This is a genomic window from Mucilaginibacter sp. BGA-UO-ETr-C110, from assembly GCF_059567985.1.
Genome location: NZ_JCAQPB010000002.1, coordinates 115,344 through 230,686 on the forward strand (window position 1 = coordinate 115,344; position 115,343 = coordinate 230,686).

Annotated in this window: 100 protein-coding genes (2 of these 100 cut by a window edge); 61 read left to right on the forward strand and 39 right to left on the reverse strand. The window is 43.6% G+C overall.

Annotation, left to right across the window (positions count from 1 at the left end; genetic code table 11):
* The 9 genes from mgrA to AC57BQ_RS01910 all read right to left on the reverse strand — a co-directional run.
* Positions 1–554 carry the 5' portion of an L-glyceraldehyde 3-phosphate reductase gene (gene mgrA / locus AC57BQ_RS01870; protein WP_496404659.1) on the reverse strand. 439 nt of this gene lie to the left of the window's left edge, so 554 of the gene's 993 nt are visible here — the first part of the coding sequence; the start codon lies at positions 552–554; the stop codon falls past the left edge of the window.
* Between the two features lie 404 nt (positions 555–958).
* Positions 959–2,287 (reverse strand): bifunctional folylpolyglutamate synthase/dihydrofolate synthase, encoded by a 1,329-nt coding sequence (locus AC57BQ_RS01875; protein WP_496404660.1) that lies wholly within the window; start codon positions 2,285–2,287, stop codon positions 959–961.
* Between the two features lie 136 nt (positions 2,288–2,423).
* On the reverse strand, positions 2,424–2,873 hold the full coding sequence (locus AC57BQ_RS01880) for a helix-hairpin-helix domain-containing protein (RefSeq protein WP_496404661.1): 450 nt from the start codon (positions 2,871–2,873) through the stop codon (positions 2,424–2,426).
* Positions 2,874–2,901: 28 nt separating this feature from the next.
* The gene (locus tag AC57BQ_RS01885) at positions 2,902–3,714 is read right to left on the reverse strand and encodes an energy transducer TonB (RefSeq protein WP_496404662.1); all 813 of its coding nucleotides are present in this window, start codon (positions 3,712–3,714) and stop codon (positions 2,902–2,904) included.
* Between the two features lie 104 nt (positions 3,715–3,818).
* Entirely contained in the window at positions 3,819–4,217 is a 399-nt protein-coding gene (locus AC57BQ_RS01890) for an ExbD/TolR family protein (protein WP_090464020.1), read from the reverse strand.
* Positions 4,214–4,927: a MotA/TolQ/ExbB proton channel family protein gene (locus AC57BQ_RS01895; RefSeq protein WP_090464023.1), complete on the reverse strand. Its 714-nt coding sequence runs from the start codon at positions 4,925–4,927 to the stop codon at positions 4,214–4,216. The genes AC57BQ_RS01890 and AC57BQ_RS01895 overlap by 4 nt, the downstream gene beginning before the upstream one ends.
* Entirely contained in the window at positions 4,924–6,015 is a 1,092-nt protein-coding gene (locus AC57BQ_RS01900; RefSeq protein WP_496404663.1) for an HU domain-containing protein, read from the reverse strand. Before AC57BQ_RS01900 ends, AC57BQ_RS01895 begins: the two co-directional genes overlap by 4 nt.
* An 83-nt stretch (positions 6,016–6,098) precedes the next feature.
* Positions 6,099–7,964: a hypothetical protein gene (locus tag AC57BQ_RS01905; protein ID WP_496404664.1), complete on the reverse strand. Its 1,866-nt coding sequence runs from the start codon at positions 7,962–7,964 to the stop codon at positions 6,099–6,101.
* Positions 7,965–7,998: 34 nt separating this feature from the next.
* Positions 7,999–11,109, reverse strand: a complete 3,111-nt coding sequence (locus AC57BQ_RS01910) for a tetratricopeptide repeat protein (protein WP_496404665.1) — start codon at positions 11,107–11,109, stop codon at positions 7,999–8,001.
* A 232-nt stretch (positions 11,110–11,341) separates the two neighbouring features.
* Here AC57BQ_RS01910 and AC57BQ_RS01915 point away from each other — a divergent pair, with 232 nt between their 5' ends.
* From AC57BQ_RS01915 to AC57BQ_RS01925, 3 genes are all read left to right on the forward strand, one after another.
* Positions 11,342–12,487 (forward strand): hypothetical protein, encoded by a 1,146-nt coding sequence (locus AC57BQ_RS01915; RefSeq protein WP_496404666.1) that lies wholly within the window; start codon positions 11,342–11,344, stop codon positions 12,485–12,487.
* Between the two features lie 367 nt (positions 12,488–12,854).
* Positions 12,855–13,361, forward strand: a complete 507-nt coding sequence (locus tag AC57BQ_RS01920; protein ID WP_090464037.1) for a GbsR/MarR family transcriptional regulator — start codon at positions 12,855–12,857, stop codon at positions 13,359–13,361.
* A gap of 72 nt (positions 13,362–13,433) precedes the next feature.
* Positions 13,434–13,805 (forward strand): hypothetical protein, encoded by a 372-nt coding sequence (locus AC57BQ_RS01925; protein ID WP_496404667.1) that lies wholly within the window; start codon positions 13,434–13,436, stop codon positions 13,803–13,805.
* Between the two features lie 65 nt (positions 13,806–13,870).
* Here the strand turns inward: AC57BQ_RS01925 and AC57BQ_RS01930 are convergent, their stop codons facing one another.
* Both AC57BQ_RS01930 and AC57BQ_RS01935 read right to left on the reverse strand, forming a co-directional pair.
* Positions 13,871–14,239, reverse strand: a complete 369-nt coding sequence (locus tag AC57BQ_RS01930; protein WP_496404668.1) for a response regulator — start codon at positions 14,237–14,239, stop codon at positions 13,871–13,873.
* Positions 14,240–15,254: 1,015 nt separating this feature from the next.
* Positions 15,255–15,620, reverse strand: coding sequence for a response regulator (locus AC57BQ_RS01935; protein ID WP_496404669.1), 366 nt, complete (start codon positions 15,618–15,620; stop codon positions 15,255–15,257).
* 190 nt (positions 15,621–15,810) lie between these two features.
* On the opposite strand from AC57BQ_RS01935, the gene AC57BQ_RS01940 reads away from it, so the two are divergent.
* The 6 genes from AC57BQ_RS01940 to AC57BQ_RS01965 all read left to right on the forward strand — a co-directional run bounded on the left by AC57BQ_RS01940 (position 15,811) and on the right by AC57BQ_RS01965 (position 22,952).
* Positions 15,811–17,283: an ATP-binding protein gene (locus AC57BQ_RS01940; RefSeq protein WP_496404670.1), complete on the forward strand. Its 1,473-nt coding sequence runs from the start codon at positions 15,811–15,813 to the stop codon at positions 17,281–17,283.
* Positions 17,284–17,416: 133 nt separating this feature from the next.
* On the forward strand, positions 17,417–18,733 hold the full coding sequence (locus tag AC57BQ_RS01945; protein ID WP_496404671.1) for a gluconate:H+ symporter: 1,317 nt from the start codon (positions 17,417–17,419) through the stop codon (positions 18,731–18,733).
* A 14-nt stretch (positions 18,734–18,747) separates the two neighbouring features.
* Positions 18,748–19,557 carry an alpha/beta fold hydrolase gene (locus AC57BQ_RS01950; RefSeq protein ID WP_496404672.1) on the forward strand — a complete coding sequence of 270 codons (810 nt, stop codon included), beginning with the start codon at positions 18,748–18,750 and terminating at the stop codon, positions 19,555–19,557.
* A gap of 104 nt (positions 19,558–19,661) precedes the next feature.
* Positions 19,662–19,982 carry a YMGG-like glycine zipper-containing protein gene (locus tag AC57BQ_RS01955; RefSeq protein WP_496404673.1) on the forward strand — a complete coding sequence of 107 codons (321 nt, stop codon included), beginning with the start codon at positions 19,662–19,664 and terminating at the stop codon, positions 19,980–19,982.
* A 227-nt stretch (positions 19,983–20,209) separates the two neighbouring features.
* Complete coding sequence (locus AC57BQ_RS01960) at positions 20,210–21,433, forward strand: BamA/TamA family outer membrane protein (RefSeq protein ID WP_496404674.1); 1,224 nt, start codon at positions 20,210–20,212, stop codon at positions 21,431–21,433.
* 292 nt (positions 21,434–21,725) lie between these two features.
* Positions 21,726–22,952 (forward strand): multidrug effflux MFS transporter, encoded by a 1,227-nt coding sequence (locus tag AC57BQ_RS01965; protein WP_496404675.1) that lies wholly within the window; start codon positions 21,726–21,728, stop codon positions 22,950–22,952.
* Positions 22,953–23,193: 241 nt separating this feature from the next.
* Here AC57BQ_RS01965 and AC57BQ_RS01970 read toward each other — a convergent pair whose 3' ends face one another.
* From AC57BQ_RS01970 to AC57BQ_RS01990, 5 genes are all read right to left on the reverse strand, one after another.
* Positions 23,194–23,877, reverse strand: coding sequence for an ATP-dependent Clp protease proteolytic subunit (locus tag AC57BQ_RS01970; protein ID WP_496404676.1), 684 nt, complete (start codon positions 23,875–23,877; stop codon positions 23,194–23,196).
* Between the two features lie 124 nt (positions 23,878–24,001).
* Positions 24,002–24,268: a hypothetical protein gene (locus tag AC57BQ_RS01975; protein WP_496404677.1), complete on the reverse strand. Its 267-nt coding sequence runs from the start codon at positions 24,266–24,268 to the stop codon at positions 24,002–24,004.
* Complete coding sequence (locus AC57BQ_RS01980; protein ID WP_496404678.1) at positions 24,249–24,794, reverse strand: RNA polymerase sigma factor; 546 nt, start codon at positions 24,792–24,794, stop codon at positions 24,249–24,251. The genes AC57BQ_RS01975 and AC57BQ_RS01980 overlap by 20 nt, the downstream gene beginning before the upstream one ends.
* Before the next feature lie 200 nt (positions 24,795–24,994).
* Entirely contained in the window at positions 24,995–25,399 is a 405-nt protein-coding gene (locus AC57BQ_RS01985) for a hypothetical protein (protein ID WP_496404679.1), read from the reverse strand.
* A 49-nt stretch (positions 25,400–25,448) separates the two neighbouring features.
* Positions 25,449–25,898 carry a hypothetical protein gene (locus AC57BQ_RS01990; protein ID WP_496404680.1) on the reverse strand — a complete coding sequence of 150 codons (450 nt, stop codon included), beginning with the start codon at positions 25,896–25,898 and terminating at the stop codon, positions 25,449–25,451.
* Between the two features lie 131 nt (positions 25,899–26,029).
* On the opposite strand from AC57BQ_RS01990, the gene AC57BQ_RS01995 reads away from it, so the two are divergent.
* From AC57BQ_RS01995 to AC57BQ_RS02005, 3 genes are all read left to right on the forward strand, one after another.
* Positions 26,030–27,910 (forward strand): SPFH domain-containing protein, encoded by a 1,881-nt coding sequence (locus AC57BQ_RS01995; protein WP_496404681.1) that lies wholly within the window; start codon positions 26,030–26,032, stop codon positions 27,908–27,910.
* Positions 27,911–28,063: 153 nt separating this feature from the next.
* Positions 28,064–28,798, forward strand: a complete 735-nt coding sequence (locus AC57BQ_RS02000) for a hypothetical protein (RefSeq protein ID WP_496404682.1) — start codon at positions 28,064–28,066, stop codon at positions 28,796–28,798.
* Positions 28,799–28,878: 80 nt separating this feature from the next.
* The gene (locus AC57BQ_RS02005; RefSeq protein ID WP_496404683.1) at positions 28,879–30,045 is read left to right on the forward strand and encodes an acyltransferase family protein; all 1,167 of its coding nucleotides are present in this window, start codon (positions 28,879–28,881) and stop codon (positions 30,043–30,045) included.
* A 138-nt stretch (positions 30,046–30,183) separates the two neighbouring features.
* Here AC57BQ_RS02005 and AC57BQ_RS02010 read toward each other — a convergent pair whose 3' ends face one another.
* On the reverse strand, positions 30,184–31,071 hold the full coding sequence (locus AC57BQ_RS02010) for an NAD(P)H-binding protein (RefSeq protein WP_496404684.1): 888 nt from the start codon (positions 31,069–31,071) through the stop codon (positions 30,184–30,186).
* Between the two features lie 83 nt (positions 31,072–31,154).
* Here AC57BQ_RS02010 and AC57BQ_RS02015 point away from each other — a divergent pair, with 83 nt between their 5' ends.
* Positions 31,155–31,577, forward strand: coding sequence for a winged helix-turn-helix transcriptional regulator (locus tag AC57BQ_RS02015; RefSeq protein ID WP_496404685.1), 423 nt, complete (start codon positions 31,155–31,157; stop codon positions 31,575–31,577).
* 938 nt (positions 31,578–32,515) lie between these two features.
* Here AC57BQ_RS02015 and AC57BQ_RS02020 read toward each other — a convergent pair.
* Genes AC57BQ_RS02020 through AC57BQ_RS02035 form a run of 4 tightly spaced genes read right to left on the reverse strand, consistent with a single transcriptional unit; the run spans position 32,516 to position 35,435 of the window.
* The gene (locus tag AC57BQ_RS02020; protein WP_496404686.1) at positions 32,516–32,833 is read right to left on the reverse strand and encodes a DUF3784 domain-containing protein; all 318 of its coding nucleotides are present in this window, start codon (positions 32,831–32,833) and stop codon (positions 32,516–32,518) included.
* 13 nt (positions 32,834–32,846) lie between these two features.
* Entirely contained in the window at positions 32,847–33,833 is a 987-nt protein-coding gene (locus AC57BQ_RS02025; RefSeq protein ID WP_496404687.1) for an MlaD family protein, read from the reverse strand.
* A gap of 23 nt (positions 33,834–33,856) precedes the next feature.
* Positions 33,857–34,630, reverse strand: coding sequence for an ABC transporter ATP-binding protein (locus AC57BQ_RS02030; protein ID WP_496404688.1), 774 nt, complete (start codon positions 34,628–34,630; stop codon positions 33,857–33,859).
* A gap of 1 nt (position 34,631) precedes the next feature.
* Positions 34,632–35,435 (reverse strand): MlaE family ABC transporter permease, encoded by an 804-nt coding sequence (locus AC57BQ_RS02035; RefSeq protein WP_090464100.1) that lies wholly within the window; start codon positions 35,433–35,435, stop codon positions 34,632–34,634.
* 879 nt (positions 35,436–36,314) lie between these two features.
* On the opposite strand from AC57BQ_RS02035, the gene AC57BQ_RS02040 reads away from it, so the two are divergent.
* The 5 genes from AC57BQ_RS02040 (at position 36,315) to AC57BQ_RS02060 (ending at position 42,770) form a co-directional block, all read left to right on the forward strand.
* Positions 36,315–37,190 carry an AraC family transcriptional regulator gene (locus tag AC57BQ_RS02040; protein ID WP_496404689.1) on the forward strand — a complete coding sequence of 292 codons (876 nt, stop codon included), beginning with the start codon at positions 36,315–36,317 and terminating at the stop codon, positions 37,188–37,190.
* Positions 37,191–37,310: 120 nt separating this feature from the next.
* On the forward strand, positions 37,311–39,143 hold the full coding sequence (locus AC57BQ_RS02045) for a sodium:solute symporter family protein (protein WP_496404690.1): 1,833 nt from the start codon (positions 37,311–37,313) through the stop codon (positions 39,141–39,143).
* Positions 39,144–39,165: 22 nt separating this feature from the next.
* Positions 39,166–40,356, forward strand: a complete 1,191-nt coding sequence (locus tag AC57BQ_RS02050; protein ID WP_496404691.1) for a glycoside hydrolase family 130 protein — start codon at positions 39,166–39,168, stop codon at positions 40,354–40,356.
* A 22-nt stretch (positions 40,357–40,378) separates the two neighbouring features.
* Positions 40,379–41,587 carry an AGE family epimerase/isomerase gene (locus AC57BQ_RS02055; protein WP_496404692.1) on the forward strand — a complete coding sequence of 403 codons (1,209 nt, stop codon included), beginning with the start codon at positions 40,379–40,381 and terminating at the stop codon, positions 41,585–41,587.
* A 52-nt stretch (positions 41,588–41,639) separates the two neighbouring features.
* Positions 41,640–42,770: a glycoside hydrolase family 26 protein gene (locus AC57BQ_RS02060; protein ID WP_496404693.1), complete on the forward strand. Its 1,131-nt coding sequence runs from the start codon at positions 41,640–41,642 to the stop codon at positions 42,768–42,770.
* A 102-nt stretch (positions 42,771–42,872) separates the two neighbouring features.
* Here AC57BQ_RS02060 and nhaA read toward each other — a convergent pair whose 3' ends face one another.
* From nhaA to AC57BQ_RS02075, 3 genes are all read right to left on the reverse strand, one after another.
* The gene (gene nhaA, locus AC57BQ_RS02065) at positions 42,873–44,171 is read right to left on the reverse strand and encodes a Na+/H+ antiporter NhaA (RefSeq protein WP_496404694.1); all 1,299 of its coding nucleotides are present in this window, start codon (positions 44,169–44,171) and stop codon (positions 42,873–42,875) included.
* Positions 44,172–44,242: 71 nt separating this feature from the next.
* Positions 44,243–45,394, reverse strand: a complete 1,152-nt coding sequence (locus AC57BQ_RS02070; protein WP_496404695.1) for an MFS transporter — start codon at positions 45,392–45,394, stop codon at positions 44,243–44,245.
* A 132-nt stretch (positions 45,395–45,526) separates the two neighbouring features.
* Positions 45,527–46,234: a DsbA family oxidoreductase gene (locus AC57BQ_RS02075; RefSeq protein ID WP_496404696.1), complete on the reverse strand. Its 708-nt coding sequence runs from the start codon at positions 46,232–46,234 to the stop codon at positions 45,527–45,529.
* A 164-nt stretch (positions 46,235–46,398) separates the two neighbouring features.
* Here AC57BQ_RS02075 and budA point away from each other — a divergent pair, with 164 nt between their 5' ends.
* Both budA and AC57BQ_RS02085 read left to right on the forward strand, forming a co-directional pair.
* The gene (gene budA, locus AC57BQ_RS02080; RefSeq protein ID WP_496404697.1) at positions 46,399–47,199 is read left to right on the forward strand and encodes an acetolactate decarboxylase; all 801 of its coding nucleotides are present in this window, start codon (positions 46,399–46,401) and stop codon (positions 47,197–47,199) included.
* A 206-nt stretch (positions 47,200–47,405) separates the two neighbouring features.
* The gene (locus AC57BQ_RS02085; protein ID WP_496404698.1) at positions 47,406–48,638 is read left to right on the forward strand and encodes a DUF3179 domain-containing (seleno)protein; all 1,233 of its coding nucleotides are present in this window, start codon (positions 47,406–47,408) and stop codon (positions 48,636–48,638) included.
* 3 nt (positions 48,639–48,641) lie between these two features.
* On the opposite strand, the gene AC57BQ_RS02090 is transcribed toward AC57BQ_RS02085, so the two are convergent.
* Positions 48,642–48,941 carry a hypothetical protein gene (locus AC57BQ_RS02090; RefSeq protein WP_090464134.1) on the reverse strand — a complete coding sequence of 100 codons (300 nt, stop codon included), beginning with the start codon at positions 48,939–48,941 and terminating at the stop codon, positions 48,642–48,644.
* Positions 48,942–49,133: 192 nt separating this feature from the next.
* Between AC57BQ_RS02090 and AC57BQ_RS02095 the strand changes: the two genes are divergently transcribed.
* The 7 genes from AC57BQ_RS02095 (at position 49,134) to AC57BQ_RS02125 (ending at position 56,122) form a co-directional block, all read left to right on the forward strand.
* Positions 49,134–50,231, forward strand: coding sequence for an acyltransferase family protein (locus AC57BQ_RS02095; RefSeq protein ID WP_496404699.1), 1,098 nt, complete (start codon positions 49,134–49,136; stop codon positions 50,229–50,231).
* Between the two features lie 266 nt (positions 50,232–50,497).
* The gene (locus AC57BQ_RS02100; protein WP_496404700.1) at positions 50,498–50,863 is read left to right on the forward strand and encodes a hypothetical protein; all 366 of its coding nucleotides are present in this window, start codon (positions 50,498–50,500) and stop codon (positions 50,861–50,863) included.
* A gap of 166 nt (positions 50,864–51,029) precedes the next feature.
* Entirely contained in the window at positions 51,030–51,386 is a 357-nt protein-coding gene (locus AC57BQ_RS02105; protein ID WP_496404701.1) for a hypothetical protein, read from the forward strand.
* Between the two features lie 58 nt (positions 51,387–51,444).
* A complete protein-coding gene (locus AC57BQ_RS02110) occupies positions 51,445–51,816 on the forward strand; it encodes a hypothetical protein (protein ID WP_090464143.1) in 372 nt (123 codons plus the stop codon).
* 291 nt (positions 51,817–52,107) lie between these two features.
* Complete coding sequence (locus AC57BQ_RS02115) at positions 52,108–54,459, forward strand: TonB-dependent receptor (protein WP_496404702.1); 2,352 nt, start codon at positions 52,108–52,110, stop codon at positions 54,457–54,459.
* Between the two features lie 2 nt (positions 54,460–54,461).
* Positions 54,462–55,913, forward strand: coding sequence for a PepSY domain-containing protein (locus AC57BQ_RS02120; protein ID WP_496404703.1), 1,452 nt, complete (start codon positions 54,462–54,464; stop codon positions 55,911–55,913).
* 2 nt (positions 55,914–55,915) lie between these two features.
* Positions 55,916–56,122 (forward strand): heavy metal-binding domain-containing protein, encoded by a 207-nt coding sequence (locus AC57BQ_RS02125; RefSeq protein WP_496404704.1) that lies wholly within the window; start codon positions 55,916–55,918, stop codon positions 56,120–56,122.
* A gap of 98 nt (positions 56,123–56,220) precedes the next feature.
* Here AC57BQ_RS02125 and AC57BQ_RS02130 read toward each other — a convergent pair whose 3' ends face one another.
* Positions 56,221–56,577: a hypothetical protein gene (locus tag AC57BQ_RS02130; RefSeq protein ID WP_496404705.1), complete on the reverse strand. Its 357-nt coding sequence runs from the start codon at positions 56,575–56,577 to the stop codon at positions 56,221–56,223.
* A 199-nt stretch (positions 56,578–56,776) separates the two neighbouring features.
* On the opposite strand from AC57BQ_RS02130, the gene AC57BQ_RS02135 reads away from it, so the two are divergent.
* Positions 56,777–58,996, forward strand: a complete 2,220-nt coding sequence (locus AC57BQ_RS02135) for a putative Ig domain-containing protein (RefSeq protein ID WP_496404706.1) — start codon at positions 56,777–56,779, stop codon at positions 58,994–58,996.
* Between the two features lie 177 nt (positions 58,997–59,173).
* Here AC57BQ_RS02135 and AC57BQ_RS02140 read toward each other — a convergent pair whose 3' ends face one another.
* From AC57BQ_RS02140 to AC57BQ_RS02160, 5 genes are all read right to left on the reverse strand, one after another.
* A complete protein-coding gene (locus tag AC57BQ_RS02140) occupies positions 59,174–59,578 on the reverse strand; it encodes a hypothetical protein (protein ID WP_496404707.1) in 405 nt (134 codons plus the stop codon).
* A 22-nt stretch (positions 59,579–59,600) separates the two neighbouring features.
* A complete protein-coding gene (locus AC57BQ_RS02145) occupies positions 59,601–60,503 on the reverse strand; it encodes a hypothetical protein (RefSeq protein WP_496404708.1) in 903 nt (300 codons plus the stop codon).
* A gap of 136 nt (positions 60,504–60,639) precedes the next feature.
* Complete coding sequence (locus AC57BQ_RS02150; RefSeq protein ID WP_496404709.1) at positions 60,640–61,470, reverse strand: sterol desaturase family protein; 831 nt, start codon at positions 61,468–61,470, stop codon at positions 60,640–60,642.
* 385 nt (positions 61,471–61,855) lie between these two features.
* A complete protein-coding gene (locus AC57BQ_RS02155) occupies positions 61,856–62,893 on the reverse strand; it encodes a fatty acid desaturase (RefSeq protein ID WP_496404710.1) in 1,038 nt (345 codons plus the stop codon).
* A 92-nt stretch (positions 62,894–62,985) separates the two neighbouring features.
* Entirely contained in the window at positions 62,986–63,216 is a 231-nt protein-coding gene (locus AC57BQ_RS02160) for a hypothetical protein (RefSeq protein ID WP_496404711.1), read from the reverse strand.
* A gap of 247 nt (positions 63,217–63,463) precedes the next feature.
* Between AC57BQ_RS02160 and AC57BQ_RS02165 the strand changes: the two genes are divergently transcribed.
* From AC57BQ_RS02165 to AC57BQ_RS02175, 3 genes are all read left to right on the forward strand, one after another.
* Positions 63,464–64,876: an MORN repeat-containing protein gene (locus AC57BQ_RS02165; RefSeq protein ID WP_496404712.1), complete on the forward strand. Its 1,413-nt coding sequence runs from the start codon at positions 63,464–63,466 to the stop codon at positions 64,874–64,876.
* Between the two features lie 434 nt (positions 64,877–65,310).
* On the forward strand, positions 65,311–65,724 hold the full coding sequence (locus tag AC57BQ_RS02170; protein WP_496404713.1) for an EamA family transporter: 414 nt from the start codon (positions 65,311–65,313) through the stop codon (positions 65,722–65,724).
* A 128-nt stretch (positions 65,725–65,852) separates the two neighbouring features.
* A complete protein-coding gene (locus tag AC57BQ_RS02175; protein ID WP_496404714.1) occupies positions 65,853–68,366 on the forward strand; it encodes a TonB-dependent receptor in 2,514 nt (837 codons plus the stop codon).
* Positions 68,367–68,439: 73 nt separating this feature from the next.
* On the opposite strand, the gene AC57BQ_RS02180 is transcribed toward AC57BQ_RS02175, so the two are convergent.
* Positions 68,440–69,069, reverse strand: a complete 630-nt coding sequence (locus tag AC57BQ_RS02180) for a DUF47 domain-containing protein (protein ID WP_496404715.1) — start codon at positions 69,067–69,069, stop codon at positions 68,440–68,442.
* A gap of 182 nt (positions 69,070–69,251) precedes the next feature.
* On the opposite strand from AC57BQ_RS02180, the gene AC57BQ_RS02185 reads away from it, so the two are divergent.
* The 8 genes from AC57BQ_RS02185 to AC57BQ_RS02220 all read left to right on the forward strand — a co-directional run bounded on the left by AC57BQ_RS02185 (position 69,252) and on the right by AC57BQ_RS02220 (position 76,535).
* The gene (locus tag AC57BQ_RS02185) at positions 69,252–69,491 is read left to right on the forward strand and encodes a hypothetical protein (protein ID WP_076373643.1); all 240 of its coding nucleotides are present in this window, start codon (positions 69,252–69,254) and stop codon (positions 69,489–69,491) included.
* Positions 69,492–69,583: 92 nt separating this feature from the next.
* Positions 69,584–69,784, forward strand: coding sequence for a hypothetical protein (locus AC57BQ_RS02190; protein ID WP_143013818.1), 201 nt, complete (start codon positions 69,584–69,586; stop codon positions 69,782–69,784).
* A gap of 278 nt (positions 69,785–70,062) precedes the next feature.
* Positions 70,063–70,578 carry a DUF2911 domain-containing protein gene (locus AC57BQ_RS02195; protein WP_496404716.1) on the forward strand — a complete coding sequence of 172 codons (516 nt, stop codon included), beginning with the start codon at positions 70,063–70,065 and terminating at the stop codon, positions 70,576–70,578.
* Between the two features lie 125 nt (positions 70,579–70,703).
* A complete protein-coding gene (locus AC57BQ_RS02200) occupies positions 70,704–71,798 on the forward strand; it encodes a DUF3810 domain-containing protein (protein ID WP_496404717.1) in 1,095 nt (364 codons plus the stop codon).
* Positions 71,799–72,145: 347 nt separating this feature from the next.
* Positions 72,146–74,335: a penicillin acylase family protein gene (locus AC57BQ_RS02205; protein WP_496404718.1), complete on the forward strand. Its 2,190-nt coding sequence runs from the start codon at positions 72,146–72,148 to the stop codon at positions 74,333–74,335.
* A gap of 36 nt (positions 74,336–74,371) precedes the next feature.
* A complete protein-coding gene (locus tag AC57BQ_RS02210) occupies positions 74,372–74,860 on the forward strand; it encodes a hypothetical protein (RefSeq protein WP_496404719.1) in 489 nt (162 codons plus the stop codon).
* A gap of 60 nt (positions 74,861–74,920) precedes the next feature.
* Positions 74,921–75,919 carry a sugar phosphate isomerase/epimerase family protein gene (locus AC57BQ_RS02215; protein ID WP_496404720.1) on the forward strand — a complete coding sequence of 333 codons (999 nt, stop codon included), beginning with the start codon at positions 74,921–74,923 and terminating at the stop codon, positions 75,917–75,919.
* 178 nt (positions 75,920–76,097) lie between these two features.
* The gene (locus AC57BQ_RS02220; protein WP_090464192.1) at positions 76,098–76,535 is read left to right on the forward strand and encodes a DoxX family protein; all 438 of its coding nucleotides are present in this window, start codon (positions 76,098–76,100) and stop codon (positions 76,533–76,535) included.
* Positions 76,536–76,730: 195 nt separating this feature from the next.
* Here the strand turns inward: AC57BQ_RS02220 and AC57BQ_RS02225 are convergent, their stop codons facing one another.
* From AC57BQ_RS02225 to AC57BQ_RS02235, 3 genes are read right to left on the reverse strand one after another with little or no spacing between them, the layout of a single operon-like run.
* A complete protein-coding gene (locus tag AC57BQ_RS02225) occupies positions 76,731–77,003 on the reverse strand; it encodes a UBP-type zinc finger domain-containing protein (RefSeq protein WP_496404721.1) in 273 nt (90 codons plus the stop codon).
* Positions 77,004–77,013: 10 nt separating this feature from the next.
* On the reverse strand, positions 77,014–78,675 hold the full coding sequence (locus AC57BQ_RS02230; RefSeq protein WP_496404722.1) for an FAD-dependent oxidoreductase: 1,662 nt from the start codon (positions 78,673–78,675) through the stop codon (positions 77,014–77,016).
* Between the two features lie 53 nt (positions 78,676–78,728).
* The gene (locus AC57BQ_RS02235; RefSeq protein ID WP_496404723.1) at positions 78,729–80,129 is read right to left on the reverse strand and encodes an ATP-binding protein; all 1,401 of its coding nucleotides are present in this window, start codon (positions 80,127–80,129) and stop codon (positions 78,729–78,731) included.
* A 654-nt stretch (positions 80,130–80,783) separates the two neighbouring features.
* Between AC57BQ_RS02235 and AC57BQ_RS02240 the strand changes: the two genes are divergently transcribed.
* From AC57BQ_RS02240 to AC57BQ_RS02285, 10 genes are all read left to right on the forward strand, one after another.
* Positions 80,784–81,656: an AraC family transcriptional regulator gene (locus AC57BQ_RS02240; protein WP_496404724.1), complete on the forward strand. Its 873-nt coding sequence runs from the start codon at positions 80,784–80,786 to the stop codon at positions 81,654–81,656.
* 220 nt (positions 81,657–81,876) lie between these two features.
* Positions 81,877–84,297, forward strand: a complete 2,421-nt coding sequence (locus tag AC57BQ_RS02245) for an ABC transporter permease (RefSeq protein ID WP_496404725.1) — start codon at positions 81,877–81,879, stop codon at positions 84,295–84,297.
* 35 nt (positions 84,298–84,332) lie between these two features.
* Positions 84,333–84,584, forward strand: coding sequence for a hypothetical protein (locus AC57BQ_RS02250; protein WP_496404726.1), 252 nt, complete (start codon positions 84,333–84,335; stop codon positions 84,582–84,584).
* An 83-nt stretch (positions 84,585–84,667) separates the two neighbouring features.
* Positions 84,668–85,000: an L-rhamnose mutarotase gene (locus AC57BQ_RS02255; protein ID WP_496404727.1), complete on the forward strand. Its 333-nt coding sequence runs from the start codon at positions 84,668–84,670 to the stop codon at positions 84,998–85,000.
* Between the two features lie 21 nt (positions 85,001–85,021).
* Positions 85,022–86,374, forward strand: coding sequence for an alpha-L-fucosidase (locus AC57BQ_RS02260; RefSeq protein WP_496404728.1), 1,353 nt, complete (start codon positions 85,022–85,024; stop codon positions 86,372–86,374).
* A 75-nt stretch (positions 86,375–86,449) separates the two neighbouring features.
* A complete protein-coding gene (locus AC57BQ_RS02265) occupies positions 86,450–88,111 on the forward strand; it encodes a UxaA family hydrolase (protein ID WP_496404729.1) in 1,662 nt (553 codons plus the stop codon).
* A 280-nt stretch (positions 88,112–88,391) separates the two neighbouring features.
* The gene (locus tag AC57BQ_RS02270) at positions 88,392–89,156 is read left to right on the forward strand and encodes an SDR family NAD(P)-dependent oxidoreductase (protein ID WP_496404730.1); all 765 of its coding nucleotides are present in this window, start codon (positions 88,392–88,394) and stop codon (positions 89,154–89,156) included.
* 124 nt (positions 89,157–89,280) lie between these two features.
* The gene (locus AC57BQ_RS02275; RefSeq protein ID WP_496404731.1) at positions 89,281–90,126 is read left to right on the forward strand and encodes a fumarylacetoacetate hydrolase family protein; all 846 of its coding nucleotides are present in this window, start codon (positions 89,281–89,283) and stop codon (positions 90,124–90,126) included.
* On the forward strand, positions 90,119–90,949 hold the full coding sequence (locus AC57BQ_RS02280) for an amidohydrolase family protein (protein ID WP_496404732.1): 831 nt from the start codon (positions 90,119–90,121) through the stop codon (positions 90,947–90,949). The genes AC57BQ_RS02275 and AC57BQ_RS02280 overlap by 8 nt, the downstream gene beginning before the upstream one ends.
* 376 nt (positions 90,950–91,325) lie before the next feature.
* Positions 91,326–91,526 carry a hypothetical protein gene (locus AC57BQ_RS02285; protein WP_076373622.1) on the forward strand — a complete coding sequence of 67 codons (201 nt, stop codon included), beginning with the start codon at positions 91,326–91,328 and terminating at the stop codon, positions 91,524–91,526.
* A gap of 80 nt (positions 91,527–91,606) precedes the next feature.
* On the opposite strand, the gene AC57BQ_RS02290 is transcribed toward AC57BQ_RS02285, so the two are convergent.
* On the reverse strand, positions 91,607–92,104 hold the full coding sequence (locus AC57BQ_RS02290) for a DinB family protein (RefSeq protein ID WP_496404733.1): 498 nt from the start codon (positions 92,102–92,104) through the stop codon (positions 91,607–91,609).
* Between the two features lie 220 nt (positions 92,105–92,324).
* Here AC57BQ_RS02290 and AC57BQ_RS02295 point away from each other — a divergent pair, with 220 nt between their 5' ends.
* On the forward strand, positions 92,325–95,072 hold the full coding sequence (locus AC57BQ_RS02295) for an alpha-L-rhamnosidase (protein ID WP_496404734.1): 2,748 nt from the start codon (positions 92,325–92,327) through the stop codon (positions 95,070–95,072).
* Between the two features lie 578 nt (positions 95,073–95,650).
* Here the strand turns inward: AC57BQ_RS02295 and AC57BQ_RS02300 are convergent.
* The 3 genes from AC57BQ_RS02300 to AC57BQ_RS02310 all read right to left on the reverse strand — a co-directional run bounded on the left by AC57BQ_RS02300 (position 95,651) and on the right by AC57BQ_RS02310 (position 97,788).
* Positions 95,651–96,271 (reverse strand): class I SAM-dependent methyltransferase, encoded by a 621-nt coding sequence (locus AC57BQ_RS02300; protein WP_496404735.1) that lies wholly within the window; start codon positions 96,269–96,271, stop codon positions 95,651–95,653.
* A 358-nt stretch (positions 96,272–96,629) separates the two neighbouring features.
* Positions 96,630–97,013 carry a DUF3037 domain-containing protein gene (locus tag AC57BQ_RS02305; RefSeq protein WP_496404736.1) on the reverse strand — a complete coding sequence of 128 codons (384 nt, stop codon included), beginning with the start codon at positions 97,011–97,013 and terminating at the stop codon, positions 96,630–96,632.
* Positions 96,991–97,788: a HipA family kinase gene (locus AC57BQ_RS02310; RefSeq protein ID WP_496404737.1), complete on the reverse strand. Its 798-nt coding sequence runs from the start codon at positions 97,786–97,788 to the stop codon at positions 96,991–96,993. The genes AC57BQ_RS02305 and AC57BQ_RS02310 overlap by 23 nt, the downstream gene beginning before the upstream one ends.
* Before the next feature lie 146 nt (positions 97,789–97,934).
* Here AC57BQ_RS02310 and AC57BQ_RS02315 point away from each other — a divergent pair, with 146 nt between their 5' ends.
* The 11 genes from AC57BQ_RS02315 to AC57BQ_RS02365 form a co-directional block, all read left to right on the forward strand.
* Positions 97,935–99,002 carry an AI-2E family transporter gene (locus tag AC57BQ_RS02315; RefSeq protein ID WP_496404738.1) on the forward strand — a complete coding sequence of 356 codons (1,068 nt, stop codon included), beginning with the start codon at positions 97,935–97,937 and terminating at the stop codon, positions 99,000–99,002.
* 563 nt (positions 99,003–99,565) lie between these two features.
* On the forward strand, positions 99,566–100,351 hold the full coding sequence (cysQ, locus tag AC57BQ_RS02320; RefSeq protein ID WP_496404739.1) for a 3'(2'),5'-bisphosphate nucleotidase CysQ: 786 nt from the start codon (positions 99,566–99,568) through the stop codon (positions 100,349–100,351).
* Between the two features lie 160 nt (positions 100,352–100,511).
* Positions 100,512–101,744: a chromate efflux transporter gene (chrA, locus tag AC57BQ_RS02325; RefSeq protein WP_496404740.1), complete on the forward strand. Its 1,233-nt coding sequence runs from the start codon at positions 100,512–100,514 to the stop codon at positions 101,742–101,744.
* Positions 101,741–102,757, forward strand: a complete 1,017-nt coding sequence (locus tag AC57BQ_RS02330) for a sulfotransferase family protein (protein ID WP_496404741.1) — start codon at positions 101,741–101,743, stop codon at positions 102,755–102,757. Before chrA ends, AC57BQ_RS02330 begins: the two co-directional genes overlap by 4 nt.
* A 109-nt stretch (positions 102,758–102,866) precedes the next feature.
* On the forward strand, positions 102,867–104,816 hold the full coding sequence (locus tag AC57BQ_RS02335; protein ID WP_496404742.1) for a M1 family metallopeptidase: 1,950 nt from the start codon (positions 102,867–102,869) through the stop codon (positions 104,814–104,816).
* A gap of 34 nt (positions 104,817–104,850) precedes the next feature.
* A complete protein-coding gene (gene cysC, locus AC57BQ_RS02340) occupies positions 104,851–105,393 on the forward strand; it encodes an adenylyl-sulfate kinase (RefSeq protein ID WP_496404743.1) in 543 nt (180 codons plus the stop codon).
* Positions 105,394–105,903: 510 nt separating this feature from the next.
* A complete protein-coding gene (locus tag AC57BQ_RS02345) occupies positions 105,904–108,984 on the forward strand; it encodes a SusC/RagA family TonB-linked outer membrane protein (RefSeq protein ID WP_496404744.1) in 3,081 nt (1,026 codons plus the stop codon).
* Positions 108,985–109,029: 45 nt separating this feature from the next.
* Entirely contained in the window at positions 109,030–110,547 is a 1,518-nt protein-coding gene (locus AC57BQ_RS02350) for a RagB/SusD family nutrient uptake outer membrane protein (protein ID WP_496404745.1), read from the forward strand.
* 68 nt (positions 110,548–110,615) lie between these two features.
* Positions 110,616–112,055 (forward strand): aryl-sulfate sulfotransferase, encoded by a 1,440-nt coding sequence (locus AC57BQ_RS02355; protein WP_496404746.1) that lies wholly within the window; start codon positions 110,616–110,618, stop codon positions 112,053–112,055.
* A complete protein-coding gene (locus tag AC57BQ_RS02360) occupies positions 112,052–113,071 on the forward strand; it encodes a c-type cytochrome (RefSeq protein ID WP_496404747.1) in 1,020 nt (339 codons plus the stop codon). Before AC57BQ_RS02355 ends, AC57BQ_RS02360 begins: the two co-directional genes overlap by 4 nt.
* 32 nt (positions 113,072–113,103) lie before the next feature.
* Positions 113,104–115,343 carry the 5' portion of a glycoside hydrolase domain-containing protein gene (locus AC57BQ_RS02365; RefSeq protein WP_496404748.1) on the forward strand. It continues 739 nt past the right edge of the window, so only the first 2,240 of its 2,979 coding nucleotides appear in the window; the start codon lies at positions 113,104–113,106; the stop codon falls past the right edge of the window.

Below are 115,343 nucleotides of genomic sequence, written 5' to 3' on the forward strand. Positions count from 1 at the left end.
AGATCTTTTAATATCGCGATAGCTTTTGCAGCTTCTTCGGCGGGGTAGTTAGAAATACCCGCATATAAAGCTTTACCCTGACGAACGATCAGATCAAGCGCGGCCATGGTTTCTTCCAGTGGTGTTTCCGGATCGGGACGGTGATGATAAAATATATCCACATAATCCAAACCCATGCGTTTCAGGCTTTGATCCAAACTGGCCACCAGGTATTTTTTGGAACCCCAGTCTCCGTAAGGGCCATCCCACATGGTATAACCGGCTTTGCTGGAGATGATCATCTCATCGCGGTAGCCGCGGAAATCCTCTTTTAAAATGCGACCAAAATTTTCTTCGGCAGAACCCGGAGGCGGGCCGTAGTTATTGGCCAGATCAAAATGTGTAATGCCACTATCAAAAGCCAGGTGTAAAATTTTACGGTAAGTTTCGGTTACATCCACATGCCCGAAATTGTGCCACAAACCCAGCGAAATAGCTGGTAGTTTGATGCCGCTATGGCCGCAACGGCGGTATTGCATTTTTTTGTATCTGTCTGCTGATGGTAGGTATGTCATATAAAAAGTGTGAGGATTATATTGAGGAGTAAAAATAGAATTTTATGTAGATAACGAAAGTAAATTATTTGTTAAGTCGGGAGTGTTTTTTGAATTATAAATTGAGGTACGTCATTGCGAGGTACGAAGCAATCCCCGTTAAGCAGAGCGGCTCTGTATAGCTTAGAGATTATTAATGTTGTGTTTGTTCTTATTGGCATTAATGAGCTCCCGCTGGTCGGTTGTCTTCGTGCCTCGCAATGACGCGCGGGGTGAAAAGGTTTCCCCACCCTCTTTCCGCCAAAGGCGAAGGGAGGGGATACCAGCGAAGCGCAGTCGGGGTGAGTCGTTTCGCAGCCAGACTTATCTGTCGCAAAAGATCTCTCCTCGTACCTCGTTCGAGATGACAATTAAACCTTTAATGTTCACACCACCTCGGCTACAACAAATGTGCTGCCACCTACAAATACCAGGTCGTTATCTGTTGCGTTAGCCTGGGCTGCTGATAATGCTGCTTTTACTGATGGGTAGGTATCGCCGTGTAAACCAAAGTTTAAGGCTTGTTGCTGCATACTTTCGGCTTCAAGGCCCCTGGGGATATCGGGTTTGCAGAAGTAATAGATAGCTTTTGTTGGGAGCAGAGCGAGTACTTTGGTAATATCCTTATCATTTACCATACCTATTACAAAATGTAGTTGCTTGTAATCAACCGCGGCAATATTTTTGACCACCTCTTGTATGCCATCCGGGTTATGACCGGTATCACAAATGGTCAGCGGCTGCATATTTAAAACTTCCCAGCGACCGTGCAGGCCGGTGAGTGTTTTTACCTGTTTCAGAGCGATAGCTATGTGCTCGTCGGTTATGGTAAATCCCTGGCTGCGTAATTCCTCTACAGCCGACAAAGCCGTTTTTACGTTTTTTAGTTGGTAAGTGCCGGTGAGATCGAGCGCGATGTTCAGTGCTGAGTGCTGAGTTTTGAGTTTTGAACTTTTAACTTCAATTTCCAAAAGATTCGACTCTTGACTTTTGACTTTTGATTTTTCATCAATAGTCCATACATCTGATGCAAATTGAATAGGGCTGTCTTCCTGTTTAGCTTTATCGATAAAGACCTGCGCGGTTTCGGGCTGGTTTTCGCCGATGACAACCGGGATACCGGCTTTAATGATACCTGCCTTTTCGCCGGCTATCAGTTGCAGCGTATCGCCCAGCATGTTCATGTGGTCCCAACCTATGTTGGTAATCACGGACAGGAGCGGGGTAATGATATTGGTAGAATCCAACCGCCCACCCAGTCCTACTTCAACAATAGCTATATCTACCTTTTCTTTGGCGAAAACATCAAAGGCCAGGGCTACGGTCATTTCAAAAAAGGAGGGGGCTATATCTTCAAAATCGGCACGATGGCAGGCAACGAAATCAATCACAGTTTGCTCGCTGATCATTTGCCCGTTAAGCCGGATACGTTCCCTGAAATCTTTCAGGTGAGGTGAGGTATACAAGCCGGTTTTATAACCCGCTGTTTGCAGAATAGCCGCCAGCATGTGCGATGTGGAGCCTTTGCCATTGGTGCCTGCTATGTGCACGCTTTTAAACTCGTGCTGCGGATTACCCAGTCGCTGGCAAAGTTCAATGGTATTGGTGAGGTCCTTTTTAAAAGCCGAAGCCCCGTCACGCGTAAACATGGGGAGTTGGGTATACAGGTATTGGATGGTTTCCTGGTAGTTCATTTTGAATAGTCCATGGTCCATGGTCGATAGACCATAGCTATAGCGAATATGCAACAAACTTATAAATTAAATTACTACTATGATAGGTTGAATGTTTCGGATAATCAAAATATGGTAAGACTGTGATATATGGTCACAGCGACATTAATGCCAATTATTATAGCGGCCTGTCGGCAGGGTAACCATGTTTATTCCGGAAAGCTTTTCGCTCTGCAGTAAAGTCCCACCATTTTTTAGTGCTATCGGGGTAATTGGCATAATGTACAACCAATCTGAATTGATCTTCCACACAAGGATCAATACGGTATCCTATGGTTTTTTCGTAGGTATTTAATAATTCAGGCGCCGATTTATGTTGGAGTGACGACAGGTTATAATAACCCAGTAGTATCAGATCTTTGGCGAATTTGATGCCCACAGATGGGATGCTTTGAAATTCATATAAAGCGGTGAGGGTTTTTGTCCTATTAGGCGTGGCATTGATAACCGAAGCTATTTCGTCGATAGCATAGGCTGTAATGTTTTTTTGTAAAATGCCTTTTGCCTTTAATAATTGCTTTTCGGAAATGCTTAAACCGAGATCGATATTTTTTTTAATAGCAATCATTTTTTGCAAGGTTAAATGGTCATTCTAATTAATTTACCTTAAACACAAATACTACTGCGCCTTTCTGGGTATCGGGGGCGTTATCTGCTGAACTGATACGGGAGTTTTTTACGGCATCCTCGCATTTTTGGATCAGGTTATAATCTGATATGGTGGTTCCGCGGCCTGCCTTGGCGTAAGTTACATTACCTGCTTTATCTACCTGTATATCTATCACTACCTTGCCGGTAAAGCGATTGCCATCATCAACATTGGGTTTACTCACAAAGTTACGTGATTGCAAATTGAGGCTACCGCCGTTGCCAGATCCCGTTCCGTTATAATTGTTGGTGAGGGTTGTACCTGTTGGCTTGCCCTGGTTACCTGGGGTATTGCCGGTTCCGTCGCCTTCGCCCGTGCCGGTTGTGGCCTTACCTTTATATAAAGCATTTTGGTTTACGGTAGGCTTGGCCGGTGTTTTGGTAGGCTGCGGGGTAGATACGGTATTGGTCGGTTTTTTTGTGGGCGCGGCCACTTCCGGGGCATCCTCGGTATTTTGGGTTACTACGGTTTTGTCGCTGGTTTGCGGGGTGGGCTTATCCTCGGTTGGTTTTTCGTGGGTAACTTTATCCGGTTTGGTATTATTGGCCTTTTCGGCAACCGAAGGTTCTTCGGTGCTCATATAATCATTACCCTTACCTTCATCAACCGTACCGTAGTTTACCAATATACCACCGGTACCTTCTTCCTGCCTTGGCGGGTTTTGAAACACGATAAAATAACAGGCAGCAATAAGCACAGCCAAAATAATGCCTGTTGCCGCAAATGCCTTTGGATAGTTATTTTCTTCCCTGTATTCCATTTCAGTATCTAAAATTCGGTATCAAGTAGTTAGTATCAAGTATCAAGATTTTTTGGGAAATTAACCTTTTTGAGGTCGTGATACTTGATACTAGTTACTTGATACTATTTAGGTTCCGTTGCCAGAACCAGTTTGATGTTTAATTTTTGTGCTATATCCATTACCTGTACCACATCCTGTATGGCTACGGTTTTATCGACATATAAAACTATGGTGAGTTCTGTAGCCAGGGTTTTATATCCGGATAAGGTAGTTTGCAGGGCATCTACCGGAACTTCCTTTTTGTCGACGTAGTACTTCAGATCTTTAGTTACCGATACTGTAATGGTTTTTTTTGATACCGATTGCCCGCTTGACGATTTGGGCAGTACCAGTTTGATCACGTTTGGGTTGGTAACTGTAGAGGCGATGAGGAAGAACAAAAGCAGGAAGAACATGATGTCGTTCATGGCCGATGTATGAACCTCTGCCGATGCACCTCTATGTCTTTTTCTTAAATTCATTTGCTCGGCTCCTCTAACAGGTCAATAAATTCAATAGCATCAGTTTCCAGGCTCAAAATTACCTTATCAACCATCATATTCAAAATATGGTAACATACGTAAGCCACAATACCTACCATCAAACCGGCGGCGGATGTCACCATTTTTACATATAAACCACCAGAAATAACGCCCATACTGATGTTATCTGTTTTTGATATATCATAAAAGATCTTGATTACCCCGGCAATAGTACCCAGGAAGCCAAACATGGGCGCAATACCCGCTACAATGCCCAGGATACCGATGTTCTTCTCCAGTTTAGATACTTCCAGCTTACCTACGTTTTCGATAGCGCCTTCGATATCTTTAATAGGGCGACCGATACGCAGCAAACCTTTTTGCAGCATGCGGCCCAGCGGCGAATTATTATTGCGGCAAAGCGCTATGGCCGATTCCAGGTTGCCCGAATGGATACTGGCGCGTACCTGCAGCATCAGGTTGGCTTCGTTCTTTGATGCTTTTCGGATAGTAAAATAACGTTCGAAAAATATCACTAAACCTAAAACAGCCAAAATACCTATGGGAACCATTACCCAGCCACCTTTGATCAATAGATCGCCAAAACGCAGCTCTTCGGGTTGTGTGGTGATGGGTTGTGTAATGTGACCTGCGGTGTCTGCCAGGTGTTTCGCGGTATCTGCTATCTGCTGTATCAATAATAATGTCATTTCTTTTCGTTAATTTCTTGGCTGTATGAGAGTTTGCTTATTTTTTTTTCTTTTATTAATTTAAGTCTTTCGGCTTCTGCCTCAGCAGATGTGGCAAAACTGCCAATGATTATTTTAATATACTTACCAGAACCTGGGCCATGCCATGCGCGGGCATCAACACCAACGCTTTTGTAAATTTTAACAGCCAGATTACTTTTGGTCTGGGTTTTAAATGAACCGGCAAATATCACAAATTCAGGTTTGGCGGTGGTATCGGCAGCAGCCACTGTTTTCTTTAACGCCGTATCGGGTTTAGAAATTGCCTTTGATGCTGTATCTAAAAGCGGGGGAGCTGTTTTATTGCTATCATTATCAACGCTATCTGTTTTGGCAGCGGGTTGTGTTTGGGCTTGTTCGGCACCAGATTTTGCCGGTTGTTTGGTAAAATTGAATAATGCCGGGTTATATTTATAAAGCGCGAATGCTGCCACCCCAATAACCACCAGAATAATAAGGGCGATAATCCATGGATTGGCTGAACGGGTTCTTTCTTCAGTTTCTTCCTCTTCATATACCTCGGGCTGATCGGCCGTTGGCGCAGGTGGAGTAACAACGGGCTCTTGTGGAGCTACCGTGAAAGGCAGCGGCTGAGCGGCAGGACTTTCGGACGTCCCGACTTCCGGACTTCCGGTCTCCTGGTTAAGCTTTTTGATAGCTATTGGCGCGAGGCCATAAAACTCAGGACCTTCGTTATGATTTTCGGCGGGTTTAAAAGCTATCTCCCCGTTGTTCATATAAAACCAACCCAGGTTAGCAAAAGGGACTTGCTTTAAAACCACATCTTGTTTTAGGCCCGTAATATATTTTTCGGTAAAGTATTTGGATGATGCCAGCGAGATATTTTTCTTTTGAGCGATATGCTCCACCAACGTATCATCGTCAAACGGTTCGGAGCTGAATTGTACCTGGTAACCGGGTGGATATAGCTTGCCTTCGGCGCTGTTATAATAACCATTTACACGTTCCTGTGTAAAAAAACCGAGACCCGGCACACCTACTTTGCCATGCCGGCCTAACAGTTCGCTTAAATAATTGGCTATATCCATTCGCTAAAAATACGGTTAATTATAAAACATCAAAAGAGCCCCACCCAACCCTCCCCAAAGGGGAGGGCCTTTAGGCATATAGTTTAAAACGAATACCCAACGCCGCCAAAGATATTAAATCCGTAGTTAGGATAGTATAACCAGTTTTGATAACTGGTGCTTAAAATGTTATTAGCCTGTACAAATACGGTTATTTGACGGGTAGCCTTGTATTGAACGCCGCCGCTTAAATCGGCAAATGAGGCTATCGGTTTCTGAACCAAAGTTGATGTACCACCAGCAGTTGTAAATACCCTGTCGTTTGTTGATCCGCGGAACAATAACGAACCCGTAATGCTTACCTGGCTATTGATATTGATAGCTGTACCGGCGGTTAACAAAAATTTAGGCAGGTTCCAGGGCTGTGCTTCTGATGCCATCTGGTAATCTTTGATCTCTACACGGCCAAAGATGTTAAAATCATCACTGGCTTTAAAATCAAGCTCGCCGTTAAAGCCATTCACGCGCGCTTTGCCATCGTCATATATCACCTTGAACTTGTTTACTTCGGCGTCGAAATTGCTAACCAGTAACGGCATGTTTTTAATGCTGTTGCGGAACACGGAGGCCTTAAAGCTTAAGCCGGGAGCAAGGGTGCCTTTTAAGCCCGCGCTGATATCCAGCTGATCAACCGAGTTTTTGATGTCGATATTTTGACCGAGGAAGGGGTTGATGTAAGCCAGGTCATGTAAAGATGTCCGGTTGATATCGCCTTTGGCTTCTACAAACAAACGCACATATTTCGGGATCACCTGTACCTCTAATTTAGCGGCAGGGAAAATGTAGAACTTGCCAAAGTCGCCAAACTCCTTCTCGATGTTTACACCCGCGTCAATTTTATAATTGGTACCCTGGAATTTGATGTAAGGGTTTAAGCGTAAAATATTATTGCTGAGTTTGTAAAGACTATCCTTCTGCGAATTCAGATCGACCGAGCCGCTTAAGCCGGCATAAAACTGCTTTACAGTTTGATTGATAAAGCCCGAGATCACGATGTTGTTTTCTCTGGCCTGGTAGGCGTTGCTAAAGGCATAACCTTTTATTTTCAGGGCATAGGTAAAATCGTTCTCTACGTCTTTATAGTTCTTGGCCAGTTCGGCTTCGGCGCCAATGGTGTTAAAATGTTGCTTGCCGGGTACAAATGTGCTGGCCGGGGGAACAGATTGATCATATCCATAAAAATTGGTACCCAGGCGGTTATAAGTAATGCGACCGCTGATGTTATTATCGCCCAGGATGCTTTTGCCAAATACGCCTACATCGTCCTTGCTCTGACTTTGTTTTTCTAATGACCCTGATTGCGAAAAATGTTTCAGGTATCCGCCAACCTGCAATGCTTCATCGCGACCGTTGGAAAAATATGCTTCGCCAAAAAGCGATTTCATGTTTCCGGCGCCTACTTTAACATAATTGTTTAGTAAAACAGAGTCCTGTTCAGGCGGTCTTTTCATAGCTTCCAACTGCCTGATCTCGGAGTTTTGTTCCTGTCTTTTATCAAGTGGGGCGTATACCAAAGGGGCTTTAAAAGGAGCTTTATCTTCCAGGTCGGGATTACGGCGTATTTTTACCGCGTCGGCCAGTACTGGTTTGTAAGCAGTGGTTACCACGATCTCTTCAGAAAGACTGCCGCCATTATCAGCGTTGTTGCCATTACCACCTTTTTTGGTAGTATCAGCAGCAGATTTTGCCGCCGCATCACCTAAGTTTTTTGAGGTTGCTTTTTTAGGTGCGGTGGTTTTTGCAACAGGTTTTTTGGCTGCCGGTTTTGCAGCAGCTTTTTTTGCCGGAGCCTTTTTCGCAGCGGTTTTTGTGGTAGCCTTTTTTGTCGGTTTCTTTGTTTGCGCTTGTGCAGGGACAAAGTATAATGCTATTATTAAGGTAAGCAGCGTATAGACGTATTTTAATTTCATTGCTTGTCTTTTTATATTATTCTTTGCCATCCTGTTAGTTTTGACCGGTTTTGGTAGTATCCGCCGGGGCCGGTTTATTATCACTTGTATCTGGTGCAGGGGCCTCTATTTTTACAGGTTTGCCCGTTAATACGCCCAGCTTTTGTTTAGCTGTCGATAGTATATCGTCATTACCTTTATAATTTTCAATGATACTTTGCAGCGTGGCTTTGGCCTGGAAGTTATCTTTTAACTTCACGTAGTTATCGGCCAGCAAAATATAGGTTTTGGCTACCCAATAATCGTAGTTTGGCATTTCTTTAGCCAGGTCGAAACACATTTTTTGTGATGTTTTGTACCTGCCTTTTAAGTACTCCACATTGGCAATGTTGTATTTGGCTTCGGCAGCGGCTACGGTTTTGGTGTTGGTTACGGTGTAATCAAACTCTTTAACCGCGGCGGTGGTATCGCCTTTTTGCAGATAGGCTTCACCGGCATATAAACCAGTACGGAATTTATCTTCCTGGGCTGCCTTGTCATTACCTCTGATCTGTTTCACGTAGTTCAGCACGTCATCAGGCATGTTCATTTGCGCGTAGCAAAGCATCAGGTTATTGATAGCGAAGGAGTAATCCTCTTTAAACTCGGCGTTGGTTTCCAGTTTTTTCAGGAATACGATGGCCTCGTTATACTTTTTCTGCGAAATGTACAGCTTAGCCATGCTGATCAATGATTTCTCGGTATAAGCGCTTGTCCAGTCGTTCAGGATAATGTTATAATCAACCACCGCTTCCTGTGATCTGTTCAGGTTAACCAAGCTTTGAGCCCTGATAAACCTGGCTTGTTTTTCGTAGATCTGTTTGCTCGGGAACTTATCCAAATAGGCGTTAACCGCGCCTACTGCACCCTGCCAGTCGCCTTTTAAATAAAGGTTATTGGCAGCAGTGATCATCAGATCTTCCTGTTGCGAGGTGGTATAGTTACCAATAGATGTTGTACCCGCGTAATTGATAAACGTTTGGGCATCGCCTTTATCGGTATATATTTTTTCAATTTGTTTGAGCGATTGTTTGGCTTCGTCGGTAGACGAGTAATCGGCAACTACTTTTTTGAATGATTCTATCGCCAGGTCGTCATGGTTGGCATTGTAGTCGATCAAACCAATGGTAACCAGTGCCCGCGGTACATAACTGCTGTGCGGGTACTTCTGAATCATGGCATTCAGATCGGTTTTGGCTTTATCTCCATCATTTTTCAAGAAGTAGGTATACGCTATCTCGAAAGAGGCATCATCTGCATAATCCGAGTTCGGGAATGTGTTCAGCACATCATTCATCGTAGCGATCTTGATATCCAACGAGCCCTGTAAACCTTGTATCATACCGCGTTGAAACAAAGCGTAATCTTCGCCCTGGTTGTGCATGGCTATGATGCGGTTGTAATAATCAAGCGCGGTACTATAGCTTTTCAATACAAAATAGCTATCACCCAGCCTGGTTATGGCATCGTTCTCGGTGTTTTTATCTTTTACATCGCCCCGAAGGAATTTTTCAAAGTAATTGGCCGCTTTTTTATATTGCTCGCCATAAAAGGCAGCGTAGGCCAGCGCATAATTGGCGTAGTTGCCCAGATCGGTTTGTTTAGCCTCAGGCATGCTTAAAAACAGCTCAAAATTCTCAACAGATTCACCGTATTTACGCACCTCATACATAGCCTCGGCCATCCAGTAAGTGGTCAAAGCCTGTGTTTTAGGATCAACCGGATTTTTTAACGAACGCAGGAAAATACCGATGGCATTTTCAAAAGCACGCTCATTGTAAAACTCCAAACCGCGGTAATAAGTTACTTTCTGGTAAGCTATCTGTGCGCTTTCTGATTTGTTGGGTATCGGCTCCAGTATCTCCACAGCTTCTTTATAATTGCGGGAGTTCAATAACTCTTCACCAAGCAATACCTTCACCTCGTCGTTACGGCGAGAACGTGGATAATTCTTTAAATACAAACGGGTAGCCGCCAGCGCTTCGGTATTAAAATCAAGCTCGTAAGATAGTTTGGCGTATTCATATAAAGCATCTTCCTGTAATTGCTTGTCGTAAGTTAGTTTTGAAGCAGCCAAAAACGCGTTACGTGCGCTTTGTTTGTTGTTCATTTTCAGGAAAACATCACCCAGTGTGTAGTTACCGCTTTGGCTGTACACGTCGCCCTGTTCTATTAAACGCTCCAGCTCAGCGGCGGATTTCGCGTAGTTGCCCACCTTGTAATAGGTGTAACCGATCTGGTAGCTATCCTGCGTGTTTTGGGTTTTGCCCTGATCGCCATTCTGGAAACGGTCGTAATATTTAACCGCGTTATCATAATCGGCTTTGGCAAAATATGATGCGGCAATAATGCGCAGCATTTCGGTTTCATGCTCTTGGCGGGTGCTGTTTACAATAGGAACCGCGTAGCTCAGCACATCGTCATAACGTTTATCTAAAAAGTAAACCGCCGATATATAATAAGGGTAACTGCGTTCGTATTTTTTGGAGTTCTTGAGCTTTTCAAAATTGGCCAGCGCCAGGTGATAATCTTTGTTGAGGTAAGCTATGTACGCAAAATAGTAGGTGGCATCCTCCGTATACTCCGACCGTTTGTTTTTTACTTCGGCAAAAAGCAATTGGGCATTCTTGTAATCTTTAAGGGAGAAATAAGCGTAGCCCTTACGGAATTTATATTCAGTATTATCATGCCCGTTAAGCTCACCGGCCTGTACTTTATCAAACCAGCGGATAGCATCCTCATATTTACCTTGTTTAAAATACGATTTACCGATCTGGAAATAAGCCAGCTTGGTTAACGGATTTTCGGGATGCTCCTTAATAAAGCGCAAAAACATGCTTTCGGCATCATCGTTGCCCAGGTTAAGGGCGCAAAAAGCCTCGTAGTACTGGCTGTTTTCTTTTACCATCGACAGTTCCGATTCAAACTGGGGTTGGGTTGCTGTTTTAAGGCGTGAGGCTTCAACGGAGCGGAATTGCTCGGCAGCGGAGGCAAATTTGCCCTTGTCCATCAGGTCCATAGCGGTATGATAAGTACGGTATACCTGGAAGGATGGACTTTGCTGCGCGCTGGCCGTTGAAACAATAAATACGGGGATTAACAGGGAAATGTATTTTATTTTGATCATAAAGCGCATACTAACGATGGTGCTAAATTAGCGAAACGAAAAAGAGCTATTAACATAAGTAATTAACAAATGTGGATAACACGTTTAATTAACGAAGGTAATACTTAAGACAATATGTGTGTGGAAAACTTTAAAATTGTTGAACAAAAACCATAGCACTGGCATCGATGGCCAAAGGTAACCAAATACTACACTTACGGGCAATTTATTTGAACATTATGCATTATATAGTATGATAAGTGGTGTTGTATTGGTTATGCTGTTTACGGCCTGTTTTTGGCGCCAGGTAGGCTTGCAGGTTAAGCTGTTGTTATTCATTATTTTAGCTTCATCACCGGTTTTAAAGGCCCAGAAAGTAACAGGTCCGCTTGTTTTAAATAACGAACGTTTGCCCATAACGGCCAAAGAATTTTATGTGGCCGGTATAACAGACAACCGCGCCGATCGCAACGCCGTAGCCTGGTTATTGCCACCCGGCCCAGGTAACCCGGGAAAATATACGGTTGACCTTAAAGGAGGGGCATTAGCCGCCATAAAACAGTTTGTAACTGTTGCTCTGCCGCCCGACAAAACCTTAAGACCGATCATTATCCATATGGAACAACTCAGGCTTGATGAAACAGCCCTGCCAGGTAATCGCGTAGAAGGCAAAGTAAAAGTGTCGCTATCCTTTTACCTGCAAAAGGACGATCAAAATATCCATCTTACCAATTACAATGGCAGCGCAGGTTACAATCGGTATGTTAACCAGGAAGTCGACATCGAAATGGTATTACGCCACGCGCTGGAGTATAGCCTCACTTTTTTTAACACCTGGATAAATAAAGAGGCTGGTACCAACATTAAACTGGCCCGGGATGTAAAGATCACTTTTACAGATTATACCGAACAACCGGAAGGGGACACCATCTATTACTCGCCTAAGCGGCCCTTGCAGTGGGATGATTTTAAGGCCACGCCACTCCGCAATAGCCGGTTTGGAGCCGAGGTTTTGCCCAGCATTGGTTATAATGAAGATGTAGAGGTAAGTAAAAGCATTATTCACGTGCACCTGAGCACTAAAGCCTTTGTACCCAAAAGCGCCTGCTGGGTAAAAGATGATAGCAAAAACGCTTACAGCCTGAATCATGAACAGCGGCATTTTGATATTGTAAAGATCATTATAGAACGGTTTAAACAAAAACTGAAAGCGGAAAAACTCCCGGTAGATAATTATGATGGCCCCATTAATGTAGATTACCTGGAATCGTACCATGAAATGAACGTAATGCAGGAGCAGTACGATGCAGAAACCGCCCACGGTATGAATATAGCCGCTCAGGAGGAATGGAATGAAAAAATAGACAAGGAGCTGAAGGCTGTGAGGAATGAGAGGTGAGTTGTGGGTTGGAGGAAAATATCCCCGCGCGTCATTGCGAGGCACGAAGACAACCGACCGGAGGGAGCTCATTAATACCTATAAAAACAAACACAATATTAATAATCTCTGAATAGGCAGGTCAATTATGCAGATATGCTCTGTATAGCATAGAGATTGCTTCGTGCCTCGCAATGACGCGTTTTGGTCGATTTGCGTTTTGCGACGAAACCAAGGATCTTCTTCGCGATGCATGCTGTACAATAGATACTTCGCTGCGCTCAGCATGACAAACCTTCTAAATCCGAAATCGAACATCCGATATACTAAATTTTCAAATAATCTTTCATTTATTTTTGAAAGTTTAAAAAGTTATTTATATTTGTATATGGAACTGGCAGAAGCAAAGCTGAAATTTATTGAAGCCTGGGGTAAACTGGGGTCGGAGTGGGGGATTAACCGCACCATGGCCCAGGTACACGCCTTGCTGCTGGTTTCGCCGGAGGCTTTAACTACCGAGGAAGTAATGGCCGAGCTAAGTATATCACGTGGTAATGCCAATATGACCCTGCGCGATCTGATAGACTGGGGCCTGGTTGAAAAACAACATAAAACCGGCGAGCGTAAGGAATACTTTTATGCCGAAAAAGATACCTGGATAATTGCCAGGCGGGTTGCCGAGGAGCGCAAAAAACGGGAGCTTGACCCGGTGATCAAAATATTAGGTCAGCTAACGGAGGTAAAGGGGGATAAAAAAGACCCAGCCTTTAAAGCTTTCCATTCATCGGTAACCGACATTAGCAGGCTGGCCAATAATGTGAACAAAACTTTAGACACGATGCTAAAGGCTGAAGAGAACTGGTTTTTTGGTTCGATATTTAAAATATTCAAGTAATATTTTTTTTATTAATAAATTTCAATTTTTACTGAAAATTCAATAAATAATAACACATAAATAATCACAATCATGAACTACTTTATTTTAACTTATGTTGTTTACCTGCTGGTAAGCATAGCATTAACCGTATGGGTGGCCAAAGTGCTGTTTAAAAACGGGCGTATATTTTTAGTGGATATTTTTCACGGCAACAATGAACTGGCCGATTCTGTAAATAAATTGCTGGTAGTAGGGTTTTACCTGGTGAACATAGGCTACATGAGCCTGGCCCTGAAAGAAACGGGTAACATTGCCAGCGCACAGGTAGTGGTAGAAGTTTTAAGCTATAAAGTAGGATGGATCATCCTGATACTGGGTGGTATGCACTTTATGAACCTGATTGTGTTTTTCAAACTGCGCAACCGGGCCAAAAGAGAGAAGGCATTTAATATTAATGCCTGAGCACTTTAGTGATGTTAAAAGCAAAAGCGGGCTGCTTAATTAAGCAGCCCGCTTTTTTATATAGTTTAAGCGGCGCTATCCAACTGCCGGTTAATGCTCCTGAGCAAAACGTCAATATCAAAAGGCTTGGCTATAAAATCGTCGGGGGCGCCAATTTGGTTTAGTGTTTTGGAAACCTCATGACTGGCTGATATCAATATAACAGGTATATCATGTGTTTCTATGCGGGCTTTAACGCTTTTACAAAGGTCGCGGCCGTCTAAATTGCCCAGCATAATGTCTAATAATATAAGATCGGGCTGGCTTTCTTTTATTTTATCAAAAAGATAATGCCCATCTGCCAGAGTTATTACCTCATAGCCAGAATCTTCTAATATGTATTGTAAAACCTCCAGTATGTCACTGTCGTCATCAACCGCTAATATCCGTCTCATATTTTATCTTTAAGTATCGTCCTCAAATTGCTTCCAGATAGTAAAAAAGCAAGCTGTGTTGAGTTTAGCAATTCTTGTACCAAAGTAATAGTTAAGTATCTAAAGTACAGTTTAATATTGCTGTTTATACTTAATAATAAAGCGATTTTTTTTCGTGAAAGGTATTAAATGAAATTTAAACAGGTTTTTAATGCCTGTTTAAATAAACACTTGCCATGATCATGATTAAGGGTGCGACTTATCTACAAAAACATAAGATGCTTTCTTACATTTAGCGCAGAAGTACTTTCGAACAGGCAAAAAATACAATACTCTTTTTACAAACCAGTTTCTTTTTAATTGGAAATGGAACGGCTCACCACATTTTGTGCAGTGATACTTTTTTTTTCTCTTGATACTTGAATTTAGGTCGGTCACTATAAATAAAATAGTGCGCAAATTACAATACCAATTATGAATGTAAGGTGTTAATTAATAAAAACCTACTAATAGGTATGTTTGTATTAATTTAAAGTAAGGAAAAATAATATGTTGGTTAATTATTGCAAGATATAACGTTTACGCTGGCATCTATAGCAGATATAACGTTTTAGCGGAATGAAGAAAAATAAGTTTTTTACAAAAAAACCTCTTGGAATACGGTCGTCTAGCTGAGTTTTACACTTAGGGCATAAGGGCAGCTTTTTACTTTGCGACCTTATAGATTCAATAGAATTTGCTGGAATAACCATATACGATTCGGGGTTTGTTGTATATCAATATTCGTTAACGCCTGTAAAACAAATCTAATAATAATTATCAATATTTTAACCCGATTGCTTGATTATTAGTTAAATGTGATTTTTAAGGTTAAATTTTAGCAGATGTGGCAATAAAATGACATTTTGGAGAATGTTTTTTATTTGTATGTTAATGATTACCGGAAGGCTTGAAAAGCTGATTTACGATTGTTTAGAAAAACACAAACACGGGAGGTGATAAAATCACAACCAGGAAGCAGATAGGAAGCTTGTATTTAAGCAGTTTTTATGAGATTATTAACTTTTTCAACCAGTTCAGAAAGATCAAAAGGTTTATTGATAACACCATCACAACCGTAATTGAGTAAGTGATCATCGTTATTCAGATATGCAGAAAATATGATAACCGGTATGTTATTGAATTTGCTATGTAGCTTGATACTTTTGCAGATTTCACCACCTGTGGTACCAGAAACCCGGTAATCCAGTATAACCAGATCTGGAAGAAACTGTTCCATCAAAGGCAATACCTCAAGGCTGTTGGAAGTACTTTTTACCTCAAACTGTTCATAAGTAAGGGTTTCATGTACAATATCTAATATGTCCTGATTATCATCCAATACTAAAATACGTTTTGACATAAAAAATATTAAAAAGTGAAAAGGCTGAAAAGGTACTCAAGTATGTAAAACTAATATATAGCAAGCAAAAATGCTATGGGTTGGGCTAAAAACTTTATTGGGTAAATAACATGCAAACTTAACTATTTTTTATATCATTGAGTCAGAAAAAAAGGCCGATCCTGATTTATTTTTTGTTTTAATTAATGTTTTGAAAAATAAAGATCAAAATATAGCTGTAAGGCAAAGCGTTGATGACCTGATCATACAGGCTCCCGTAGCTATCAGTTTTTTAAAAGGTAATAATCTTGTTATCGAATCGGCTAATCCCAATATACTGGAATTATGGGGAAAACAGGCCGATATTATTGGCCGGCCGCTTGCCCTCGCCCTTGATCCATCCAACCAGCTACCTTATGTAAAACCGGTACAGGATGTTTATAAAAGCGGTCATATCCATTTTGGTTATGAAACCCCCATAAGACTTAACCGTAACGGGCATCATAATTTATTTTACTTTGATTTTGTTTATAAACCGGTTAAGGATAGGAGCAATAATATGGTTGGAGTGATGGTTGTGGCCACCGAAGTAACCAAACAGGTAGTAGCAAGGCAGCTTTTGGAGGATGCGGAAGAACGCCTGCGCCTGGCCATTGAAGCAACAGGGATAGCCAACTGGGATATGGACCTGCTAAGCAATGAGGTTATCGCGTCGCCAAGGCTTTCAGAAATATTTGGTTTTGATCCTGATGAAACGTTAAGCTATCCGCAACTGTTCGGCTCGATACACCCGGACGATAGAAATTTAGTAGATAAGGCTTTTGAAGAAGCGATGAAAAGCAGTATTTATTTGTCTGAAACCCGTATAGTTTGGGCTAATGGATCAATCCATTGGATCAGAACAACGGGGAAGGTTTTATATGATGAACATCATAAACCTTTGCGGATGCTGGGCACTACCATTGATATTACCAAACGGAAACAGGAAGAGATCATGAAAAATGATTTTATAGCCATGGCCAGTCATGAATTAAAAACCCCGCTCACCTCGCTTAAAGCCTATACACAGTTACTTGCATCAAAAGCTAAAAAAGCAGGCGATGAGTTTTTTATAAACGCCCTTGAAAAATCAGAAAACCAGGTCAACAAAATGACCCGGCTTATTCATGGTTTCCTGGATATGTCAAAAATTGAATCGGGTAAACTACAGCTCAATACCCAAACTTTTGATATGAACGAATTGGTTACCGAAATGATAGCCGATAAAATGCTCATAGCCCCCGATCATGTTTTGTTTTTTAAAAACGAGCAAACTATCCCGGTTAATGCCGACAAAGAAAAGATAGCCCAGGTAATTGGTAATTTTATCAGTAATGCAGTAAAATATTCGCCCAAAGGAAGTGCTATAACCATTACAACCCAAAAGCTTGGTGAAAATGTGCGGGTAAGTGTAAAAGATGAGGGCATGGGTTTAAAAGCCCAGGATCAGCAAAATGTTTTTCAACGTTTTTACCGGGTGGAAGACGAGAATACCCGTGGACTGTCGGGCTTTGGTATCGGTCTTTATTTATCGGCCGAGATCATCAGGCTGCACCAGGGGAAAATTGCTGTAGAGAGCGAAGAGGGCAAAGGCGCCGAATTTTACTTCCTGCTGCCTTTACAGGTTGACCTGGATCTGCTTTGATAACATCTGACCGGTTAATTGTAACGGTTTTGTCTATAAAAATCCGAAACTCAAATATTGTTATTACTTTAGGCAGCTAACAATGCGGCCTGGCTTCACAGCGCTGCTTACCTGTACATAAAGGTTTTAAATCATGGCATTACTAACTATACTGATCTGTATTATCCTGCTTGTTTTATTGGTAAGCTGGGCAAAGGTTAATCCATTTATAGCTTTTCTTTTGGTATCCATTGCCGCCGGTTTGATGCTGGGTATCCCCATTAATAAAGTTACAGCCTCTGTACAAAAGGGCATGGGCGATATTATGGGACAGTTGCTTATTATCATTTGCCTGGGCGCTATGCTGGGTAAACTGGTAGCCGTAAGTGGTGCCGCTCAAAAAATTGCCGAAGTGCTGGTGAATGCCGTTGGCCAAAAATATATACAATGGGCCCTGGTAACTGCTGGCTTTATTATAGGTATTCCGCTGTTTTACGGTATTGGTTTTGTACTGATGGTACCACTTATATTTTCGGTAGTGTACAAATACAAATTGCCGGCGGTATATATAGGCTTACCCATGTTGGCGTCGCTATCGGTAACGCATGGGTTTTTGCCGCCGCATCCTTCTCCATCGGCATTGGTGGTATTGTTTCATGCTAACATGGCTACCACGTTTATTTATGGTTTGATGATAGCCATCCCCGCCATTATACTGGCCGGACCTGTATTTGCCCGTTTCCTGAAAAAGATCCCCTCAGAACCGCTGGCTACCTTCCGGGCTGAAGAACTACCCGAAGATAAACTACCGGGAGCCTTCAATAGTTTCTTTACCGCTCTGCTGCCCGTAATGCTGTTAATGCTCACCGCGTTTTTCCCATACTTGGGCGTAAAAGATCCCGGCTTGTTAAAACTGGTAGCTTTTCTGGGCGATCCATCCATCGTGATGCTGATTGCCCTTATTGTGGCCACCTTTACTTTGGGCATAAAGCAGGGCAAAACAATGAGCCAACTGGCTGTTAACTATACCGATGCCATTAAAGATATTGCTTTGATCTTGTTGATCATCGCAGGTTCGGGAGCATTTAAAGAGGTGTTGACCGCCAGTGGTGTAAGCGGCGAGATAGCTGCCCAGCTGCAGCAGTTTAACCTGCCGCCGCTTGTTTTAGGTTGGGTTATCGCCGCTATCATCCGCATCAGTTTGGGTTCGGCTACGGTGGCTGGTTTAACGGCCGCGGGTATTGTGGCTTCGTTGGTGGTACAAAACCATGTGAACCCCAATTTAATGGTACTATCTATTGGGGCAGGCAGCCTGGCTTTTTCGCACGTGAACGATTCTGGTTTCTGGCTTTATAAAGAATATTTTAACCTGAGCATCAAGGATACCATCAAATCATGGTCGGTGATGGAATCATTGGTTTCGGTCATTGGTTTAATAGGTGTTTTGATCATCAACCAGTTTGTAAAATAGTAGATCCCATCGTCATGAAAAAAAGTATCATCATCCTTAATGTCCTGGCACTGTTATTACTGACTGCTTATAACGGTCGCACCCAGCAATCAGCGGGTAATTATTACACTGCTGTTGATGGTGCAAAAATATATTACGAGGTAAAGGGCGATGGTTTTCCGGTGATATTGGTGCACGGCTTTTCGGGTACAGGTGAAGGCTGGAAAAAAGGCCAGCTTTATACCGATCTGTTAAATGCCGGTTACCGGGTGATCATTTTAGATCAACGGGGTAATGGCCGGTCAGACAAGCCCCATACAGATGCAGGCTACGCCAATGATGCCGAAGCAAAAGATATTATGGGATTGGCCAGTAGTCTTAAGCTTGCCAAATATAATGTGGTAGGTTATTCGCGCGGCTCTATCATTGCTTCGCGCTTGCTGGTGCTGGATAAGCGGGTGCAGAAACTGGTAATGGGTGGCATGGGCGATGCCTATACCAACCCGGAATGGCCCAGGCGTATCCACGCCTACAAGGCGCTCATGGGCGATACTACCTTTCATGACGTGGATGGTATGATCAACTATATCCACAGTAACCCTGCCTTTGATGTGACAGCCCTGGCCCTGCAGCAAAAATACCAACCCTCAACAAGCCCGCAGGAATTGGCCAAGGTAAAAATACCCGTCATGATCATTTGCGGTACCGACGACCATGATAACGGATCGGAAACTGCCCTTAATAAATTGATCCCTGGTTCAAAGCTTAATTATGTTCCCGGCGATCATAATAGTGCATCCAGAACTATACAGTTTTCGGCAGCTGTACTGGCTTTCCTAAAGTAAAATGTCATCCTTAGGTTATTTAAAGGGCCTTTTTATATATGCGGCTTGCTATTTGCATGAGTATGTTCAGAGATAATTTTTTAACACTTATCAACACATATTTTATGAAAAAGCTAGTGATATATGTTTGCCTGTTTGTGGCGTTTCTGCTAACGCTAACAGTTAACGCGCAGGCGCAAACTAAAAAGAAAGGTATAAGTCCACAGGGTAAAGGTGCCATTATAGGTGGTGCCGGGGGTGCCGTAGCGGGCGGACTTATTGGCCATAATGTAGGTGGCGCATTGATTGGTGGAGCCATAGGTGCCGGTGGTGGTTACATTATCGGTAACGAAAAACGCCGTGCTGATGAGAAAAAACGCCGTGCCGCATGGCGTAGGGCACACCCTAAGCATCACCATCACTATACCAAAACCACCACGCACTAAATGTTAATTATAGTTAAAAAGTCCGCGGTTTAAATAAACCGCGGGCTTTTTATGTTATTTTAAGGGCAATTGTTATTTCGGGCATGCCAGTTCCGTATTATAAAACAGCAAGCGCCGTACGGATAATGTGAGATTTTATAGCCGAAATGAAAATTTAAACCCCGTTTTGAGCGTTAATATAACAGGCATTTACAAACAGTAACATTCAATATTTGGTTTAATATATAATGGTTAAAGCGTTTTCGGCATTACTTTTTTGTTTGTTCCCTTTTGTTGTGATGGCCCAAAGCACGACTACCATTACCGATACCGCTAATGCTCCTGTTGATACAGTTGCTCAAAAAGATCTTATCGACGTAGCCAGGTCCATATTTAAAATAAAACCGCGGAAGATAACTGCATTAGAGAAAAAGAAGGTTTACTTCTCCATTTTACCTATATCTTCGTCGGATGGCCGCAGTGGTGGCAAGGCGCTTTTTACCTCAACTTCATTAGCGGTATACCTCGGTGATCCTTCAACAACCAACTTGTCTAGCTTTATATTTACCCCTTACTTTAATCTTAAGGGAAGGTATGGCTTGCCGATCCGGTCAAATATCTGGCTCGATAATAATCAATGGAATATAGTTGGTGATACCCGCTATTTAATTTATCCGCAATATACCTGGGGGCTGGGTGGCAATCGACCCGAAAGCGACCGTTTTTTGGTGAATTATCAATACCTGCGCTTTTATCAAACGGTACTCAAAAGAATTAAGCCCTATTTTTATGCAGGCATTGGCTACAATTTGGATTATTACACCGATATTGAAGCTGACGGTGCCAACAACCTGCGTGATTTTACAAAATATAACTACGGTACAGCAACCGGGCAGGACGTACTGGCATCGGGTGCCACGCTCAATTTGTTGTACGATACCCGTAAAAACTCCATCAACCCATTACCGGGAGCGTATGCTAATGTGGTTTATAGGATCAATGGAAGAATGTTGGGCAGTCATAATAACTGGCAGTCGTTATATATAGATCTGCGCAAGTACGTATCGCTCAGTAATTCGGGCCCTAAAAGTGTGCTGGCTTTTTGGTCGTACTATTGGACCTCTCTTACCCCCGGTACACCGTACCTGAATTTGCCCAGCCTGGGTTGGGAACCCTATCAACGATCGGGCAGGGGATTTGTGCAAAACAGGTACCGCGGACAGCGGCTGGCCTATTTCGAGACCGAATACCGGCGCGATATTACCCGCAATGGTTTGCTCGGTTTTGTTTTATTTGCCAATGTAAATTCCGTTACCGAAGCCACCAGTCATAACTTTGTGTACTGGCACCCGGCGGGCGGTACAGGCTTGCGTTTCAAGTTCAATAAAAAATCAGGAACCAATATTGCCCTGGATTACGGCGCAAGTAAAAACTACAACGCCATCTACCTGAATTTGGGCGAAACTTTTTAGTTAGTCCATGGACGATGGTCGATAGTCCATAGTTAATAGAACGGGAGTCCATAGACCATAGTCGATGGTCCATAGAGTAGGAATAGCATGTAATCCATGGTCTATGGACTATCGACCATGGACTAAAATGATTAAATGACAAAATAACCATACGGGTTTTGGAATTTAAATTTTATTTTCGTGGCATGTTTTTATCCGGCCATTCGTAGTAAAAGATCCTTCTGTACCTTGCCGGTAATATCCTGTTATTATTCTGTTTAACTGGTCAAACTGACCATCTGCCAAAAATCACATGACAAAAAAACGTTACGTATTACTGATACTTATCCTGGGTTCATTAACTGCACTGGGCCCGTTTTCTATTGATATGTACCTACCTGGTTTTACAGCCATCGCCAAATATTTACATACCACTACCGATAAGGTGGCGCTATCCCTGTCGAGCTATTTTATAGGTATATCTGTAGGGCAATTGTTGTATGGTCCCTTGCTGGATAGGTATGGTCGTAAACGGCCTTTATATTTTGGATTGGGCCTTTATATCGTTGCCTCCATCGGCTGTTTCTTTTCCAATTCATTGGAGATGCTGATCGCGATGCGATTTTTCCAGGCGATAGGCAGTTGTGCGGCCACCGTTGCGGCTATGGCTATGGTGCGTGATCTTTTCCCGGTTGAGGAAAATGCTAAAGTATTTTCGTTGCTGATATTGGTACTGGGTGCTTCGCCTATGCTGGCCCCTACTATTGGCAGTTATATTACAGCGGCGTTTGAATGGCAGGTGATATTTTTGATATTAACCATTATTGCCGTGCTGATATTGCTGGCCGTTATATTTTTACTGCCCGAAAGCTACCAGCCTGATCCCTCGTATTCTTTAAAACCCGGACCTATCATTGGCAACTTTTTGGAGGTACTAAAAAATAAACAGTTTTTAACTTATTCACTTTGCGGCGCGTTCGCGTTTGCGGGTTTGTTCGCTTATGTATCCTCGTCACCCATAGTATTTATTGATGTGTTTAAAGTGAATCAGAAAAGTTTTGGATGGATCTTCGCCGGTCTTTCTGTTGGGTTTATCGGCTCGAGCCAGGTAAACAGTATCCTGATGAAAAGGTACAAAAGCGAGCAACTGGTTAACGCCTCACTGATCTGGATGGTGTTTATTTCGACGGTGTTTTTAATAGGGTCGTTTAATAACTGGTTTGGTATTGGCGGCACCATTGCCATGATATTTGGTGTACTGTGCGGCGTGGGTATCAGTTATCCTAACACCGCGGCTTTATCGCTGGCTCCATTCACCAAAAACGCGGGTTCGGCATCGGCGCTTTTGGGCGCATTTCAAATGGGGATCGGTTCGCTGGCATCGGTTGGTATTACTCTGATTAAAAGTCACAGTCCCTTGCCTATGGCAGGAGTTATGGCGGCATCAGCTGTGGTGGCGCTGCTCACTTTGTTAATAGGCAAGCGGTTTATTAAACACAAAGTGGAGGCATCTGCAGATGCTGGGGTGATAGCGCATTGATTTTTGGACTATTGGACTTTAGGACAAAAGATAAAGGACTCAACTTGTACTGGTCGCAGGGAGCGAAGTCGGGTATGAAAAAATAACGTCATTGCGAGCGCAGCGTGGCAATCCCCTACTTACAGAGCGGATCTGCTTATTAGGGATTGCCACGCTATCGCTCGCAATGACGCAATAGGTATCGGCCATATTTTGAAGGCTATTTCAGAACCCTCTCCTTTGGAGAGGGCAGGGTGAGGTCCTATGCCAGCACCTCGTCTATAATGCCGAACTCTTTGGCTTCGCTGGCTATCATCCAGTAATCCCGATCGGATACATCGTAAACCTTTTGATAGGGCTGGCCGCTGTGCTGGGCAATGATCTCATACAATTCCTGTTTCATTTTCTTGATCTGGACGGAGGCTATTTCAATGTCTGATGCCATACCCTGCGCGCCGCCCGACGGCTGGTGCAGCATGATGCGGGAATGTTTGAGTGCGGCACGCTTACCGGCAGCGCCTGCACATAACAATACCGAACCCATCGAGAGGGCCATACCGGTACAAATAGTGGCTACATCCGGACCTATAAAATGCATGGTATCATAAATACCCAAACCGGCATAAACCGAACCGCCCGGCGAATTGATATACATCTGTATATCCTTTTTTGCATCGGTCGACTGCAGAAAGAGCAGCTGGGCCTGGATGATGTTGGCCACATGGTCGTCAACGGCTTCGCCCAAAAAGATGATTCTGTCCATCATCAGGCGCGAGAATACATCCATCTGGGCCACACGCATTTCACGTTCTTCGGTGATGTAGGGTGTCATGGCTGTGGGAAGGGCGCTTTTTTCGACCCCGGCAATAAAACTATCTACCCGGGTACCGGCAATAGCATGGTGCATGACCGCATATTTGCGGAATTCCTGTTTATCGATATTCATAATTTTTTGGTTTTTTAGTGACGTGAAGGAGCGAGATCCGGGAACCAGGAGCGAGGAATTAAAACATCATTTTAAAGTTTGTAATTGTTTTATGGTCTTGATTCTTGGCTCTTGATTTCTGACTCTATTTAAATAAGCGTGCTATTTTTTGCCTGAAACTCAGATGTTCGGGCTGGTTAAATAATTGCTGGTGAACGGCCTCTATCTCGGTTTTTACCTGTTTGCGGCCATATTGTTGTACCAGGCTATATACCTGCTGCTGTTGCGAAACACGGGTCTGCAGATCTTGATCAAGCAAGGTTTTGGCCTCGAACAACAGCGAGTTGGCCGGGTTTGCTCTTTTGAGCAGGTAGGCTTCGGTTTGTGCTATATTATTCAAGGAAGTCCTCATAGGTTAATGCTTTTTGTTTAACGGATTCCCTTACTTTTTCAATGCACTTGTACTTTTGCACGGTCGCCGAGCGCACTCCGGAAAAGCCGAATAATTGCGCCACTTTGGTCATCGGTAACTGGTCGTAATAAAAGGAGCGGAGCAGCTCCATACAACGTTTACCCGCCGTTTCTAAAAAATGCAATAATTTATCTTCGGAGAGGGGGACGGTAGTTTCCATGGTCAGATCCGCGGCGGCGCTGTCGTCCAGTTGCGTAGTTTGCTGGCCTTCCTTATACCGTTTGATCCACAGATACCGGGCGGTGCCATAAATGTAAGCTCCTTCGCTGCTCTTGATATCCGCATCGGCCGATCTGCTTTTTTCGTAATAACTCAGCAGGGCGTCCTGGAAAACATCTTTGGCTTCGTCAAATGATCCGCCGCATTTGCCTACATACCGGGCCACCGCCGGGAAAACTTTTTGATATAATGTGATGAAAAGCTGCTGCCGTTCTGCAACCTGCTCTTCTAAATTAACTGCATCCATTGTTCACTGTTTATTACGATGTGTAAATTATAACAGATATATCACCTTTTTTTGGATAAAAGATTTTTGGATAAGGGATTTTGGGAGCAAGGACTTTTGGATTAAGGATAAAAGGAGCAAAGAACAAGGATTTCTTATCGACTTATATTTATCTTTCGTTCGGTCTTTGCTCCAAAAATCCTTGCTCCTTGTTCTCAAATCTAAAACTTACTCGCCCTTAACGCCGTAACCTTTGATCCCTCCGGCCCGGTGGTTTCAAAAACGATCTTGTCATCTGTCAATTCCGAAACGTAGAAAACAAAATTGTGGGTTCTATTATCAGATACTTCTTTTACATTTATATTGCTGCCATTAAGCGTAAAGCTGCCGTGCGACAGGAATTTGCCACCCCATACAATAACATATTTCATTTCGGGCGTAAATTGTATGTAAGGGACAACCTCATCCAGGTCGGCCTTTTTCATGGTATCCGGCGGACTGGCATTGGGGTGTTCTATTTTAACATACTTCCATTTGCCGATAAGCGCCTTGGTGGTAACTGCGGGTTTGCATGATGCCATAACACCTAACACCAGTGCAAATAATATAAAGCCGTAAAATTTCATGATCACATTAGTTTTATCTAAGCTATGCAATTACGGTTAAAGTATAAAATCAAGGTTTATGTTTCTGATGCTTGTTTGTCCGTTCCTCGGCTTTTTTTACTTCGTCTTTTTCACTGAGTGGCAAGTCGGTTTGTAATTCTTTTGTTGATTTAGTCCCTGTAGCTTTTTTGCCAGTGCTTTTTTTTAATGCTGAAGTATTCATGATCGTGGAGATTAAATGAGATACTATTATTTTAACTCCCGGGAAGTTGAATTGTTTGCAGTGTGGTATTGCGTACAGTCGACTCACACCGCCGGCGCTACGCACGGCACCCCTCTGTGCTGCGCAAAGAGGGGATGTATAAATAAAAAAAACCTCTTTCCGGCAAAGCCGGAGAGAGGGCGATCCAGCGAAGCGTAGACCGGGTGAGTCTGATGGAAGGGTAAACAATTCAGCGAAATCAACGTAATCATCAAAAAAATCAACAGTCAAAAATATTTTTTGAAAAAGTTGTAACATCCTGTAATTGCAACTGTCCTAATGACACTATATAGCCAAGGTACTCCAATCCAGTTTAAGCTATAAGTAATTGTGAGGGCCCGCACCTTAAGGGTTCCGTTAAAAAATCAAAAAATTAAATCTTAAAAAAAATGAACAACAATCTAATTGTTATGCTTTGGTGGGCTGTGCCTGTCATCCTGATTTTTGTGATGTACAAATTTGTTTTACGCGTGTTTTTCGGTATGGTGATCGTGCCGGATAACCGTATTGGCCTGGTGGTTAAAAAGTTCACCTTGTCTGGCAAATCGCGCTTGCCCGATGGTCGTATCATCGCTATTCATGGCGAGGCCGGTATGCAGGCCAAAGCGCTTGCGCCGGGTTTGTACTGGGGTTTGTGGCCATGGCAATACGGTATCACCATGGAACCCTTTACCGTTATTGAGCAAAACAAGCTGGGACTGGTAAAGGCAAAAGATGGTGCAGCGCTGGATACTGGTCGTGTGCTGGGCAAACCGGTTGACTGCGACAAATTCCAGGATGCTATTGCCTTTTTGGACAATAATGGTCAGAAAGGTCCGCAGGCTGCTTTCCTTACGCCGGGTAGTTACCGTATCAATACCTTTTTGTTTGAGATCGAGATGGTGCCTATCACCCAGATCCACGAAAACAAGGTGGGTATCGTAACCACGTTGGATGGTGAGCCGCTGGACAAAGGGGAGATCGCCGGTGAATCTGTATCGGGGCATAAAAACTACCAGGACCCTATAGCGTTCATCAACGCAGGTGGTCGTAAAGGTTTACAGGAAGATGTGATACTGGCCGGTACCTATTACCTGAACCCCTGGTTTGTGATTGTTGAACAGGTGGATATGACCTATATACCTATCGGTTATGTAGGTGTGGTGAACTCCTTTGTGGGCCCCGAAGGTAAAGATACCAGTGGCGATGCTTTTAAACACGGTAATATTGTTCACGTTGGGCAGAAAGGTGTTTGGGAAGATCCGCTTGATCCGGGTAAACACCCTATCAACATCTATACTCATGCTGTGGAAATTGTTCCTACAACCAACATTGTGTTGAATTGGGCCGATAGCCGCACTGAAGCGCATGAACTGGATAAAAACCTGTGTACCATTACGGTAAGGTCATCCGATGGTTTTACATTCAACCTGGATGTGTCACAGATCATCCACGTGCCACGTAACGAAGCACCAAAGGTAATAGCCCGTTTTGGTAAGATGAAAAACCTGGTATCGCAGGTATTGGAACCTACCATCGCCAACTATTTCCGTAACTCGGCACAAAAGAGTGATGTGATCGGCTTTTTGGCTAACCGTATCCAAAGGCAAAGCGATGCCCGCGACCATATCGGTGCTGTGTTAACCACCTATAACGTAATTGGTGTGGATACCCTGATAGGTGACATCGTGCCACCAGCTGCCCTGATGAAAACCCTCACCGACCGTAAACTGGCCGAAGAGGAAAAGGTGACTTACGAGATACAACGCCACGCGCAAATTGAACGTAAGGAATTTGAAAGCGCCCGTGCCGGTGCCGATATGCAGCCGGAGGTGGTAAAATCAACCCGCCAGGTTGAGATCAACACCCAGATGGCTGCTTCAAAAGTTGCCGCGTCACATGGTGAGGCCGAAGCCAAAACCATTAACGCTAAAGCCGATGCCGAAGTAAGGATCACCATAGCTAAAGCTGATGCCGAAGCTAAAACAGTGAACGCCAAAGCCGACGCCAATGCTACCGAAGTAAATGGTATTGCCGAAAGTACCAAAATCAAAGCCATAGGTTTGGCCGAGGCCGAGGTAACCAAACAAAAAACCGAAGCCATGGGTACCGAACAATACGCCATTGTGCGTGTAGCCGAAGCTTTGGCCAGCAACGGTATTAAACTGGTACCTGAAATATTGGTGAGCGGTAAAGACGGCGGCGGTAACGGTATGATAGATGCCCTGATAGGCACCGAAATGCTCAAAAAATTACAGAAAGCGAATGAGGAGGGAAAAAGTGAGCAATAAGTTATACGTTTAACACCACGTATCCTGTAAATAAAAAAGGGCGCCATGCAGGCGTCCTTTTTTATTTCTTTTACCGGCTTGTTAATATGTTAAATTAAGTTAAAAAGTTTATCTGTAAATTTGTGTTTTGATTTTTTGGCTTAATTTTATTCCATGCCTCGTCAGCTTCTGCTTATTTTGATCGCCTGTTTTATTTCGGCACTGGCCTATGGGCAGGGTGTGCAGAAAGGTACTGTTTATGAAATCAAGTCGCATACCGTAGTCTCTGGTTTGCGGGTTGAAAATTCAACTAATGGTAAAGTTACTGCAACCGATAAAGCCGGTAAATTCAGCATCCCGGCAAAACCTGGCGATCTGCTCCTGTTTAAAAGTGCTTTTTATCTTCCAGACACCGTTCTGGTAACCGATCTGCGCGGAAGAGACGTGTTTGTAACCGCCAAGCAAAACGAACTGAAAGAGGTTAAGGTAACCAATGTGGAGATCAAAAAGCCCGCAAGCGGTTATGTCGACCCGGAATTTCATGGGCAAACTATGATCTATCAGCGTAATGCCCCCAGCCCTGGTAATCCCAAAGGCGACCCCAAAGGCGGCGTAATACTCCGCTTGCATTACTGGAACAAAGACGAAAAGGATAAAAAGAAACAGGCTGAATTTTTAGAGAACGAACAAACCCGTGATGAGATAGCCAGAGTATTTACAGCAGATAATATAGCCAAATATGTGCCCCTCACAGGTCCTGAGTTGGATAACTTTATCTTGCTTTACATCCCATCGGTTAAGGTTTATACAGCGCCGGAGTTTAACCTCACTAATTATTTAAGCGCCAGCTATAAAAGCTACCTCGCACTGCCCCCGGATAAACGCAATGCAGGGCAATTGATCAAATAATTGCAAAGCGGTGTAACTAATTTGAAAAAAAAGCATCCTTTAGGGGTATCAAATTATAAAACATCCCTTAACCTATACCAATGCAAGTTCAAACCGTTGTATCACCCGTTACCGCTGGCAGTAATACACAAACCGAAAAAATTGTATATATCGATAATCTAAAAGTACTGCTCACCGTTCTGGTGGTACTGCACCATACTTTTATTACCTATGGCGCTCCCGGAGGCTGGTATTATGCCGAAAAAACCACACACACCGCCGCGTTGATACCCATGACCTTGTTTGTAGCTACCAATCAGTCGTTTTTTATGGGCTTTTTCTTTTTTATCTCGGCCTATTTCACCGAATCGTCCTACCATAAAAAAGGCGCGGCACGTTTTATTGCCGATAGATTAAAGCGGCTGGGCATCCCCCTTATATTTTACTCCTTTATCCTGTCGCCGGTATTAAGCTATTTGGTTTACCGTTTTGCGCTGGGTCATGATATCACCTATATCCAATTCCTGGGTGGTTTTCATCCCTGGATAGATTTTGGGGTATTATGGTTTGTGGCGGCCTTGTTGCTGTTCAGTTTACTGTATGTGGGTATCATGTTGCTGTTTAAAAGCAAACTATCCTCGTCGGGGAAAATGCCTTCCGCACTCACCGTGGTTTTATTCGCGCTTACATTGGCTTTAGGCAGCTACCTCGTCAGGTCGGTATTTCCGGTTGGCTGGGTACTTAAACCGGTTGGTTTTCAGCTGGGGCACTTTGTCCAATACATCGCCTTGTTTACTTTAGGTATAGTAGCCTCGCGCGGGCAATGGCTTCAGATAGTGAGCTATAAAATGGGCAAGGGTTTTGCCTGGATGGTTGGCGTTATGATCGTGGTGGTATTCCCGATAATCTACTACGTGAAAGTAACAACCAACAGTCCCATAGAAACCTTTAATGGCGATGGGCACTGGCAATCATTAATGTATGCCTGCTGGGAGCAGTTTACCGGGATCTTTATTATTGTGGCTTTGCTGGGCATTGCCAGGCAAAAATGGAACCTGCAGTCAGCGTTCATGAAAAGTATGTCGAGGGCTACGTTTGCAGTATATATCTTTCATCCGCTGATACTAATATCCCTGTCCATGCTGTTCAGACCCTTGAATGCCGATCCCGCTATCAAATTGCTGTTTGTAGCGCCGCTGGCGGTTATCGGCTCATTTGCCTTAGGTAATTTACTGGTGAAGATACCTGGGGTGAAGGCGATTATTTAAAGCCTCACCTAAACCAGTTATAAACCACACGTCATTGCGAGGTACGAAGCAATCTCTATGCTATACAGAGCTAATAAGCATTGTCGACCTGCTTATGTAGAGATTGCTTCGTACCTCGCAATGACGCGTTTTTATATTTTACGCCTGCTGAAACCTATCCGCAAATTCCTCTGCAAAGGCTTCCAGATTAATGCTGCCCTTTACCTTGGGTTGATTTTGATCATAATCGCCCCATAATATGCCAGAGCGTATGGCGGTTCCCATTTCCACAAAGTTGCGGGCAATTTCTGGTGGCAAGCCGTTTTGCAGCATCCCGTTCAAAGCCTGTTCGTCGGTAAATTCAACCCATGGCAGTTCAGGTTTGCCGATGGCGGTACCCAAAACGGTGGCTATCGGGCCCAGGGTACGGTCGTCGCTTACCAGATAACGCACGCTTTTTCCGGTAAATTCCTGTTGTAGTTCTTCCGCGGCAACGGCAGCGATATCCTCCGGGTGAACCATAACCAGTCTGGCCGTAGCCGGGTAGTTGGAGCCCAGGATCCCCATATGCCTGATCATATCGATATTACTCAAAAAGTTTACATAAAAGAACGGCGCACGCAGGTGTTTTACAGCTACATCACTGAGTTTGTTGAGTTCCAATTCAACATCGTGATTTCCTGCGATAGGACCGGTGCCCGCGTTAAGATGCGCGCCGATACTGCTTAGATTCACTACGCGCGATACGCCTGCCTTTGCAATAGCCTCCGCGTAATTTCTGCCGATACTGCCCACATATTCCCTATAATTGCTTGCCCCAAAGTTAGGTGGAACCATGGTGTAAACCGCGTCGGCACCTGTAAAAGCTTTGGTCAAAAAGTCGACGTCGGTAACCAGACCGATGGCGGCTGTTGCCCCCAAAGCTTCAATAGCTGCTACTTTTTCGGCATTACTGCTGATGATGGTTAATTGGTGGCCTGCTTTTATTAATTGTTTTGCCAGTGGTTTGCTGATATTGCCCAATGAGCCTGTGATGGTGATTTTCATAAATTTTATATTTTGTTTTTATTACCAGCAAAGCTATCTTAGTACTTACTTTTATACAAGTACTTACCCTAAAGTATGTATCCATGACAGCGATCAAAGAAAGTTCAACCATTCAGGAAAATAAGCAGACGGCATTTAAAGAATGCCCGGTGACTTACGTAATGGAAAAGATAGGTGGATACTGGAAACCCATTATTTTGTTCCACCTGTTATCGGGCAGCAAACGGTACAGCGAGCTCAAAAAAGCCGTCCCGGCCATTACCGAAAAAGTGCTGATCCAGCACCTGAAACAACTGGAAGCCGATGGACTGATATCGAGAGAAGCCAAGCCTGTGGTGCCGCCCTATGTAACCTACAGTCTTACCATCGCCGGTTCACGATTAAAGCCTATTTTATATAGCATGGCGGTATGGGCCATAGAACAAAGCGGTACCGATCCCAGGATATACTATAAAAACCTGGATGAGTTCCCGGGAAAGATCTTGCACCCGGATACGGTGGCATAGGTGACTCACCCGGTCATCGCTGCGCTTGACCACATCTTTTTGATAAGCTAACAATTTTTAAAAGTTGCTCCGGAGGAGCAAGATGTTGGTAGAAATAATAAAATCCCGCCTTTTTTAGTGCCGTAGGTACTAAACTAACCGAGATTCTGATTGTTATTACACAATTATTTAACCTACAAAGTTAAAAAGGTGCCGTACCTACGGCACGTAAAATTTCTTTCAATCTTATTTCTACCAACATTCAACCCCTCCGGGGTTTATTAAAAAAAAGATGTGTCCATACAGTAACTCCACCGGAGGGGTTTATCGAACTGTTGCTTTACAATAGCAGAACCGACTCACCCGGTCATCGCTGCGCTTGACCATCCTCTCTTCGCCTTCGGCGGAAAGAGGGGTAACCCACACGCGTCATTGCGAGCGCAGCGTGGCAATCCCCGATTAGCAGAGCGGCTCTGTAAGTAGGGGATTGCCACGTCGTTCCTCCTCGCAATGATGCGCAGAGAGAAGAGACCTTCGACGAAAAGCGGAATTTTCTTTTTAGTTCCCTTCCCACGGGAGGGGTGCGGTTGGATTGTGTTGTGGCAGGGAGGGGTTTATTGAACTGTTGCTTTACTAATCGCAGAACCGACTCACCCGGTCATCGCTACGCTCGACCACCCTCTCTTCGCCTGCAGCGCAAAGAGGGACTTCTGAATAACAAATCAAAACCATGTCATTGCGAGCGAAGCGTGGATAACCGACCAGAGGGAGCTCATTAATACCCTTGAAAAACAATTATCAACATTAATAATCTCCTCGCGTTCTCATCGGCAAGAATAGCTACGAGATTGCTTCGTCGTACCTCCTCGCAATGACATGAAGGAGTGTAAGTATAGCTCTTTCTTTTTTCGCCGAAGGCGAAGAGAGGGGTGCACAGCGAAGCGCAGGCGGGAGAGTCGTTACCCCTTATATTTCCGCCCGCCTATATTGACTATAACCACCCACAAGAGTACAATAATGCCAAAGGCGATCATCATGTGATCGGTATGGTTGGGCATCAGGGTGGCTACAATGCCTAATAAAAGACATATGAGTCCGGTGATCAGGAGACTGCCGCCTATCCAGTTAGCCAGGCCGTCTTTATCCTTACAGGTTCGCTCGTCATAGCCGGCAATGATCTCAACCCTTTTTTTGTATTTGATAAGATACGCCAGAAAAATGAGCAGCCCCGCAGCGCACATCTCAATTATCCCCAATACCATACATCCGCTTTGCATACCTGTTAAATGCTTATTGAGCTTTTAAACTATCGGCCTTGGCTTTTGCTTTCTTTTTGAAAAAGCCGCGCAGCAGGAAATTGTGCTGTACCGCTTCCAGGTCGTCATTAAGTTTAACGGAGCTTTGTTGCAGGTAGTTTAGTGTGGTTTGTACCTGTGCTGCGCCTTTAGGGTCGTTCAGCAATACGCCGATAGCATTATCGGTAGTATTGAGTTTATTGCTGGCTTTGGTGAGGTTGTCTGTCAGGGTTGATGCATTAGCCGCTGCTTTTTGTAATTGACTAACCGACTGGCTTATTTTGTTAAAAGTAGCGGTGTCGGTGAGTAGTTTATCGGCAAAGCCACCCTTGGTATTCATTTTAGCGCTGAAACTGTTGAGTTGTACAGCCATGGTTGCCGCGCTTTGTGTGGCAGCCTGCAAATTACGCATGGCGGCACGCAGTTGCATAGCCATGGTACTATCGGCCATTAAGGCGCCTACAGTGCCTTTGCCTTCCAGTATTTTATGACTCAGGACTTTAAAATCGGTGGTAATGGCCAGCAGGTTCTGGTTATTGTCCTGCAGGGTTTTGAGCATATCATCGGTGGATAGCATTTTTTCGGCCTGCAGCACGTCTCCATCCTGAATTTCAGGGGCCTGCGGACTTCCGCCGTCAATCACAATGATCTTGTTGCCTATCAATCCATCTGAGCTTACTTTGGCGCCCGCGTTACGGTGTATATATTGTTGGGAGGCCTCGTCAATATTCATAAACACCTGTACCTGTGATGGGCCAATGAATTTAACATTGCTGATAGTCCCCACTTTAACCCCGGAAAACCATACGTTATTGCCTTTTTTTAAGCCAGCCACGTCACTAAAAACGGAGCTTATTTTTATATTTTTTACAAAGCTTTTTTGCTGGCCCCCAAGCGTGAATACCCCCAGTATAAATACGATAAGGCCAAGCGCTAAAAATATGCCTACTGTAATTGCTTTTCTATTTTCTGTTGCATCCATGATAATGGTTATAATATCTGTTCTTAGTGAATAAAGTTATAGTCAAAAAATGGTTTAACCCGACTGTCATCGGTGTCAAAAACCTCATCAAAAGTACCGGTACGCTGAAACTGCCCGTCGAGCAGCATAGCTATCCGATCGCCGGTTTGTTTGGCGCAGGTTAAATCGTGTGTAATGATGATGGATGAGGTATTGTAACGCTGCTGCACCTCGTTAATCAGGTCGTTGATCTCGATACAGGTTATCGGATCAAGCCCGGCTGTGGGCTCATCATACAACATCACTTCAGGGTTCAGGATCAACGTTCGGGCAATACCAATACGCTTGCGCTGACCGCCCGAAAGTTCGGAGGGCATCTGGTTAATGGTTTGCGACAGGCCAACGGCATCCAGTACCGTTTCAACCGCGGTATTGATCTCGGCGCGGGTAATACCCTTGCGGTTGCGCACCAGTGGAAATTCCAGGTTTTTGCGTACCGTCATACTATCATACAAGGCACTGTTCTGGAACGAAAAACCGATCCTCACCCGCAGGTCCTGCAGTTCTTTTTCGGTTATTTGCTCCATGTTATGGCCCAGTACGGTTATTTCGCCCGCGTCAGGTTTCAGCAGGCCCGAGATGATCTTGATCAATACAGATTTACCCGTACCCGAACGACCAAGCACCACCAGGTTTTCGCCCTGGTAAAGGTCAAGGTCGATACCGCGGAGCACGGCATAATCCTGAAAGGCCTTTTTAAGTCCCCTGATGCTGATAACCGGGTTGCTATGATCTGCCTGTGTTTGTGTCTTTTTCATATTAACGGAACCAGCTGGTTATCTGCACAATAATAATTTCTTCAATAAATACCAGGAACATGGCCGTAACCACCGCGCCGTTGGCCGCCTTGCCAACACCCTCCGTTCCTTTGGTTGAATTATAGCCCTGGTAACAACCTACAATACCTATAGTAAAACCAAACACGATTGATTTGATTAGCGAGGCCACAAAATCAACAAAAGTTAAAGGCTCAAACACCTGCTGTATAAAGGCGCTCCAGCTGGTGCCTTCGTTTTGGCTTACGTTTAAATAGCCGCCCAATATGGCTATCAAGCCGGTATAGGTTGATAAGATAGGGATAGTGAGGGTAGTGGCCAGTACGCGGGTACACACCAAAAACTTAAACGGTTTGGTGCCCGATACTTCCATCGCGTCAATTTGTTCGGTTACCCGCATAGAGCCCAGCTCGGCGCCAATACTTGAACCTACCTTGCCCGATGCGATAAGCGCGGTTACCAAAGGGGCCAATGCCCGCATGATAGCGATAGATACCAGCGATGGCAGCCATGATTGCGCCCCAAACTCCGATAGCGAAGGGCGTGATTGCTTGGTGAATATCACCCCAACAATAAAGCCGGTTACCGATATGAGCGTAAAGGAACGCACACCTACTTCAAAACACTGTCGTACAATCTCTTTAAGTTCAAAAGGAGGTACAAATGCCTCCCTGAAAAAACGTAAAATGAACTGGTTGATCTTATACAGGTCGGTAAAAAAGTTGATGAGGCTTTGCTTAAACTTCGAATTCTTTTTAACCGTTGTTGCGCTTTCTGCTGTATCCATTAAATATGATATAGTAGGTATTTGTACAAATTAATTATGGTTACTCTACAATAACTTATGGCAATTGTTTGAACCTATATATAATATGGCAATTTCATGTTTTTGCCTGATAAATTCGAATTCATTATACAATTAATAAGCCAAATTAAAAGTCATGAGCCCACACTCCCGTAAGTTAAGGAGGCAGAATTTAATAACATATTAAATTGAGTTTAAGTTTCTGACCGTTTGGGTAAAAAGTTAAAACTGCAATTGCCTGCAAACCTAACAGTTATAATTTATATTGAATAATTCGCCCGGAAAAATATGGTTGATGGAGTGTAAAATTTCATTGGCGTGCTTTTATTATCCAGGGGTGACGATGAATGAAGCCTGTGCGGGTAGGCGGTTGTTCAAATAGGGTGTCATGGTGATTTCTATGATAAAACCAAAAATTTTTGACAAGGGGACTAAGAAAGTGTCATTTTTGATTCCCTCCCCACGGGAGGGGCGCGCTAGGTAGGTGTAGTGGCAGGGAGGGGTTTCTACGCGCGATGATTATCCTATTCCATAAACCCCTTCCTCCCCTTCCCGAGGGAAGGAATCGCACAGAGCTTGGGCTTTTTTGATCGGGAAATTGATTCGCTATACTTTTTAAACCTTGCTATAGTCGTGTTAAAATTTGTTAAAAAGTGTTAAAATGAGGGGTTTTGTGCCAGGGTTTGAGCTTTTACAGGCTGTTTTGCCCGCATTTTATGTTAAAAAGTGTTAAAATAAAGCTTTAAAAAGTGCCATTTGAGGCAAGAAGATAAGATTTTTGATTAGGATAAACTAAATATCTACTATATTTATGTTAAATTCGTATCAAAACCAAAGCCAATTTTTATATACTCAATTGCGATGATCAATAATGTAATGCGCGAAATAACGCCGCTAACTCCAAGCGACTGTTTTACCATTTTTTCGAGGGTTAAAAAGAAGTTCGATTTTCCGCTTCACTACCATGACGAGTACGAGCTAAACCTGATTGTTAATGCCAAAGGCGCCCGGCGGGTAGTGGGCGGTAATATTGAAGTTATTGAGGATTTGGAACTGGCGCTGATCGGTCCGAATTTGTACCATGCCTGGTTTACGCATCAATGCCAAAGTGAAGAGATTACCGAAATTACCATACAATTCCATAAGGATCTTTTTGACGAGAAGTTTCTGAAACGCAACCAGTTAAGCTTTTTGAAAAGTATGCTGGAGCGCTCGCAGCGAGGGATTGTATTCTCGCTCGAGACCATACAGGCGCTCAAGGGCCGCATCATTGGCCTGGCCCAAAAAAGCGGGTTCGATTCGGTATTGGAGCTGATGTCTGTATTGCATGATCTTTCCATATCGCGCAATATGCGCACCGTTTCTGATGCCAGTTTTAGCAACGAAAAGCTTTACTACAACAGCAGGCGCATTGAAAAGGTATTTGAACACATGAACCTCAACTATCACAAGCAGGTAACCCTGGCCGAGGTAGCCCGCATAGCCAATATGCCCGAAGCTTCATTTAGCAGGTTTATCAAAAAACGCACCGGTAAAACCTTCATAGACAGTCTGAACGAGATCAGACTAGGCCATGCCTCCCGTATGCTTATCGACAGCACCAACACCATAGCCGAGATCGCTTATAAGTGTGGCTTCAATAATATCTCGAATTTTAATCGTATATTTAAGAGAAAGAAGCTCTGCATCCCCAAAGAGTTCCGGGAAACCTACACTGGCAATCGTGTTTTTATTTAGGTTTTTAGCAATCGGGTAAAAATTAGGTTAAAATAGTATTATAAATCAATCCTGAATAAGACTATTTTTGATAACCAGTTTAATAGACATCCATTTTACACTTTTTACATTTTTGGGCCAATGAAGCTTCACTTTTTGGATGTTTTCATTATCGTTTTATACCTGCTCAGCACCATATTCATTGGCTTATGGTATCGTAAAAAAGCACGCGAGAATAAAGAAAGCTACATGCTTGGCAGTAAATCGCTACCCTGGTATAAACTGGGTTTAAGCGATGCCTCCGATATGTTTGACATCAGCGGAACCATGTGGATGGTGAGCCTGTGTTTTGTATATGGGATGAAAAGTATCTGGATACCCTGGCTCTGGCCCGTATTTAACCAGGTGTTTTTGATGATGTACCTGTCGCGCTGGCTGCGCAGGTCAAATGCTGCTACCGGGGCCGAGTGGCTAGCTACCCGCTTTGGTAAAACTGGTATGGGTGTGGGTAGCTCGCACATGATCGTGATCGCTTTTGCGCTGCTTAGTTGTTTTGGCTTTTTGGCCTATGGCTTTATAGGGCTGGGCAAATTCATCGAAATATTTGTCCCCTGGGAGTTGGTTAAGGTTTATATACCCTTCCGGGTTGCGCCGCAATATGTGCCGCACGTGTATGGTATTGTGTTCACCTTATTTGCCATGTTTTACTCTATTTTAGGAGGCATGCACAGCATTGTGCTGGGCGATATGATCAAATACGGCATCATGACCGTAGCTTGTATCTGGATAGGTTTTATAGCTGCTCATAAACTCATGGGGCAGCATTTGAACGTACCCAACGGTTGGTACAGTCCCTTTTTTGGCAAGCAGTTGGGTTTAAGCTGGTCGGGTATTATTACGGAGGTTAATCAAAAGATAAAGGATGATGGCTATTCGCTGTTCGGGTTGTTTTTTATGATGATGACCTTTAAAGGTTTCTTTGCCGCGCTTGCCGGACCCGCACCCAATTATGATATGCAAAAGATCCTCTCAACCCGCTCGCCCGAGGAGGCCAGTAAAATGAGCGGCTTTGTGAATATCATCCTGTTGCCCATCCGTTACACGCTTATTGTGAGCCTTACCGTGTTGGGTTTGCTGTATTATCATGAAATGAACCTCAGGGATGCTACCGGAGCTATCGACTTTGAACGGATTTTGCCCGCGGTGATCAATAATTTTTTGCCCGTTGGCTTGGTGGGTTTGCTGCTGGCTGGTTTGCTGGGTGCATTCATGAGCACATTTAGTGGTACCATGAATGCGGCGCAGGCTTACATCGTTAATGATATTTATCTCAAATATGTAAATCCAACAGCATCAAATAAAAAGATCATCACCATGAATTATTTGGTAGGCATAGTTGTGGTAGCAATAGGTGTGATATTGGGATTTTTTATAAAAGACGTAAATAGTGCCCTGCAGTGGATCGTATCGGCCCTTTATGGCGGCTATGTCGTATCCAATGTTTTAAAATGGCATTGGTGGCGTTTTAACGCCAATGGCTTTTTTTATGGGATGCTGGCCGGGATATTATCCTCGATGATATTTTCTGTGCTGATACCATCCAACGAACTGTTGTACTGGTTCCCGCTGCTGTTCCTGCTATCATTGACGGGTTCAATTATCGGCTCGTACGCTACTGTACCTACTGATATGGCCGTGCTAAAATCATTTTACAGCACGGTACGCCCCTGGGGATTTTGGGAGCCTGTAAAACAATTGGTGATAGCCGATGATGCCGCGTTTGTACCCAACAAAAACTTTAAACTGAATATGTTCAACGTGGTGATAGGCACTATAGCGCAACTGTGCCTTACCATTTTACCCATGTACCTCATATTGCATCAGAGACTGCCTTTGCTGGTAACTATAGCCTTACTGGCAGTGATCGTGATCATATTGAAAAAAACATGGTGGAATAAACTAAAAGATTATTGAATATCAGCCTAAGTCTATCTATATGAAACAGGAATTTGAGTACCGTTTAACCCGGCTACAGGAAGAACAGCAACAACTGATAACCAGGCCGAATGAAATAGCCGGAACTGGTAACGGCATATTTAACCGCTATAAATATCCGGTGCTTACGGCAGCACATATACCGCTTAACTGGCGCTATGACCTGGATGCCAAAACCAATCCTTATTTAATGGAACGATTTGGTATCAACGCGGTTTTTAATGCTGGAGCCATCAAATTTAATGGTAGCTACCTGGTAGTGGCCCGGGTAGAAGGTGTCGACCGCAAATCGTTTTTCGCGGTTGCTGAAAGCGTTGATGGTGTCAATAATTTTACTTTTTGGGATTATCCAATACGTCTGCCAGAAACTCATGGGCCCGATACCAATGTGTATGATATGCGCCTCACAAGCCACCAGGATGGCTGGATTTATGGCTTGTTTTGCACCGAACGACGCGATCCTGCCGCACCGGCACATGACCAGTCGATGGCGGTAGCGGCCTGTGGTATAGCGCGCACCAAGGATATGATAACCTGGGAACGGCTACCCGATCTTAAAACCAATTCGCTCCAGCAACGCAACGTGGTGTTACACCCGGAATTTGTTGATGGTAAATATGCCCTGTATACTCGTCCGCAGGATGGTTTTATCAGCGCGGGTACCGGTGGCGGTATAGGTTTTGGTTTGTGTGATACCATGGAGCATGCCTTTATTGACCACGAAGCCATCATCGATAATAAAAGCTACCACACGGTTTACGAAGCCAAGAATGGCCAGGGGCCAGCGCCGCTTAAAACCAAAAAAGGATGGCTGCATCTGGCGCATGGGGTGCGTAATACCGCTGCGGGTTTGCGCTATGTGTTGTATATGTTTATGACCGATCTGCAAGACCTTACCAATGTGATATACAAACCCGGCGGCTATTTTTTAGCCCCGGAAGGGGAGGAGCGTGTGGGAGATGTTTCCAATGTAGTATTTTGCAACGGTTGGATAGCCGATGACGATGGTTCGGTTTATATTTACTATGCATCGTCAGATACCCGAATGCATGTGGCCACTACTACTTTGGAGAAGTTATTAGATTATGTGACCAATACCCCTGCAGATGGCCTAAGATCTTCAACCTCGGTTGATACTGTTTATGGTATTATCAACAGTAATAAAAATTCGCGTCAGCCGCAAGAGAGCTGAATATGATTATTCAACACTTAAAATGATCAACCACAAAAGTACTCAACCACAATTGCTTAAGTATAAAAATGAGCTGAACACCGAGTTAAGTAACATTCTGAATTATTGGCTTAAAAATACACACGATGAAGTGAACGGTGGCTTTTGGGGCAAAATTGATCAAAATAACCAGGTGATTCCCGGAGCAGCGAAAGGTTCGGTATTGAATGCCCGTATTTTGTGGAGCTTTTCGGCAGCCTATAACCATCGACCCGATGATGCAGTTTTGCAAATGGCGCACCGGGCTTATGAATACATAACCGCTCATTTTATCGATCAGGAATTTGGTGGGGTATATTGGTCGGTTGATGAAAAGGGTAATCAGCTGGATCCCAAAAAACAGGTTTATGCCAGCGCGTTTACCATATACGGCCTCAGTGAGTACTACCTGGCTTCAGGAATAGAGGCAGCTAAACGTCAGGCCATCGAACTGTACCAGCTGCTGGTTGATAAAAGCTATGATCATGACAAAACCGGATATATGGAAGCCTTTACACGAGACTGGCAGCCTATTGATGATCTGCGCCTGAGCTCTAAGGATGCCAATGAAAAAAAGACCATGAATACGCATCTGCATGTGCTGGAGGCTTATGCCAACCTGTACCGGATTTGGCCCGATGATGGGTTGAAAAAACAGATAGAAGCCCTGATAGATAATTTCCTGGATCATTTTATTGACCCGGATACCCATCATCTTATCCTGTTTTTTGATGAGGACTGGAACCGAAAGTCTGACACGGTATCCTATGGGCACGATATTGAAGCCAGCTGGTTATTGCTGGAAGCGGCCGAAGTGATAGGTGATCAGATCCGCGGGAAGCAGCTAAAAAATATCTGCCTGCAAATTGCCGATGCCACATCAGAAGGGCTTGACACCGATGGCGGCTTAGGGTACGAGTACGAACCTGCAGCCTGGCATCTTATTAATGAAAAACACTGGTGGGTACAGTCCGAAGCTATGATTGGCTTTTTTAATGCCTGGCAAATAAGTGGCAATCCTAAATACCTTAACTTCTCTATGGATAACTGGAACTTTGTTAAGGATAAGATACTGGATAAACAGAACGGCGAATGGTTTTGGGGAATAGCTGCCGATGGTAGCGCTATGGCCGGACAGGATAAAGCCGGGTTATGGAAATGTCCCTATCACAACAGTCGCGCTTGTATAGAAATTATTAAGCGAATAGGTTAGCCACAAGAATTTTAATAATATTAATTTAGTCGCTTGCCCGATCAGTTGAAATATGCATATAGTTTTGAGGTACATAAGCATTACGGCTTTATTTTTATTGTTTTATAATTTGTTTGCCAGCGCGCAATTATATAGCCCGAGTGATAAAAGAGCCACTGCCGAAACCAGCGCCCTCTTTTTCAGTATGCAGCGCCTGCTAGGTGCGGGGATCATGTTCGGCCATCATGACGATACAGCCTATGGTGTTAACTGGAAGTTTGAGCCCAATGGTTCGGATGTAAAAAGTGTTACGGGTTCATATCCTGCTATATACGGCTGGGATCTGGCTAAAATTGAACATGATAGTATCAATGACATTAATGGTATCCCTTTTAAACTGCAAAAACAACTGGTAAAAGAGGCCTATGAACGCGGGGGTATTAATACATTCTGTTGGCACATGGATAACCCGGCCAATGGCAAAACCGCCTGGGATAACACCGAACACACCATCAAAGATCTGATCCCGGGTGGAGCATACCATGATATTTATGTTTCCTGGCTGGATAAAGCGGCGGCGTACATCGCCGATCTGAAAGGCTCAGGAGGCGAAGCCATCCCCATCCTGTTCAGGCCTTTTCATGAGCTTACCGGCAGTTGGTTTTGGTGGGGTAAAAACACCAGTTCCGCCGATGAATTTAAAACCCTGTGGCGTTTCACCATGGATTACCTGCGTAAAAAGAAAAAATTGCATAATCTGCTCATTGTATATTCAACGGCCGATTTTGACTCAGAAGATGAATTCCTGGAGCGTTACCCCGGCGATGACTATGTCGATTTTGTTGGCTTTGATAATTATTGTTATAAAAACGTTGCCTATTATCAAACCAAACTGGATAAACGCCTTACTATTTTAGATGCCATAGCGGCTAAACATCATAAGGTAGCCTGCTTACCCGAAACAGGCTATGAGCAAATACCACAAACCGATTGGTGGACAAAAGTTTTATTACCCATGCTAACAAAACATAGGCTATCCTACGTGCTGGCCTGGCGTAATGGTAATGCCGGTCATTATTTTGTACCCTATCCCGGACAGACGAGTGCTGATGATTTTGTGAAATTTTATAATAGCTCGCAAGTGATATTCCAGAACAGGCTTACACCCTTGAGTGTATATGGTAAGCCGAATGGAGGGGAGTAGTGGGTTGTTTTTTTAATTCCCTCCCCACGGGAGGGGTGCGGCTGTCAGTGCGATGGAAGGGAGGGGTTTATTGAACTATTTATAGTCGACTCACCCGGTTATCTACGCTTTCCTCAGCACCAACACCCCAAGCGCACCAGCCAGTAATGAAGCTAACAGGATACCATATTTAGCCTGATCCACCATTTCGGGTTGGTTAAAAGCAAGCCCGGATATAAACAACGACATGGTAAAGCCCACGCCTGCCAGCAGGGCTACACCAACAATTTGTTTCCAGGTAGATTTGGCCGGCAGTTGGGCACCAAGTTTTACCATGAGCCAGGTAGCCAGCAGCACGCCAATAAACTTACCAGCCAGTAAGCCAATGGTTACCCCCAGGCTCACCGGGTTAGCCAGCGACGAAAAAAAGTTGGCACCGATCACAATACCGGCGTTGGCCAAAGCAAAAAGCGGCATCACTACAAAAGCTACCCATGGATGCAGCATAAATTCCACTTTTTGCAGCGGCGTTTCGGCATCCATGCTGAGTTCTTTTATTTTTTCGATAGTGTCATGCTGTTCGGGCGTGGTTAGAGTACTGTTATTGGGGATGGCGTTCTCAAAATCAAGCAGTAGCGAGCGGAGGTTATCGGCATAGCTTTTCTCGTTAATCCGGGTGCGGGCCGGAATAGTGAAGGCCACCAATACACCGGCTATGGTAGCATGTACGCCCGAAAGTAAAAAGGCTACCCAAACCCCGAAACCGATCACCAGGTAAAAAGCAATGTTCCGGATACCCATTTTATTGCCGATGAGCAATATCACCAGCAGCCATATGCCAATAGTTAAAGGCATTAGGGCGATGTGCGAGCTGTAAAATATAGCGATCACCAGCACTGCCCCAAGGTCGTCGGCAACGGCCAGGGCGGATAGGAATACTTTTACCGATGAGGGAATATGTTTACCGGCGATGGAAAGCAAAGCCAGCGCGAAGGCGATGTCGGTAGCCATGGGGATACCCCAGCCATGTTCAGACGCGGTACCTTTATTAATGAAAAAGTAAATAAGGGCAGGCACCAGCATGCCACCCAATGCGGCAACCATGGGTAAGGATGCTTTTTTGATGGAGGATAGCTCGCCAGCCATAAACTCCCGCTTTAACTCCAGGCCTATCACAAAAAAGAATATGGCCATCAGTCCGTCATTGATCCACAGGTGCAGGGAATGATCAAGTACATGACCGCCAAAACCTAAGGAAAATTTAAGATCCCACAGGGAATGATAAAAATGCTCCAGCGGCGAATTGACCCATATAATGGCCACTACCACGCTGATAAAAAGCACAATACCACTGGTATGTTCCTGATGGATGAACTTGTTTACCGGCGCGGTGATTTTTTCAATTGGGGTTTTTTGCCTCATCGCTCCTAAATTAAGAAATTAAAAGTTTTGTATTCCGAATTTCGGCAAGAGGCAATCTGAGCTGGGAATAATCAGATCTTGGCCTTGGTAGATACCACCACTACAGATACACCCATGCAGGCTATCAGGATAAAGGAGGCCCTTAAGGTGGCTAAGCCTGCTATAAAACCAATGATTGGAGGGCCTACCAAAAAACCCAGGAAACCTATGGTTGATACTGCTGCCAAAGCAACGCCCGGCTGCATGGTCTTTGACTTACCGGCCGCGCTGAAAACCATCGGTACAACCGATGATACGCCAACGCCTACCAGTAAAAAACCTGCTATGGCCGTGTACACATAAGGAAATGCCACCGCGAAAAGCAAGCCTGTAGCTGTTAATGTACCGCTTACCTGCAAGGTACGTTTTAAGCCATAACGATGCGCGAATTTATCGGCAAAGAACCGGCCTGCAGCCATGGTAAGCATGAAAGCGGTAAAGCCCACGCCTACAAGAGCCGTTGGTGCCAATACTACTTTTTTAAAGTAAATAACACTCCAATCGAACATAGCGCCTTCACATATCATAGAGCAAAAGGCAATAACGCCCAGCTTGATCAGCGAACTATCTGGCATCACGAAAACCGGTCCTGCATTGGCCACTTTATCATCTTTAAGGTAGCGTGCAGCTATAATTACACCGATCATGATCACTATCATCATCAATAAAAAATGTAGATAAGGCGTCACATGATTGGCGATCATAAATGTACCAACGCCCGCGCCTACAAATCCAGCCAGGCTCCATAAACCATGAAACGAAGCCAGGATGGGACGTTGATATAATTCTTCGGCGGCTACGGCCTGGGTATTAACAGAAATATTTACAGCGTTACTGCTGAATCCGAAACATATCAAACAAATAATGAGTTGGAAAGGATTTTGGGCCAGGCCCAGGGTTACCAGGGCTACAGAATACACTAACAAAGCGCCGATAAGCAGTTTGCGGCTACCGATCTTAGTGATGATCCAACCCGAAAAAGGGAGCGAGCACATTAAACCTACCGGGAGCGAAAATAATACCGCCCCTAATGCCGCGTCAGAAAGACCCATGTCTTGCTGTACCGTAGCAATACGCGATGCCCAGCTCGAAAAACTCAATCCAGCCATAAAAAACATGGCCCCAACAGCAATGCGGAGTGCTTTTTTTGATACAGAAGTTGGTACAGCCGGCGCGTCGATCATTTATATTTATGTAAGTGTATTTAGTACACTAAGATTCCTATATACAAAGGTATAACAAATATGTTACAACTTGAATAGGCTAAATCGTTTTTTGATTTACCTGATACATAAATATTTACCTGCGGTATCAAATTATCCGCAGTCGCCTTCAGGTGAGCAAGATTCGCCTTCTATAATGGTCAACGAAGGCTTCTTGTTTTCCTGTTGCCACTCCGTAAATGATTTTTCGATAGTTTCCAGGAATACCGGTACAGCCTGCGCGCCTGATACGCCGTATTTATTGTTCATCACAAAAAATGGAACGCCACGGATCCCTAATTGCTGCGCCTGGGCAATATCGTATTTTACCTCATCGGCATAAACATCACTTTCCAATACCTGTTTAACTTCGGCGGCATCTAAACCAATGCCGGTTCCCAACTTAATAAGGGTGTCATTATCGTCCATGTTCAGGCCTTCGGTAAAATAAGCTTTAAACAGGGCTTCTTCAGCGGCATCGCCTAAACCGTGCTTTTTAGCAAGATGCGTAAAACGGTGCGCATTGAAACTATTGGCTACTACGGCGCGGTCCATATTATAGGTTAATCCCACCTCTGCGGCCATTTGGGTTACATGATCATTCAGTTGGGCAGCATAATCCAGTGTCCAGCCTTTTGCATCGGCCAGGTACTGATTAATGTTGATAGATGGATCGGTTTTTATATCCGGATTAAGCTGAAAGCTTTTCCACTCAATTTCTACCTGCTCCTGATGCCCTGATTGTTGCAGCGCATCTTCAAACCTGCGTTTGCCAATGTAGCAAAACGGGCACATCACATCAGACCATATCTCTATTTTCATGTTCTCTCCTTCTTTAGAATGCGCAAAGTTAGCATACGCGTGCCACCCGGCGGTAAAAGCAAAGTAAAATTTGTAATACCGTGGAATAATGTACCTGGTAATATTTGCCGGATTGCCGAAAAAACGATTGTTTTGCTGCCACATTTACAACACATTACTTATTTATGAAAAATACCCCTATCTATCTCTTAATGGCTGTGATTTGTTGCAGCTTTACGGTTTCTGCACAGCAAAAGGCAAAGCCTGATAATACTAATAATTTATTCAGCGCTGGTTTAGCTTCGGCGTTTATTGGAGGTTTGTATGATTCGTATTATCCTTACAAACAATTGAAACAACACGGCAATTTTGGTTTAGGCGCCCCGGCCCGGCTCGATGGTGAATTACTTATTTTTAAAGGACATCTTTATCAAACACAGGCCACCGGCAAAACCACCGAAATACCCGACACCGGCAAAACCCCTTATGCGGTAGTGTGCTTTTTTAATGCTGCGAAAGTGTATAAGCATAGCGGTACATTAAACAAAGCCGCATTTTACAGTTACCTGGATAGTTTGCTGACCAACCAGAATGGCATTTATGCTATCCACATCAGCGGTAAATTTAAACTGGTAAAAACAAGGGCATTCCCGCCGGTTGAAAAGCCATATCTGCCTCTGGCTTCGATGCTGGACAGGCAACACTTTTTTAATCATGCAGATATGAACGGTGACCTGATCGGTTTCCGGATACCCAAATTTATGGAAGGCCCGCATATTGCCGGTTATCATTTTCACTTTTTGTCGACAGATAAAGCCTTCGGTGGGCATGTGGTTGATCTGATAGCCGAAGACATTATGGTTGAAATTGATCAACTAAGCAGCTTTACCCTGGATGTACCGCAAACTCCTGATTTTGATCATTTCGATTTCACAAAAGACCGCAAGGAAGAGATCAAAAGTGTAGAGAACGGCAAAAAACAATAGTACCTGTTTAATGGACAGGCTTTTGGCTAAAAATAATTATGGTGATGGCTATTCTTTATAAAAGTAATTTTTAATAAATTCGGAATAATTATAAACCCGATTATTAGAAACTTATTGACTGGCGCAAGCCGGTACCCTAAAATTGATATGCCATACATACCTTTGCCATCACCAAACCGCTATGCTGCCTTAAACCCCGAAGTGTAATGGAGCATAAGAACAGATCGCGGATATTTTGGTGGGGTATCATCTTATTGATCATACCAGGGTTGGTACATGCTTACCTATTAATGCCTTTCCCGGGAAGCCAGGATCTGAATGCTATTACTATATGTTATTATCTCGAAAAAATTATAAATCCTTTGCGTGTTATAGGTGCTTTGCTCATTGTTTGGTATCTGGTTAAATATTACGCGAAAAATACGGTAAGAGGTAAAATTGTAAAAGTGGTGCTACTACTGCTTTGTTTAGGCAGCTTTTACTTTACAGATATCGCTTACAAAGCCGAAACCATGTTTAAGGAAACCGATGCGGTGAAATTTGCTAATGGTCTTACCAATAAAGTACCACTCAACTATGTGATCATAGGAGTTGTAAACAATGGCGTGGCCAAAGCCTATCCCGTAGTTTTCCTGGGCTATCACCATAAAGTGCAGGACCGGGTTGGGCAACAACCCGTTTTGGTAACCTATTGTACTATGTGCCGTACCGGTAGGGTATACAATCCGGTTATTAACGGTGCCCGGCAAAATTTCAGGCTGGTAGGGGCGCGGCATTATAATGCTATTATCGAGGATGAAAGTACCAGGACCTGGTGGTACCAGGCTACAGGTAATGCGGCTGTGGGTGAATTGAAAGGCCATCAGTTACAGGAATTGCCTTACGAACAATCAACCCTGGGGGCGTGGCTGCAAAAACATCCAACCTCATTGATCATGCAACCTGATAAATTGTATGCAGCGGATTACGCCGATCTGAAAAATTATGACCGCATACAAGCTATTGATCGCGATAGCACCCTTAAAAATAAAGATTCGTTGATCCGTAAAAGCTGGGTGGTGGGGGTAATTATCAATGGAAAAGCGCGGGCATATGACTGGCGTCGTTTAAATAACAAGCGTTTGCTTAATGATGAGTTTGACCACCACTCGTTGCTATTGGGTATTGAACATGATAGTCTTACTTACCATGCCTGGAATACTGCCGTAAATGGCAAAGCCCTGCATTTTAACCTGGGTAATGATGGTTTGCTAACCGATCTGGAAACCGCTTCGGTTTGGGATTGGGATGGCTTGTGTATCTCCGGAACTCAAAAAGGGCAGCGATTGGCCAAAGTACAGGCTTACCAGGAATACTGGCGCTCCTGGAAACATTTTCATCCGGCTACTACTTTCTGGAAAGGCGGCGAAATGGAAGAACCAATGGCGGGTATTTATTAATACTTATCCTTCAATAACAGCCACAATTTTACCAATGTCGGTATCGCTCATTAGCTCTTCTTCGGGCATGTTGGGGTAGTACTTGTTCAGGATCTTTTTGATGAGCAGGTAGCTTTCTATGGATTGAATAGGGGGATTGGCCAGCTCATTGATGATAGAGCCCACCATTTTGATCTTTTTGGCCTCGTACTGGTTCAGTACAAAATCTGAGGTCTTTTTTTTACGACTGGCAACAATCAATTCATCAAGTTTCTTGATGTCTTCAACCAAGTCCATCAGCTTTAATACTTCCACCTTTTTCATCGGGTCAAAATTAAACAATTATTTGTGCCGCTAAATAACATTCAGTTAATATGTAAAAATAAAGGGCAAAACATTTTTTAACCAAGGGTTTTAGCTTAACTTTTATATGGTTTAAATGGTGATTCTGGTTAAATAATTACTTTTTATCTACCTTTAAAAAGTATATTGTTCAATTGATATTGAAACATATTTATGCCTGTAAGCCAAGTCTCTAACCCAATCTCCACACGCCTGCTCTCCCTTGATCTTCTTCGCGGCTTTATTATGGTATTGCTTGCCATAGAGTCAACAGGGATATATGATTATTTGTACGAGCATACACACGGGCGCTTCATAGAGCAATTTACGCATCATCCATGGCATGGACTTCATTTTTGGGACCTGGTACAGCCCGTTTTTATGTTTATAGCTGGAGTGGCTATGGCGTTTTCGTTAAATAAACAATGGAGTAATGGCGTTACATGGAACCAAACATTTAAAAAAACTTTGATCCGCTGCGGCTGGCTGTTCTTTTGGGGTGTGCTGGATTATGCTGTTCGTCCGAAAGGCTTATCTTTTGAACTGTGGGACGTATTAACCCAGCTTTCATTTACTACGTTAATAGCTTTCCTGATCATAAGATGGAACCCACTGGCACAAATTGGCGTATGCATCGGTTTGCTGTTACTTACCGAAGCACTCTACCGGTTTATCCACATACCTGGTTTCGACCAGCCATTTACCGATCAGCATAATTTTGGTAATTATATCGATCTGTTACTCATGAATAAGATCAATAAAGGTGGCTGGGTAGCTATAAACTGTATCCCAACCGCTGTACATACCATTGCAGGGGCACTGGTGGGTAAGCTGCTGTTAAACGGTAATCATAAATTAAGGCAACTCCTGCTTTGGGGGCTCGCCTGCCTTGTAATTGGTTATGGTCTTGACGCATTGAGCATAACCCCCATAATTAAGCGGATAGCAACAACTTCATTTACAATTACATCGTTAGGCTGGTGCCTGTGGTTTTTAGCCATCTGTTATTGGTGGGTTGATGTATTGGGGCATCGTAAATACCTAACCTTTTTTACTATTGTTGGTATGAACTCCATTTTTATTTACCTGTTTTTTGAAATTGTTGGCAGCCGCTGGTTCAATGGCTATATCAGCAGTATCAGCAATGGTGTTTTAGGTTGGTTTAATGCTGGTGAATTACTTAAGGTGATAGTCGCTACTATCTGCATTTTTGGACTGGAATGGCTGTTTTGTTATTTTCTTTATAAGAAAAGGATATTTTTCAAATTGTAATTGAATAAGCTGTATGTTTTGTTAGGTGATAAATGGATCAGTTAGCCGCAATGAGGTATTTTACCATGCTAAGGCAGATTTGCTGTCATCAAACAAGCGTCAATTATTTGCATTGATAAATAACATTCCGTTAATATGTAAAAATAAATGGGTAAATAACTTGTTTAAACCGCGGTTTTGTCTTAATTTTTGTATGGTTTAAATAATGTGCACTTAACTGATTTTTAACAAAAAACACATTATCTTAGGTAAATAAAAAATACGTTATGAAAAGAAAGTTTTTTACTACCGCGATGTTGGTAGGTTGCTTTATGGTTTGCCTTGCAGCCATTGCTGATCTGAATGGCAAATGGTCAGGAAAATTAGTTTTGGGTGATGGTTCCGAATACCCATTACTATACAATTTTAAAATTGATGGCGATAAATTAACCGGAACGGCTTTAACACCAGATGGCGATGTACAGATAGCTAACGGTAAAACAGATGGTACTACTTTTTCATTCAGTGTTACTACAGGCGGCATGGATATTCCGCATACCGGCAAATTCTACGGTGATTCAACAGGCATCGACCTGGAGATCAATGGCGCGAAAGTACACTCCGTGTTAAAAAGACCCGAAGAAAAGAAATAAATCACATTCCAAACTATGGAATAACAGAGCCTTAAAGTATTTTCATACTTAAACCTCACTATCAAAACCTTACTAATAAGTAAGGTTTTTTTATTTGGTTAAACTATTTAACCAAAAGTTTGTATATCCATAGCAGGAAGAACATAATGCTGCCTGCAACGCCCCCATGAAAAGAAAGATAGTTGTAACGGCGATGCTATTAATATGTTTTGTGATCTGTTTTGCCGCAGTGATGGATATTAACGGAAAATGGACAGGCACACTAAAGCTGCCTAACAATACCATATTTACATTAAACTACACTTTTAAGGTTGATAGTGATAAGCTTACCGGTACAGCACACATGCCAGAAGGTGATGTGCAAATTACCGATGGCATGATCAACGGCAGCGATTTCTCCTTCAATGTACCTGTGCCCGATGGCAATGCGCCGCATACCGGTAAAATTTACCCGGATTCTATCCAGATGCATATTGTTTATAAAGGAGAGCATCTGAGCACGGTGCTCAAACGGGCTAATTAAAACTTATTTTTTATTTGGCATTGCTTATTAAACGTACAGCTATTACCTTTGCGGCAACATGCTGCAACGTTTTACAGCCTATTTACTCATCGTTTCGCTGATCACGGTTAATTTCTCGCGGTTCTTTATTTACGCGGGTTTTGAACTGAACAGGAACTACATTGCCACCAAGCTTTGCGAAAACCGGAATAAACCCTGGTTGCACTGCGATGGTAAATGTTATTTCGCGAAAAAGATAAAACAGGCAGAGGAAAAGCAGGCCAGCGATGAAAGGCAGTCGCAAAAGAGCCTCTTTCAGGAAGTTTATGTAGCCAGTTCAACGGTTATTAAATTTCACTCCAGCTTGTTGCAAGTTATTGTGACCCCTTATGATTGCACCCTTCCGGTTAAACCAGACGGTGCCATCTTCCAGCCCCCCCAGTTAGGATAATTCCATTTTATTTTCCCGGATCTTTTTGATTGATGACTTTGCTATGTGCTTTTGCGTGTGGTAAAAAGCGGCCTGTCATTGTACACTACAACTATGTCATTGCGAGGAACGAAGCAATCTCATCGTATAAGTGGTGAACATATTGAGGAGATTGCCACGCTGCGCTCGCAATGACATGATGGAAGATTTGATTTGCTATTGCAAATTGAAACGCATCAATAAAGATCCCCGGGAAACCCATCGTCCTATACTAAATTTTATACCGGGGCTTCGGCTCCTGATTGTTTATTCATGAAAAAATATCTAAGTCTATTTATACTTTTTATATCACTTTATACCCGGTCGTACGGCCAAACCACTTTACAGGGAACTATTACAGATGCCAATACGCACGAGGCCCTGGCAGGCGCATCTATATGTAAAGCCGATGCAACAACCGGCGTAAAGCTGGCAACGACCAATGCCAAGGGGCATTTTACCATCAATGCGCAGGGTATTACCAAACTTAAATTTGCCATGGTGGGTTATAATGCCCGTATTGTAGATGTAACCACTTTAAAAAGGCATGATCTTGACATCGCTTTGGAACCTTCTACCGTCGATTTGCAGCCTGTTGTGGTAACCGCCAGCCGGGAAGGGCAAGCGCGTCAGGATGCGCCTATCGCCATCAGCAAGATAAATTCTACTCAGATAAAAGATACCAAAGCCACCGCCCTTTACCAGTTATTGAACAAGGTGGCTGGCGTATACATGGTGAACCTGGGTAACGAGCAGCATACCATGGCCATTCGTCAGCCTATTACCTATAACGCACTTTATCTGTATATGGAAGACGGTTTGCCGATACGCCCTACGGGGATCTTTAACCACAACTCGTTGTATGAGATCAATATGTCGGGTGTTAAGGATATCGAGGTGATCAAAGGCCCGGCTTCATCGTTGTATGGCAGTAACTCTATTGGTGGTGCGGTTAACTTTATTACCCAGGGGCCGCCTACGGGTTATGCGGGAAATGTTTCTGTTCAGGGCGATAATTATCACTACCGCCGGGTTGATGCCGATGGTGGTTTTAGCCAGGGTAAATTTGGCCTGTACGTTGGTGGGTACGTTGCCCATCAAAAAGATAGCTGGCAGGATTACTCCGACTTCGACAAGTACTCGGTTAATTTTAAAACCACGTATGATTTTAATGCCACCACCCGTTTAACCACGGCTGCTGCTTATAATTACCTGGACACCCAAACACCGGGTAGTTTGGATAGCACCCGTTTTTACAGCCGTAAGTATAGCGCCAATCAGCGTTTCACTTATCGTAGGGTAAAAGCTTTCCGGGCCAGCACGCGTTTGGATCATCAGTGGGATGATAAGAACAGCACTTTTGTAACCCTTTTCTTTCGCGATAACTCCACCGCGCAGCTGCCCAGCTATTATATCTCCGATGTGCGGGATAATACCGGCAAATATCTAAGCTCAAACGGACAGGTGAATGATCAGAAATTCCAGAGCTACGGTTTACTGGCCCAGCACCGTGTGGATATTGATTTTCTGCATTCGCGTTTAATTGGCGGTGTTTATATGGATGATAGTCCGAGCTCATACTATGCCCAGTATCTAAACATCGACAAAGACGTACAGAACAACTACTATACCGGCTTTACCAATACCGGCAGGTACATCGATAATTACAACATCAAGCTGTTCAATACCGCTGCATACTTACAGTATGAGGTAAAACCGGTAGAGGCTCTGCGCATTGTGGGCGGCCTGCGTTATGACCGGGTGCACTATGATTTTAACAACAGCATTCCGGCGGGTCAAACCAAGTACAAGGAGCAGGAAACCAATAATTTTAATATCCTGGCCCCAAAACTGGGTTTAACTTACGATCTGGGTCACAACAAAGGTTTCTATGCCAATTACAGCGTAGGTTTTCAGCCACCAGAAACCGGCGACCTGTACAGCTCGCGCCAGTTAACACCATTGAAACAAGCCACTTTTGATAATTACGAAGTTGGCGGATGGTTTTCGGCATTCAATAAAAAGCTATACTTTGAGTTGAGTTTGTTTGATATGGAAGGGCACAACGAGATCATCAGTCAGCTGCTGCCCGATAATACTACCCAAAACCAAAACGCAGGTGCAACCCGCCACCGGGGTGTAGAGTATTCTGTAACTGTAGCTCCTGTTAAAGAACTGACCTTCAGGTTTAGCGGCACAAATGCCAGGCACACTTATGTAGAATACAGCGAGGTACGCACCAGCAACGGAACCAGTACGGTGATCAGCTATAACGGTAACCGCATGAACAATGCCCCCGCCTGGATAGCCAATTCGGAGTTGACCTACAAGCCCCAGTATTTACCGGGTTTCCGGATAGCTGCTGAGTGGCAGCACATCAATCAATACTATACCAACCCGGCCAATACCAAAACTTACAGCGGTTACGATATTTATAACCTACGTTTGGGCTATGATATTAAAAGCAGCGTGATCAAAGGGGCGGGCATCTGGTTTAACGTAATGAACTTAACCAACAAGTTGTATGCCACTACGGTAACCAGCAACCAGTACGGCGATACATATAATGCCGCGCCGCCGCGTACCTATACTTTGGGCATCAGTTACTCCTTTTCAAAATATTGATCATGGCATCATCAGCAATAAAAAGTAGTTTTTATAAATGGCATCGTGTACTGGGCTTAATAGGCCTGGTACCGGTGATCTTTTGGACATTGAGCGGTCTGTCGCACCCTTTTATGTCAAATTGGTTCAGGCCATCTATCGCTAAGGAGGTGTTTAAACCTTTGTCGCAAAGCAAAATGCAGCCGGCTCTGTCCCTTCAGCAAGTGATGGATAAGAACAACCTGCACGAGCTGCGGAATTTTAACCTCATTCATTTTAACAAAGGCACCTTTTACCAGGTGCTGGGTCGCGATAGTGTTTACCAATACTACTCGGCCACCGATGGTATACTGCTGCCTAATGGCGATGTGCAGTATGCCGAGTATCTCGCCCGTTTTTTTACACAGGACTCTACATCTACCCTGAAAAGCATCCTGCTGCAAACCACTTTCGACGAACAATACCAGCCTATCAATCACCTGCTGCCCGTTTGGAAAGTTTCCTTTAACCGCCCCGACGGCATGGACGTTTATATTGAAACCGGCCATAACCGCATGGGCACTTTTAACAACAACACCCGGAAAACCATGCTCTGGGTATTTGAACAGTTCCATACCTGGCAGTTCCTGGCCGATATTGCCGGCGATACTTTCCGCAACGCGTTCCTGCTGGCTATCATGTGTGTGATGTTATTCTCGCTCATCAGCGGGCTCGCCATCTACGGCCTGTTCTGGAAAAAGTTTAAAACCATACAGCAAAACCGCAAAGCTAAAGGCACCGAGGATAAACGTTTTGTACATCGTTTTCACCGGCAGATAGGGCTCATTGTATCTTTTGTGATGTTCACCTTTGTGATAAGCGGGGCTTTTCACCTGGTGGTAAAACTGTATCATAACGAACCCGCGAAAGCTGATTACGGACAGGTGATTTCCCGCAAACAATTAGTCGTATCCAACCTCACCTTACCCATTGCCGATAGCACCATCAAACAAACAGGATTGGTGAATTTTAACGGCAATACCTTTTACCAGGTGGTTGACAACAAAAAAGAGGTGCTGTATTTTGATACCCAAACCGGCAAAGAACGGGAATTGGCCGACGAGGATTATGCCCGCTTTTTAAGCAGCTATTATCACACCGAAGCCTCTGGCCTAAAAACATATAAAGGCCGGGTAAAAGTAGATGTGATCAAGCAGTTTAATAACGAATACGGCTTTATCAACAAACGCCTGCCGGTTGCACGGGTGAGTTATCCCAATGGCGATAACTGGTATATCGAAACCACCTCATCAAAACTGGCTACCAAAGTTGGTGGTATCGACAGGGCCGAAGGTTTATCCTTCATCTTCCTGCATAAATATTTTGGTATGAGCTGGGCCGGTAAGGATATCCGCGATATTGTAAGTATGCTGGCCGCGCTGGGTGTGCTGGTAGTATCGCTGTTTGGCTTTGCCGCTTTTATTAAGAATAAATAATTATGAAAAGATCAATCATTATTTTGTGTTTAGCTGTATGGTCGTTAGGTACCATTACGGCTTGCAGTAATGGCGATAAAGCCGCCAAAGGTCATCAAAAGAAAAGTAAATATACTTGCACCATGCACCCCGACCTGAGTTTCGACAAACCTGGTGTTTGTTCTAAATGTGGTATGGATCTGGTTGAAAGGGACACAACGGAGAAATAACCCCACCCAACCCTCCCCGAGGGGAGGGTTTTAATATATAATAAAGAACCCCCTGTTTCTCAAAGCCCTCCCCCTCGGGGAGGGTTGGGTTGGGTGTTTTATTTTTTCCTCAACAGCGTTGTATGTGCTTTGGTATCACCCACAGCAATATCAACTCCGATAGAATCAGCATAAAATTTACCGGTGTGCGCAATTTCCATGTCGCCTAGTGTTACGGTAAATTTAAAATCGTTGCCGGTTATTTTCCCGTCGTCAATAGGCAGATCGCCCTTGGGAGTTTTGGCAGTCCCGGTTAATTTATCACCCTCAATTTTGAAATTGTAGAGGAGCGGATATACCTCACCGGTTTCAACTTTTAAGGTGCCTGTCCACATGCCCGAAAAATCGGCGATAGCTGCAAAGCTCACTAAAAAGCAGCAAATTAATAAGACGGTCGTTAAAATTGTCCTTTTCATGTTGTTGTTTTTCAATACTTAAAGGTAAAACCCCTATTATAACTCATGGTGAACAACAGGTTAAATTTCAATGTATTCAGTGCTATGTAATTGTTAAAACAATAATTGTTAAGCATACATTTTATTGGTTAATCCTGTATCTTAGTTGCTCCTGAATTTTCAAAAAGAGAGAACCGTTTAACCTGTTAAATTACTTTGAATGAGAAAACTATTTTTACTTGCTTTGCTTGCCACGGGGTTTTTAAGCGTCCGTGCGCAGGATTTATCCCTTACCAAAGGGTGGAAACTGGCCGTTGGCGATTCGGCACAATGGTCTTCGCCAACCTATAATGATCATCACTGGAAGGATGTTAATGTAGCCCAAAGCTGGGAGCAGGAAGGGCATCCTGGTTATGACGGCTTTGGCTGGTACCGTATTCACGTGACTATCCCATCATCGTTAAAAGAAAAAGCATTTTTGAAAGATAGCCTGCGTATTAACCTGGGCAGTGTTGATGATAATGATGAGGTTTACCTGAACGGCAAATTGATCGGCAGGTTCGGCGGTAAAACCGGCGACATTAAAACAGGTGCTTTTTATGGTCCGCGTACCTATACCATAGCGGCAAATAACCCGGCCATTTTGTGGGATAAGGAGAATGTTTTGGCCGTACGTATTTTTGATACCGGTGGTGATGGCGGCATTTATGGCACCAACTTTAGCATAGGCATGGCCGATGTGATGGATCATGTAACCGTAAATGCCGAAGGCGATTTTGAATATGGCGAGCGCAACAGCCTGAGCAAATCAGTAAAACTCCTCACCACCAATCATTATGATTACAAAGGTAAGCTGGCCTTTAAAGTTACCGACCCGGAAACCAACGCCGTTTTATACGAAAAAACAAATGATGCCGCATTTACAGCCGGCAAGCCGTTCACCTATTCGTTTGTAATAGCCCGTTTAGAGAAAAAATCATACACTATTGTTTACACCTTTACCGACGAAAAATCGGGCAAGGAAATAGCTCATACCGAAACAACACCTTACCTGCTTACCCCTTATCCATCGGCTAAACCAAAAATAAATGGTGCCGATGTTTTTGGCGCACGCCCGGGTAACCCTTTCTTATACCTCATACCGGCAACCGGTCAAAAGCCATTAACTTATAAAGCACAGGGCTTGCCCGATGGCTTAAAGCTGGATGCTGCCACAGGTATTATTACCGGTGCGGTAGCTCAAAAAGGTACTTATCCGGTAACCCTTACGGTGAGCAACCGATTGGGCAGCAAAACCAAGACCTTCAGCATTATTATAGGCGATAAAATTGGTTTGACACCGGCACTGGGCTGGAACAGCTGGAACGCCTGGGGTTTAAGCGTGGATGATAAAAAAGTGCGCATATCCGCAAAAGCCATGGCTGATAGGCTGAGTGCGCACGGCTGGGCCTATATTAATATTGATGATGGCTGGGAGGCTGAACAACGCCAGGCCGATGGTAAAATAACGGCCAATAGCAAATTCCCGGATATGAAAGGGCTTACCGGCTATGTGCACGGTCTGGGTTTGCGTATGGGGATCTATTCGTCGCCGGGGCCACGCACCTGCGGTGGATTTTTGGGCAGCTGGCAGCATGAAGACCAGGACGCGCAAACTTATGGCGACTGGGGCATTGATTATTTAAAGTATGACTGGTGTTCATACTCTGAAGTTACACCCGCGAATCCCGATCTGCCGGCATTAAAAAAACCGTACCAGGTAATGCGTAGCTCTTTGGATAAAATAAATCGTGATATCATGTACAGTCTTTGCCAGTACGGTTGGGGTAAAGTATGGGAGTGGGGCGCCGAAATAGGCGGTAATAGCTGGCGTACTACCGGCGACATCCAGGATACCTGGCGCAGTTTATCGTCCATCGGTTTTAATCAGGATAAAGCGGCACCATTTTCGCAGCCTGGTAACTTTAACGACCCTGACATGTTGGTGGTTGGTAAAGTAGGCTGGGGGCCAAGCCTGCATAATACACGCCTTACTTATGATGAGCAATACACCCACATCAGCTTGTGGAGCTTGTTATCATCACCATTATTAATAGGTTGCGATATGGGCCACCTGGATAGGTTTACGCTTAATTTGCTTACTAACGATGAGGTTTTGGCTATTGATCAGGACGCTTTAGGCAAAGGAGCAAGTCAGTACCTGAAAAAGGATGATTACCAGATCTGGGTAAAAGAACTGAAAGACGGTGGTAAAGCGATTGGCTTGTTTAACCTGTCGGATAAATACCAAACCATCAGCCTTGATAAAAATGACCCTGCTTTAAAAGGATATACCAAATTCAGAGATGTATGGCAGCAAAAGTATGTGGTTACCACCGGTAAAGATTTCAGCGCCAAAGTAGCGCCGCATGGCGTTATGTTGATCAGGGTGGAGAAGTAAATTAAAGAGTAGTCAGACTTACGAAGTTTTTAAAACTTCGTAAGTCTTTCTAATACTACTAAACACCATGTCATTGCGAGGAGGAACGACGAAGCAATCTCCTCGCGTTTATAAATAAGTGAGGAGATTGCCACGCTATCGCTCGCAATGACATGGTTTATTTACACAACTCCAGAATCAGGTAACCGATAATAATAACAATTTTTCTTCCCCGTCAGCAGAACAGCTTCGGGCGAAATCGGGCAGAACGATGGTGGCCTGTGCGGTTGCAGGGGCATAGCAAGTTTTTGCTGAAGCGAAGGGCTGAGCGAACGAAGTCGGGCAAAATAATTGCAGCCCGTGGTTCTGTCTGATTTGCAGGGCAAAGGCCATGAGCGCAAAGAAGCATTTCTGGTGACTTGATTTTTGGTTACTTTTCATCAAGGAAAAGTAACTGGCCCTCCCGCGGCCAAGAGCGGGTGTACGCCCAGCAAAGCGGCTCTGTATAAAGGGGATTGCCACGCTGCGCTCGCAATGACGCCCCGGATTGAATGAGTGTCTAATTGCAGAGGCAAGCCCGCCATACTTCGACAGGCTCAGCATAAGCGCTTTTTAATAGGATACCTTACTCAGGTGTTTCGTAATAATAAATAGGTGCGAAAACGCCTTCGCTGGTGGTATAATACGCTTTCCCATCGGGGGTAAACCCTATGGCTTCGCCTTGTTTTTCTGCCTTATAATGCAGTTCATCAGGTTTCCTGAGCATGGTTTCCCAGATGTGTTCTTTGGGTTCGCGTTTCCAGTAGTAAACCTTTTCATAGCTTTTCAGCAGTATCTGTTTTCCGTCCTTCGATATATCACCGGCCGTGATCCATTTAAAGGGTTTGAAACCCGGGAAAAACAATTTGGCACGCTTGGTAAGGATAACGGTATCTTTTGCGGTATACATTAAGGGCGTGGTGTAAACCGATACGGTGTCTTTTCTTTTGCTTACAATACACAGTAATTTTTCGACCGGGTCAAGCATCAGGGTTTCGGCATCTTTAGCGCCATCCGGGTATTTCAAATAAAGGGGCTCTGCATCTGCATGGGTCAGGCTGTCGCTTGCCCAGGATCTTTTTTCGCGGATCCGGTAAATGGTGATGTATGGCCACCTGGCGCCATTATCGCCAATATCGCCTATGTAAATGTAGCTTTTGCCTTTGGCAGGACCGGGCCCCACTGCAATGTCTTCACAGTCGCGCACACCTAAGGGTATCTCCTTAGCGCCGGTAAAGTAAATGGTGGTTTTTAATTTTCCATCGGGAGTTATGGCAAAAAAACGACTGGTATCGCCGCTATCGTTATGCACATAATAAATGTTGGGGCTGATGGATGAGGCGGCTATACCCGATATCTCATCCATTTGTTTACTGTTGAGTGTACCAGATTGAGCAACCCGGTCAAACAGCCTGTGCTTGGCAAAGGCTCCCACAAAAATAATGATGACTAAAGGCGCAATTAATTTTAATTTTTTTGATCTTGTCATCTTATTTATTGCAAATAATAACGCAAATTAATCAAAATATTATGAAGATAGCATTAATTAAATCGCCTTGTTTATCAGTAAGCGATTGGTTCGCAATAAATTAACGGCTGTGAGCCGCTATATAAAAGGTGCTTTTTTAATCCAACTGCTGAGGTTTCCGTTCAAATTTTTGGAATGGCATCTTGACCGCGCCAACAAAACTTCCGTTCAGCTCTTCGCTCATGTGGGTATCAATGCCAAACACGGTTTCTTCTTTGCTCAGTTTGCCAAAAGTGCCAAACAGCCTGTCCCAGATGCTTAACACATCGCCATAATTGCAATCGGTATAAGGTAACTGATAATGATGGTGCACATGGTGCAGGTTGGGGGTTATAAATACCAGGCCTACAATGCGGTTAACTTTTTCTGGTAATCTGAATTGGGTGTGGGCGATGATATTGGAGAATGATTGAAACGTTTGCCGTAAAATTAAAACACCGATAGCCGGACCGCAAATAAATACCCAAAGCATCAGGAAACAGGTGCGTACACCGGTTTCAAAGGGGTGTTCGCGGGTAGTGGTGGATACATCAACGCTCAGATCGCTGTGATGTACCAGGTGGAATTTCCATAAAGCCTCAACCTTATGCATGGTAACATGATAAATATACTCGCACAGGTCAAGCAGTATAAACAAGCTGGTATAGTATACCCAGGGGTTGTTATGGTACGGAATAAAGGTAATCAACCCCCAGTGATGAGCGATAGTCCATTTGGATATCAGGATAACAAAGGTGGTTAATAACAGCTGTATGGGTAAGGCTGTAAAAATAAATAAAGCATTTACGGTAGAGTGTTTCCACTTGTTCAGGGCGCCTTCTGATGAAACCATTACTTCGGCAAACCATAAACTGGTGATGATGCCTGCGTATAAAATTACCTGAGTGAGATCTTCGTGATGTGAGAAAAATGAGCGCAGCTCTGCCATTGATTAAAATTAATAGGAAGTTAAAGATAAATTAATTTAACACAACTCGCCTCTTCGAACTTTTTGTCTTCATCATTTGTTCATTTTTGGAGAGGGCTTTGGTAGGATGATCAGGCGAGAGCAGGAAGCTAAAAGTAAGGGCAGGTGCGATTCCCTCCCTTGGGAGGGTAGGGAGGGGTTTATGCGATAGTCCTCACGAATAAACCCCACTACCTTGCGCTCGTTTGCAACGAGTGCTTAACATGGGTTTGCGTTTAAAACGCAAGAGCGATGCAATCGCCGCTCCACAATAAGCACTCGTTGCAAACGAGCGCAAGGCCATCAGAGAGGAGTGATACCAACAAAAATGGCCCTTAAAAGGGCCATTTCTATAATGTTTTTATATTTACACCTGGCTTGGTTCAAGCGCGGGTTTCACAGTTTCGGCCCGGATCAAATCAGTATCAGGTTTTGATATATCGGTTAGCGCAACTTTGCCGCGTTCTTTGCGCAGGATGCGGTTAAATAAGGATATTTCACGATCGAACAGGAAGCGGAAAAATAACTTTGTCCACGAAGTATGGTAATGTAAGGTATCGTAATACTCAGGAGCTGTTTTCTTGATCTCCGGTAGTTTATTCCATGGGATGGATGGAAAATCATGGTGCTCGTTATGGAAACCCACGTTAAAGGCTACTACGTTAAAGTTGCCATAATAGCTATAAGTTTCCTGCTCAACGCTGTGGGTAAGGTAATGCTCCTGTATCCAGCGGGCGCCCAGCGGGTGTAAGCCAACTGAGAAAGAAAAGCTTAATAATAAAAAGGCAACTGCAGGCCAGCCCATAAAATACCATATAGCGGTAGTAAATACAGCTTGCAGTACAAAATTGGTCAGTATCCAGCCATCAAAAGGATGGATCTCTCTTAATCTTGATAAACGGAAAAGTTGGAAAACCGGGAAGAATAACAACCACAGGGCTTTGCCAAAAAAAGAATTGCTGATGAGTTTTGCTTCCCATTTGTTAGGCAAATCGGCATCCAGCTCATGTACACCTTGAAATGAATGGTGTTTGATGTGGTATTTTTCGAACGATATGGCGCTTGGCAGTATTTGCGGCAAATTGGCAAACATAGATGCCCAGCGATTGGCATTACGGTTTTTAAATAACAGTTGGTGGGTGCATTCGTGTATCATCACAAACAAGGCATGATCGGCAAAGGCACCTAATAAATAAGCCGCGCCAAAAATAAGCCACCAGGATTGGTCGCGTAAAAACCAGGCTAAAACTACCTGGAAAGCTACTAAACCAATGATAGCCCATATGGTTTTTGGGTTTTTACCAATCAGCTTGCGTAGTTCTGGGAATTGCTTTAAGATCTTTTTTGTACGGATACGATGAGGTTCAGACTCCTGGGAATAAACAAAATCAGTTTTCTTAATCATATAATGTATAAACGTTAAAGATAGCAAAAGGTGTTGAAACTATCATTTTTTAGTAAAAAATTATCCTAAGATGGCAAAACTTCATAAACATTTCACGAATATTTTATATAAAATTTACTTTGCCGATACCTGAACATCAGTGCTTTAAGAATAATATGCTCAAAACGGATTGAAGAGTTGTACCCATTAATGTTTACTTCGCTCAATAGGCTATGAATGGCTTCATGAACACCTACAGGGATTGTTTTACTGGTGCTTTTGCCATGATCAGATCTATGATAAGGCTTATCATAAGCGTTCCCGAAAGTGCTGAAAATTTTCATGATATTGGATTAATTGGTGTTATTTTTTATTTACAACACTTACAATAGTTTTTACCCTTACTCCTGAGCATTTACTGATACGCAAGTTATAAAGTCAATTTGTAGACATTTTGTATTTCGACCAGATTTAATACAGGAGGATGGATTTTACCTGATACTGGTTTTTGGTTAAATAATGTTAAACTCTTTTGCATGCCCCATAAAGAATGGATATTTATCCAGCTATTATCTATTAACAAAACGTTACATGAAATTTTTTCTACTATTCATCTTTTCCCTATTAGCCTGTCACGTTTTTGCTCAAAAGCCTACAGGACGATACATAAAGGACAAAGGCTCAGGATGCCGGATCTGGGATTATAATTATGCAGTCAAAGATTCTGTAGCATGGAAAGGCCCTTGTGTAGATACGTATGCTGAGGGATACGGAACAGCGATTTGGCGACGGAATGGGGTGGAAACCAGCCGGTATATCGGCACTCTAAAGAAGGGGAAGTTAAATGGCACCGGGAAATATTTATTGCCAGATAATTATTCGCTCGAAGGCGTTTTTAATAATGGAATTTTGGAGGGTGAAGGTCAGATAAATGATGGTGGCGATATTTTAAAAGGCATTTTTGTACATAATACCTTGCAAGGTAAGGGTAAAATGACTTTTCAATCAGGACGCACATTGGAAGGTCATTTTTTAGATGGCCAGTTTCTGAATTTAGATGAGCCGTACCTGGAACTTTTAAAGAGAAGCAGTCCTGTACCTTTTGACAAGGGACATATTTATCTTAATTATAATGTAAGTTCAGATGCTTTATATTATTATACCATTTTGCCGCGTGGAGCCATTAATATGACCCTGGTTCTATTACCAAGCAGCGGTGAATCGGCAGAAAGTGTAATTTGCTGTAACAAGGAGTTAATACAGCTGGCATCAGATAATCATATTTTAACTTTGGTATTATCTATTAACAACGCTAACATTGATGATGATAAAACAACTTTAAACTTCTTAAATAATACGTTTAAAGAAGTTACAGAAGCATACCATCTGTCGAAGAGCAGATTTATAATAGGTGGCCTATCGGGTGGTGGGATGCTCGCATTAAGATATACTGAAATATCAAGACAAGATAGTAGCAGAACATTTATAATACCTGCAGCCGTGATTGGTATAGACCCGCCGGTTGATGTTGCAGGCCTTTATAATACTGCCAAACGATTCATATTTATAAACGATGGAAGAGCTAATCTGGATCAAGGGAGATTGAACGGTTTGAATGAAGCTAAATTTATTGTAAATGCTTATAATAACATTTGTGGCGGCCCACCTGATCAATATCCTGAGCCATATATTAAGCGTTCCATGTATTCACGATCAGAAAAAGATGGTGGTAATGCTAAGTATTTAGTAAAAGTTCCTATTAGGCTTTATTGTGACCCTGATATCTTGTGGCAATTAAAAGAACGTAACCGGGATTATTATGATATGAATTCGGCAGATTTATCGGCCATGATCAATTTCTTAAATTTAAATGGTAACAAGGAAGCTGAATTAATCCCTGCCCTTGGTAAAGGTTTTAGATTAGACGGAACAAGACATCCCCATTCTTGGTCAATAGTTGATCCGGCTGACTGTATAGACTGGATGCAAAGATTATTGAAATAGGGCCTCATTGTATTTCGTCAGATTTAATACAGTTTTGATCAGGAGCTTTGTGTGCCGGGCTTAGGTATTCAGTAAAATATTGCGTATTTTTGTATATACAGCAGCCCGGTTTTCCTGATAAAAAGGAAACCGGGCTGTTTGGTTAAAGGAAAATACATGCCAAAACAGATCGATTTTCATGTAGTTATTTGATAATCAATAATCTAATACTTTTTAAACCTTTCAAAACCCGTCAATAATTTGTTAAAAAGTGTTAAAATCGATGGTTTTGAATGATTTTTGAGCTGTTTTTGACCCGGTTTGACCCGATTTTTTGTTAAAAAAGTGTTAAAATAAAGCTTTAAAAAGTTTTTGTGCAGGCTTGGCGATATCGGATATGTTAAAAAGATACTTAAACTCATAACGCTAAACGTAGAACTCAAAACTCAAAAATTATGTGGTGGATATACGCTTTATTTTCGGCCTTGTTTGCAGCCCTTACCGCAATATTTGCAAAAATAGGTATCAAGGGAGTTGATACCGACCTGGCAACTGCCATACGTACCGTGGTGATACTAATACTGGCCTGGGCCATTGTATTATTTAAAGGGAGTAACCAGGGCATCAGTGGTTTAAGCAAAATTAACTGGACATTCCTGGTGCTTTCGGGCTGTGCTACCGGGCTTTCGTGGATCTGTTATTTTAAAGCGCTGCAATTGGGTAAGGTATCGCAGGTGGCGCCGGTTGATAAACTGAGTGTGGCTATTGCCATTGTTTTATCGGTCATTTTTTTAGGTGAGCCCCTTACCTGGAAAACCGCATCCGGTGCTTTGCTCATCATCGGGGGGACTTTAGTGCTCATTTTTTAAGATTTTATAACAGGTATTTTACTTTGGGTTAACCATATTGTAACAAATACACAACAATTCATAAAATTCAGTTTTAATCCAATCTTTCTTGGCAAATTCGCGGCTTGAATAATCCTTTTAGCACAATAATGAAGCCCGTTTATATACTCTTTTTATTTGTTGTTTTTTTTGTGAGTGCCCAGGCCCAGGTTAACCCCGCTGCCAAAGGCAAAATAAGTGGTAAAGTTACCGATGCTACTAACAAGCAGCCGGTTGACTATGCCACCGTATCTGTTTATAAACAAGGGAGCGCATCGCCATTTAACGGCATCAGTACCGATACTAAAGGGAATTTTACGGTTGATCATATCCCTGCAGGCGAATACAAGATTACGGCTGATTTTTTAGGTTATCAGCGGGCTACTATAGAGCATGTGATTGTAAAGGATGGCAATGTATCCATAGGAGAAATAAAGTTGAGTCCTGTACCTCGCCAGCTTCAGGGTGTAACTATAACCGCCAAAACGCCAACAGTTGAAAACCGGATAGATAAAATGGTGTACAACCCGCAAAATGATCTGAGTGCTCAGGGCGGTGTTGCTATTGATATATTAAAAAAAGTGCCTCAGATAACGGTTGATATTGATGGCAATGTAGAGTTGCAAGGTAATGCCAACATTCGTTTTTTAATCAACGGTAAGCCCTCCAGTATTTTTGGAGCAAGTTTGGCCGATGCGCTGGCCAGCATTCCGGCCAGCCAGATCAAGAGTATCGAGGTGATCACCAGTCCAGGTGCTAAATATGATGCTGCTGGTACAGGTGGTATAGTGAACATTATTTTAAAAGACAGCAGGGTAGAGGGTGTGAACGGTAGTGTTAACCTATCAGCAGGTACACGTCGCGAAAACGGCTCGTTTAACTTGAATGTCCGTAAAGGCAATTTTGGGGTGAACGCTTTTTTTAGTGGTAACGCGCAGATTAATAGTAACTCACCCAATACCCGTAACCGTGATTCAAAAGATTCATTGAATAACAATACCAACCTGTTTCAGCAGGGTAGTAATAACTTTAAGCGTAACGGCTATCAATCGGGCCTGAATTTTACCTGGAACATTACCAAACACGACGATTTGAACGCTTCTATCGGCTTTAATCATTTTGGTAATCATGCCGATGGGTTAACCAATGAGGTTTCGCGCAAAACAGATCCCAGCGGTAATTTACTGTCGGATACCAGCGACATCCGCCACTCCAATAGTAAATTCAATGGTACATCTACTGATGTGAGTGTAGGTTACAAAAAAACGTTCGATAAAGAAGGGCAGGAGCTTAATGTGCTGTACACCTCCAGCTTTGGTAACAATAGTTTCAGCTCTTTTCAGCAGCAGGATTATTTAAACAATGTTAAACCTTCAACGGGCATATCAAATACCAACCCGGGTAAGGATCATGAAACCACGGTTTCTGTTGATTACACGCACCCGGTTAATAAAAGTTTTACGGTTGAAACAGGTGGCAAACTCGATTTTAATAATATCAATAACAGCGTAGCTACCTCCGTATTATCGCCGGATGGTGTCTTTGAGCCAAGTCCGGGCCAAACGTATAGCTTTACGTATGACCGCAAAATATACGCGTACTATTTATCGGCTTCCGCGTCGTTATTTAACAACTTTTTGGATGTAAAGGGTGGTTTAAGGGATGAGTATACGGTTACGAAGGCAGATTTTCAGGGCGTTAATATCCCGAACTATAACATCCTGGCGCCATCGTTGGTGTTCTCCCATAAATTGGATGCTACACAATCTGTCAAGTTGAGCTATACCCGCAGGATACAGCGCCCGGACTATGGCGATCTGAACCCGTTTTTAAATATCAGCGATGTGCATAACATCAGCACAGGTAATCCGAACCTGAAACCCGAAAAGGGAGATAATTTTGAACTGGGATATAATAAAAGCTTTGACAAAGGGGCTAATATTAATATTGCTGCTTTTTATCGCCGCAATACGGATGATATACAGTCTTTTACAACCTTTTATTCTACATTGGATGTAAATGGTACTACTTATACTAACGTATCTTATAACCAGCGATACAATTTAGGATCGGAAACGCGTGCGGGTATCAATATTTATGCTTCGGTACCAGTTACCAGTAAATTGAGTTTGCGTACCAACATGATATTTAGCGACAGAACAAGTAACAACCCGGGTTTTACAAGCGTAAGCGCTTTTGCTTACCGCTTAAACCTGAATGCGCAATACAACTTTGGTCATGACCTGAGCGCGGAGTTTTTTGGCAACTACAATTCATCGCAGAAAGGGATACAGGGCACCAATCCTAAATTTGTGTTCTATAACCTGGCCATGCGTAAAATGTTCATGAACAAAAAGGCCAGTATCGGGCTTACGGCATCAAATCCGTTCGCCAAATATGTGAGTCAGAGTTCAACAACTTTCGGAAACGGCTTTTATCAAACTAACTTAAGATTGGTTCCCGTGCAGTCATTTGGCATCAGCCTGAGCTACAAATTTGGTAAGCTTGAATTTAAGAAAGACAACAGGGACAATAAAGAGGATGATAACATGAATAACAATTCTGATAATCCTCCTACAGAAAAATCAAAGGATAATAACAGTGGCGGCGGAAAAAGCAAGTAAAGCAAAAAGCGATGCTGAACTTATTTCAACATCGCTTTTCGTTTAGCGGCTTTAAGAAAAGAGCTATATATTTTTATCCGTTCTTGATCAGGATGCTTTCAATAATCAGGGTTGCATCCTCACAACTGTCGGTAGCGGTTTCCATTGCCATAAATACGTCGGTGTATTTGATCAGCTGTATGGCATCCGTTTCATTGGCCAGTAAATCGGCAAAGGCTTTATTGTAAACGGTATCGGCCTGATATTCCAGTTTCTTGATACTGCTGCAAAGTTCAAATATCTGTGCGGAATTGCCCAGGTTATTCATGGCATTAATAGCTTTTTCAAGCTCTGTACTGGTTTGCAGTATTAAATTGGCCAGGCTTAAAATAGGAGGTGTTATTTTAGGTACATCATATAAATGTATCCGGCGCGATGCCATCGCGATACTATCGGCCACATCATCAATAGCGGCTGCCAGGTCACACATATCCTTACGCTGAAATGGCGATACCAGCTGTTTGCCCGATTCTGAGAATACCTGGTGGGTAAGCTCGTAACTTTTGATCTTTAATTTATCAATATGGGTAAAACTGTATTTTTGCTCAAAAACATCTTTTGAGTTTACAGCCATATCAAGCAATTTAGCCATTTCGGCTACATTGGCTGCTGCTTTGTTAAACAGGTCATAAAAAATCTTATTGGAATTTGGAAGTATCGACATACACTGAACTTTATGATCCTTTATTTAATACCATTAAACTAAAATGTTGTATTTTAGTTGATTAACTTGCTTAAGTCCTCAATAATATTTTGCCTAAATGTAGATATTAATTTGCGCTTAAAGGTCATGTTATTGTTAACGTAATGTTAATTTAATGTTATTAATTAACGTATATTTATAGCATGCCCAAGCATCATTTACCTACTTATGCCATTGTTGAATTGTTGATTAGACTATCGCAACATAATTATTTGATAGGTGACTACAAGAACCATAGCGCGTTTGATACAGGTGTTATGGTTAAAACTTCGGGAGGGAGCATCAGTTTTCCAACCCATATTGTGCTCAGGCAGTTTGAAGATCCCACTACGATTAGCGATGACGAACTGTCGCAAATGGCATTACGTTTCAGAAAAGCTTAGCACCATTGTATAGCTAATGCTTTGTAACATTTGAGGGTAGGTAAAACAATATGCCCGCAGCCTTACTTATATTTAATATAAGTTCATTATTTATGAAACCCGCTGATAAACATTATAAATTTATAAACAGTAAAACTGGTTATGTAATTTATTATCATTCCATAAGCAGCGACCATACCGCCGAACAGATCAGGGCCGAATTGCAGGAAATAAAAACCAGGGTAGCCATTCAAAATAGAATATATCTCGAAACCGTTTACTGGGAAGAGTTCAAAGACGATGTTAACGTTTAAACTTCCCGCTTGACGATGGAAAAGATAATATAAAAAACCCCTGCCTTGCGGCAAGGGTTAAAAACCACAACAATTGTTTAATCTTAAGGCTATGAAACCCTAAGATCAATTCCTAACTGCAATGTGGCATTCTGAATATATAACATTACTGACTGTCAATTAGTTTTAGCTGTTGATACATATTTTACAGGTAATGTGTTAAACTAACTTATTTACATGGTAAATGAAAAGCAAGCAAATTTCATCTTATATTTACCAGTAAAACTATAAAACACACTATGAGAAGATTATTACAACTTAAAGCAGGATTGCTTTTTGCATTCGTGCTTTTAACTTCAGTTGCCTTTGCCCAGGATAAAAAACCGGCAAGCCCGCATGACAGTACAACAGCGGTGGTAGCTGGTTCAACTATCAAAATTAAATATGGTAGTCCTTACGTAAAAGGTCGCAAAGTATTAGGCGAGTTAGTGCCGTTTGATAAAGTATGGCGTGCCGGAGCCGATTCAGCAACCAGCATAACAACCAGCAAAGCTATAAAAGTAAAAGGTAAAACGCTTCCTGCCGGAAGGTATGCTTTTTTTGTTATCCCATCTAAAAGCGGAACATGGACTATTATTTTCGATAAGAACCCTAAACAGTGGGGAGCTTATACTTACAAAGAAAGTAATGATGCCTTACGCGTAACAGTTAAAGGCAAAACTGTTCCTAAAACCGAAAGCCTTGTTTATACAATTAACAAAAAAGGCTTCAGCCTGAAATGGGATACATTTGAAGTACCCGTTCCTATAAAATAAAGGTTTTTGAATTAACCTGATCACATTAAAGCCCCTTCGAGGGGCTTTTTTTATGACATGATAAGCCCGAATAACTGTTTAATAGTAAATTAGCAAATTACTATTAGCTTATACTTACACCCCAGATGCGTTATAATCTTCGCGAAAAACCTTTGTTAAAAAGGGTAGCAGTTATATTATTACTGGCATTGGCCATTTTTGTACTGATGCAACTGGCAGATCATCCCAAATGGGTTGAGCGTTATTATTCGGAAGGGTTTTATATATTTATTTGCAGGGTACTGCATCCTGTTTTTAACTTGTTTCCTTTTAGCATAGGCGATGTTATATATATAGCCATCATCGTTTATCTCATTTATAAAACTATCGGTTTCTTTAAGTTGCTTTTTAAAAAGAAGTTTAAGGAAACCGGTATCATGTTGTTGGGTTTGGTGATTGGAATACAGGCTGGTATATTGGCATTTTATCTTTTTTGGGGGATGAATTATTTCCGGCCATCCGCAGCTGAACGACTTAATTTGCGGGATACTTCTTTTACAACTGCTGATTTGCAGGCTGTAACCCAATTACTTATAGATAGCGTTAATACTACCCGGGCGCGTGTCACCACGGCCGATATGGCACAAAGCAACAGTACTATTTATCAAAGCGCTGTGCAGGCAATAGGATCCTTGTCGGCCAATTCTGCCAGTTTTCGTACCTGGCACCCGGGTGTTAAGCCCTCGATATTAACGTTTTTGCTCAACTTTATGGGCACATCCGGATATTATAACCCTTTTACCTCCGAAGCACAGATCAATTACCAGATGCCTGTTTTTAACCAGCCTTTTGTGGCTTGTCACGAGATGTCGCACCAAATGGGTTACGGTGCTGAAGACGAGGCTGACTTTGCAGGTTTTGTAATTGCCGTACATTCCAATGATAGGCTTCTGCGCTATTCGGCCTACCACCTGGCCGTTAGCGAATTTATGTACTCACTGGGCAGACGCGATAGTGTTGCTTATAAAACGTTAAAAGCAACCATATCAAAGGATGTGCGCCGTGATTATGCCATCGAACGTAGCTATTGGCTGTCCTATGAAAACAAGTTGAACGCTATCAGCAGTGTTTTTTATGATAGTTTTTTAAAGGCGAATAACCAGCCCAAGGGGCTCGAAACATATAACCGTATGGTATTGTTGGTAATGGCCCAGGAACGTAAAAAATGGGTACATCGTTAAATAAAAAAAGCGTTCCGGTATCTCACCCCCGGAACGCACTGCAATATCATCATCAAATGATATTGTATCAACTAAATCTCAGATATCATGCTTAATGAGTACCCAAGCTCTTATAAATTTACCCTTGCAAAAAAACGTCTGGTAAACAAAACTTTATTACTTTGTAAGTATGCTGTTTTATAGCAGTAAGATTGATCAGTTTAGTATTCAATTATGAATAATTGAATGAAAACGCCTTTATGTTATAAACATTGTACGCTTGAACGGCAAATCTACTGTAATTATTATTAAAACATTTTAAACTTTATAATCAAAAAGTCAAATTGACCAGTAAAAATATCGTTACCATGAAGCTTTATATAACTATAGTTTTAATATTTTTCCCGATAGTAACTTTTGCTCAGATATTTAACCAAAACGAAATAAAACGAGCAAAAGAACAAGCAAAAACAGTTACCATCATACGTGATAATTGGGGAGTTCCGCACATTTATGGGAAAACTGATGCTGCGGTAGTTTTTGGACTGATGTATACCCAATGCGAGGATAATTTTAAAGGCATCGAGCGTAATTACCTGTATCAGTTGGGTCGGCAAGCAGAGGTCGACGGGAATAACAAGTTATATACTGATGTGCAATTACAGCTGATAGCCGATAGCGCCGAAGCCATCAAGGATTATAAAGCCAGCGCCCCCTGGTTTAAAAAACTCATGGATGCCTTTGCCGATGGTGTCAACTATTACCTGTACAAACACCCCGAAGTAAAACCGCAGGTATTTAAACGTTTTGAGCCTTGGTATGCTTTAATGTTTACCGATGGTAGTGTTGCCGCTACCGAAACAGGGGGGATTCATCTTAACGAAACAGAAGCATTTTATAACGGCGGAAGCGAAAAGCTGGGTGCTCTGAACAACAGGCCCAGCTTCATTTATGATATGGTGAATGGGCGTGAAACCGGGTCAAATGGTTTTGCTATAGCGCCTTCCAGATCGGCATCGGGACATGCTTTGTTGTACATTAATCCGCATGTGCCTTTTTATTTTCGTAGTGAGGTGGAACTGGTGAGCGATGAGGGGCTTCATGCCTATGGTGCGGTTACCTGGGGACAGTTTTTTATTTACCAGGGCTTTAACCAGCATTGTGGCTGGATGCATACCAGCAGCTATGCTGATGTAGGCGATCTCTACGCCGAGAAAATGAGTAAGAAGGACGGCAAATGGTATTATGAATATAACGGCTCATTGAAGCCGGTTACTACGCGCAAACTGGTGCTGAATATCAGGAACGGCGATAAGCTGGAACAAAAAACAATCACAGGCTATTATACGCATCACGGACCTGTGTTGGGCAGTCGCGATGGCAAATGGCTGGCGTTGAAAGCCAATAACCGCTCCTACAATGCGCTATTAGAGTCGTGGCTAATTACTAAGGCCAATACCCTTGCAGAATATAAAAAAGCCATGGACCTGGTATCAAATGCATCCAACAATACCGTTTATGCTGATGATAAGGGTAATATCGTGTTCTGGTATGGCAACTATATCCCCAAACGTAATCCTAAGTTTGACTGGAGCCTGCCTGTTGACGGTAGTACCCCGGCAACCGAATGGCAGGGTGTACATGACCTGAAAGATATCATAACCGATATAAATCCGGCAACCGGCTGGATCCAGAATTGCAATTCCACACCGTATACAGCCTCCGGAACCAGTAGCCCGGATAAGAGTAGGTATCCTGTTTATATGGCTCCTGATGGAGAAAACTACCGGGCTATCACCGCTATTAAATTGCTTAAAGATGCCAATCATATCACGCTCGACCAATTGATAGCGAAAGGTTATAATCATTACCTCGCCGCCTTTGACGATCTGCTACCGCCTTTGTTCATGGCTTATGACAATGCACCTGATTCTGTTAAACGATCGCTTAGTGAACCGATACTGTTACTACGGCAATGGAATAAGTACAGCGCTGCAAATTCTGTAGCCAGCACTTTGGCTATTGAGTGGGGTACATCAATGATGAAGAATCTGGCACCACCCCAAACCGATCAGCAGAGCACTTTTATTACCCAACGTGTGAAAAAACTTTCTCAGATGAATGGCAGTCAACAGCTTGAACTTTTAACGGCAGTTTTAAAAAACCTGCAAAGCCGCTTTGGTACGTGGAAAATACAGTGGGGAGAGCTGAACCGGTACCAGCGTCCGGTTGATGGCACTACCTTTGATGATAAACTATCGAGTATTCCCGTGGGGGCAACCGGATCGGGCTTTGGGCAGTTGCCATCGTTCCAGAGCCGCACCATGAATACGCAAAAACGTTATGGTTATTCTGGTAATAGCTTTGTAGCGGCTGTTGAGTTTGGCCCACGTGTAAAGGCCAAGAGTATTATGACCGGCGGACAGTCTTTTGATGCCACATCAAAAAACTTTACCGACCAGGCACAGGGGTTTATTGATGGCAAGTTTAAGGATGTGTTATTTTATAAGAGCGATGTACTTAAACACGCCCAGAAAACCTACCATCCGGGCGATTAAGCCAATGTGTTAAAAGTATATTTGGATATCAAAAAAATGAAGAAATATCTCCTGATCGCCTTACTGGCATGTTGTAGTGTTCATGTGTTTGGCCAAAGTATTACGCTGAATGATTTGATCAACATCTCTAACCTGGCCAATGACGATGCCCATAGTTACCTGGTGAATGGTAAAGGATTTAAAAACGAATACCTGCAGGAGGTTAATGGCCACACTGTAGAGCATTTGCGCAAGATTGCCGGTAATAAAACCCAGGAAACGGTGATCATAGGTGAAGGCTATAAACTCAGTAACGGAACTGTGTTACGTACCGTTACTTACAAATCGCAAACCCCTCAGCATCTGTTCAACTTAATAACACAGGCTAAAAGCGCCGGGTTAAAAATGAATATTCAGGGTGCCGATGCTGCAAATAATATTTACCTCTTTGATAATAGTTTTTATCATATAGCGGTATATGTTAACCGCGACAATACATTTGGATCAATAGAAGTAAAACAGAAAGAATTCCTGGGTTTCGATTAAGTTTTTCCCGGCTAAATTCATTGCAGCTTTATTATATTGCATAACCAATTGATAAAGCCTATGAAAACCATCAGTCGCAAAAAGTTTCTCACTACGGCCGCGCTGGCAGCAGCCGGTATGCCCCTGGGATTAAATGCCCTCGGAAAAATATCTTCGGTCCCTTTAGCTTTTAAAGATCAACATGGTGTCGGTGATCCAGCTACCGAAAAGATCAAAGTAAGCATCTTTTCAAAACACCTGCACTGGCTTAATTATTCTGATATGGCCGCTCTGGCTGCCGAAATAGGTTTTGACGGAGTCGACCTCACCGTACGCCCTGATGGCCATGTACTGCCAGAAAATGTCACCGCAGACCTACCAAAGGCAGTGGCTGCGGTTGAAAAAGCCGGATTAAAAGTGTATTCCATAGTAACTAACATTAAACAACCCGATGAAAAATACGCTGTCGATATTTTAAAAGCGGCTTCTGCGCTGGGTATTAAATATTACCGCACAGCCTGGTTCAATTATGACAAAACGCTCACCATTCCTGCAAATTTGAAAGCTATCAGTAAACAATTTGCCGGCCTGGCTGCCTTAAATAAACAATACCATATACATGGTGCTTATCAGAACCACTCAGGTGATCTGTTTGGTGCATCCGTGTGGGACCTTTGGCTGGCACTTAAAGATCTTGATCCAGCATCGATAGGCTGCCAGTACGATATCAGGCATGCCACCACCGAAGGGGCCGATACCTGGGCTACTTCCATACAACCCCTGGTGCCTTATATTAAAACTACCAACGTCAAGGATTTTTACTGGGAGAAGAAAGAGGGAAAATGGCAGGTGAAAAGTGTGCCGTTGGGTGAGGGTATGGTTGATTTCAAAAAATATTTTGAAGTAATTAAACAACAAGGTATCGGTGGTCCGCTGAGTCTGCATTGCGAGTACAATGAGCTGGGCGGCGCGCAGGATGGCGCCAAACAAATAACCATCAGTAAACAACAGTTTGCCAGTGTGGTGCAAAAAGACTTATCCACATTACGCGGATGGCTAAAAGATAATGCTTTAGGATAAATTGGTAGATAACTGATGAGTTGTCCTTGTTTTCAATAACTTACCTATATTGGTGTCGATAAAACAATTTGCATATATAACAAGTTTGTTATTATATTTAGTAAAATAAGGTATGCCCCTTTAACTCATAAAGCCGCTGCCTTTTATACCAATTAACCTTTAAAAAAAGGAGGCTGTCATGAACCTGGTTCATAAAATTGAAAATTGGGGCGATACTCATCACCCTAAAGCCCTTGATTTGATACGTATTGCCCTTGGTGTATTTTTACTGCTGAAAGGTATAGCTTTTATGGACAATACCGCTTACCTCAAAAGTCTTATTGATAGTCAGGATGTGGTAGATCTGTCGCCTATTGTATTGATGGCGCTGGTTTATTATGTAACGTTTGCACACATGGTTGGCGGTGTGTTGATAGCAGTAGGCATACTTACCCGTTTAGGTTGTATTATACAAATACCGATAGTTTTAGGCGCTGTGTTTTTGACAAGCATTTTCCAGGAACCCATCAACGCCCTGGCATGGCCATCCATTGTAGCGTTGATATTGCTGGTGCTTTTCACCATCCTGGGTTCGGGACCTATATCGTTAGACAAGTATTTGAGTGAGAAATCATAATTGACAAACCTTAACCCTTGCGCTCGTCTGTGACGAGTGCTTAATGTGGGTAAGCATTTTCAATGGGCATATAAAAAGAGCTGTGGCGATGCAATCGCCGAACTATTTTAAGCACTCGTCACAGACGAGCGCAAGAAGCTAAAGAAAAAATCCTGCGAATCCTTTAATCTGATAAATCAAGGTTCAGACAAAAACCTAATACCCTGTTGCTAACTCGTCTACATAACACCAAAGCCAGCGTTCGCCGGGTTCGGCAGAAATCACTACCGGGTGGGCGGTTTGCTCAAAATGCCTGGTCATGTGTGTATTGGGCGAACTATCACAGCAAAGTGTAACGCCGCAGGTTTGGCAGGTGCGTAAATGCATCCACGAAGAATGTGTTTTCACACACTCCTCGCAAATGTAATCCTGTGGTTGTTTGATATCCTTAACGGCAGCTAAATGCTGGCATGTTTCCTCTTCCATCATTTTTAATTGATTAAACTTCTGCCAGGTATTTATGCACAAAGCTAATGGCCATAGAGCCTTCGCCTACGGCTGATGCTACCCGGTTCATGGCTCCGGCACGTACATCGCCGGCGGCAAATATGCCAGAGCAGCTGGTTTCCAATAAAAAGGGGTCGCGTTTAAGCTTCCATATCTTACCAAATCCTTCGTAGCTGCGCAGCTCACGTCCGGTTTCAATAAAATCCTTATTGTTTTTGATGATGTCAAGCTTGATCCAATCGGTATACGGTTTTGCTCCGATAAAAATATACAGGGCGTTGGCCACCTTTTTTTCTGTCTCCTGGGTTTTACAGTTTAACAGGGTCAGTTCTTCCAAACAATTGGTACCGGCGGCTTCGGCAATCTCGGTATTGGGTACCAAATGAATATTAGGTGTATCCGCGATCTGGGTTATAAGATAGGCAGACATGGTTGCTACCAGGTCATCACGACGGATAATAATGTATACATTTTTAGCAAATTTGGACAAGTGCATAGCTGCTTGTCCGGCGGAGTTGCCGCCACCAATTACATATACTTCTTTACCTGTGCAGGCCGTAGCCTCGGTAGTAGCCGCACCGTAATAAATACCCGCTCCGGTATAATTATCAACACCCTTAACCTCCAGCTTTCGGTAATCAACGCCGGTGGTGATCACTACTGTACGACTAATAATTTCGGGGCCATCATCCAAAATAATGGTTTTGTAACCATCTTTTTGTTTAATATCACTTACAGATTGGGGCGATAAAAATTCGGCACCCAAACGCATGGCCTGACTTATGGCACGTCTGGTCAAATCAGCTCCGCTTAAACCTGCCGGGAAACCCAGGTAGTTTTCAATACGCGAACTGGTACCTGCCTGGCCACCGGGAGCTTTGCGCTCTATTAATAAGGTTTTTAAACCTTCTGATGCGCCGTAAACGGCTGCTGCCAGTCCGGCAGGTCCTGCGCCGATGATCACTACATCATAAACATCGGTCAATTGCTGCGGACTTTTATCCAGTTTTTCAGCAATGGCCCTTATGGTTGGTTTGGCGATATGGCTGCCATCTTCAAAAACTACCAGAGGCAGATCGTCGGTGGTTAAATTATTTAAAGTTAAAAGACCGGCGGCATCAATATTTTTTTCGACATCAAACCAGCGGTAGGGTATCAGGTTGCCAGCCAAAAAATCTTTGATCTGGTGCGATTGCGGTGAAAACTGGAATCCAACCAGTTTAATGCCCACAAAATCAGGTACATAATTATTTTGCCAGTCGTCCAACAGATCATTGATTACCGGATAAAGCTTTTCCTCAGGTGGATCCCAGGGTTTCATCAGGTAATAATCGAGCTGCACGTCGTTAATGGCTTTTATCGCGGCCTCGGTATCTGAGTAGGCTGTAAGCAAAACACGTTTAGCATCGGGATATATTTTTTTTGCCTTCTCTAAAAATTTCACTCCTTCCATCTCGGGCATGCGCTGGTCGCATAGGAACAAAGCGACCACATCCGAGCTGTTTTTAAGTTCGGTAAGGCTTTCCAGGGCCTCATTTGCTGATGTGGTGCTCAAAATTTTGTACTCTTTACCATACTGCGACCTTATGTCGCGGCTTATGGACCGCAGTACCTGCGGGTCATCGTCAATGGAGAATATTATAGGGCGGCTCATAGGGGTGTTTTTCTAAAGGTAAAATTATTAATATTCTTGCAAATTTTTCCCGGTTATCCGTCAATCAGGAAACAAACGCTGAATACAGTTTTGCCCGGTTCTGATTTTACTTTGATGGAGCCACGATGTTGCTTTACAATTCGTTGCACCACTTCAAGACCCATGCCTGTACCTTTGCCCATTTCTTTGGTTGTAAAAAAGGGGTCAAATATCAGGCTTTGTATCTCGTCTGGTATACCGGGGCCATCGTCAACTATAAACACCTCCACAAACTCACGGTCGCGGCGGGTTTTTACAGTTAACGTTCCCGTACCATTGGCGGCCATGGCATCAATGGCATTATCAATCAGGTTGGTCCATACCTGGTTAAGTTCGCCTATTAGCGCTCTTACTTCGGGCAGGGTTTCGTCAAAATCTTCAATAACGTTGATATTTCCCTTCCTGATCTTGTAGCCCAGCATGGTAAGCGTGTTGCGTATGCCAATGTGTATGTCGGCATATTGTTTATCCTGCCCACGATCCATGTGGGTAAAAGTTTTAACAGAACTTACCAGCTCGGCAATGCGCCTGGCAGACTCCTGTATATCACTGATCATTTTTTCGGAGATCAGTACATCACTTATCCAGTTTAATATATCCGACAGGTTTTCAGATGCAACAATCGTATTAAATTCCTCAAGGGTATCTGTGCTGAAATTAAAATCAACAAAGCTTTCAACAATATCATAACCATTCTCTATCTCATGCTCATCAAACCACTCCATTATTTCATCTTCGCGATGGGTACGTTGTTTAAGGCTTAAGCGGGTTGTATTTTGCTTCGAAATTTGTTGAAATAAAAGGTCGGTGATGCCGGTAACCTGGTCTGGTTCAAGCCTCATGGTAAAGATGGCCTTAACACTTTCGGGCTCCTGTTCCAGGTGCTTTTTTAATGTGAGGGAATCGCGTACAATGGCCGATGCCGGGTTGTTAAGTTCGTGTGCCAATCCAGCGGAGAGTTTACCCAGGGCCATCATCTTTTCGTTCTGTTGTTGGAGGGCTGTAAAATCGCGTACGCGGGTGGTCATGATATTGACCAGCGATTGCGTAAGCTCATAATGGTTCCTGATCATATCTGGTATCAGGTCGGTATCAAAGCTGCGTATATGCAGCTTACCAATGGCCTGTGCATACCCTTTGGATATTTTTCCCCTTGAAAAAGGAAGATAGCCGGTGATATTACCAGGACCTACAACCGTAAATTCGCGCCTGAAACCGCTTTGCATCATAAAAAAACGCATGCTGCCATCAACCATAATATGAGGCCCGCTCATGGGTTCACCGGGTTGCATCAGGAACTCACCATCCTCAAAAAAGTTATCTATACTATTCTCCAGCAGCCATTGCAGCTGGTCTTCGGGTACGTTATTAAATGCTTCGAGCGATTTTAACCAGGATACAGTTACCGTTTGCATGTATTAAAATTAGCTATTATTATTCAACAGTTTAATGAGCACAATATTGCGCAGCACTAAACCCAGCAAAATTGCTTTTGCTAAAATACGTATGATTTTTAAATTGGGTGACTTAACCCAAACGATTTACATTAAGAGGAGAAATCTATTATCAGAGCAGGATTTTAAGTATGGAGGGTTTGTATTTTTGTATGTATATTATTGATAATAAGATTATTGTAATTTTATTTTTAAACAAATTACATTCATATTTGTTGCTCCTCAATAAAGTTTAAATTTCTAGAAGATACAAACAACTTCCCGGTGGCAGCCCAGAAGCCGCCACCTTGTTGGGGAGATAAAGCATTTAAGGCCTTACCATCCCTGAGAAAGCTGGTAAGAAAGATCAAACATGAGATTGATCTGGATTTAGTTGATGTTATTGATTTAATCAGTAAAGCGCGTTCCGGAGGTGAGATACCGGAACGCTTTCTTATTATTATACGCAAAAGTACCAGCATTGGTTTTCGGTTTTGTCGATCAGATTAAAGATTTCGTCGAATATGTCCCCTTTGATGATCTATAGAATATTCTTAATATGAGTAGATTCTATAAAACTAAGCTATTTGTACATTTTTTATCTACATTTACCCTGTCAATTGTAAATTAGCTTGAATGAAACCGCTTTTGTTAAAAGTTTCTTCGGGACCCGCACATTCATTTAGTGTAAGGCGCGATGTGTTGCCCGATATCAATAACCGCTGGCATTGCCATCCGGAGCTTGAACTTATCTACTTTAAAAAAGGTGGCGGCACCCAGTTTATCGGCGATAGTATTAAACAGTTTAAAGCTGGTGATATGACGCTGGTTGGCTCAAATCTGCCGCATTACTGGCGTTTTGATGATGTTTACTTTGATCATAACGGGCACGAGAAAGTAGAGATAATTGTTGTGCATTTTTGCGAAAACTTTTGGGGCGACCATTTTTTACAATTGCCCGAAAATAAGCTGATCAAAGTTTTACTTGAGCGATCAAAAAGGGGCTTGCAGATCAGCGGGAGCACTAAAGAGAAGCTCACCCTATTGCTGCAAGATATGCTGGATACCGATGGTGCCGAAAGGATCATCATGCTGCTTAAAGCCCTCAATACCGTAGCTGTGAGCAACCCGGTTAACTACCTCACTTCTATCGGTTTTAAATATGACCATAATGAGTCGGAGAACGACAGGCTCAATAATATATACGAATACTCGGTACGCAATTTCAGAAAAAAGATTTACCTGGACGAGATTGCCGAAATAGCGGGGGTGAGCTCCAATTCTTTTTGCCGGTACTTTAAATCAAAAACCCGTAAAACCTATTCGCAATTTATTATCGAAATAAAGGTGGGCTATGCCTGTAAGCTGTTGATAGAAAATAAAATGAACATCAAGCAATTATGCTACGATAGCGGCTTCAATAATTTTTCGACATTTCATAAGCACTTTAAACAGGTAACCGGGAAAAGCCCGCTGATGTATCAGAAGGAGTTTACCAAGAACCCGTAAGGGGGCAGGAAGAGATCCTGAGTGGGTTTACATGTAAACCCACTTTATGATGAGTTTTATTATTTAACTTATTGATTATCAATAATATAATAAATGTAAACCATGAAAAGTGTAAACCATGTAAACCCAATTTACACAGGTAATTTCTACTGACCTGGTGTAGTGACGGCTTGATAAATAGGCAATTATCCTTATATTTAGCCTTCAACCTTTTCAAACTATGATTCGCAATATTCTACTGGTTACTTACCGCAACCTGGTAAAAAACAAAATATATACTTTTATAAATGTAACCGGTTTGGCACTGGGTATGGCGGCATTCATACTCATTACCGCTTTTGTGAATTTTGAAAAGAGCTTTGACCGTATACATCCCGATGCACCTCATATTTATCGAGTTGAAAGTCAGTTTTACAGAGATAAGGAGCTTACCGATAGTTGGCCAACCAGTACTAACGGCTATGCCCCGGCCATGAAAGCCAATTTCCCGGAGATAGCATCCTATGCCCGTATCAGCTGGGCCAATTCTGAGCGGGTTGTGAAATATAATAACACCAAATACCGTGAAGAACATGTTTGTTTTGCCGATAGTAACTTCTTTAGTTTTTTTGCTTACCCGCTGGTAAAAGGCGACCCATTAACCGTACTTAAAGAGGTAAATACCATAGTGATATCACAATCGGCAGCAAAAAAGTATTTTGGTAATGCCGAGGCGATAGGCAAATTTTTGGATGTAAGCACGCTTGGCGATAAGTATCATTGCATGGTTACCGGTGTGTTTAAAGATATTCCGGCTAATTCAACTATGCAGTTTAATTTCCTGATATCCTGGGCAACATCATCTAAGTTCATTCAGAATTTTTGGTACCAGCATGAAAGCTACACTTTTGTAAAATTGAACCGGAGCGCTACCATTCAGGCTGTGGAAGCTAAATTCCCGGCATTGGCCGAACAGTATAAAACGGGCCCGTCATTAAAAGAACTGAAGTGGGCTGTAAAATTGGTACCGCTTACCGATATTCATTTAAACCCGGCCAAACCTTATGAAATAGAGGTAAAAGGCAACCGTTTCGCGGTTAATTTTTTAAATGTAATAGCCTTCATCATCCTGATGATAGCCTGTATCAACTATATTAACCTGGCCACCACCAAATCGGTTGATCGTGCCCGTGAGGTAGGTATCCGGAAGGTAAGCGGGGCGCATGCTTCACAGCTTATCCTGCAATTTCTGACGGAATCATTCATCATCAACATAGTGGCTCTTTTGGTGGCTATTGTGCTGGTATTGGGGGCCCGCTACGGATTATTGCATTATTTGTATGACAGCAATACCTATGGTTTGTTATTTAACAGCGCTTTGTTATTAAAAGTAAGCGCGGTGTTTTTGGGTAGCATTTTAATATCGGGCATTTACCCGGCCATGGTACTGGCCCGGTTAAAACCTATAGCGGTGCTAAAAGGGCGATTCGCGTTTTCAAAAAGCGGGATACTGCTGCGCCGGGGAATGGTGGCTTTTCAGTTTATGGCATCGGTACTGCTTATTGCCGGCACCTTTGCGGTTTACCGGCAAATTGTTTACATGAGCAGCCAAAGCACAGGCGTAAACATCAACCAAACCATCGTTATTAAAACTCCGGTTAATACCAATAATTACACGCAAAAGATCAGTAGTTTTAAAAATACATTGCTGGGTTTTTCGGGGGTAAAGGCGGTTACGCTTTCGGGCGCTGTGCCGGGCAGAGAAGTGCGCGAGTTTTTGGCCAACAGGCGTTTCGGCGCGCCAAAATCAGAAGAACGTACCTACGAGATGCTGAAGGTTGATCACGATTTTATGCAGGCATACGGTATGCAGCTGATCGCCGGCAGGGCATTTGATAAAAGTCGCCCTGCCGATTCCATTGGCGTGGTACTGAATGAATCGGCAGTGAAACAATTTGGTTTTAGTTCGCCAGAAGATGCAGTTGGAAAAAAAGTATGGCTCGAAACAGTCGACAAGCACCCCGACGAAGTGATTGGTGTTATTAAAGACTATCATCAGCAATCACTACAGCAAAAATATACCCCGGTCATATTGTTTATGGACCCGGCTCTGGCGTGGATCCCTGCCGATTATTTTTCTGTTAAAGTGAGCCAGAACAACATGACCCAAATGGTAGATAATATTAAAAGTACCTGGAATGATAATTTTCCGGAATCGTCATTTGATTTCTTTTTCCTGGATGATTTTTATAATCGCCAGTACAACCAGGAAACGCAGTTTGGTCATGTTTTTACCCTGTTTTCATCGCTGGCTATATTTATCGCCTGTATCGGCCTGTTTGGTTTAACTGCTTACTCAGCCGCACGTCGTACCAAGGAAATTGGGGTGCGCAAAGTTTTAGGTGCATCGGTACAAAGTATCATCTCCTTACTTACCTGGGATGTGGTAAAATTGATACTGGTATCAAGCCTTTTTGCTTTGCCGGTAGCCTATATTTTTATCAATCAGTGGCTCAATCATTATGCGTTTAAAGTAGCACTTACCTGGTGGCAGTTTGCACTGCCTGTATTCGCGCTGGTGGTTATAGCCATAGGCACCACGTTTTATCTCACGTTCAGAGCGGCGCTTACTAATCCTACATCCTCATTGAGGAATGAATAAATACGTTTGAATGTAGCTTTAAAACTATGTCCGAAATGAAAATTAAACCTTTAAAGAATACGCCTGAGACCATTACCGGACTGAGTACCATGCTGGTTGAAGTGGTTGCTAACGGAGGTTCCGTTGGCTTTATGCACCCCTTAACTTTGGCCGAAGCCAATAGCTTTTGGACAGGCTCACTGGCTGCCACTGGCCGCTGGGAGCGTATTATACTTGGCGCTTTTGACAGCGACTTAATCCTTGTTCCCAAAATCCTTAATCCCACAACCCATGCCAAAAAAGCTTAACACTTTGATGATTTCGGGATAACTATTTAAAGCCAAACCTTATTTCTTTGTATTACCAATGTAACCAGCTTTATAAAATAGCTATGGCCCACAGATATTGCTTAACACTTGATTTGGTTGATGACGAAGCCCTGATTACCGGGTACGAAAAATACCATGAGGCCATCTGGCCCGAGATCCGTAAAAGCATCGTTGATTCTGGCATCACCAATATGGAGATCTATCGTTTTGATGTGCGTTTGTTTATGATCATGGATACCGATGACAGCTTCAGTTTTGAAAAGAAAGCGACCGCCGATGCTGCGAATGAAAAAGTACAGGAATGGGAAACCCTCATGTGGAAATATCAGCAACCGGTAAAGGGAGCATTGAAGGGTGAAAAGTGGGTTTTGATGAATAAAATATTTGCCTTGTAAACCAATTCAACTCAATAAATTATGTTTAAGAGAACTCAATTGCTATTTGCGCTGGTGCTCCTGTCCCTCTCACCGGTGTTTGCACAAAAAATGATCGGCACCGAAACCGATGCCCAGAAACAAAAACGTATGGAATGGTGGACGGACGACCGTTTCGGGATGTTCATCCACTGGGGCCTGTACTCCGGCGCGGCCAGGCACGAATGGGTAAAGCATAATGAAAAGATTGATAACGCCGGCTACCAGAAATATTTCGATCAGTTTAATCCAGATTTGTTCGATCCACAAAAATGGGCCAGACAAGCCAAAGCGGCCGGCATGAAATACGCGGTACTAACGACAAAACACCACGAAGGTTTTTGCCTGTTCGACTCTAAATTTACCGATTACAAAGCACCTAATACCAAAGCCAAACGCGATCTGGTACGTGAGTATGTGAACGCCTTCCGTGGACAAGGCCTTAAAGTAGGTTTCTATTATTCCCTGCTCGATTGGCACCACCCTGATTATACTATCGACGAGATCCATCCGCAATCGCCAAAAGACAAAAGCGATGCTTCTTACGCTGCTTTAAACAAAAACCGTGATATGGCTAAATACCGCCAGTACATGCGTAACCAGATCACCGAGCTGTTAACCAAATATGGTAAAATTGATATCCTTTGGCTTGATTTTTCGTTCCCCCGTAAAGATGGTCACGGAAAAGGTAAGGACGAATGGGGCTCTGTTGAGCTTTTAAAGCTGATCCGCAAACTGCAACCGGGCATCATTGTAGATAACCGCCTGAATCTGGAAGAATATAAAGATGGCGCCGACTTTGAAACCCCCGAGCAGGTTAGTACTGCTGAGCTGGCCAAATATCGTGGTAAAACCTGGGAAACCTGCCAAACTTTTTCGGGCTCATGGGGTTATTATCGCGACGAAAATACCTGGAAAACACACCGCCAGCTGCTTGATCTGTTAATTACTTCAACCAGTAACGGTGGTAACCTGATATTAAACGTTGGCCCAACCGCCCGCGGCGAATTTGACTACCGTGCAACCAACGCGCTGGATAGCCTGAGCCACTGGATGCACGCCAACAATCAGTCTATTTATAATTGTACTTTTGCACCCGATAGCTATAAGATACCAGAAGGTACCAAGCTTACGTATAATAAGGTGAACGGACGTTTATATGTGCATTTGTTTGATTACCCTAAGAATGGTAAATTAAACCTGCCAGGCTATAACGGTAAAATTAAATACGCGCAGTTTTTAAATGATCATTCAGAGCTTTTAAGTAAAACTGATGGGCAGAACGTAGAGTTAACCCTACCTGTTAAAAAACCAAATTACGAGATACCTGTAATTGAATTAACCTTAGTTAATTAAGGTAACAGAATTCGGATAAGCCCCCTAATCGTAAAGTTTAGCGTTTCGGATTTAGAGTTTAGAATTTAGGATACAATGTCAGTACAAAAAGAAACATTTTTAAGGATACACCCGCATGATAATGTGCTGGTAGCCCTGCAAAACCTGGAGCAGGGAACACCGATCAATTTTGAGGGTAATACCTTTACTTTGGCCGATCGTATTGCCGCGAAACATAAATTCGCGATCAATGAACTAAAAACCGGTCAGGAAATTTATATGTATGGCGTACTGGTGGGTAAAACCACCAGTACCATACCACAAGGTGGCTTACTGAGCACGCAAAATGTTCACCACGCCTCTGACGGATTTCGTCTGGGCGAGCGTAAATTAAGTTGGCACCAACCCGATACCCGTAGTTTTGACAGTAAAACCTTTAATGGTTACCACCGGGCTGATGGCTCTGTAGGTACTGCCAACTATTGGATTGTGGTGCCGCTGGTATTTTGCGAAAACCGCAACATTAACGTATTAAAAGAAGCCCTGGTTGATAAACTGGGCTACAAAAAGGCTAAAAGCTACGACGGAGATGTGGAGCAGTTGATGGAGCTTTATCAGGCAGGCAAATCTGTTGAGGAAATATTGAATGCTGATATCCAGGCATCAGCAGAAAAAGCGGACTCCAAACGGCTATTCAAAAACATCGATGGTATAAAATTCCTGAACCACAGTATGGGCTGCGGCGGTACCAAGGATGATTCGGATGCGCTGTGCGGACTGATAGCTGGTTATATTACCCATCCCAACGTGGCCGGCGCAACAGTTTTAAGTTTAGGCTGCCAGCATGCACAGGTGAGTATTTTACAAGCTGAAATTGCCAAACGCGATCCCAACTTCAGCAAACCTATGGTGGTGCTGGAGCAACAAAAAGTAGGTACCGAAAGCGAATTGCTGAAACAGGCGCTGAAACAAACCTTCGCCGGTTTGGTGCAAGCCAATCAAAATCAACGCCAGCCCGCACCGCTATCCAAACTATGTATCGGTATGGAATGTGGTGGTTCTGACGGGTTTTCGGGTATTTCGGCAAACCCTGCATTGGGTTATGTGTCTGATCTGCTGGTAACCATGGGCGGTTCGGTGATCTTAGCCGAGTTCCCGGAGCTTTGCGGTGTAGAGCAGGAACTGAGCGACCGTTGTGTTGATGAAGAAACAGCCAACCGCTTTATGCAACTGATGACCACTTACAACGCGCGTGCCGAAGCAGATGGTTCTGGTTTTTACGCCAATCCATCACCCGGAAACATTCGCGATGGTTTGATCACCGATGCTATTAAATCGGCAGGAGCGGCAAAAAAAGGCGGTACCTCACCGGTGGCGGCTGTGCTGGATTATCCCGAAAAAGTAACTAAACCCGGTTTAAACCTGTTGTGTACACCGGGCAGTGATGTGGAAAGCACCACCGCCGAAGTAGGTTCGGGCGCCAATATCGTATTGTTCACTACTGGTTTGGGTACGCCTACGGGTAACCCCATTACGCCGGTAGTTAAATTATCCACAAATACCGCTATGTTTGAGCGTATGCCGGATATTATCGATATTAACTGCGGAACGATCATCGAGGGCGACGAAACCATTCAGCAGGCAGGTGAGCGCATATTAAATTATGTGATCCAATTGGCCAGCGGCGAGGTTGAACCAAAATCGGTAAAACTGGGTCAGGATGATTTTATACCCTGGAAAAGAGGGGTGTCGTTATAAGTTGAAGATAGATAAAGGAATAAGGATAAAGGATAACCGCTATCCGAAGTCTCTGACTTCGGATCACTATGCTGGTAGTTTGTAACTACCGAATGTCTTGTTCTGATGTTTCGTGTAGTCTGAAGATCACAAGCATATTAGTTCGACGTCAGAGACTTCGAACAGCACGTGACGAAATATAAAGAAACTCCCTCTTTCCGCCAAAGGCGAAGAGAGGGATGTCAAGCGAAGCGATGACAGGGTGAGTCGACTCACCGGTAAAAAATATAAAAAGAGTAACATGTTTAAACTAACCAATAAATCGGTAGTGATCACAGGCGGGGGCAGCGGCATAGGTAAAGCGATGTCAGTATTGTTTGCGCAGCAAGGTGCTACCGTTCATATCATCGAACTAAATGATAAAGCCGCGGCCGAAACCGTAAGCGAAATTGAAGCGGCCAGCGGAAAAGCTATCGGTTATGCCTGCGATGTAAGCAGTCAGCAACAGGTGGTAGATACTTTTAATAAGATAGGTAAGATCGATATCCTGATCAATAATGCCGGCATTGCCCACATCGGCAGGGCTGATAATACCAGTAGCGAAGATTTTGAACGCGTATTTAACGTGAATGTAAAAGGCGCTTACAACTGTCTTTTCGCGGTGATCCCGGTGTTAAAAGCCAATGGTGGTGGTGTGATATTGAATACCGCATCCATAGCGGCCAGCGTGGGTATTACCGACAGGTTTGCCTATTCCATGAGCAAAGGCGCTATACATGCCATGACGCTTTCTGTCGCGCGCGACTTCCTGCATGATAATATCAGGTGTAACTGTATTTCGCCGGCACGCATCCATACACCGTTTGTGGATGGCTTTATTGCTAAGAACTACGCTGGTAAAGAGGATGAGATATTTGAAAAGCTATCCAAAAGTCAACCTATCGGTCGCATGGGCCGTTCGGAAGAAGTAGCGGCTCTGGCCCTTTATCTTTGCTCGGATGAAGCCGGCTTTATCACCGGTACCGATTATCCTATCGATGGCGGATTTATCACCCTGAATAACTAAATAAGTTGTACGTTTTACGTGGATACGTTGTAAGTTAAAATAATACCAGCTGCATCTGATAACATAAAACGTACAAAATGAAAACACGTAAAACGTACGACGTATAACATAAAATAACAACAATATGAAGCTGATACGATTTGGAGCAATTGGACAAGAAAAGCCAGGAGTGATCCTTAACGATAAAAAATATGATGTTTCTGCCTTTGGCGAAGATTATACCGAGCAGTTTTTTGAAACTGATGGTGTGGGCCGCTTGGCAGCTTTTATAAAAGATAAACAACTGACTGAAGTTGCCGATAGCGTACGCTTGGGCAGCCCGGTAGTACGGCCTTCAAAAATTGTATGTATCGGTTTAAATTATGCCGATCATGCTAAAGAAACCAATGCGCCCCTGCCACCAGAGCCGGTAATATTCATGAAGGCTACCACCGCTATTGTGGGTCCGAATGATAATATCGTGATCCCTAAAAATTCGGTAAAAACCGATTGGGAAGTGGAACTGGCGGTAGTGATCGGCAAAAAAGCATCGTATGTTGATGAAGCTGATGCGATGAATTATGTGGCCGGTTATGTATTGCATAACGACGTATCCGAGCGCGAATTTCAGCTGGAGCGTAACGGTACCTGGGATAAGGGGAAAGGTTGCGATACCTTTGCGCCGCTTGGCCCGTTTCTGGCTACGCCTGATGAAATTGCAGATCCGCATAACCTGCGTTTATGGCTCAAGGTGAATGGTAAAATACTACAGGATGGCACCACCTCTAACTTTATTTTTAATCTGCCCCATTTAATTTCATATACCAGCCAGTTCATGACGCTGCTGCCGGGCGATATCATTTCAACAGGTACACCTGCCGGTGTTGGCCTGGGTATGAAACCGCCATTCTATTTAAAACCGGGCGACGTAGTTGAACTGGGCATCGATGGCCTGGGCGAATCAAAACAAAACGTGGTAGCTTATGCCTAAAATTGATGCACACCAGCATTTCTGGATATTTGATCCGGTTCGTGATAGCTGGATCAACGATGAAATGCTGGTGATCAAACGTGACTTTTTACCAGCCGATTTGCTGCCGGTATTACAACAAAACGGCATTGACGGTTGTGTGGCTGTGCAGGCTGATCAATCCGAACAGGAAACCCAATTTTTGTTGGAAATAGCTGCCGCTAACCCTTTTGTAAAAGGTGTAGTGGGCTGGGTTGACCTAAAAGCAGATAACCTGGAGGAACGGTTGGAATATTTTAAACAGTTTGACAAGCTGAAAGGCTTTCGTCATATTTTACAATCGGAGCCTGATAAGCAGTATATGCTGCAACCCCGCTTCCAAAAGGGGATTGCCAGCCTGCAAAAGTACGGCTATACTTATGATATACTGATATATCCGGAACATCTGCCTTATGCCGGATTACTGGCCGGAGGTTTCCCCGATCAAAAGTTTGTGCTTGATCATTTGGCCAAACCACATATTAAAGATCAAGACATTCATGATTGGCAAAAAGATATCCGTGCTTTAGCCAAATATCCCAATGTTCATTGCAAAATATCAGGCATGTTGACCGAAGCCAACTGGAAATCCTGGAAAACCGAAGATTTTACGCCTTACCTGGATGTCGTGTTCAACGCGTTTGGCATCAACCGGGTGATGTTTGGGTCTGATTGGCCCGTATGTCTGTTGGCCGGCGGCTACGAAGGTACCATGCAGGTGATAAATAACTATTGCTCAGGCCTGTCGGCAACAGAACAGGAATTATTCTGGGGCCAAAATGCTACACTATTCTACAATTTATAAGCTTGAATTTCAAAATGATAAGGATGAATCATTTTGAAATTTTTGTTGTTAAATAAAATAAAAGTAAGTATCTATGTACTGTGGCAGCAGCACGGTAATCTTCTGTTAAGTATAGCTGATTTGTGCAGAAATACTTCTATTTTACCGTTAACCTACCTTATATCGTTAACCAGCCCCTGCGGTTAATTACCATCTTTTACCAATTATTTATAACCCAGGTCATAATAAAAGTGTAATATTTTGTGTTAGTAAGAATTATGGCACATAATTAGCTGTATAATTATTTGACGGCGGTTGAACCGGGGACAGGGCAGGCTTATTGCTTTGTTTGTTGTTGATAACCAATGCCTTCAAACAAATTTATTAAGAAAAAGTCATGTATATTATTTTATTAGAAGTTACCGCCCTGCTTGCCGTAATCATTCTTCCGTTACTGGTTGTGCGTAAAAAGTTCAGGAAAAGATCAAAGCCCGTTTATAAAATTGATACCAATACCGAGTATGCCCGCTATGCTATCAACGAAGATGGTTTCCTGGAAGAAATTAACGTAAGCAATTTATCAAAACACAGGCATTAGTATTAATCATACCTCATGCAAAAAGCCATTGTCATTTTACAGGACAATGGCTTTTTTGTTTCTCATAGGTGGGTATTTCTTTAAAAACCGCCTTCGTCTGCGCTTGGGCCGTAACTACCCGGTAATGGTATATTAAGCATGCGCAGGTAAACGCCCAATTGCGCCCGGTGATGAACGATCTGCGAATAGGCCATCCTGATCACATCGCCCTTGGTCGATTCGCTCAGGATCTGATCGCCGTTACGCAGCGTCCATTTTTTTTCCAGATCGGCCTCTTTTGCATGAACCAGGTGCGTTTTTCCACTTTTTAATGATTCCTCAAAAAAATCAAGCAGTTCATGCGTATTGTTGTTGGGTATAGGTTTATAGGGTTTGGCGGCAAAGTCCAGCTCGTCGCTGGTTAAGGTCATGGTAACCCAAGCCGGCAGTTCGGCAATATGATTAGCCAGGCGCTGTATGTTCATGCTTTTTTCGTGCGGTTGCCATTGAAATTTATCATTGGGGATGCGCTCCAGCATTTTACGAGTGGTTTGCGCTTCCTGGTCCATTTCTTTTAATAACATGGTGATGGTTGACATAGCTTTATCGTTTTATTGTTATTGTTAATGTTGATGATTCAAAGTAACGAACAGCTGGTGACAGCCCTATGTCAGCAGGTTTTTATAAATTAAAAAAAAGATGAAATAACCTATTTGCGCCAGCACTAAGACGAGACAGAAGTATACAATTTAAGAGAGAGGATGGACGGGGTTGCCGCTTTAAAACGCAATTGATATCATTGAATTACCAATTATCATCATGAAACCTATATTGCTTTATCTTTTACTCTTTTTCCCGGTAGTGTGCATGGCGCAAAACCCGGCAGCCGATGGCTTAACCTGCGAATACCTCAGCAATCCCGCAGGTATTGATATTGTAAATCCACGCCTCAGCTGGAAGATCAATACCACCCAGCGTAATACCATGCAGCAGGCTTACAATATCAGGGTGGCAACAGATGTGTCTTTTTCCTCATCCAAAACGGTTTGGAACACTGGGAAAGTATCTACAGATTCCTCTATCCTGATCACGTACGCCGGCATTTCCTTAAAACCGGCTACCCGCTATTATTGGCAGGTAAAGGTCTGGGATAACCATAACCACGCATCGGCCTGGAGTAAACCGGCTTATTTTGAAACGGGTATGTTTTCGCCCGCCGACTGGACAGCCAGTTGGGTACAACCCAAGCAGGATTCCGCCGCACGTAAAATACCCGCGGCCATGCTGCGCAAACAATTCAGCGTATCCAAAAAGATAGTATCGGCCCGGGCATACGCCACGGCGCATGGTTTATATGAGCTATACCTCAACGGCAAAAAAGTAGGCGATCAGGTGCTTACTCCCGGCTGGACGGAATATAAGAAACGCCTGCAATACCAGGTTTATGATATTACCGCCATGCTGCAACAAGGCGATAATGTAATAGGCGCTATGATAGGCGATGGTTGGTTCCGCGGAACAACGGGTTACACCAATCAGTGGGGGTTCTGGGGTAAAAAACTGGCCCTGCTATGCCAGCTACAGATCACCTATGCCGATGGTACGGTGCAGCACATTAATACCGATGGCTCCTGGAAAGGCACAAAAGACGGCCCTATACGCCTCGACGGTATTTATGATGGCGAAAATTATGACGCCCGCAAAGAAATACCCGGCTGGGCCAGCAAAGGTTTTAACGATGCCGGCTGGGAGCCAGTAGATGTCGCGGCTTTTAATAATAAAATACTGGTAGGGGTGCAAAGCGTACCCGTACACAAAATACAGGAGATCAAACCAATTGGCATATTTAAAAGCCCCAAGGGCACGCAGATTGTTGATTTTGGGCAGAATCTTACCGGCTGGATACGCTTAAAAGTAAGCGGTAATGCCGGGCAAAACGTAAAGATCCGCCATGCCGAAGTGCTGGATAAATTTGGGGAGTTTTATACCGCCAACCTGCGCTCGGCAACGGCAACACTTAACTATACACTTAAGGGCAGTGGGGTAGAGGTGTTTGAACCGCACTTTACCTTTATGGGTTTCCGTTATATCGCGGTAGAAGGTTTTCCCGGCGAGCTGAAACCGGAGAATTTTACTGCAGTGGTAGTACATTCAGATATGCCGGTTACCGGGCAGTTTACCTGTTCCGACACCATGATCAACAAGCTCCAGCATAATATCCAGTGGGGGCAAAAAGGCAATTTCCTGGATATCCCGACAGATTGCCCGCAGCGTGATGAGCGCCTGGGCTGGACGGGCGACGCGCAGGTATTTTCGCGTACGGCAGCCTTTAACATGCAGGTGGCTCCATTTTTTGCCAAATGGATAAAAGACGTAGCTGCCGATCAGTCGGCCGATGGGAGGGTACCTTTTGTTGTACCCAATGTTTTTGAAACCAACCACGCTACTTCAGCAGGCTGGGGTGATGTATCGGTTATTGTGCCCTGGACAATGTACCAGGTTTATGCCGATAAACGCATCCTGCAAAATCAATACGCCAGCATGAAAGCTTATGTTGATTATATCATCAAAAAATCCGGTGATAAATACATCTGGCGCGGCGGCAGCGTTTTTGGCGACTGGCTGTTTTATCGCCCCGGTATTTATGATTTTTCGGAGCCCAATGGCTATACCAATCCCGATCTGATCGCCACCGCTTTTTATGCTTACTCCGCTAAACTGCTGAGCCAATCCGCAGGGGTATTAGGTAACACTGCGGATGAAAAGTACTACAACGATATATTTGAACAAGTTAAAAAAGCCTTTGTACGCAATTACGTGACCCCAACAGGACGCATTTTTGCCGACTCACAAACCGGCTACGTACTGGGCCTGAAATTTGGCCTGGTGCCCGACAGTCTGAAAGCCAAAGCCGCCGCTTACCTGGTTGAAGATGTACGCAGCCGTAATAACCACCTCTCTACAGGTTTTTTGGGTACGCCTTATTTGTGCCAGGTACTATCCCAAAACGGGTATAGCAGTGTGGCTTATGACCTGCTGCTGCAAAAAACATATCCTTCGTGGCTGTACCCGGTAAAAATGGGTGCCACCACCATTTGGGAACGCTGGGACGGCATTAAAACCGACAGTACTTTTGAGGATAAAAGCATGAACTCCTTTAACCATTACTCGTACGGTGCGGTTGGCGACTGGATGTACCAGCAAATGGCCGGTTTACAATTGGGTAAGGCCGGTTACAAACACATCATTATTAAGCCAGAACCTCATCATAAATTTAGCTTTGCCAAAGTCACATTCCAGAGCATGTACGGCCAGGTGCTATCAGGATGGGAGGTAAACAACGGTACCATGCAGATCCATGTGACCATCCCACCTAACACTACAGCCGATATAACCCTGCCGCAGGCCCATACCGAAGATGTAAAACTCGAGGGTAAGCCCATCGCCCTAGATATGGCGCATGCCGGCGACGACGGCGTTACCATCAGCGTTGGTTCCGGCGATTATATCTTCAGTTATCCATGGGTAGTGTTAAAAGAGAAAAAGGTAGTCACGGCAACGATGTAGTTAGAAAGGGGGGATACCCATCCTCTCCACACGTCATTGCGAGGTACGAAGCAATCCCCGATTTACAGAGTCGCTCTGTATAGCATAGAGATTATTAATATTTTGATTGTTTTTTATCGGTATTAATGAGCTCCCTCCAGTCGGTTGTCTTCGTACCTCGCAATGACGCCATTTTTTACATATTTTAAAAAGCAGGGGCCCGTGCGATTCCTTCCCTCGGGAAGGGGAGGAATGGGTTTCTGAAAATTGCAAATTTATACCGTTTGTATAAACCCCTCCCTGCCTTTGCGCCCATGCCAGCCACACCCCTCCCGTAGGGAGGGAACTAAAAACCCTTGGCAGTCGCTCGGCTCCAGCCGAGTGACGACTATTTTCAGGCCTCTGGCTTGCGAATTAAACATGCTTTTTTTCTGCAGCGGCCGGAGGCCGGGTAATACCAGTCACTCGGCTGGAGCCGAGCGACTGCTGAGCGGCCTGTCACCCTGAGCTTGTCGAAGGGCGTGCGCAGAGGCCTACCCACCATGCTTCAACGGAGCTCAGCATGACAACCTTTTTCCTCGCCTCAGGACTCATTCAACTCAGTCTCTTCTCCTGAAACTGCAAAAAGTAAAGTTTTGTGTGGTGTTAAACGGCGTTTGATGATCTTCGGTAATGCATCGTAGTTTTTCAAAGGAGTTTTCAAACCTGGCGGCCATGGTATTTTCGGAATATTGTTTGATCTCCAGACCGCTGCATTTGGTGGGGCCATTTTCAGAAAATGTACCTAGTACCAGGTAACCGCCCGGATGAATGGCATCCTCCGCGATAGATATGTAACTGGCTATTTTATCTTCGGTGGTTAAAAAATGAAAAGCGGCGCGATCATGCCACACCTGATATTTTACGGGTGGAACAAATTCGGTAACATCTGATACTATCCAATGCACTTTGGCGGCATCGTCGCCTAATCTTTTTTGGGCCTTTTCGATAGATGCTGCAGAAATATCCAGCACCCATATATTTTGATAACCTTTATCCAGCAAAGCATCCACCAGTCGACTATCGCCACCACCAATATCAATGATATTGGCCGACAGATCTACCGGCAGCGATCCCACAAAATCCATGGAAGTTTTGGGGTAGGTTTGAAACCAGCTTACATCATCTTCGGCTTTGCTGCCGTATACCTTTTCCCAATGTTGTTTTTCGGGGGTGCTCATGGGTGTTATGAATTAAGCATCAATATTAATAAGCTTTTTTCAATTTAAGGAATTTTAATTCGTTAAAGGAAATATATGCACTTGTTGCAGACGACTCACCCTGTCTGCGCTTCGCGGGACGACTCTCTCTTCGGCTTCGCCGGAAAGAGGGTGGTGACACCTTTCGCACGCGTCATTGCGAGGAGGAACGACGTGGCAATCCCCGATATGCAGAGCGTCTCTGTAAGTTGGGGATTATTAATGTTGTTAATTATCTTTCAAAGGTATTAATGAGCTCCCTCTGGTCGGTTGTCCACGCTGCGCTCGCAATGACGTTGTTTTTTTATCCCTTCCTCTCAGCGATGGACCGATGAGTCAATTACCCCACCAACTGCTCAAATAATTTGTTCAAAGTAGCCTCAGCATCCAGCAACAAGCCAGGGTGTACTTTTGACGATTGCACCACCGTGCTGCGTGTAGCCGTAAGCCAGCGGAAACGGGAAGCCAGGTCCAATTTGGCTATAGGGCCGGCATGTTTATCGCCATGGCAGATCCTTTCAAAGGAGTTGATGTTATCTTTCAGGCAATCCAGATCCAGGCTGGGAGCCAGCGCGCTTATACGGGCCTCGTTCCACACAAACCTAACTTTCAGGAACTGCTGTTTCGGGCAGTAAATGATCACACCTACGTTTATAAATTCCTCGCGCTCTACCCTGGGCACAACGCGTACTACGGCGTACTCAAATAAGTATGGCTCTTGCATGTTGTGCTTCTTTTACAAAATTTTCAGACGCGGCTACGCGTGTGGTTAAAAAACGGTAATAAACATCGCGGCGTTCGGCGGGTGTGCCGTTTTCCGAATCGTCGGTAAGCCATTCGTCAGGAATCAGGTTAACAATGGCCAGGATGCGCTCATCGGTCAGGATCGAACAAAACTCGGCGTCGACCTCGTCCAGCAGCGACGCCTGGGGCAGCAGTACGTGATCCTTTACGGGCATAAAAGGGCGTATGGCCTGCTCGTCCCAGTTGTACCAGGAATGATGAAAATACAGCGAAGCGCCATGATCAATCAGCCAAAGCTCTTTGTGCCACATCAGCATATTGGTATTGCGCGGGGTACGGTCCACATTGGTCAGCAGGCAATCCAGCCACACAATTTGCGAGGCCGTTTTAGCATCAAGGGCGGTCACCACCGGGTCGAACGTAATAGCGCCCTGCAGATAATGCAGTGCCAGGTTAAGGCCTACGCTAAATTTAAGCAGGTCCTGGATCTCCTCGTCAGCTTCGGAGCGACCAAAGGCTGGATCGAGGTTGGCGAATACCAGCTCGGGCACGCGCAAACCCAGCAAACGGGCTATTTCGCCGCCTATAAGTTCGGCTATGAGGGCTTTTACACCCTGGCCTGCGCCGCGAAATTTGAGTACATATAAAAACTCGTCGTCACCCTCGGCAATGGCCGGCAGCGAGCCGCCCTCGCGCAGCGGGGTAACGTAGCGTATTACATTAATGGTTCTGAGTTGTGGTTCAGTGTAATTCATCGCAGATGTTCAAATGAAGCAGGCAAATATAACTAAAAACATAGCCGTGGCAGGCATTTACCCCATGTGGGCTGATATAAATGGTTTGCAAAACTTTTATGTTTAATTATTGTAATGTAAGTGTGAATTAACCTTTAAGAAACCATATGGCCCAAAATCACAAACAACCTGCAAAAGAAACCGTCGAAAAAGAACTCACCTATATTCAGAAAGTGTGGCACACGGTAGCTATTGTGGCCCTGTTGGTAGTAGTGATCCTGATAGCCCGGGTAGCTTTTAATGTACTGCTGATGGTGCTGGCCGGTGTGCTGGTATCGGTTTATTTTCATGGCCTGGGCGATATGATACAGCGTAAAACCAAATGGAGCCGGCGGGCCAGCATGATCATTTCTGTAGGGGGCACCTTTATTATCCTTACGGTTTTATTTTGGTTTATGGGGAGTAAGATCTCCCACCAGATAACCGTGCTGAGCGACTCGCTACCTAAAACGGTCAATACCGTTAAAGCAAAACTGTCCGAATCGCCTTTGGGCAATAAGGTGTTGATGTACCTTTCGGATGATAATTCCGACAAGCTGTTTGCTACCGCCAAACAATTCTTCAATACCAGTTTTGGCGTTTTGGGCAATATCTATATCATCATGTTCCTGGCTATGTTTTTTACAGCCAACCCCAATTTATATAAAGACGGTATCATTAAACTGATCCCCGAAGACCGTAAAGAGCTGGCCCGGTGTGTTTTTGACCGCATCAGCATGGCGCTCAAAGGCTGGTTGAAGGGGATGATGCTCTCCATGGTACTGGTGTTTATTTTGATAGGCGTAGGCTTAAGTATCATGAGCATCCCGGTGGCGTTGGTGCTGGCCCTGCTGACGGGTCTGCTGAAACTGATCCCCAACTTTGGCTCGCTAGCCGCCATGATCCCCGGGGTGCTATTGGCGCTTACCATAAGTACCAATACAGCCATCATTGTAGCGTTGATTTATATTGTTTCGCAAACTATTGTGAGCAATATTGTAACCCCGCTGATCCAGAAAAAGATGATCAATCTGCCGCCGGCGCTCACCATATTGTCGCAGGTATTGATGGGGACGCTGTCGGGTGTACTGGGTATTATACTGGCAGTTCCGCTGCTGGCTATTGTGTTCATATTGGTGGATGAGCTGTATGTGAAAAAGATAGAGGCGGAGGCAGAGGTTTTGAGTTCGGAGTAGTGAGCCGACTCACCCGGTCATCGCTTTCGCTCGACCACCCTCTCTTCGCCTGCGGCGGAAAGAGGGGATGGCACATTAATAAATTACGTCATTGCGAGGTACGAAGCAATCTCTATACTGTACAGAGCAAACATGAATAGTTGACCTGCTTGTGTAGAGATTGCTTCGTACCTCGCAATGACGCGTGGATATAAGATTTCGAGGTTGGGGTGAGGTTTGCTTCTCCACCCAATTTTTCGTATATTTGAATAAGCACCGGCCCGGTTCTCTTTTGTCAGAGAAACCGGGCTGTTTTGTTAAAGGAAAAGGGGCTCAAAAATAGATGGTTTTATACTTAGTTATTTGATAATCAATAAATTAATACTTTTTAAAGTAAAAAAAAACCGTTAAAACTGCGTTAAAATTTGTTAAAAAGTGTTAAAATCGATGGTTTTGGATCAATTTTCAAGCGTTTTTAGCCCGTTTTAGCCCCGAAAATTGTTAAAATAAAAGGTTTAAAAAGTTTTTGGAGCCGCAAATTGTTAAAATATTTACCCGATCATTAAAATAGCATATTCATCAAAATGATTTTTACTTACCAGGATCTGGAACCTATCGATCTGACTCAAATTAACCAGATAGCCAAAGAGGCCGGAGCTGCCATACTCAGCATTTATAACCTGTCGCCAGAAAATATTGGGCTGACCCTCAAAGACGACCAATCACCCCTTACTGCTGCTGATAAGCTATCGCACGAGGTGATATTCAAGGCCCTGACCGCTTTGACCCCGCATATCCCCATCATCTCCGAGGAAGGCAAGGATATCCCCTACGAAACCCGCAAAAACTGGCCATATTTCTGGTGCGTAGACCCGCTGGATGGTACCAAGGAGTTTATCAAGCATAATGGCGAGTTTACGGTGAACATCGCGCTTATCCATCAGCATACCCCAGTTTTGGGCATCATCTACATACCCGTTACCGGCGAACTATACTACGGCGGCCAAAACATCGGCAGTTGGAAAGAGACCCAGGATGGGGCAACCACCCATCTGCATGCGGATGTAAACAGCACCAGTTGGACAGCCGCAGGCAGCCGCTCACACGCCTCGCCCGAAGAAACCGCCGTGTTGAGTCAGTACCCTATAAAAGAGACTATTTCTGCAGGCAGTTCACTTAAATTTTGCCTGATAGCCGAAGGCCGGGCCCATATTTACTACCGCCATGGCCCTACCATGGAGTGGGATACGGCCGCAGGGCAGGCCATCGCTACTTTTAGCGGTGCAAAAATGACCATGCCCAATGGCGAGCCTTTTCTGTATAACAAAGTTTCCCTGCTCAATTCGGGGTTTTTGTGCAAGGTAAAATAGGGGTTTAAGTATTGACCCGGATCCGCGAAATATCGTTGTTGAAAATTAACTGATCTTAAAGTAATTAGGATTATAACAAACGTTTGTGTTGAATTAATTATTAACGCAGCGTGAGTTAATCATTAACTTCATCAGTATAATTTAAATCGGCGGCATATTAATGGATGGGGCAACTATCAATATAACACAAGAGCAAAAGGTTCGGGCCAGCTTAAAATACCTGTTTTTTACCTTCCTAAAAATAGGTTGTGTAAGCTTTGGCGGCTATATGGCCCTGGTTGCCCTTGTTCAAAAAGTAATGGTTGATCAGGATGAGGTTCTGGATAATGATACTATCCTGGATAGTGTTACCGTGGCCAGCCTGCTGCCAGGCCCGCTGGCGGTAAATATTGTGGCCTATATAGGTTATCACTTGAAAGGTAAAGCCGGCGCTGTGATCAGTATGCTGGCCGTTTTACTGCCTGCCTGTACCTTGATATTATTACTGTCATGGCTATACTTTAGCTATTCGTACAAGATAGAATGGGCGCAGGTAATGCAATTTGTCGCTGCTGCCGTAAGCGCCATTATCCTGTCGGCTGGCATGCAATTGTTTAAAAAGGAGATTGCTAAAAACTACCCAAAAGCGCTGTTATGCCTGTTTACCATCGCGGTTATTTCCTGGTTCAATAGTTACCTGGTTACCATCGCGCTTATTTTAACGGGGGCGGTGGCCGGGCTGTTCATGAGCGGCAATAAGCACAAGAATATAGCTGTACTTACTGTTTTTAAAAGCAGGTTTAAGTTCAGTCTTGCTTCGGTATTGATCGCTTTGTTACTGGTTAACGAAGGCGTTTTTATCAGCGGCATCTACAAAAACATCAGCAGTATATTACTAAAAATAGGGGTTGTTTTTTCGGGGATAAGTCTTTCCTTGTTTGGGGGCGGTTATGTGATGATCCCTATTATGCAATCCTTATTTGTAAAAGACCTGCATTGGGTCACCGCACAGCAATTTGTGGATACCATAGCCTTTAGCCAGGCTACGCCGGGACCTATCCTGGTGAGCGCTACCTTTATCGGTTATAAACTGGCCGGTATTACCGGGGCTATATTGGCTACGGTGGCTATGTTCGGCCCCTCGGCGGTGTTAATGATCGTAGTGAGTAAGTTGTTCAAGAAAAATAAAGATCACAGTCTGGTGAAAGATATGGTATCGGGTATCAAAGTAGTGGTTATTGGTCTGATCATTTCATCGGCATTTAAAATATTCTTCCAGCAGCATTTGTCGGTACTTTTTGTAGCGGTGGGGCTTGTTTCTCTGGTGCTGAGTTTCAAGTATAAAATAAATCCGGTTTATTTAATTATAGGCTCCATCACACTTGGAGTAATCACAAAATTTTATGGCATATGAGTAAACTTTACCAACCACAAGGCATTCAGATGATCGGTACGCAGCGGTCGGGCTCCAATTTATTAAGGGTGATATTGGATCAATCGGAAGCTATTGCATCACCGCATCCGCCGCATATACTGGTTACTTTTGTACCCTTATTACAATTTTACGGTCCGCTGGATGAGAGTGCCTATAAAATACTCATTAACGATGTTGCTGACTATGTAGAAGCCAATCCCGTACCCTGGGAAGGGATCAATATCAACAGGGATTGGATCTTCGAGAACTCCACCGTATACAGCCTGTATGAGATCAACCGGCTTATTTATGAGCAGGCGGCTATGGCCAAAAACGCCCGGTACTGGTGCTGCAAAAGTATGGCTAATGTGCATTATGCAGCTGAGCTGGAAAAACACAATCCTGGCCTGAAATACATTTACCTGTACCGCGACGGACGGGATGTGGCGGTATCCTTCAAAAAAGCCATCGTTGGCGAAAAACACATCTATCACCTGGCCCAGCAATGGACGTACGACCAGCAGGCCTGTATCGATCTGTCCGAACGTATTGGTGAGGATCGTTTCTTCGCTCTGAATTACGAAACGCTTATTACCCAGCCCGAAATGCTGATCCGAAAGCTCTGCGCATTTCTGGAGATAGATTACAGCGATAATATGCTGAGTTTTTATAATTCCAACGAGTCAAAGGCTACTGCTGCCGCCGGCGAGATGTGGCAGAACCTCGAGAAACCCATCATGACCAACAATAAAGGTAAGTTTCATAAAGAGTTAGCACCTCAGGAAATTGAAATATTTGAACTGCTAAGTCACCAGGTTTTAACCCGGCTGAATTATCCTTTATTGACCGCTTTAAGCAATGTCGAACTCCTAACACCTGATGCTATCGAAGTTTATGATGCCGAGAACAAGGCGCTGAAAAAAGCGATACTGAGCAATGCCCGGCAATCAGATCTTGACCGCCGAGAACTACAATTACAGATCCTGGCCGATATCAAAAGCAAGGTGGAGTAAACAGTTCGGCTCTCAAACGTTTGCGTTGAATAATATCGTGTAAAGGTTGTTTTAGCGCCTTATCTTTCATTTTCGCTAAAGCAAACCAAATAAATACATCCAATATAATATGAAGTTTAAACAGATCAATTTATGGCTTTTTGGTATGGCCATGATGCCATTTTTGGCCATTGCCCAAACCAAACCGGCCTATAACGAACTCCAGGTTTTCGACCATTCGTTTTTTACCTATAATGGTAACGAATTCCGCAGTGCCAACGGTGCTCCCGGCCCCAAATACTGGCAAAATAAGGCTGATTACGTGATCAATGCCGAGCTCGTGGAAAAAGACACCCTGATCAAAGGCAATGTAAGCATTAACTATACCAATAACAGCCAGGATACACTCAATTACCTCTGGCTGCAGCTTGATCAGAACCTGTTTAAACCCGATTCAAGGGGCGCTGCCTCAACACCTGTTAGCGGCGACCGTTTCGACGCCAAGGGATACACTAAAGGCGGTTATGACATTGGCGCCGTTTCGGTTACTTATATGGGTAAAAACTATGTGATCAAACCTACCATCACCGATACCCGCATGCAATTGCGCCTACCCTTTGTGGTGAAACCGCATGGCGACCAGATCAACGTAAAGGTTAACTATTCATTTTATGTGCCCCACTATGGTGCCGACCGCATGGGTAGACTGGGCGTAAAGCAAGGTGTGATCTATCAGCTGGCGCAATGGTATCCGCGTATGTGTGTGTATGATGATGTGAATGGCTGGGATACCTTACCTTATATAGGTACCGGCGAATTTTACTGCGAATATGGCAATTACGATTACTTTATCACCGCACCAGCCGATATGATCATAGCCGGTTCCGGCGATCTGCAAAACTCACAGCAGGTATTAACCGCGGAGCAAAACAGGCGCCTGGCTGCCGCCGCTAAGAGTGACAGTTCGGTACATATTATTACTGAAACTGAGGTTGGTACAGCAGGCATCAGGCCAAAACATGAAGGCACGCTTACCTGGCATTATAAAATGCACAACACCCGGGACGTATCCTGGTCGGCTTCAAAAGCCTTTATCTGGGATGCTGCAAGGGTTAACCTGCCAGGCGGTAAAAAAGGGATGGCCAATGCCGTTTACCCGGTTGAAAGTCGTGGGTATGATCGTTATGGTCGTGCGGCGCAATATTTAAAAAACAGCATCGAATTTTATTCCAAAAACTATTTTGAGTATCCCTGGCATTCGGCATTTGTAGTGGCCGGGGTAGCGCTGGGTATGGAGTATCCAGGTATCGTGTTCTGTAGTTACCAGATTAAAAAGGATGATCTGTGGCATGATATCACACACGAAATGGGCCATAACTGGTTCCCGATGATCGTGGGCAGCAACGAGCGCCGCTTTATGTGGATGGATGAAGGGATGAATACTTTTATCAACGGCTACGCCTCCAACTGGTTTAACCACGGCGAATATGGGGATACCAGCAGTATGGCTGTAGGCATGACCCGCAGTTTGATGCGAGAGAAAGATCCGCTGATGACCGCGCCCGAAGTAATGCACGATGGCGGCCAATATTATTACAAAACGGCCCTGGCCCTGAATATCTTACGCAACGTGGTTTTAGGGGCAGATCGTTTTGATTATGCCTTCAATATGTATATTAAACGTTGGGCCTACAAACATCCACTGCCGCAGGATTTTTTCCGCACCATGAATGATGCCGCGGGCGAAGACCTAAACTGGTTCTGGAAAGAGTGGTTTTATACTACCTGGAAGCTTGACCAGGCGGTTACTGATGTAAAATATAACAAGAATGATCCAACCGCCGGCGCCATCATCACCATTGAGAATTTAGGGGAGATGGCCTTACCTGTAACCTTAAAGGTAACCGAGCAAAACGGTAAGGTGCAGCAAATCAAGCTTCCGGTTGAAGTATGGCAAAAAGGGGCTAAGTGGAAACTGAAATGCAATACCACATCAAAAATAACCTCGGTTATCGCCGACCCCGACAGGCAATTGCCGGATATTGATCGTAGCAATAATATTTTTAAATTGCCTGAATAAGCAATTCGCTACTGGATTAGCAAAAGGGCATCAAATGAACAGGATATCTGATCAAAAAGGAATGGTTGTTTGGTTGTACGGATTATCCGGTGCAGGTAAAACAACCATTTCTTTGTTATTAAAGCAGATGCTGGAAAATGATGGTTTTTTCGCGGTTTGTTTGGATGGTGATGAACTGCGCTCGGGTATTAATAAAGACCTGACCTTCACCGAGGATGACCGGGAAGAAAACATCCGCAGGGCCGCCGAAATTGCCCGGCTGATGCTGCAAAACAATATTATTACTATCTGTTCCTTTATCACCCCACTCCAAAAACATAGAGCTCTGGCTGCCGGTATCATCGGTGAATCTTATGCTGAGGTCTTTATTGAATGCCCCCTGGATGTTTGCCAGGAACGCGATGTTAAAGGCCTGTATAAAAAAGCCCGGGCTAATCAAATAACGCACTTTACCGGAATCAGCTCAGGATTTGAAACTCCTGCAAACCCGGAATTGATCATTCATACTGCCGTCGAAAGCCCTGCAGAGAGCATGGAAAAGGTGTATCAGCATATAGCGCCGCTGTTAAAAAGGTAACAAACAAAGAGGGCTGTCATGCTGAGCTTGTCGAAGCATGGTGGGCAGGTCCTCTACGCACGATCCTTCGACAAGCTCAGGATGACAGGCCTCCATTATCTCCTCGTAACGACATGAAGGCGACATGCTTGCTTTCAGTTACCTCCTTAAAAATGTGCTTGTTGCAACACCAAAAATCAAAAGTTTTTACCCTTTTGCCCAAAACAGGAAGCTTTTGGCCAATATGACCCTGTTTCTCATTTTAAAAATCGCGAAGTCCGTCATTAACAGCCGTTTTGATTTGCTGAGCAGACCTTTTTGAGCCGGTTATCAAACGTTTGCGTTGTTTAAGTTTTTGTAAAACAAACGTTTGCGTTGTGTTTGAGGGCCTTCAATTTTGCTTTGTTAGGGCCTTATCTCTAATTTCCAATATCCAAAAAACATAAAAAACGATCTAAAAATTTCTTGATTAATTAATACTAACACCAACAATGTATGATTAAAATTTACTCACAACTTAGCTCGGATTTCATGCAAGGTATTTTTTCAAAAGGACGCTCCGGCATCAATCCTTTTGTGAAACTTATCTGCTGTTATCTGTTTGTATTGTTACCCACTTGGGCCAGTGCCCAAACGGTAATAAATGGTACCGTAAAAGATACCAAAGGTTTAGCCGCGATTGGCGCTACAGTATCCGAAAAAGGAATCAAAAACTCTACTGTAACCGATGTCAATGGTAAATTCAAATTAACCCTTAAAGGTAAATCCAATGTTTTAACGGTAACTTATATAGGTTTTAAGCCGCAGGAAGTAACGGTTGGCTCATCAAATGAAGTATCCGTTGTTCTGGAAGAGGACTTAAATAAGCTGAACGAAGTAGTGGTGGTAGGTTATGGTTCCGTAAAGAAGAGCGACCTCACCGGTTCTGTAAGTTCCGTAAAAAGTGATGACCTGATTTTAGGTGGTACAACTTCAAATTTGGGGCAAGCTATACAAGGTAAAGCAGCTGGCGTACAGGTACAGCAATCCAGTTTTGCCCCGGGAGGAGCTATTTCAATCACTGTACGTGGCGGTAACTCTATCAGTACAAGTAATGCACCACTATATGTTGTTGACGGATTTATTACCGACAACGGAAACTTGATAAACCCAAATGACATTGATGATATCCAGATATTAAAAGATGCTTCGGCAACGGCTATTTATGGTTCACGTGGGGGTAATGGTGTAATTTTGATCACTACCAAGAAGGGTAAAACCGGTAAAGTATCTATTGATGCAGATATATCTAACGGTACACAATACCTAACGTATAAACCTGCTTTATTAACGGGACAACAATACACCGATATTCAGAATGCTACCGCTATTGAAGATGGAAACCCTCCGCTTTTTCCAGCCGGGTTTCCTGTAGCTAATACCAATTGGTTAAAAGCTGCCACCCGTAACGCTACCGTTCAAAACAGGACTGTAAGCATAAGCAGTGGCGATAAAAATTCAAAAATTTATGTATCAGGTAACTATATCAAGCAGGTTGGTGTATTGAAAAATACCGATCTGGAAAGATATAGTGCAAGGATAGGTGCCGAAAAAACACTTAACGAGAACATCAAGTTAAGCGCTAACTTTTATGGCGCCAGCACTAATCAGAATCAACAGTCTTATTCAGGCGATATTACGGCGCCGTTATTTGGCCTTTTAACAGCGCAACCCAATATCCCGGTTTATAATCCGGATGGCACTTATTATGTTTACCAGGGGAAAAACAATGCACTGGCCAATCTTTTAGAACCAACCAATACCAGCGGTAACAAACTCATTAACGGAAACATCGCTTTAGATTACCAGATCCTAAAAAACCTAACCTATCATCTTGGTGCTGGTAGTGAATATAACCAGACAATCGCCGGTCAGTACACGCCAACAACATTAGTAGCGGGGGCTAAAAATGGAGGATTGGCAAGTGAGCAAACATATAGCACCTTTAGGTGGTTGGTTGAGAACTATTTTACTTATAAATATAATTTGAAAGATCATGCCTTTACACTATTAGTAGGTAATTCGAATCAAAAAGATGTTTATCAGTCTTTAAATGCTGGGGCAAGGGGTTTTTCAACTGATGCCTTCTTGTTTTATAATTTAGGTGCAGGGTCTGCTGCATATGCAAGTAATGGTTATAGCGCTTATAATAGCTATAAAGAAGAAGCAACGCTTACAGATTACTACGGAAGGCTTAATTACGCGTATAAAGATAAAATTTTAGCAACGTTTACTTTAAGGGATGATGCTTCATCTAAGTTTGGACCTAACTTTCGCCATGGTATTTTCCCATCGGGAGCGATAGCTTATAAACTTACTGAAGAAGACTTTATTAAGAATTTAAATACGTTTTCAAATTTAAAGCTTAGGGTAAGTTATGGTATTACCGGTAACGACCGTATCCCCAACTATAGGTATTTGACCACATTTGGTAATTACAGTACTACACTTGATGGCTCCGCTTTGCAGGTAGGTATCGAACCATCATTGTTACCAAATCCAAACCTGAAGTGGGAAAGTACCGCACAGCTTGATGTTGGTTTAGATATGGGATTTGCAGATGGAAGGATCAATGCCACTATTGATGTTTACCGGAAAAAAACCAGCGATTTACTCCTTAATGTTCCTGTTGGCCAGTATTATGGTTTCAGTACCCAGTTACTAAATGCAGGCTCTGTTGAAAATAAGGGTATAGAATTATCTGTAAGCTCAAATAACATCAGAACAAAAGATTTTTCATGGAATACCAGCTTCAATATTGCCTATAACAAGCAAAAAACATTAAAGCTGGCCGACAATGTTGCACAGATCCTTACCAACACTGCTAATCCAAGCGGTACCGTTTCTGGTCGGCCATTTACTAAGCTGGTACCAGGGGTTGAGTTGGGAGAGCTTTATGGCTATGTTTACGAAGGTGTAATAAAAACCGGCGAAAACTATGCTCCTCAGCCAAATTCAAAACCGGGCGATCCTAAATATAAAGATGTTAATGGCGACGGTAAAATTACGCCCGATGATCAAACCTATTTGGGTAATTCAAACCCGCACTATACCGCAGGTTTAGGTAACGATTTTCATTATAAAGGATTTGATCTGAATATTTTTATCCAGGCATCATTTGGTTATTCGCTGTTTGATATGAACAGATTAGTATTGGAGTCGACAACTGGTGCTGATGCTTTAAACCGCTTTGTTGCCGGTAAAAATGAAAATACACAAGTACCACGTGAAGGTTACTTTTTAAGTACCTATGGAGGCTATGTAAATTCCAGGTTTGTAGAGAATGCTTCTTTTGCCCGCCTGAAATCGGTTTCATTAGGTTATAGCTTCCCATCATCATTATTCCAGAATATGAAAATACTTCAGGGTATAAGGATATACGCAGAAGCTCAGAATTTGTTCACCATTACAAGTTATAAGGGTACCGATCCGGAAGCTAACGTTCACGCCGCCGCCGTTTCTGCAAGTACACAAAACGTAGGTACCATCAATAACCTGGCCGGTGGATTGGATTTTGGCTCATTCCCTGCATTCAGGACTATAACTTTTGGTATAAGAGCTTCTATTCACTAATTACTCATAAACCTTTTATTAAGGTTCAACATAAAATTAAAAGAGATGAAAAAATATAGTATTCTTCTTATGGTTATGATGGTTTTTGTACAGTTTTCCTGTAATAAGAATCTCGATCCTAAAGTATATAGCAGTTTAACTACTGTCAATGCGTTCCGTACAAAATCTGATGCTATTGCAGCAGTAAACGCGGTTTATGCACGTTTAAAAGGTCCCGCTGTTGGTGATAATTTTGATTATTGGACAGTAAGGCACTTCGCCCTTACCGATTTGAGCACTGATGTTGGCCATTGCTCTTTAGGGGGTGATCCAGGGCAATTGTCATTAGTACAATGGAACTCGGCTAACGGCCTGATAGCGGAAGACTGGCGCCAGATATACAAACTGATAGCCAATGCCAATAACGCGATATATAACATCAGCCCAATGACTGCTCTTACTGCAGAGCAAAAAAAGCAGTTTCTGGCAGAGATTAAATTTTTACGCGCTCTGGCGTATATGGACCTAATTGATGCCTGGGGCCCGGTTGTATTGATTACGGAAAAAGATTTGGCTAATCCCAATTATACTGCTCAGCCACCAGTTACTTCGGTTGAGCAGATCGACGCGCTATTGATAAGTGATCTTACCGATGCGATTAATACATTACCGGTTGACTATAAAAGCAATGCTATATATTCCAATAACGATGTTGGCCGTGCAACCAAAGGTTCAGCACTTACTTTGCTCGCTAAACTTTACCAGCGCGAAAAACAATGGCAAAAAGTAGTTGATTTAACCAAGCAGGTTATGGATCTGAATGTTTATCAGCTATATCCAAGCTACTCTGGTTTATTCGCCGAAGCAAATAAATGGTGTTCTGAAAACATCTTCTCTGTATTGAGTGATGCCAACGTAAACGGTACCGAGCTTTTGAATCACTTTGGTCCGTTACAGCACCCCGTATTGACTGATAGATGGCAATATTATGCCGTAACCTGGGATTTTTACAGCACCTACGGTGACGAGGATGACCGAAAAAAAATGTTTTTTGCATCATACCTGGGTGTGGACAAGTTGATACATCAGCAAGCGCCAACCATAGGCGCTACCCCTCCTGCAGGCGTTTTTTATATGCCCGATGTAGCCACCATGAAGTATGCCGATCCACATGGTGCTAACACCTATTATGACGGTCACAGTGTGGATATTTTACGCTACGCCGATGTATTATTAAGCAGGGCCGAGGCTATCAATCAATTAAGCGGCCCAACAGCCGAGGCTATCTCTCTGATCAACCAGGTAAAGGCGCGTTCTCATGCTAAATTATTGGTTGCCGGGAACTATACCCAGGCAACATTGAACGATGCTCTTTTACAGGAACGTGGTTGGGAGCTATATTATGAAGGAAAACGCCGGGCAGATCTGATACGTTTTGGTAAATACGCCGAGGTGGTAAATGCCTACCTGAAACGCACTGGCCAAACCCAAACCGTTCAAATGCCGCGCGATCAGTATTTCCCATATCCTTTAAACCAGGTTACCCTTAATCCAAATTTAAATAACGCGGGCAGGCAACAGTAATTGATATCCCGTTCTGAAAAAAGAATATACAGCCCGAAAAGGCTGTATATTCTTTATATTTAAAACAGATGGTACATAACCTGTTTAGCATTGTAAATGGTATGATGAAGCATTTTTTTAAAGGAGTAGCCTTACTGGTCTTTTTAGCTGTTTTTGCCGGTTGCAATAGTAGCCCCGCTATCAAAGAAATAAAGGTAGGCCTGCATAACAATAACGAGTTAAAGATCCAGATAGATGTGCTCACCGGTTCGCCGGTGGATGCCTATGCCGAATATTGGGTGGATAAAGGCGCGGACACCACGAAACAGGTTTCACCGGTATCAAAAAATACGGAGAAACACAGGCTCATCCTGTGTAATATCGCCCCGAAAACAAACTATGCCTACCATATTGTTACCATAGCTAATGGAGTTAAAACGGTAAGTAAAACATACACTTTTAGTTCGCATGAGTTGCCTTTGTTTTTGCAGGAGCAATTCACGGCCAAAAGTGCATCTGAGCAGCATATCCCGGCAGCTTTTAAAGATGGTTTGATGCTCATCAATAAACGATATGCGCCGGGCGTAGCTTACCTGGTTGATTACAAAGGCCAGATCAGATGGTATCACATGATCGATAACCTGGGTTTTAAGGTGATCCATTTTACCAAAGATCATACGCTGCTTTCCATCCTTGGTCGTAATGACGAGCCTACCAGCTATGGCAGCGAAATACTGGAAGTAAACCTGCAAGGCGATACCCTGCTGCATCTCAAAAAAGGCCAGGGTGATTTTAAGCAAACCATCCACCACGAAATTTTAAAGAATACCAGCAACCAGATAGTGACCCTGTTTGTCGATCAAAAGATCATGGATTTGAGCATCGTCGGCGGTGGTAAAAAGGACACGGTGAACGGCGACGGCATTATGGTGATGGATAAAACCGGCAAACAGCTCTGGAAATGGAGCGTGTTTGATGTGATGGATCCGTTTAAAGATCCCAAACTGCTTAAAACCAAAAAAGACTGGATGCACGCCAACAGCCTGAATTATGACAAGGATGGTAATTATCTGATCTCTTTTTACAACAACGGCCAGATCTGGAAGGTTGACGCGCACACCGGCAAAGTGATCTGGAAGTTTGGCAAAGGCGGCGACATAGTCATGCCCGCCGAATGTAATTTTACCCAGGCCCATGCAGCGCATATCAACAGCGAGGGTAACCTGATGTTTTTTGATAATGGCGTCGAAAAGCACCAGTCGGGTGTATTTGCCATGAAATTAGATGAACACCAAAAAACATCTAAGATCGATCTGCATATTCAGTTGCCCAAAGAAGTATTTAATGGCCGCATGGGTAGCGCATATATGATCAATGATACCAGCATACTTTGTTGCTGCTCTAAAAGGCACATCCTGGTACTCAGCGACCGTAAAGGCGTATTGTTATGGACGATGGAGACCGCCGTGCCTACTTACCGTGCCATTTTTATAAAAAACAGCGAGCTCAATCCTTATTTAAAACCATGATGAACAAAAGGTATCCATATTTCATCATTTGGCTTGCGGCGGTTTTTGTATTGTGGAACCTGGCACAAGTCTGTTCCTGTAACGAAGATCGGGCAGCAACCTTAAAAAGCCCTGCTACTGCCGTTAATGATAACCTGGTGACCATCGACACACTCAAGATACCGCATGATAAATTTGGAGAGGCCGTGCGATATGGTCGTGCATTGATGCTACGTACGGCCTATTATATTGGTCCCGATGGTGTAAATGGGCATTATACCGGCAACAAGATGAACTGTACCAATTGCCACCGCGATGCCGGTACAAGGCCTTATGCGTTTAACCTGGTTAATTCATTTAAGGAATATCCGCAGTACCGGGCAAGAGAGGGCAGGGTCTTATCATTAGCCGAACGGATCAATAACTGTGTGATGCGCCCCAACCTGGGCCGGCCTTTACCACTGGACGGGCGGGAGATGATCTCGATCATGTCATACCTCAAATGGCTCAGCGATTCGGCCAGTGTGAACAGCTATACCAGAGGACTAAAAAATATGGAGGTCAGTTTCCCCGACAGGGCAGCATCTTCAGATCAGGGCGAAAAACTATATTTACAGCACTGCGAACGCTGTCACGCCTCAAATGGCGAAGGACAAATGCAGTTTGACCAGGCAACTTACACTTACCCACCTTTGTGGGGGCCAAAAGCCTACCGCCAGGGATCAAGCATGCACCGGGTGGTAAAGCTGGCTCAATGGCTGAAAGCCAATATGCCTTTTGATAAAGTAACACACAACAAACCATTCCTCACTGATACCGAAGCACTTGACCTGGCCGCTTTTATCAACGATGATCAGAAACATCCGCGGCCGTCAAAAGGGGTAACCGAGGTGCAATACCCTCATGTCAACGAAAAAGCTATTGATTATGATAAAGGGCCTTTTAACGATCCTTTTTCTGAAACACAACATAAATACGGGCCATACAAACCAATTGCCGATTACTGGGAAAGTAAAGGATTAAAGCCCACTTACTAAATTTTGAATACTACTGATATTGACCAATGAACATGAAAAAACAACTCTTTGCGCTCATCCTCCTGCTACCTGCTTTTGCGGCACAAGCCCAAAAAATACCTTATACCAATTGTAAAGATTGCTGGGTACCCGATTCATTGGGCAACCACCGCGTGGTTTTAACTTTTAACGGTACGGGTAAGGCCGCCAAAGTGATCATTCCATGGAGAAGAAGGGATAACGACCCGGAAAACAAACGGGTGATCATCGAGGATGCTAAAACCAAGCAAAAAGTGACCAATGTGAAATTGGGCGCCATCACCCGCGAAAGCGGCGAAGTGGTTTTTGAGCCTACATCGGGCAAGGGCACTTACTTTGTGTATTACATGCCTTATAAAAACGAGGGCCGATCCAATTATCCGAGGGGTATCTATCTGAAACCGGAAAATACCGCTTCATCAGCATGGTTAAACAGTTTAATCGCCAATATCCCTGCGGCTACGGTAAAAGAGTTTCAGTCGATAGATGCTTTCAATAGCTTTTATCCGATGGAAGTGATCGCCACCAAAAATGAGACGGATGCGCTGATCGCCAAACATAAAAGTGAATCGTTTTTAGTATTCCCGGAGGATAGACTAAACTCTATCCGCATGACGAAAGACCTGTCACAACGTTGGATAGAACTTGGTCCGCAAAGTAAATATACCGCCACTGCCTTGCGTGGCGAGAATTTCTCGTTCCAGTTGGGTGTATACGCCCTGCAAAACCTGGATGATGTAAAAGTTACCTTCAGCGATCTAAAAACAGCTACGGGTAAAAAGATCCCGGCTTCGGCCTTGTTCTGTATCAACACGGGCGGTACAGCCTATGATGGTTCTGCACTGACCAAAACCGTAAGTGTAGCAACCGGCACTATCCAGGCTTTGTGGTGTGGTGTAGATGTACCTGCAAGCGCTACTGCTGCTGTTTATACCGGCAAAGCTACTATCAGCAACGGCAAAACTTCCAAAGAGGTTCAGTTATCTATCAAAGTTAACGCCGCCCTTGCCAAAAATGGAGGTGTTGATGAGCCATGGAAAATGACCCGCCTGGGTTGGCTTAACTCTACCATGGCGCAAAAAAATACGGTGATAGCTCCATACAAGCCATTGGTGGTAAAAAATAACACCGTGGAATTGTTAGGCAGAAAAGTGGAGGTGAACAGCGATGGTTTCCCAAAACAGATCCAAACGTTTTTCACGCCCGAAATGACCGAATATGCCGATGCTCCTAATAACCTGCTGACAGAGGCTATCCATTTCCATTTCCTGAACACCGCGGGCAAAAACATCAAGCTGAAAAGCCAGGGCCTGCAATTTACCAAACAGGAGCCGGGCACCGTGCAGTGGACAGCCACCAGCGCGAACGACAGTCTGCAAATGGAAGTAACCGCTTCAATAGAGTTCGACGGTTTTATAGCTTACACCGTAAAGGTAAAAGCCCTGCAGGATGTGAGCTTTAAAGACATTACTATGCATATCCCTTTTAAAAGAGATGTGGCTAAATACATGATGGGACTGGGTCAGAAAGGTGGCTATCGCCCCGAAAACTTTGAATGGAAATGGGATGTTACCCATAAAAATCAGGATGGCGCTTGGATAGGTAATGTAAACGCCGGTTTGCAATACTCGTTGCGCGATGAAAAATATGTGCGTCCACTCAATACCAACTTTTATCTGCAAAAACCACTCATCCTGCCATCATCATGGGGTAATGGCGACAAGGGCGGTATCAATGTAAAAGACGATGGTAAAGCCGTATTAGCCAACAACTACAGCGGCGAGCGCAAGCTGAGCAAAGGCGATGTGTTGTATTATAACTTCAACTTACTCGTTACGCCTTTCCATACCATCAATACCGATTTTCAGTGGGCTACCCGTTTTTATCACGCCTATAAACCTATCGATACCATTAAACAGGCCGGCGCTACGGTGATCAATATTCACCATGCTACAGCTATCAACCCCAATATTAATTATCCTTTCATCGCCTGGAAATCCATGAAAGCATATGATGATTCGGCACATGCTGCTGGTTTAAAAGTGAAGATCTACAATACCATCCGTGAGCTATCTAACCATGCTTATGAAACTTTTGCCTTACGTAGTTTGGGTCATGAGATCTACTCGTCGGGTAAGGGTGGTGGTTTTAGCTGGTTACAGGAGCACGTGGGCGACGATTACATAGCCGCCTGGTTTGTACCTGCAATTAAAGATGCCGCCATCATCAACAGTGGTATGAACCGCTGGCACAA

Excerpts from the sequence above, each read along its gene's own strand:
- AC57BQ_RS01980 (WP_496404678.1), bottom strand. The coding sequence starts at position 24,794 with ATGGATGCAGTTAATTTAGAAGAGCAGGTTGCAGAACGGCAGCAGCTT.
- AC57BQ_RS02160 (WP_496404711.1), bottom strand. The coding sequence starts at position 63,216 with ATGAAAATTTTCAGCACTTTCGGGAACGCTTATGATAAGCCTTATCAT.
- AC57BQ_RS01900 (WP_496404663.1), bottom strand. The coding sequence starts at position 6,015 with ATGGATATAGCCAATTATTTAAGCGAACTGTTAGGCCGGCATGGCAAA.
- AC57BQ_RS01935 (WP_496404669.1), bottom strand. The coding sequence starts at position 15,620 with ATGTCAAAACGTATTTTAGTATTGGATGATAATCAGGACATATTAGAT.
- AC57BQ_RS02310 (WP_496404737.1), bottom strand. The coding sequence starts at position 97,788 with ATGAATTACACTGAACCACAACTCAGAACCATTAATGTAATACGCTAC.
- AC57BQ_RS01960 (WP_496404674.1), top strand. The coding sequence starts at position 20,210 with ATGGTTAAAGCGTTTTCGGCATTACTTTTTTGTTTGTTCCCTTTTGTT.
- AC57BQ_RS02360 (WP_496404747.1), top strand. The coding sequence starts at position 112,052 with ATGATGAACAAAAGGTATCCATATTTCATCATTTGGCTTGCGGCGGTT.
- AC57BQ_RS01995 (WP_496404681.1), top strand. The coding sequence starts at position 26,030 with ATGAACAACAATCTAATTGTTATGCTTTGGTGGGCTGTGCCTGTCATC.
- AC57BQ_RS01910 (WP_496404665.1), bottom strand. The coding sequence starts at position 11,109 with ATGATCAAAATAAAATACATTTCCCTGTTAATCCCCGTATTTATTGTT.
- AC57BQ_RS02005 (WP_496404683.1), top strand. The coding sequence starts at position 28,879 with ATGCAAGTTCAAACCGTTGTATCACCCGTTACCGCTGGCAGTAATACA.
- AC57BQ_RS02335 (WP_496404742.1), top strand. The coding sequence starts at position 102,867 with ATGAAGTTTAAACAGATCAATTTATGGCTTTTTGGTATGGCCATGATG.
- AC57BQ_RS02070 (WP_496404695.1), bottom strand. The coding sequence starts at position 45,394 with ATGATCGACGCGCCGGCTGTACCAACTTCTGTATCAAAAAAAGCACTC.
- AC57BQ_RS02250 (WP_496404726.1), top strand. The coding sequence starts at position 84,333 with ATGAAAATTAAACCTTTAAAGAATACGCCTGAGACCATTACCGGACTG.
- AC57BQ_RS02135 (WP_496404706.1), top strand. The coding sequence starts at position 56,777 with ATGAGAAAACTATTTTTACTTGCTTTGCTTGCCACGGGGTTTTTAAGC.
- AC57BQ_RS02225 (WP_496404721.1), bottom strand. The coding sequence starts at position 77,003 with ATGATGGAAGAGGAAACATGCCAGCATTTAGCTGCCGTTAAGGATATC.
- AC57BQ_RS02125 (WP_496404704.1), top strand. The coding sequence starts at position 55,916 with ATGAAAAGATCAATCATTATTTTGTGTTTAGCTGTATGGTCGTTAGGT.
- AC57BQ_RS02220 (WP_090464192.1), top strand. The coding sequence starts at position 76,098 with ATGAACCTGGTTCATAAAATTGAAAATTGGGGCGATACTCATCACCCT.
- AC57BQ_RS02300 (WP_496404735.1), bottom strand. The coding sequence starts at position 96,271 with ATGAGCACCCCCGAAAAACAACATTGGGAAAAGGTATACGGCAGCAAA.
- AC57BQ_RS02210 (WP_496404719.1), top strand. The coding sequence starts at position 74,372 with ATGAAGAAATATCTCCTGATCGCCTTACTGGCATGTTGTAGTGTTCAT.
- AC57BQ_RS01985 (WP_496404679.1), bottom strand. The coding sequence starts at position 25,399 with ATGAAATTTTACGGCTTTATATTATTTGCACTGGTGTTAGGTGTTATG.
- AC57BQ_RS02015 (WP_496404685.1), top strand. The coding sequence starts at position 31,155 with ATGACAGCGATCAAAGAAAGTTCAACCATTCAGGAAAATAAGCAGACG.
- AC57BQ_RS02195 (WP_496404716.1), top strand. The coding sequence starts at position 70,063 with ATGAGAAGATTATTACAACTTAAAGCAGGATTGCTTTTTGCATTCGTG.
- AC57BQ_RS02255 (WP_496404727.1), top strand. The coding sequence starts at position 84,668 with ATGGCCCACAGATATTGCTTAACACTTGATTTGGTTGATGACGAAGCC.
- AC57BQ_RS02345 (WP_496404744.1), top strand. The coding sequence starts at position 105,904 with ATGCAAGGTATTTTTTCAAAAGGACGCTCCGGCATCAATCCTTTTGTG.
- budA (WP_496404697.1), top strand. The coding sequence starts at position 46,399 with ATGAAAAATACCCCTATCTATCTCTTAATGGCTGTGATTTGTTGCAGC.
- AC57BQ_RS02235 (WP_496404723.1), bottom strand. The coding sequence starts at position 80,129 with ATGCAAACGGTAACTGTATCCTGGTTAAAATCGCTCGAAGCATTTAAT.
- AC57BQ_RS02155 (WP_496404710.1), bottom strand. The coding sequence starts at position 62,893 with ATGATTAAGAAAACTGATTTTGTTTATTCCCAGGAGTCTGAACCTCAT.
- AC57BQ_RS02185 (WP_076373643.1), top strand. The coding sequence starts at position 69,252 with ATGCCCAAGCATCATTTACCTACTTATGCCATTGTTGAATTGTTGATT.
- AC57BQ_RS02040 (WP_496404689.1), top strand. The coding sequence starts at position 36,315 with ATGATCAATAATGTAATGCGCGAAATAACGCCGCTAACTCCAAGCGAC.
- AC57BQ_RS02265 (WP_496404729.1), top strand. The coding sequence starts at position 86,450 with ATGTCAGTACAAAAAGAAACATTTTTAAGGATACACCCGCATGATAAT.
- AC57BQ_RS02290 (WP_496404733.1), bottom strand. The coding sequence starts at position 92,104 with ATGTCAACCATCACCATGTTATTAAAAGAAATGGACCAGGAAGCGCAA.
- cysC (WP_496404743.1), top strand. The coding sequence starts at position 104,851 with ATGAACAGGATATCTGATCAAAAAGGAATGGTTGTTTGGTTGTACGGA.
- AC57BQ_RS02110 (WP_090464143.1), top strand. The coding sequence starts at position 51,445 with ATGCTGCAACGTTTTACAGCCTATTTACTCATCGTTTCGCTGATCACG.
- AC57BQ_RS01890 (WP_090464020.1), bottom strand. The coding sequence starts at position 4,217 with ATGAATTTAAGAAAAAGACATAGAGGTGCATCGGCAGAGGTTCATACA.
- AC57BQ_RS02330 (WP_496404741.1), top strand. The coding sequence starts at position 101,741 with ATGAGTAAACTTTACCAACCACAAGGCATTCAGATGATCGGTACGCAG.
- AC57BQ_RS02130 (WP_496404705.1), bottom strand. The coding sequence starts at position 56,577 with ATGAAAAGGACAATTTTAACGACCGTCTTATTAATTTGCTGCTTTTTA.
- AC57BQ_RS02245 (WP_496404725.1), top strand. The coding sequence starts at position 81,877 with ATGATTCGCAATATTCTACTGGTTACTTACCGCAACCTGGTAAAAAAC.
- AC57BQ_RS02115 (WP_496404702.1), top strand. The coding sequence starts at position 52,108 with ATGAAAAAATATCTAAGTCTATTTATACTTTTTATATCACTTTATACC.
- AC57BQ_RS01895 (WP_090464023.1), bottom strand. The coding sequence starts at position 4,927 with ATGACATTATTATTGATACAGCAGATAGCAGATACCGCGAAACACCTG.
- AC57BQ_RS01990 (WP_496404680.1), bottom strand. The coding sequence starts at position 25,898 with ATGTTACAACTTTTTCAAAAAATATTTTTGACTGTTGATTTTTTTGAT.
- AC57BQ_RS01915 (WP_496404666.1), top strand. The coding sequence starts at position 11,342 with ATGATAAGTGGTGTTGTATTGGTTATGCTGTTTACGGCCTGTTTTTGG.
- AC57BQ_RS02315 (WP_496404738.1), top strand. The coding sequence starts at position 97,935 with ATGGCCCAAAATCACAAACAACCTGCAAAAGAAACCGTCGAAAAAGAA.
- AC57BQ_RS01975 (WP_496404677.1), bottom strand. The coding sequence starts at position 24,268 with ATGAGGACTTCCTTGAATAATATAGCACAAACCGAAGCCTACCTGCTC.
- cysQ (WP_496404739.1), top strand. The coding sequence starts at position 99,566 with ATGATTTTTACTTACCAGGATCTGGAACCTATCGATCTGACTCAAATT.
- AC57BQ_RS02090 (WP_090464134.1), bottom strand. The coding sequence starts at position 48,941 with ATGAAAAAGGTGGAAGTATTAAAGCTGATGGACTTGGTTGAAGACATC.
- AC57BQ_RS02060 (WP_496404693.1), top strand. The coding sequence starts at position 41,640 with ATGCATATAGTTTTGAGGTACATAAGCATTACGGCTTTATTTTTATTG.
- nhaA (WP_496404694.1), bottom strand. The coding sequence starts at position 44,171 with ATGAGGCAAAAAACCCCAATTGAAAAAATCACCGCGCCGGTAAACAAG.
- AC57BQ_RS02260 (WP_496404728.1), top strand. The coding sequence starts at position 85,022 with ATGTTTAAGAGAACTCAATTGCTATTTGCGCTGGTGCTCCTGTCCCTC.
- AC57BQ_RS01930 (WP_496404668.1), bottom strand. The coding sequence starts at position 14,239 with ATGAGACGGATATTAGCGGTTGATGACGACAGTGACATACTGGAGGTT.
- AC57BQ_RS01925 (WP_496404667.1), top strand. The coding sequence starts at position 13,434 with ATGAACTACTTTATTTTAACTTATGTTGTTTACCTGCTGGTAAGCATA.
- AC57BQ_RS02350 (WP_496404745.1), top strand. The coding sequence starts at position 109,030 with ATGAAAAAATATAGTATTCTTCTTATGGTTATGATGGTTTTTGTACAG.
- chrA (WP_496404740.1), top strand. The coding sequence starts at position 100,512 with ATGGATGGGGCAACTATCAATATAACACAAGAGCAAAAGGTTCGGGCC.
- AC57BQ_RS02285 (WP_076373622.1), top strand. The coding sequence starts at position 91,326 with ATGTATATTATTTTATTAGAAGTTACCGCCCTGCTTGCCGTAATCATT.
- AC57BQ_RS02205 (WP_496404718.1), top strand. The coding sequence starts at position 72,146 with ATGAAGCTTTATATAACTATAGTTTTAATATTTTTCCCGATAGTAACT.
- AC57BQ_RS02055 (WP_496404692.1), top strand. The coding sequence starts at position 40,379 with ATGATCAACCACAAAAGTACTCAACCACAATTGCTTAAGTATAAAAAT.
- AC57BQ_RS02230 (WP_496404722.1), bottom strand. The coding sequence starts at position 78,675 with ATGAGCCGCCCTATAATATTCTCCATTGACGATGACCCGCAGGTACTG.
- AC57BQ_RS02175 (WP_496404714.1), top strand. The coding sequence starts at position 65,853 with ATGAAGCCCGTTTATATACTCTTTTTATTTGTTGTTTTTTTTGTGAGT.
- AC57BQ_RS02095 (WP_496404699.1), top strand. The coding sequence starts at position 49,134 with ATGCCTGTAAGCCAAGTCTCTAACCCAATCTCCACACGCCTGCTCTCC.
- AC57BQ_RS01880 (WP_496404661.1), bottom strand. The coding sequence starts at position 2,873 with ATGATTGCTATTAAAAAAAATATCGATCTCGGTTTAAGCATTTCCGAA.
- AC57BQ_RS01920 (WP_090464037.1), top strand. The coding sequence starts at position 12,855 with ATGGAACTGGCAGAAGCAAAGCTGAAATTTATTGAAGCCTGGGGTAAA.
- AC57BQ_RS02105 (WP_496404701.1), top strand. The coding sequence starts at position 51,030 with ATGAAAAGAAAGATAGTTGTAACGGCGATGCTATTAATATGTTTTGTG.
- AC57BQ_RS01885 (WP_496404662.1), bottom strand. The coding sequence starts at position 3,714 with ATGGAATACAGGGAAGAAAATAACTATCCAAAGGCATTTGCGGCAACA.
- AC57BQ_RS02045 (WP_496404690.1), top strand. The coding sequence starts at position 37,311 with ATGAAGCTTCACTTTTTGGATGTTTTCATTATCGTTTTATACCTGCTC.
- AC57BQ_RS02085 (WP_496404698.1), top strand. The coding sequence starts at position 47,406 with ATGGAGCATAAGAACAGATCGCGGATATTTTGGTGGGGTATCATCTTA.
- AC57BQ_RS02035 (WP_090464100.1), bottom strand. The coding sequence starts at position 35,435 with ATGGATACAGCAGAAAGCGCAACAACGGTTAAAAAGAATTCGAAGTTT.
- AC57BQ_RS02120 (WP_496404703.1), top strand. The coding sequence starts at position 54,462 with ATGGCATCATCAGCAATAAAAAGTAGTTTTTATAAATGGCATCGTGTA.
- AC57BQ_RS01905 (WP_496404664.1), bottom strand. The coding sequence starts at position 7,964 with ATGAAATTAAAATACGTCTATACGCTGCTTACCTTAATAATAGCATTA.
- AC57BQ_RS02355 (WP_496404746.1), top strand. The coding sequence starts at position 110,616 with ATGGTACATAACCTGTTTAGCATTGTAAATGGTATGATGAAGCATTTT.
- AC57BQ_RS01875 (WP_496404660.1), bottom strand. The coding sequence starts at position 2,287 with ATGGACCATGGACTATTCAAAATGAACTACCAGGAAACCATCCAATAC.
- AC57BQ_RS02000 (WP_496404682.1), top strand. The coding sequence starts at position 28,064 with ATGCCTCGTCAGCTTCTGCTTATTTTGATCGCCTGTTTTATTTCGGCA.
- AC57BQ_RS02100 (WP_496404700.1), top strand. The coding sequence starts at position 50,498 with ATGAAAAGAAAGTTTTTTACTACCGCGATGTTGGTAGGTTGCTTTATG.
- AC57BQ_RS02010 (WP_496404684.1), bottom strand. The coding sequence starts at position 31,071 with ATGAAAATCACCATCACAGGCTCATTGGGCAATATCAGCAAACCACTG.
- AC57BQ_RS01965 (WP_496404675.1), top strand. The coding sequence starts at position 21,726 with ATGACAAAAAAACGTTACGTATTACTGATACTTATCCTGGGTTCATTA.
- AC57BQ_RS02145 (WP_496404708.1), bottom strand. The coding sequence starts at position 60,503 with ATGACAAGATCAAAAAAATTAAAATTAATTGCGCCTTTAGTCATCATT.
- AC57BQ_RS02025 (WP_496404687.1), bottom strand. The coding sequence starts at position 33,833 with ATGGATGCAACAGAAAATAGAAAAGCAATTACAGTAGGCATATTTTTA.
- AC57BQ_RS02165 (WP_496404712.1), top strand. The coding sequence starts at position 63,464 with ATGAAATTTTTTCTACTATTCATCTTTTCCCTATTAGCCTGTCACGTT.
- AC57BQ_RS02275 (WP_496404731.1), top strand. The coding sequence starts at position 89,281 with ATGAAGCTGATACGATTTGGAGCAATTGGACAAGAAAAGCCAGGAGTG.
- AC57BQ_RS02075 (WP_496404696.1), bottom strand. The coding sequence starts at position 46,234 with ATGAAAATAGAGATATGGTCTGATGTGATGTGCCCGTTTTGCTACATT.
- AC57BQ_RS02020 (WP_496404686.1), bottom strand. The coding sequence starts at position 32,833 with ATGCAAAGCGGATGTATGGTATTGGGGATAATTGAGATGTGCGCTGCG.
- AC57BQ_RS01970 (WP_496404676.1), bottom strand. The coding sequence starts at position 23,877 with ATGAATATCGATAAACAGGAATTCCGCAAATATGCGGTCATGCACCAT.
- AC57BQ_RS02305 (WP_496404736.1), bottom strand. The coding sequence starts at position 97,013 with ATGCAAGAGCCATACTTATTTGAGTACGCCGTAGTACGCGTTGTGCCC.
- AC57BQ_RS02295 (WP_496404734.1), top strand. The coding sequence starts at position 92,325 with ATGAAACCTATATTGCTTTATCTTTTACTCTTTTTCCCGGTAGTGTGC.
- AC57BQ_RS02270 (WP_496404730.1), top strand. The coding sequence starts at position 88,392 with ATGTTTAAACTAACCAATAAATCGGTAGTGATCACAGGCGGGGGCAGC.
- AC57BQ_RS02280 (WP_496404732.1), top strand. The coding sequence starts at position 90,119 with ATGCCTAAAATTGATGCACACCAGCATTTCTGGATATTTGATCCGGTT.
- AC57BQ_RS02215 (WP_496404720.1), top strand. The coding sequence starts at position 74,921 with ATGAAAACCATCAGTCGCAAAAAGTTTCTCACTACGGCCGCGCTGGCA.
- AC57BQ_RS02030 (WP_496404688.1), bottom strand. The coding sequence starts at position 34,630 with ATGAAAAAGACACAAACACAGGCAGATCATAGCAACCCGGTTATCAGC.
- AC57BQ_RS02050 (WP_496404691.1), top strand. The coding sequence starts at position 39,166 with ATGAAACAGGAATTTGAGTACCGTTTAACCCGGCTACAGGAAGAACAG.
- AC57BQ_RS02150 (WP_496404709.1), bottom strand. The coding sequence starts at position 61,470 with ATGGCAGAGCTGCGCTCATTTTTCTCACATCACGAAGATCTCACTCAG.
- AC57BQ_RS02180 (WP_496404715.1), bottom strand. The coding sequence starts at position 69,069 with ATGTCGATACTTCCAAATTCCAATAAGATTTTTTATGACCTGTTTAAC.
- AC57BQ_RS02170 (WP_496404713.1), top strand. The coding sequence starts at position 65,311 with ATGTGGTGGATATACGCTTTATTTTCGGCCTTGTTTGCAGCCCTTACC.
- AC57BQ_RS02240 (WP_496404724.1), top strand. The coding sequence starts at position 80,784 with ATGAAACCGCTTTTGTTAAAAGTTTCTTCGGGACCCGCACATTCATTT.
- AC57BQ_RS01950 (WP_496404672.1), top strand. The coding sequence starts at position 18,748 with ATGAAAAAAAGTATCATCATCCTTAATGTCCTGGCACTGTTATTACTG.
- AC57BQ_RS01955 (WP_496404673.1), top strand. The coding sequence starts at position 19,662 with ATGAAAAAGCTAGTGATATATGTTTGCCTGTTTGTGGCGTTTCTGCTA.
- AC57BQ_RS02140 (WP_496404707.1), bottom strand. The coding sequence starts at position 59,578 with ATGCTGAGCCTGTCGAAGTATGGCGGGCTTGCCTCTGCAATTAGACAC.
- AC57BQ_RS02200 (WP_496404717.1), top strand. The coding sequence starts at position 70,704 with ATGCGTTATAATCTTCGCGAAAAACCTTTGTTAAAAAGGGTAGCAGTT.
- AC57BQ_RS02190 (WP_143013818.1), top strand. The coding sequence starts at position 69,584 with ATGAAACCCGCTGATAAACATTATAAATTTATAAACAGTAAAACTGGT.
- AC57BQ_RS01945 (WP_496404671.1), top strand. The coding sequence starts at position 17,417 with ATGGCATTACTAACTATACTGATCTGTATTATCCTGCTTGTTTTATTG.